The sequence below is a fragment of the Nocardia wallacei genome (assembly GCF_014466955.1).
GTDB lineage: Bacteria > Actinomycetota > Actinomycetes > Mycobacteriales > Mycobacteriaceae > Nocardia > Nocardia wallacei.
Genome location: NZ_AP023396.1, coordinates 2,774,215 through 2,888,155 on the forward strand (window position 1 = coordinate 2,774,215; position 113,941 = coordinate 2,888,155).

At 69.3% G+C, this 113,941-nt stretch carries 97 protein-coding genes, 4 tRNA genes and 3 pseudogenes (1 of these 104 cut by a window edge); 51 read left to right on the top strand and 53 right to left on the bottom strand.

What is annotated here, in order from left to right:
- Positions 1–184 precede the first annotated feature (184 nt).
- Positions 185–760 (top strand): annotated as a pseudogene (locus NWFMUON74_RS36040) (ATP-binding cassette domain-containing protein); the annotation flags it as partial.
- Between the two features lie 306 nt (positions 761–1,066).
- On the opposite strand, the gene NWFMUON74_RS35690 reads toward NWFMUON74_RS36040, so the two are convergent.
- Positions 1,067–1,390 (bottom strand): spirocyclase AveC family protein, encoded by a 324-nt coding sequence (locus tag NWFMUON74_RS35690; RefSeq protein WP_269475349.1) that lies wholly within the window; start codon positions 1,388–1,390, stop codon positions 1,067–1,069.
- Between the two features lie 9 nt (positions 1,391–1,399).
- On the opposite strand from NWFMUON74_RS35690, the gene NWFMUON74_RS36045 reads away from it, so the two are divergent.
- Positions 1,400–1,942: an ATP-binding cassette domain-containing protein gene (locus tag NWFMUON74_RS36045; protein WP_269475350.1), complete on the top strand. Its 543-nt coding sequence runs from the start codon at positions 1,400–1,402 to the stop codon at positions 1,940–1,942.
- On the opposite strand, the gene NWFMUON74_RS12630 is transcribed toward NWFMUON74_RS36045, so the two are convergent.
- Together NWFMUON74_RS12630 and NWFMUON74_RS12635 are read right to left on the bottom strand one after the other, a co-directional pair.
- Positions 1,918–2,445 (bottom strand): GNAT family N-acetyltransferase, encoded by a 528-nt coding sequence (locus NWFMUON74_RS12630; protein ID WP_187689115.1) that lies wholly within the window; start codon positions 2,443–2,445, stop codon positions 1,918–1,920. The genes NWFMUON74_RS36045 and NWFMUON74_RS12630 overlap by 25 nt on opposite strands.
- Positions 2,446–2,450: 5 nt before the next feature.
- Positions 2,451–3,674, bottom strand: a complete 1,224-nt coding sequence (locus NWFMUON74_RS12635) for an MFS transporter (protein ID WP_187687992.1) — start codon at positions 3,672–3,674, stop codon at positions 2,451–2,453.
- 413 nt (positions 3,675–4,087) lie between these two features.
- Here NWFMUON74_RS12635 and NWFMUON74_RS12640 point away from each other — a divergent pair, with 413 nt between their 5' ends.
- Entirely contained in the window at positions 4,088–4,876 is a 789-nt protein-coding gene (locus NWFMUON74_RS12640) for a competence protein CoiA family protein (RefSeq protein WP_187687993.1), read from the top strand.
- Between the two features lie 357 nt (positions 4,877–5,233).
- Here the strand turns inward: NWFMUON74_RS12640 and NWFMUON74_RS12645 are convergent, their stop codons facing one another.
- The 3 genes from NWFMUON74_RS12645 to NWFMUON74_RS12655 all read right to left on the bottom strand — a co-directional run bounded on the left by NWFMUON74_RS12645 (position 5,234) and on the right by NWFMUON74_RS12655 (position 13,644).
- Positions 5,234–9,994 carry a cation-translocating P-type ATPase gene (locus NWFMUON74_RS12645; RefSeq protein ID WP_187687994.1) on the bottom strand — a complete coding sequence of 1,587 codons (4,761 nt, stop codon included), beginning with the start codon at positions 9,992–9,994 and terminating at the stop codon, positions 5,234–5,236.
- A 986-nt stretch (positions 9,995–10,980) separates the two neighbouring features.
- Positions 10,981–12,171, bottom strand: coding sequence for a sigma factor-like helix-turn-helix DNA-binding protein (locus tag NWFMUON74_RS12650; RefSeq protein WP_232110994.1), 1,191 nt, complete (start codon positions 12,169–12,171; stop codon positions 10,981–10,983).
- Between the two features lie 90 nt (positions 12,172–12,261).
- Entirely contained in the window at positions 12,262–13,644 is a 1,383-nt protein-coding gene (locus NWFMUON74_RS12655) for an MFS transporter (RefSeq protein WP_187687995.1), read from the bottom strand.
- Between the two features lie 97 nt (positions 13,645–13,741).
- Between NWFMUON74_RS12655 and NWFMUON74_RS12660 the strand changes: the two genes are divergently transcribed.
- Complete coding sequence (locus tag NWFMUON74_RS12660) at positions 13,742–14,503, top strand: ArsR/SmtB family transcription factor (RefSeq protein ID WP_187687996.1); 762 nt, start codon at positions 13,742–13,744, stop codon at positions 14,501–14,503.
- A gap of 66 nt (positions 14,504–14,569) precedes the next feature.
- Here the strand turns inward: NWFMUON74_RS12660 and arsB are convergent, their stop codons facing one another.
- The 3 genes from arsB to NWFMUON74_RS12675 form a co-directional block, all read right to left on the bottom strand.
- Entirely contained in the window at positions 14,570–15,661 is a 1,092-nt protein-coding gene (gene arsB, locus NWFMUON74_RS12665; protein ID WP_187687997.1) for an ACR3 family arsenite efflux transporter, read from the bottom strand.
- Positions 15,658–16,035, bottom strand: a complete 378-nt coding sequence (locus NWFMUON74_RS12670) for an ArsR/SmtB family transcription factor (protein ID WP_187687998.1) — start codon at positions 16,033–16,035, stop codon at positions 15,658–15,660. The genes arsB and NWFMUON74_RS12670 overlap by 4 nt, the downstream gene beginning before the upstream one ends.
- Before the next feature lie 70 nt (positions 16,036–16,105).
- Positions 16,106–16,618, bottom strand: a complete 513-nt coding sequence (locus NWFMUON74_RS12675) for an ArsI/CadI family heavy metal resistance metalloenzyme (protein ID WP_187687999.1) — start codon at positions 16,616–16,618, stop codon at positions 16,106–16,108.
- A gap of 98 nt (positions 16,619–16,716) precedes the next feature.
- On the opposite strand from NWFMUON74_RS12675, the gene NWFMUON74_RS12680 reads away from it, so the two are divergent.
- Entirely contained in the window at positions 16,717–17,076 is a 360-nt protein-coding gene (locus NWFMUON74_RS12680; RefSeq protein ID WP_187688000.1) for an Rv2640c family ArsR-like transcriptional regulator, read from the top strand.
- Positions 17,077–17,142: 66 nt separating this feature from the next.
- On the opposite strand, the gene NWFMUON74_RS12685 is transcribed toward NWFMUON74_RS12680, so the two are convergent.
- From NWFMUON74_RS12685 to NWFMUON74_RS12695, 3 genes are all read right to left on the bottom strand, one after another.
- Positions 17,143–17,217 (bottom strand) — tRNA-Val (locus NWFMUON74_RS12685).
- Between the two features lie 14 nt (positions 17,218–17,231).
- Positions 17,232–17,302 (bottom strand) — tRNA-Cys (locus NWFMUON74_RS12690).
- Positions 17,303–17,325: 23 nt separating this feature from the next.
- A tRNA-Gly gene (locus NWFMUON74_RS12695) sits at positions 17,326–17,398 on the bottom strand.
- 329 nt (positions 17,399–17,727) lie between these two features.
- Between NWFMUON74_RS12695 and NWFMUON74_RS12700 the strand changes: the two genes are divergently transcribed.
- Positions 17,728–17,799, top strand: a tRNA-Val gene (locus tag NWFMUON74_RS12700).
- Between the two features lie 445 nt (positions 17,800–18,244).
- Here NWFMUON74_RS12700 and NWFMUON74_RS12705 read toward each other — a convergent pair.
- Positions 18,245–18,823 carry a TetR/AcrR family transcriptional regulator gene (locus tag NWFMUON74_RS12705; protein WP_187688001.1) on the bottom strand — a complete coding sequence of 193 codons (579 nt, stop codon included), beginning with the start codon at positions 18,821–18,823 and terminating at the stop codon, positions 18,245–18,247.
- Positions 18,824–18,915: 92 nt separating this feature from the next.
- Here NWFMUON74_RS12705 and NWFMUON74_RS12710 point away from each other — a divergent pair, with 92 nt between their 5' ends.
- Positions 18,916–19,875: an NADP-dependent oxidoreductase gene (locus NWFMUON74_RS12710; RefSeq protein WP_187688002.1), complete on the top strand. Its 960-nt coding sequence runs from the start codon at positions 18,916–18,918 to the stop codon at positions 19,873–19,875.
- A gap of 750 nt (positions 19,876–20,625) precedes the next feature.
- Here NWFMUON74_RS12710 and NWFMUON74_RS12715 read toward each other — a convergent pair.
- Together NWFMUON74_RS12715 and NWFMUON74_RS12720 are read right to left on the bottom strand one after the other, a co-directional pair.
- Positions 20,626–21,171: a nuclear transport factor 2 family protein gene (locus tag NWFMUON74_RS12715; RefSeq protein WP_232110995.1), complete on the bottom strand. Its 546-nt coding sequence runs from the start codon at positions 21,169–21,171 to the stop codon at positions 20,626–20,628.
- 22 nt (positions 21,172–21,193) lie between these two features.
- On the bottom strand, positions 21,194–21,625 hold the full coding sequence (locus NWFMUON74_RS12720; RefSeq protein ID WP_187688003.1) for a nuclear transport factor 2 family protein: 432 nt from the start codon (positions 21,623–21,625) through the stop codon (positions 21,194–21,196).
- 96 nt (positions 21,626–21,721) lie between these two features.
- Between NWFMUON74_RS12720 and NWFMUON74_RS12725 the strand changes: the two genes are divergently transcribed.
- Both NWFMUON74_RS12725 and NWFMUON74_RS12730 read left to right on the top strand, forming a co-directional pair.
- Entirely contained in the window at positions 21,722–22,231 is a 510-nt protein-coding gene (locus NWFMUON74_RS12725; protein ID WP_187688004.1) for a MarR family winged helix-turn-helix transcriptional regulator, read from the top strand.
- An 87-nt stretch (positions 22,232–22,318) separates the two neighbouring features.
- On the top strand, positions 22,319–22,597 hold the full coding sequence (locus tag NWFMUON74_RS12730) for an undecaprenyl diphosphate synthase family protein (RefSeq protein ID WP_232111166.1): 279 nt from the start codon (positions 22,319–22,321) through the stop codon (positions 22,595–22,597).
- A gap of 280 nt (positions 22,598–22,877) precedes the next feature.
- On the opposite strand, the gene NWFMUON74_RS12735 is transcribed toward NWFMUON74_RS12730, so the two are convergent.
- Positions 22,878–24,022, bottom strand: a protein-coding gene (locus NWFMUON74_RS12735; RefSeq protein WP_187688005.1) for an IS3 family transposase whose coding sequence is annotated in 2 segments (ribosomal slippage) — positions 22,878–23,755 and positions 23,755–24,022 — 1,146 coding nt in all. Because the reading frame shifts where the segments join, the coding sequence is not laid out codon by codon here.
- Positions 24,023–24,110: 88 nt separating this feature from the next.
- Positions 24,111–24,998, bottom strand: coding sequence for a LysR family transcriptional regulator (locus tag NWFMUON74_RS12740; protein WP_187688006.1), 888 nt, complete (start codon positions 24,996–24,998; stop codon positions 24,111–24,113).
- A gap of 136 nt (positions 24,999–25,134) precedes the next feature.
- Between NWFMUON74_RS12740 and NWFMUON74_RS12745 the strand changes: the two genes are divergently transcribed.
- The gene (locus tag NWFMUON74_RS12745; RefSeq protein ID WP_232110996.1) at positions 25,135–25,641 is read left to right on the top strand and encodes a carboxymuconolactone decarboxylase family protein; all 507 of its coding nucleotides are present in this window, start codon (positions 25,135–25,137) and stop codon (positions 25,639–25,641) included.
- Positions 25,642–26,128: 487 nt separating this feature from the next.
- Here NWFMUON74_RS12745 and NWFMUON74_RS12750 read toward each other — a convergent pair whose 3' ends face one another.
- The 3 genes from NWFMUON74_RS12750 to NWFMUON74_RS12760 all read right to left on the bottom strand — a co-directional run bounded on the left by NWFMUON74_RS12750 (position 26,129) and on the right by NWFMUON74_RS12760 (position 28,933).
- On the bottom strand, positions 26,129–26,728 hold the full coding sequence (locus NWFMUON74_RS12750) for a hypothetical protein (RefSeq protein ID WP_187688008.1): 600 nt from the start codon (positions 26,726–26,728) through the stop codon (positions 26,129–26,131).
- Between the two features lie 21 nt (positions 26,729–26,749).
- Positions 26,750–28,078, bottom strand: coding sequence for a DNA/RNA non-specific endonuclease (locus NWFMUON74_RS12755; RefSeq protein ID WP_187688009.1), 1,329 nt, complete (start codon positions 28,076–28,078; stop codon positions 26,750–26,752).
- A 174-nt stretch (positions 28,079–28,252) separates the two neighbouring features.
- Entirely contained in the window at positions 28,253–28,933 is a 681-nt protein-coding gene (locus NWFMUON74_RS12760; protein ID WP_232110997.1) for a cysteine hydrolase family protein, read from the bottom strand.
- 399 nt (positions 28,934–29,332) lie between these two features.
- On the opposite strand from NWFMUON74_RS12760, the gene NWFMUON74_RS12765 reads away from it, so the two are divergent.
- Entirely contained in the window at positions 29,333–29,566 is a 234-nt protein-coding gene (locus tag NWFMUON74_RS12765; protein WP_187688010.1) for a hypothetical protein, read from the top strand.
- A gap of 350 nt (positions 29,567–29,916) precedes the next feature.
- On the opposite strand, the gene NWFMUON74_RS12770 is transcribed toward NWFMUON74_RS12765, so the two are convergent.
- Positions 29,917–30,489 (bottom strand): TetR/AcrR family transcriptional regulator, encoded by a 573-nt coding sequence (locus NWFMUON74_RS12770; RefSeq protein WP_187688011.1) that lies wholly within the window; start codon positions 30,487–30,489, stop codon positions 29,917–29,919.
- Between the two features lie 171 nt (positions 30,490–30,660).
- Here NWFMUON74_RS12770 and NWFMUON74_RS12775 point away from each other — a divergent pair, with 171 nt between their 5' ends.
- From NWFMUON74_RS12775 to NWFMUON74_RS12795, 5 genes are all read left to right on the top strand, one after another.
- Entirely contained in the window at positions 30,661–31,689 is a 1,029-nt protein-coding gene (locus tag NWFMUON74_RS12775; protein WP_187688012.1) for an SDR family oxidoreductase, read from the top strand.
- On the top strand, positions 31,686–32,693 hold the full coding sequence (locus NWFMUON74_RS12780; RefSeq protein ID WP_187688013.1) for a saccharopine dehydrogenase family protein: 1,008 nt from the start codon (positions 31,686–31,688) through the stop codon (positions 32,691–32,693). The genes NWFMUON74_RS12775 and NWFMUON74_RS12780 overlap by 4 nt, the downstream gene beginning before the upstream one ends.
- Before the next feature lie 74 nt (positions 32,694–32,767).
- Positions 32,768–33,370, top strand: coding sequence for a DUF3558 family protein (locus tag NWFMUON74_RS12785; RefSeq protein WP_187688014.1), 603 nt, complete (start codon positions 32,768–32,770; stop codon positions 33,368–33,370).
- A 179-nt stretch (positions 33,371–33,549) separates the two neighbouring features.
- On the top strand, positions 33,550–34,323 hold the full coding sequence (locus tag NWFMUON74_RS12790; protein ID WP_187688015.1) for an alpha/beta fold hydrolase: 774 nt from the start codon (positions 33,550–33,552) through the stop codon (positions 34,321–34,323).
- An 11-nt stretch (positions 34,324–34,334) separates the two neighbouring features.
- Positions 34,335–35,186 carry an alpha/beta hydrolase gene (locus tag NWFMUON74_RS12795; protein ID WP_187688016.1) on the top strand — a complete coding sequence of 284 codons (852 nt, stop codon included), beginning with the start codon at positions 34,335–34,337 and terminating at the stop codon, positions 35,184–35,186.
- 50 nt (positions 35,187–35,236) lie between these two features.
- Here the strand turns inward: NWFMUON74_RS12795 and NWFMUON74_RS12800 are convergent, their stop codons facing one another.
- Positions 35,237–36,202 (bottom strand): GlxA family transcriptional regulator, encoded by a 966-nt coding sequence (locus tag NWFMUON74_RS12800; protein ID WP_187688017.1) that lies wholly within the window; start codon positions 36,200–36,202, stop codon positions 35,237–35,239.
- 235 nt (positions 36,203–36,437) lie between these two features.
- On the opposite strand from NWFMUON74_RS12800, the gene NWFMUON74_RS12805 reads away from it, so the two are divergent.
- From NWFMUON74_RS12805 to NWFMUON74_RS12815, 3 genes are all read left to right on the top strand, one after another.
- Positions 36,438–37,415: a helix-turn-helix domain-containing protein gene (locus NWFMUON74_RS12805; protein WP_187688018.1), complete on the top strand. Its 978-nt coding sequence runs from the start codon at positions 36,438–36,440 to the stop codon at positions 37,413–37,415.
- 198 nt (positions 37,416–37,613) lie between these two features.
- Positions 37,614–39,053, top strand: a complete 1,440-nt coding sequence (locus NWFMUON74_RS12810) for an NDP-hexose 2,3-dehydratase family protein (RefSeq protein ID WP_187688019.1) — start codon at positions 37,614–37,616, stop codon at positions 39,051–39,053.
- 57 nt (positions 39,054–39,110) lie between these two features.
- Positions 39,111–39,869 carry an AfsR/SARP family transcriptional regulator gene (locus NWFMUON74_RS12815; RefSeq protein ID WP_187688020.1) on the top strand — a complete coding sequence of 253 codons (759 nt, stop codon included), beginning with the start codon at positions 39,111–39,113 and terminating at the stop codon, positions 39,867–39,869.
- A 17-nt stretch (positions 39,870–39,886) separates the two neighbouring features.
- On the opposite strand, the gene NWFMUON74_RS12820 is transcribed toward NWFMUON74_RS12815, so the two are convergent.
- Positions 39,887–41,053, bottom strand: a complete 1,167-nt coding sequence (locus NWFMUON74_RS12820; RefSeq protein WP_232110998.1) for a nucleotide disphospho-sugar-binding domain-containing protein — start codon at positions 41,051–41,053, stop codon at positions 39,887–39,889.
- A gap of 247 nt (positions 41,054–41,300) precedes the next feature.
- On the opposite strand from NWFMUON74_RS12820, the gene NWFMUON74_RS12825 reads away from it, so the two are divergent.
- Both NWFMUON74_RS12825 and NWFMUON74_RS12830 read left to right on the top strand, forming a co-directional pair.
- Positions 41,301–42,266: a Gfo/Idh/MocA family protein gene (locus NWFMUON74_RS12825; RefSeq protein ID WP_187688022.1), complete on the top strand. Its 966-nt coding sequence runs from the start codon at positions 41,301–41,303 to the stop codon at positions 42,264–42,266.
- Positions 42,267–42,294: 28 nt separating this feature from the next.
- On the top strand, positions 42,295–42,888 hold the full coding sequence (locus NWFMUON74_RS12830; protein WP_187688023.1) for a dTDP-4-dehydrorhamnose 3,5-epimerase family protein: 594 nt from the start codon (positions 42,295–42,297) through the stop codon (positions 42,886–42,888).
- A gap of 9 nt (positions 42,889–42,897) precedes the next feature.
- Here the strand turns inward: NWFMUON74_RS12830 and NWFMUON74_RS12835 are convergent, their stop codons facing one another.
- From NWFMUON74_RS12835 to rfbA, 9 genes are all read right to left on the bottom strand, one after another.
- Positions 42,898–43,698: an FkbM family methyltransferase gene (locus NWFMUON74_RS12835; protein WP_187688024.1), complete on the bottom strand. Its 801-nt coding sequence runs from the start codon at positions 43,696–43,698 to the stop codon at positions 42,898–42,900.
- 39 nt (positions 43,699–43,737) lie between these two features.
- Positions 43,738–44,997, bottom strand: a complete 1,260-nt coding sequence (locus tag NWFMUON74_RS12840) for a cytochrome P450 family protein (protein WP_197987010.1) — start codon at positions 44,995–44,997, stop codon at positions 43,738–43,740.
- A 19-nt stretch (positions 44,998–45,016) separates the two neighbouring features.
- Positions 45,017–45,148 (bottom strand): hypothetical protein, encoded by a 132-nt coding sequence (locus NWFMUON74_RS36555; protein WP_269475335.1) that lies wholly within the window; start codon positions 45,146–45,148, stop codon positions 45,017–45,019.
- Positions 45,149–45,249: 101 nt separating this feature from the next.
- On the bottom strand, positions 45,250–46,830 hold the full coding sequence (locus tag NWFMUON74_RS12845; RefSeq protein WP_232110999.1) for an MDR family MFS transporter: 1,581 nt from the start codon (positions 46,828–46,830) through the stop codon (positions 45,250–45,252).
- 1,071 nt (positions 46,831–47,901) lie between these two features.
- The gene (locus NWFMUON74_RS12850) at positions 47,902–49,398 is read right to left on the bottom strand and encodes a MutS-related protein (RefSeq protein WP_187688026.1); all 1,497 of its coding nucleotides are present in this window, start codon (positions 49,396–49,398) and stop codon (positions 47,902–47,904) included.
- Positions 49,395–50,912 carry a MutS-related protein gene (locus tag NWFMUON74_RS12855; protein WP_187688027.1) on the bottom strand — a complete coding sequence of 506 codons (1,518 nt, stop codon included), beginning with the start codon at positions 50,910–50,912 and terminating at the stop codon, positions 49,395–49,397. The genes NWFMUON74_RS12850 and NWFMUON74_RS12855 overlap by 4 nt, the downstream gene beginning before the upstream one ends.
- Before the next feature lie 163 nt (positions 50,913–51,075).
- Positions 51,076–52,299: a nucleotide disphospho-sugar-binding domain-containing protein gene (locus NWFMUON74_RS12860; RefSeq protein ID WP_187688028.1), complete on the bottom strand. Its 1,224-nt coding sequence runs from the start codon at positions 52,297–52,299 to the stop codon at positions 51,076–51,078.
- Positions 52,296–53,492 (bottom strand): class I SAM-dependent methyltransferase, encoded by a 1,197-nt coding sequence (locus tag NWFMUON74_RS12865; RefSeq protein WP_187688029.1) that lies wholly within the window; start codon positions 53,490–53,492, stop codon positions 52,296–52,298. Before NWFMUON74_RS12865 ends, NWFMUON74_RS12860 begins: the two co-directional genes overlap by 4 nt.
- Before the next feature lie 15 nt (positions 53,493–53,507).
- A complete protein-coding gene (gene rfbA, locus NWFMUON74_RS12870) occupies positions 53,508–54,401 on the bottom strand; it encodes a glucose-1-phosphate thymidylyltransferase RfbA (protein WP_187688030.1) in 894 nt (297 codons plus the stop codon).
- 282 nt (positions 54,402–54,683) lie between these two features.
- Here rfbA and NWFMUON74_RS12875 point away from each other — a divergent pair, with 282 nt between their 5' ends.
- Positions 54,684–54,926 (top strand): hypothetical protein, encoded by a 243-nt coding sequence (locus NWFMUON74_RS12875; RefSeq protein WP_187688031.1) that lies wholly within the window; start codon positions 54,684–54,686, stop codon positions 54,924–54,926.
- A 33-nt stretch (positions 54,927–54,959) separates the two neighbouring features.
- Here NWFMUON74_RS12875 and NWFMUON74_RS12880 read toward each other — a convergent pair whose 3' ends face one another.
- Complete coding sequence (locus NWFMUON74_RS12880; RefSeq protein WP_187688032.1) at positions 54,960–55,250, bottom strand: hypothetical protein; 291 nt, start codon at positions 55,248–55,250, stop codon at positions 54,960–54,962.
- Between the two features lie 96 nt (positions 55,251–55,346).
- Between NWFMUON74_RS12880 and NWFMUON74_RS12885 the strand changes: the two genes are divergently transcribed.
- The 6 genes from NWFMUON74_RS12885 (at position 55,347) to NWFMUON74_RS12910 (ending at position 62,539) form a co-directional block, all read left to right on the top strand.
- Positions 55,347–56,468 carry a serine/threonine-protein kinase gene (locus NWFMUON74_RS12885; RefSeq protein ID WP_187688033.1) on the top strand — a complete coding sequence of 374 codons (1,122 nt, stop codon included), beginning with the start codon at positions 55,347–55,349 and terminating at the stop codon, positions 56,466–56,468.
- Positions 56,465–57,109, top strand: coding sequence for a hypothetical protein (locus NWFMUON74_RS12890; RefSeq protein WP_187688034.1), 645 nt, complete (start codon positions 56,465–56,467; stop codon positions 57,107–57,109). Before NWFMUON74_RS12885 ends, NWFMUON74_RS12890 begins: the two co-directional genes overlap by 4 nt.
- Entirely contained in the window at positions 57,106–57,780 is a 675-nt protein-coding gene (locus NWFMUON74_RS12895; protein WP_187688035.1) for a hypothetical protein, read from the top strand. The genes NWFMUON74_RS12890 and NWFMUON74_RS12895 overlap by 4 nt, the downstream gene beginning before the upstream one ends.
- Positions 57,777–59,762 (top strand): outer membrane protein assembly factor BamB family protein, encoded by a 1,986-nt coding sequence (locus NWFMUON74_RS12900; protein ID WP_187688036.1) that lies wholly within the window; start codon positions 57,777–57,779, stop codon positions 59,760–59,762. Before NWFMUON74_RS12895 ends, NWFMUON74_RS12900 begins: the two co-directional genes overlap by 4 nt.
- A 21-nt stretch (positions 59,763–59,783) precedes the next feature.
- Positions 59,784–61,688 (top strand): serine/threonine-protein kinase, encoded by a 1,905-nt coding sequence (locus NWFMUON74_RS12905; protein ID WP_187688037.1) that lies wholly within the window; start codon positions 59,784–59,786, stop codon positions 61,686–61,688.
- 95 nt (positions 61,689–61,783) lie between these two features.
- Positions 61,784–62,539: a ZIP family metal transporter gene (locus NWFMUON74_RS12910; RefSeq protein WP_197987011.1), complete on the top strand. Its 756-nt coding sequence runs from the start codon at positions 61,784–61,786 to the stop codon at positions 62,537–62,539.
- Here NWFMUON74_RS12910 and NWFMUON74_RS12915 read toward each other — a convergent pair.
- The 5 genes from NWFMUON74_RS12915 to NWFMUON74_RS12935 form a co-directional block, all read right to left on the bottom strand.
- Entirely contained in the window at positions 62,505–62,909 is a 405-nt protein-coding gene (locus tag NWFMUON74_RS12915; RefSeq protein WP_187688038.1) for a hypothetical protein, read from the bottom strand. The two genes, NWFMUON74_RS12910 and NWFMUON74_RS12915, sit on opposite strands and share 35 nt — an antisense overlap.
- Positions 62,906–63,691: a DUF899 domain-containing protein gene (locus tag NWFMUON74_RS12920; RefSeq protein ID WP_187688039.1), complete on the bottom strand. Its 786-nt coding sequence runs from the start codon at positions 63,689–63,691 to the stop codon at positions 62,906–62,908. The genes NWFMUON74_RS12915 and NWFMUON74_RS12920 overlap by 4 nt, the downstream gene beginning before the upstream one ends.
- Before the next feature lie 24 nt (positions 63,692–63,715).
- Positions 63,716–64,048 carry an ArsR/SmtB family transcription factor gene (locus NWFMUON74_RS12925; protein WP_187688040.1) on the bottom strand — a complete coding sequence of 111 codons (333 nt, stop codon included), beginning with the start codon at positions 64,046–64,048 and terminating at the stop codon, positions 63,716–63,718.
- Positions 64,038–64,472: an SRPBCC domain-containing protein gene (locus tag NWFMUON74_RS12930; protein ID WP_187688041.1), complete on the bottom strand. Its 435-nt coding sequence runs from the start codon at positions 64,470–64,472 to the stop codon at positions 64,038–64,040. Before NWFMUON74_RS12930 ends, NWFMUON74_RS12925 begins: the two co-directional genes overlap by 11 nt.
- 107 nt (positions 64,473–64,579) lie before the next feature.
- Positions 64,580–64,960, bottom strand: a complete 381-nt coding sequence (locus NWFMUON74_RS12935; protein ID WP_187688042.1) for a DUF1761 domain-containing protein — start codon at positions 64,958–64,960, stop codon at positions 64,580–64,582.
- 75 nt (positions 64,961–65,035) lie between these two features.
- On the opposite strand from NWFMUON74_RS12935, the gene NWFMUON74_RS12940 reads away from it, so the two are divergent.
- Positions 65,036–65,674 carry a TetR/AcrR family transcriptional regulator gene (locus tag NWFMUON74_RS12940; RefSeq protein ID WP_187688043.1) on the top strand — a complete coding sequence of 213 codons (639 nt, stop codon included), beginning with the start codon at positions 65,036–65,038 and terminating at the stop codon, positions 65,672–65,674.
- A gap of 396 nt (positions 65,675–66,070) precedes the next feature.
- Complete coding sequence (locus NWFMUON74_RS12945; protein ID WP_187688044.1) at positions 66,071–66,544, top strand: RNA polymerase sigma factor; 474 nt, start codon at positions 66,071–66,073, stop codon at positions 66,542–66,544.
- A 7-nt stretch (positions 66,545–66,551) separates the two neighbouring features.
- Here the strand turns inward: NWFMUON74_RS12945 and NWFMUON74_RS12950 are convergent, their stop codons facing one another.
- A complete protein-coding gene (locus NWFMUON74_RS12950; RefSeq protein ID WP_269475336.1) occupies positions 66,552–67,613 on the bottom strand; it encodes a sensor histidine kinase in 1,062 nt (353 codons plus the stop codon).
- A 10-nt stretch (positions 67,614–67,623) separates the two neighbouring features.
- Entirely contained in the window at positions 67,624–68,319 is a 696-nt protein-coding gene (locus NWFMUON74_RS12955) for a response regulator transcription factor (RefSeq protein ID WP_187688046.1), read from the bottom strand.
- A 170-nt stretch (positions 68,320–68,489) separates the two neighbouring features.
- Between NWFMUON74_RS12955 and NWFMUON74_RS12960 the strand changes: the two genes are divergently transcribed.
- Positions 68,490–68,993 carry a M15 family metallopeptidase gene (locus NWFMUON74_RS12960; protein WP_197987012.1) on the top strand — a complete coding sequence of 168 codons (504 nt, stop codon included), beginning with the start codon at positions 68,490–68,492 and terminating at the stop codon, positions 68,991–68,993.
- Complete coding sequence (locus tag NWFMUON74_RS12965; protein ID WP_187688048.1) at positions 68,990–70,336, top strand: DoxX family protein; 1,347 nt, start codon at positions 68,990–68,992, stop codon at positions 70,334–70,336. Before NWFMUON74_RS12960 ends, NWFMUON74_RS12965 begins: the two co-directional genes overlap by 4 nt.
- An 85-nt stretch (positions 70,337–70,421) precedes the next feature.
- On the opposite strand, the gene NWFMUON74_RS12970 is transcribed toward NWFMUON74_RS12965, so the two are convergent.
- Together NWFMUON74_RS12970 and NWFMUON74_RS12975 are read right to left on the bottom strand one after the other, a co-directional pair.
- Positions 70,422–70,772, bottom strand: coding sequence for an RNA polymerase sigma factor (locus NWFMUON74_RS12970; RefSeq protein ID WP_187688049.1), 351 nt, complete (start codon positions 70,770–70,772; stop codon positions 70,422–70,424).
- 82 nt (positions 70,773–70,854) lie between these two features.
- Positions 70,855–73,419: an ATP-binding protein gene (locus NWFMUON74_RS12975; protein WP_187688050.1), complete on the bottom strand. Its 2,565-nt coding sequence runs from the start codon at positions 73,417–73,419 to the stop codon at positions 70,855–70,857.
- 162 nt (positions 73,420–73,581) lie between these two features.
- Here NWFMUON74_RS12975 and NWFMUON74_RS12980 point away from each other — a divergent pair, with 162 nt between their 5' ends.
- The 5 genes and pseudogenes from NWFMUON74_RS12980 to NWFMUON74_RS36055 form a co-directional block, all read left to right on the top strand.
- Complete coding sequence (locus NWFMUON74_RS12980) at positions 73,582–76,149, top strand: LuxR C-terminal-related transcriptional regulator (protein WP_187688051.1); 2,568 nt, start codon at positions 73,582–73,584, stop codon at positions 76,147–76,149.
- Between the two features lie 104 nt (positions 76,150–76,253).
- Positions 76,254–80,456: a S1 family peptidase gene (locus NWFMUON74_RS12985; protein WP_187688052.1), complete on the top strand. Its 4,203-nt coding sequence runs from the start codon at positions 76,254–76,256 to the stop codon at positions 80,454–80,456.
- A gap of 64 nt (positions 80,457–80,520) precedes the next feature.
- A complete protein-coding gene (locus NWFMUON74_RS12990) occupies positions 80,521–80,835 on the top strand; it encodes a hypothetical protein (protein WP_187688053.1) in 315 nt (104 codons plus the stop codon).
- A gap of 362 nt (positions 80,836–81,197) precedes the next feature.
- Positions 81,198–82,882, top strand: a pseudogene (locus tag NWFMUON74_RS12995) (SulP family inorganic anion transporter).
- Between the two features lie 64 nt (positions 82,883–82,946).
- Positions 82,947–83,246 (top strand): annotated as a pseudogene (locus tag NWFMUON74_RS36055) (GAP family protein); the annotation flags it as partial.
- A 164-nt stretch (positions 83,247–83,410) separates the two neighbouring features.
- Here NWFMUON74_RS36055 and NWFMUON74_RS13005 read toward each other — a convergent pair.
- Positions 83,411–83,635, bottom strand: a complete 225-nt coding sequence (locus NWFMUON74_RS13005) for a LapA family protein (protein WP_232111000.1) — start codon at positions 83,633–83,635, stop codon at positions 83,411–83,413.
- Positions 83,636–83,749: 114 nt separating this feature from the next.
- Positions 83,750–84,628 (bottom strand): alpha/beta fold hydrolase, encoded by an 879-nt coding sequence (locus NWFMUON74_RS13010; RefSeq protein WP_187688054.1) that lies wholly within the window; start codon positions 84,626–84,628, stop codon positions 83,750–83,752.
- Between the two features lie 70 nt (positions 84,629–84,698).
- On the opposite strand from NWFMUON74_RS13010, the gene NWFMUON74_RS13015 reads away from it, so the two are divergent.
- Entirely contained in the window at positions 84,699–85,334 is a 636-nt protein-coding gene (locus NWFMUON74_RS13015; RefSeq protein WP_187688055.1) for a TetR/AcrR family transcriptional regulator, read from the top strand.
- 44 nt (positions 85,335–85,378) lie between these two features.
- On the opposite strand, the gene NWFMUON74_RS13020 is transcribed toward NWFMUON74_RS13015, so the two are convergent.
- Complete coding sequence (locus NWFMUON74_RS13020) at positions 85,379–85,522, bottom strand: hypothetical protein (protein ID WP_187688056.1); 144 nt, start codon at positions 85,520–85,522, stop codon at positions 85,379–85,381.
- 228 nt (positions 85,523–85,750) lie between these two features.
- Here NWFMUON74_RS13020 and NWFMUON74_RS13025 point away from each other — a divergent pair, with 228 nt between their 5' ends.
- Entirely contained in the window at positions 85,751–86,830 is a 1,080-nt protein-coding gene (locus NWFMUON74_RS13025) for a saccharopine dehydrogenase family protein (RefSeq protein ID WP_187688057.1), read from the top strand.
- A 6-nt stretch (positions 86,831–86,836) separates the two neighbouring features.
- Here the strand turns inward: NWFMUON74_RS13025 and NWFMUON74_RS13030 are convergent, their stop codons facing one another.
- Entirely contained in the window at positions 86,837–88,513 is a 1,677-nt protein-coding gene (locus NWFMUON74_RS13030; RefSeq protein WP_187688058.1) for a CocE/NonD family hydrolase, read from the bottom strand.
- Positions 88,510–89,007, bottom strand: coding sequence for a MarR family winged helix-turn-helix transcriptional regulator (locus NWFMUON74_RS13035; protein WP_187688059.1), 498 nt, complete (start codon positions 89,005–89,007; stop codon positions 88,510–88,512). The genes NWFMUON74_RS13030 and NWFMUON74_RS13035 overlap by 4 nt, the downstream gene beginning before the upstream one ends.
- 228 nt (positions 89,008–89,235) lie before the next feature.
- Here NWFMUON74_RS13035 and NWFMUON74_RS13040 point away from each other — a divergent pair, with 228 nt between their 5' ends.
- On the top strand, positions 89,236–89,589 hold the full coding sequence (locus NWFMUON74_RS13040; RefSeq protein ID WP_187688060.1) for a glycine zipper domain-containing protein: 354 nt from the start codon (positions 89,236–89,238) through the stop codon (positions 89,587–89,589).
- A gap of 21 nt (positions 89,590–89,610) precedes the next feature.
- On the opposite strand, the gene NWFMUON74_RS13045 is transcribed toward NWFMUON74_RS13040, so the two are convergent.
- Complete coding sequence (locus tag NWFMUON74_RS13045; RefSeq protein WP_187688061.1) at positions 89,611–91,260, bottom strand: fucose isomerase; 1,650 nt, start codon at positions 91,258–91,260, stop codon at positions 89,611–89,613.
- 150 nt (positions 91,261–91,410) lie between these two features.
- A complete protein-coding gene (locus tag NWFMUON74_RS13050; RefSeq protein WP_187688062.1) occupies positions 91,411–95,436 on the bottom strand; it encodes a hypothetical protein in 4,026 nt (1,341 codons plus the stop codon).
- A 225-nt stretch (positions 95,437–95,661) separates the two neighbouring features.
- Here NWFMUON74_RS13050 and NWFMUON74_RS13055 point away from each other — a divergent pair, with 225 nt between their 5' ends.
- The 4 genes from NWFMUON74_RS13055 to NWFMUON74_RS13070 all read left to right on the top strand — a co-directional run bounded on the left by NWFMUON74_RS13055 (position 95,662) and on the right by NWFMUON74_RS13070 (position 99,030).
- Positions 95,662–96,720, top strand: a complete 1,059-nt coding sequence (locus NWFMUON74_RS13055; RefSeq protein ID WP_187688063.1) for an NAD(P)H-dependent amine dehydrogenase family protein — start codon at positions 95,662–95,664, stop codon at positions 96,718–96,720.
- Positions 96,713–97,309, top strand: coding sequence for a TetR family transcriptional regulator (locus NWFMUON74_RS13060; RefSeq protein ID WP_187688064.1), 597 nt, complete (start codon positions 96,713–96,715; stop codon positions 97,307–97,309). Before NWFMUON74_RS13055 ends, NWFMUON74_RS13060 begins: the two co-directional genes overlap by 8 nt.
- Before the next feature lie 79 nt (positions 97,310–97,388).
- Positions 97,389–97,835 (top strand): Zn-ribbon domain-containing OB-fold protein, encoded by a 447-nt coding sequence (locus NWFMUON74_RS13065; protein ID WP_425300579.1) that lies wholly within the window; start codon positions 97,389–97,391, stop codon positions 97,833–97,835.
- Positions 97,828–99,030 (top strand): lipid-transfer protein, encoded by a 1,203-nt coding sequence (locus NWFMUON74_RS13070; protein ID WP_187688065.1) that lies wholly within the window; start codon positions 97,828–97,830, stop codon positions 99,028–99,030. Before NWFMUON74_RS13065 ends, NWFMUON74_RS13070 begins: the two co-directional genes overlap by 8 nt.
- Here NWFMUON74_RS13070 and NWFMUON74_RS13075 read toward each other — a convergent pair.
- From NWFMUON74_RS13075 to NWFMUON74_RS13085, 3 genes are read right to left on the bottom strand one after another with little or no spacing between them, the layout of a single operon-like run.
- The gene (locus tag NWFMUON74_RS13075; protein ID WP_187688066.1) at positions 99,014–100,573 is read right to left on the bottom strand and encodes an MFS transporter; all 1,560 of its coding nucleotides are present in this window, start codon (positions 100,571–100,573) and stop codon (positions 99,014–99,016) included. The two genes, NWFMUON74_RS13070 and NWFMUON74_RS13075, sit on opposite strands and share 17 nt — an antisense overlap.
- A 10-nt stretch (positions 100,574–100,583) precedes the next feature.
- Positions 100,584–101,648 carry an amidohydrolase family protein gene (locus NWFMUON74_RS13080; RefSeq protein ID WP_187688067.1) on the bottom strand — a complete coding sequence of 355 codons (1,065 nt, stop codon included), beginning with the start codon at positions 101,646–101,648 and terminating at the stop codon, positions 100,584–100,586.
- A 39-nt stretch (positions 101,649–101,687) separates the two neighbouring features.
- Entirely contained in the window at positions 101,688–102,827 is a 1,140-nt protein-coding gene (locus NWFMUON74_RS13085) for a beta-ketoacyl-[acyl-carrier-protein] synthase family protein (protein WP_187688068.1), read from the bottom strand.
- 269 nt (positions 102,828–103,096) lie between these two features.
- On the opposite strand from NWFMUON74_RS13085, the gene NWFMUON74_RS13090 reads away from it, so the two are divergent.
- Together NWFMUON74_RS13090 and NWFMUON74_RS13095 are read left to right on the top strand one after the other, a co-directional pair.
- A complete protein-coding gene (locus tag NWFMUON74_RS13090; RefSeq protein ID WP_269475351.1) occupies positions 103,097–106,024 on the top strand; it encodes a helix-turn-helix transcriptional regulator in 2,928 nt (975 codons plus the stop codon).
- A 97-nt stretch (positions 106,025–106,121) separates the two neighbouring features.
- Positions 106,122–106,460, top strand: a complete 339-nt coding sequence (locus NWFMUON74_RS13095) for a hypothetical protein (RefSeq protein WP_187688070.1) — start codon at positions 106,122–106,124, stop codon at positions 106,458–106,460.
- Here the strand turns inward: NWFMUON74_RS13095 and NWFMUON74_RS13100 are convergent.
- Complete coding sequence (locus NWFMUON74_RS13100) at positions 106,442–107,236, bottom strand: acyl-[acyl-carrier-protein] thioesterase (RefSeq protein WP_187688071.1); 795 nt, start codon at positions 107,234–107,236, stop codon at positions 106,442–106,444. The two genes, NWFMUON74_RS13095 and NWFMUON74_RS13100, sit on opposite strands and share 19 nt — an antisense overlap.
- A gap of 361 nt (positions 107,237–107,597) precedes the next feature.
- Here NWFMUON74_RS13100 and NWFMUON74_RS13105 point away from each other — a divergent pair, with 361 nt between their 5' ends.
- The 5 genes from NWFMUON74_RS13105 to NWFMUON74_RS13125 form a co-directional block, all read left to right on the top strand.
- A complete protein-coding gene (locus NWFMUON74_RS13105; protein ID WP_187688072.1) occupies positions 107,598–108,302 on the top strand; it encodes a hypothetical protein in 705 nt (234 codons plus the stop codon).
- Positions 108,303–108,327: 25 nt separating this feature from the next.
- On the top strand, positions 108,328–109,065 hold the full coding sequence (locus NWFMUON74_RS13110) for a DUF4328 domain-containing protein (protein ID WP_232111167.1): 738 nt from the start codon (positions 108,328–108,330) through the stop codon (positions 109,063–109,065).
- A 96-nt stretch (positions 109,066–109,161) separates the two neighbouring features.
- A complete protein-coding gene (locus tag NWFMUON74_RS13115) occupies positions 109,162–111,699 on the top strand; it encodes an ATP-binding protein (protein ID WP_187688074.1) in 2,538 nt (845 codons plus the stop codon).
- A gap of 184 nt (positions 111,700–111,883) precedes the next feature.
- Entirely contained in the window at positions 111,884–112,063 is a 180-nt protein-coding gene (locus NWFMUON74_RS13120; protein WP_187688075.1) for a hypothetical protein, read from the top strand.
- Positions 112,060–113,941: the 5' portion of a linalool dehydratase/isomerase domain-containing protein gene (locus tag NWFMUON74_RS13125; RefSeq protein ID WP_187688076.1), read on the top strand. The gene runs 284 nt beyond the window's last position; the window shows 1,882 of its 2,166 coding nt (coding positions 1–1,882); the start codon lies at positions 112,060–112,062; the stop codon falls past the right edge of the window. Before NWFMUON74_RS13120 ends, NWFMUON74_RS13125 begins: the two co-directional genes overlap by 4 nt.

Consider the following 113,941-nt stretch of genomic DNA (forward strand, 5'->3'; position numbering starts at 1 on the left):
ACACGGCAGCGGGCCGTGGCTATCTTTGTGTCCGGTATGGGAACTTTGTTGATCCTTCTGTAGTCGAATCCGACGCGTAGAGCCACGCTCCGCGTCGAATCCCGCACAGCTCAGACATTTCGGCTGATTCCTGCTGTGCGGGGTCCCATCGACATCCGGCGTTGCCGGAGACAGGAGGACTCGTATGCCTACCGCTGCGCAACTCACCCTTTCCGACGTCACCAAGCGCTACGACGACCGGCTGATCCTCGACCGGGTCTCACTGACCGTGAAGCCCGGCGAGAAGGTAGGCGTCATCGGCGACAACGGCGCCGGTAAATCCACCCTGCTGCGCCTGCTCGCCGGTGCCGAACACCCGGACAACGGTGCGGTGACGGTACAGGCCCCCGATGGACTCGGCTACCTGCCGCAGACCCTCGCCCTGCCCGAATCCGCCACCGTCGCCGCGGCGATCGACCACGCGCTGGCCGATCTGCGGGCCCTCGAGCGCCGCCTGCGCGCACTGGAGGCAGAGCTGGAACACGATGCGGCACAAGGCGACACGCTCGAGGAGCGGCTGGCCGCCTATGGCGAGCTGGTCACCCGCTTCGAGGCCCGGGGCGGCTACCTGGCCGACCAGCGGGTCGACGCGGCCCTGTCCGCGCTCGGCCTGCCCGGCCTGGACCGCGACCGCCCGCTGGGCGCCCTGTCCGGCGGTGAGCGGTCCCGGCTGGCGCTGGCGGCCACCCTCGCCGCCGCACCCGAACTGCTGCTGCTCGACGAGCCCACCAACGACCTGGACGACATCGCGGTCGCCTGGTTGGAGGAACACCTGCGGGCACACCGCGGCACGGTGGTCGCGGTCACCCACGACCGGGTGTTCCTCGAGCGCATCACCTCCACGGTGTTCGAGGTGGAGTCGGGCCGGATCACCCGGCACGGTAACGGCTATGCCGGGTACCTCGCCGCCAAGGCGGCCGAACGACGCAGGCAGCAGCTGGAATTCGAGCGCTGGCGCGCGGAGCTGGACCGCAACCGACGACTGGCGGAGTCCAATGTGGTTCGGCTGGAGGCTATCCCGCGCAAACTACCGCTGGCGGTGTTCGGGCACGGCTCGTTCCGGACGCGCGGGCGCGGGCACGGGGCGGTCGTGCGCATCCGCAATGCCAAGGAGCGGGTCGCCCGGCTGACCGCCGAACCCGTTGCCCCGCCGCCGGATCCGCTGCGGTTCACCGCCGCACCGCGCACAGCGCAGCGCGCACAGCCCCGCCTGGACACCGCCCCACAGCAGTCCCTCGTACAGCGGCCACTGGCAGGAGGTGCCGACGTTGATCGACAGCGATTCGATGGGCGCGCCGGCGAAAGCGCCGACGGTCCCGTGGCACTGTTGTCCGGCGTCGTAGTCGGCGATCGGCTGCGCGTGCCCGAGTTGCGGATCGAGCCGGGCGACCGGTTGGTGGTCACCGGGCCCAACGGCGCGGGCAAGACGACGCTGATGCGGTTGCTGGCAGGCGAATCGGCGCCGGACGCGGGCACCGTGACGGTCCGGGGCCGGGTCGGGCACCTGCGGCAGCAGCAGACGCCGTGGCCGGAGTCGTGGACCGTCCTGCGCGCCTACGCCGAGAGCCGCGACGGACATCCCGACGAGTATGCCGAGGAGTTGCTGTCGCTGGGGCTGTTTCGCCCCGGCGAACTCGGGCTGCGAATCGGGGAGCTGTCCTACGGGCAGCGGCGGCGGATCGAGCTGGCCCGGTTGGTCAGCGAGCCCGCCGATCTGCTGCTGCTGGACGAGCCCACCAACCACCTGTCACCGGCTCTGGTGGAGGAGCTGGAGCAGGCACTGGCGGGATACACCGGCGCGCTGGTGGTCGTCACCCACGACCGGCGGTTGCGCGCGGGACTGCCCGGCACGCGGATCACGGTGTGCGACGGCGTCGTTCAGAGCTCTCTCCGCATGACGTAGTCCTGGCAGAGCTGGGTGCCGACCGCGGTGGTCTTCGTGCCGACGGTGCGGAACCCGTGCTTGGCGTAGAAGCGCTGCGCGCGCTGGTTGTTCTGGTTGACCCCCAGCCAGACACCGGCGTAACCACCGCGCCGGGCATCGTCGACGGCCGCCTGCATCAAGGCCGTCGACACCCCGGCGCCGTGGTGGTCGGGCAGCACGTACAGCTTGTTGATCTCGATCATGGATTCGCCCATCGCCGCGGCCATCTCGGGCTCGGCGGGCGGCCCCGCCACCAGCATCGCGTACCCGACGATGGCGCCGCCCGCCACGGCCTTGAGCACCGTGCGGCCGGGATCGCTGAGGTAGTCGCCGAAGCGATCGCCCGACAGTATCCGGGCAATGAACGTGTCGATGTCCTCCGGCGCCAGTTCCGGCGGGCAGGCCAGCGGAAACGTCGCTGCCGCAACGTCACTCAGGGCTTCGGCGTCCCACAGACCGGCCCGATCGACGATGACTGGGATGTCGCTCATTCCTCCAGTACAGCACGACCGGTCGCGGGCGCTGACGGTTTGCCCGCCCGTGGACGCGGCTGGAAGAACCGCGCCGATACGATCAACGCCGCGGCGAACAGCAGCGGCAGCAGATAGGCGATCCGGTGGCTGGTCGCGTCGGCCACCCCGCCCACCACGCCGCCGCCGAACAGCGTGCCCGCGTAGTTGAACAGGTTGAGCCGGGCGATCAGCGCGTCCAGCCCGCGGCCGCCGGTGAGCCGGCCCGCCTCGCTGAAGCACAGCGGCGCGATCACCGGCAGTCCGATCCCGGCGACGAGGAAGCCCGCGATCGCCACCACCGGATCCGGCGCGAGAACCACCAGCGCCAGCCCGGCCGTCCCGATCGCCGCCGCCACCCGCACCACCGCCCGCGGCCCGAACCGGCGCACCCACAGATCACCCGTGAGCCGCCCGGCCAGCGACGCCCCCTGATAGGCCGCCAGCGCCAGCGCCGCCGTCGCCGAGGAGGAACGCAACTCGTCGCGCAGATACAACGCCGACCAGTTACCCACCGCCAGATCCACGGCGAAGACCAGCGCCATCGCCACACCGATCGCCAGATAGGCGCGCAGCGGAACCGATCCCGCGGCCGCCGTCTCCGCGGGCTCGGCCTCGGCCTGCCGCGTGCCCAGCAGCCGCGGCCCGAACACCAGCCCGGCCACCAGGACGACGAGGGCGGCCGCCAGCACCGCGACGGGCAGCGAGACATCCAGCGCCTCGCACCCGGACACGAACAGCGCGCCCAGAATCGCCCCCGCGCTCCAGGCCGCGTAGAACGACGACAGCACCACCGTGCCGTACCCGTGCTGGATGAAGACCGCCTGCATATTCGTGCTCGCGTCGACCACGCCGACCGCGACGCCGTACCCGCCCAGCGCGACCAACAGCACCGCGAGCTGGGGCGCCAGCGCGATCCCGACACCCGTGACCGCGATCAGCGCCAACCCGGCGCGCAGCGCGGTGCGGCTGGACCAGCGCAACGCCAGTCGTTCGGCCAGCACGCTGCCCGCCGCCGCCAGGACCGAGATCAGCACCGTCGCGAGCAGGATCCGGGTGTCGTCGAGCTCGAATCGGTCGCGCTGCTGCGGCAACTCGGTGAGGATCACCGCGAGAAAGAATCCCTGCAGTCCGAAGGCCACCGAGTTGGCCGTCCGCGCTCTCCGCACAATCGATACAGGAACGTATCCGGCGGCGTTCATGGGCGAAGCTTAGCCGTCTTGCGAAGACCGCGCAGCCCGTGGATCGGATGGCCGGAAGGCGCCGGTGGCGTTTTGGTGAATCGTGCTAATTCCGTGCCGAATTCGCACGTAACGACGGGTGGCGCCGGACGATGATCACGCTGGGCTCCCGGTTGGGTAACGAAAATAGTCACGTTCGTGTGAAGGGGGCTGGCAATTGCGGCAATCTGGAAGGAGCGGGTCGACTCCGGTCCGCTGGGTGTAGGGGAAGTGGTCGCGTGGACACGAGGGAACTGAGCGAGATCGAGCGCGGGCCTACTGCGGTGCTGTCCTCTGCGGAGCCGGCGAATCTACCGGTGGTGGAACCGAATCCGCGAGGACATCGGACAGGGGAGCGGTGCCGCGAGGCGGGGTGTGGGGACTGTCATTGGGATGTGCAGCGGCTCAAATACTGGCTGCGCGGGCGGCTGCTGGCGTCGGGTGCCGACGACGCCGAGGTGGACAAGGCGCTGGGGGCGCAGACCCCGTCGGTGCTGTGGCGCCGCGGCAACCGGCTGTGCGCGATCGAGGTACGCAGCGCGCCGGTCTCGCTGGCACACGCGGCCGAGCGGACGGCCCGGCTGCGCGCCGTCGGTTGTGACGAGGTGCTGTGGCTGTGCCCGCCCGGGTACTGGGTGGGGCAGATGCCCGCGCTGGCCGTCGACGACTTCGCACCGGAGGGGTGCGATTACCGGGTGGTCGCGGGCCTGGTCGAGGCGGGCCGGTCGGGAGTGGTGGTACCGCGGGAGAGACCCTGGGCGGTAAGGGAATTCATCGAACAGTGGGTGGCCGGGGAACTGGCCTGGGGATACCGCGACGAGAGTACGGGAGGATGGGCGACGGTGACCGACTGGGAGGAGCACACGCGCGCACAGGCGTTGGTCATCGCACAGCAGCGCCGCGAGCTGATGAATCAGCGCACCGCACTGGCCTTGGCGCGCAAGGCGACCCGCGACAAGGCCAAACAGGTGCACAAGCTGATGCACCGGCTGGAGCGCGCCGAGGAGACCGCCGACGAACTGGACGCCACCCGCCGCCGCCTGGTCGACCACAACCGCGTGGACGCCACCCTGCGCGTCACCATCGCCAAACAGCGCGAGGCCCTCCTCCACTGGCAACTGATCACCTGCTTCGCCATGCTGATCATCGTCACCTTCATCGTGGCGGGCCTGATGCTCCGCTGACCGCACCCGGCAGCGAAACGGGGGCGCTGACCGCGTCCGGCAGGGAGGCGGGGGCGCTGACCGCGTCCGGCAGGGAGGCGGGGGCGCTGACCGCGTCCGGCAGGGAGGCGGGGGCGCTGACCGCGTCCGGCAGGGAGGCGGGGGCGCTGACCGCGTCCGGCAGGGAGGCGGGGGCGCTGACCGCGTCCGGCAGGGAGGCGGGGGCGCTGACCGCGTCCGGCAGGGAGGCGGGGGCGCTGACCGCGTCCGGCAGGGAGGCGGGGGCGCTGACCGCGTCCGGCAGGGAGGCGGGGGCGCTGACCGCGCCCGGCAGCGAGGCCGGGGCGCTAATCCCGCGCCCCGCCGAGCGGCGAGTTCTTAGGTCAGCACCCGCCCCGCGACGACGGCGCTCGCTGTGCCGAGGGCCGTGCTGCCCGCGACGATCGTCCAGGCCATCGGACCGAGTGGGACACAGCCGAAGAAGCGGCTCACGCCCGGCGTCATGATCACCCCGGCGAGCAGTAGCCAGCTGCCCGCGACCGTCGTCCACACCAGGGGGCTGCGGTGGCCGATCACCAGTGTCTGGCCGAGTTGCGTGCCGATCAGCGCCGCCAGCGCCATGGTCTCGGCGCGGCGGCGGCGGCCGGTGGCCCGGCCCGCCAGCCAGGCGGTCCCGGCGCCGACGGCCGTGCAGGTGCCGCGCACCGCGACCGAACGCAGGAACGCCCCACCCAGCTCCGCCTGCTCCTCCAGCACGGGTGCGCCGGAATCGGTGGTCTCGCCCCGGCCGCGCGACAACGCGACCGCCATGGCCGGGCCCAGGTCGGTGAGCAGGTTCACCACCAGGAACTGACGGGTGCCGATGGGTGCCTGCCCGGACAGCAGCGTGCCCAGCACGGTGAAGGTGACCTCACCGGCGTTGCCGCCGACCAGCACGCCGATCGCGTCGCGGACCCGCTGCCACATGCTGCGGCCCTCGGCCAGCGCGTGCAGCAGCACCGACGGATCGACGCCGTCCTCGGAGCGGGTGAGGATGAGGTCGGCGGCCTCGCGGGCGGCGACCGAACCGCGGGCGGCCAGCCCGATCCCGACGTCGGCGGTGCGGATGGCGGCCGCGTCGTTGCTGCCGTCGCCGACCATCGCGACCGTGTGCCGATGCCGCTGCAGCGCGGACACGATGCGCACCTTGTGTTCCGGCGAGACGCGGGCGAACACGGTGGCGTGCTCGATCAGCTCGGCGCGGCCGTCCTCGTCGAGCGCGTCGAGGTCGGCGCCGGTCGCGATGGTGTCGGCGGGGATGCCGAGCTGATCGGCGACGGCGCGGGCGGTCACGGGGTGGTCGCCGGTGATCATCCGGATGCCGATGCCGTTGTCGGTCAGCTCCCGGATCAACTCCCGCGTCTGCGGGCGCGGATGGTCGGCGATACCGACGAAACCGAGCAGGGTCAGCTGTTCGATCTCGCCGTCGACATCGTCGGGCGCGGAAGGGAAGTCGCGGCGCGCCACCACCAGCACCCGCAGTCCGCGTTCGGCCAGCCGGTGCACGGCGGCCTCCGCGTCGGCGCGGTCGGCCTCGGTGAAGGCCGAAACCCGGTGCCCGCCTTCGCTGTCGGCGCGCAGCACCTGCTCGCAGCGCGGTAGCAGCACCTCGGGGGCGCCCTTCACCGCCAGCCGGATGTGATGTGCGGTGTGGCCGACGGCCGCCGCGTAGCCGCGGAAACTCTCGAACGGCACCTCCTCGATCGGATCCCACACGTGCGCGGCGCGAACACCCAGCTGGGCGTCGGCGGCCTCCACCACCGCGCGGTCGGTGGCGTGCACCGGCGGGCCGTCGCTCGATCCGGGACAGGCCCGCGCCGCCGCGCGCAGCAGTCGGCGAGATTGCGCGGAATCGCCGAATTGCCCTGCGCCCCATTGGTCGTCGAGATCGGCCAGCGCGACCAGCTGCAACCGGCCGTCGGTGAGTGTGCCGGTCTTGTCGAAACACACCGTGTCGACACGGCCGAGGGCCTCGATGGTGCGGCTGGAGCGCACCAGGACGCCGTGCCGGGACAGCCGCCGGGTCGCGGCCAGCTGCGCCACCGTGGACACCAGCGGCAGTCCCTCCGGGACGGCCGCGACCGCCACCGCCAGGCCGTCGGCGAGCGCGGGGCGCAGCGGCAGTCCGCGCAGGAAACTCGTTGCGGTGACGGTACTTCCGCCACCGAGCGTGAACGGCAGCACTCGCGCGGTGAGCGTCCGCAGATGCGCCTGCACGCCGCCGCTGGGTGGCGGTCCCGCCGCGGCCAGCGCCCGCCCCGCCTCGGTGCTGTCGCCCGCCGCGACCACCACAGCGCGGGCGGTGCCGCTGACGACCACGCCGCCCTCGAAGACCATGCAGGCCCGATCGCCCAGCGCCGCACCGGGAGTGGCGGCGGTGTGCTTCTCGACCGTCACCGATTCCCCGGTCAGGCCCGACTCGTCCAGCTCCAGGCCGTCGGTCTCCAGCAGCCGCGCGTCGGCGGGCACGACCTCGCCGGTGCGCAGGGCGATGATGTCGCCGGGCCGCAGATCATCCGCGGTGGTGAGGATTTCGCCGTCGTCGGTGATCCGGCGGGCCCGCAGTCGTTCACCGAGCAGCAGCCGGTGCAGCGACATGTGGGCCCGCCGCCGCTGCAGCGCCGACACGGCCGCGTTGAGCCCGAGCACCGAACCCACCAGCACCGCGTCGGTGGGCGAACCGAGCAGCGCCGCGGCGACCGCGCCCACGGCCAGTAGCGGCGTCATGGGGTCGGCCAGCTCGCGCCGCATCTGCCGGGCGAGGTCGACGACAGTGGCGGTCGGGGCGGCGAAGCGTTCGCCGAGCTGGGCGACCGCGGCCGTCAGCGCGGGCTTGGGCACGGGCGGCGGGCGGTGCGGTCGCGGCAGCCGGGCCAGCACCTCGTCGGGTTCCAGCGCGTGCCACGGCACCAGCGCGATCTGCGCCGGTCCGGCAGCGCGAGCGGCGCGATAACCGCCGCGCAGACCGCTCGCCAGTCCGAGCAGCGTCGCCGCCGCGAGCGGGCTGGTGGCGCGGGCGGGCCGGGACCGGGCGGGGCCGGAGGCCAGCAGCAGGCCGCTGAGCGTGGCCGCGGACAGCGTCAGGACGCGCCCGCGTTCACTGATCCGCCGAGCCGGGCCCGCCGCGTTCAGGATCTGCCGGGCGCAGCCCAGATCCGGGCAGACGGCGTCCGCCTGCCACGGAATCACCGTGGTCCCGTCGGCGCCCTGCGTCACCACGCCGATCCCGAGGTCCGCGGCGCTCATCGCGCGACGCACCCGCCCGCTGACGACCGCCACCACATGCCCCTGCTCCTGCAGGCGCCGCACCAGCCGCGTGTACGAGCTGTTCCCCGTCACGAATTCATCCGCGCTGCGCCGCAATTCGCCGGTGTCCTCGCCCCCGACCAGCACCACCCGCAACCCCGAGCGCCGAGCACATGCCAGCAACCCCAGCGCCTCGGAATGCGGCTCCCGCCCCACCAGAACCTTGCCCACCGGCCTGCCCCGCTCCCGCAACACACACCAGTGCGGGTCACCCGGGTCGACATCATCGGGCGGCGAATCCCAGTCGTACTCGGGCTCATTCGCCCCGGCCCCAGCACCGCTCGACGCGTTCACGCCATCGGAAACCCGCTCCGCCCCAGTGCCCGAGTGGGTCTCGCCCGACGTCGCCGTACCCGACGGGATTGCGCGCCGAGGGGCAGCGGAATTCTTTGCCTTCGAGTGGGATTCGGCATCCGGGTGGTCGGCCGTTTCCGTCGGCACCGCGGTCTCGTCGAGCCCGGCGTCGAGTTCGGCCTCCGCGGCTACCTCGCGCGTGAGGCGCAGGTCGCGGCGCTGGTGGCCGCGGGGCGGGGGGATGGGGAGATCGGACCCGTTGTGCCACATGAGGCGTTGTGCGGCGCTCCAGACCTGATCGGTGGGCCAGTCTCGGTCCAGGGATTCCGCGGCCAGCACCACCGGGCGCGCGCCGCGCAGGATGCGGTGGTCGACGACGACCGCGGAGACGCGGTCCAGGCGCCGCCATATCTGCGGGTCGAGGGTGAGGACGCCGCGGGCGGCCATGCCCGCGGCCAGCGTCGCGGCGAACGATTCCCGCCCGGCCCGGGCGGCCTTGGGCACGCCCGAGACCACGGCGTCGGCGGCATCACCGATACCGCGCCCGCCGGCCAGGGTCGCGGCCGCCGCGAGGGTGGAGACGCCGCCGACCTCGTCCGCGCAGCGTTCGATCGGCCCGCGCGGGCGCAGTGCCGGACGTGGTTGCGCCGCATGATATTCCGATACGTCGGGGTGGTCGGGATCGGCGATCAAGCTTTCCCAGCGCCGCCACTGCGCGAAGCGGGCGGCCGCCTCGACCAGCCGGGTCGCGCGCAGCGTGGCATCGGCGAACAGGCCCGCCGCCTCGGAATCGAGAGCCTGGCCGAAGGCGGTCGCGACCGTGATGACCGCCTCCGTGCGGTGCGGCCCGAGCTGGGATTCGAGCACCCCGCGCAGCCGGGGCTGCCCGTCCACCAGTGCGATCGCGGCGCGGAACATGTGCGCGGGCGCGGGCACGGGCAGCACGCGGCCGGTGATTGCCGCGCCCAACCCCACGACGTCACCGGCCAACTGCAGCGCCGAGGTGAGCACGGGCTCGCGGTCGGAGGGATGTTCGTGCGTCCGGCTCCAGGACCGGACATCCGTGCCCGCCTCGGCCTCGACCCGCTGGAGAATCTCCTCCACGTGCTCGGTCGACACCCGCTCGGGGTCGGCGGCCACCGTGACCCGCCCGGTGGCAGCGTTGATCTGGGTCCAGTGCACACCGGGCACCTGCTCCAGATGCTCCCGCAGCCGCTTGCCGACCTCGGGCCCGCGACGAGTGCGCAGACCGCGCACCTCGGCATGAATACGGTCGGCGTGCACCGTGACCCGGCGCTGCCGCCGCAGTCGCCGGGGATCGACCAGCGCACCGACCTCGCGGCCGATGCCGTCGACGAGTTCGGTGGCGGTCGCCCCCAGGTCGGAGTTCAGCACCCGGGCCGCCACACTCCCCGGTCGCTGTACCAGTCCGAGAGTCGCTCCGGTGACGGCGAGGGGCACCCGGATCGGCGCCGTCACGAGTCCGCGCAGCGCCCCCATCACTTCGCGCTCGACGTGGGACGAGCCGCCCGGCGACGAGCCGGAGCCTCCGATCGCGTCGCCGATCCGGAGGCCGGACCACCACCCTCGGCCCCCGGCGTGGACTTCGACCGCGACCCGCGTTTCCCGCCCGCCGCGCCGCTTCCCGAACCCGCCCGTGTACCGGCCGCCGACTCAGCCTTCGCGGTCGAAGCCGACTTCCCCCGCGCACGCGACGACGATTCGGCGCGCGAAGCGGGAGACGACTTTCCGCGCGACGACGACTCACCACGGGTGGCGGACGGGCGTGAGGCGGATCCGCCCTCAGTGGTGGACGACTGCGCGCGCGGGCGTGAGGCCGATCCGCTGCCAGTGGTGGGCGGCTGTGTGCGTGAGCGGGGGGCTGGTTCACTACCAGTGGTGGACGACTGTGTGCGCGGGCGTGAGGCGGATCCGCTGCCAGTGGTGGGCGGCTGTGTGCGTGGGTGTGAGGCCGATCGGCTGCCAGTGGTGGACGACTGGGCGCGCGGGCGTGAGGTCGTTTCCCCGTCAGTGGTGGAGGAGGAGTGGGTGGGCGATTCGGCATCCGCGGGCGATGTGGCATCGGAGGGCTGCGGCTGCTGCTGGGTCCTGGCCCGCCGGAGTAGGTAGGCCGTGCCCGCGACGCCGCCCGCCGCCAACGCCACCGGCCACTCGACCAGCCCCGTCAGTCCCGCGGCCGCGACACCGAGCACGGTCGCCGTCGGCGTATCGATGCGCCCGCGGGCGCCGGATACGGCGCCCGCCACCGTCCCCCGCGCGGCTCCGGTGACCGCGCCGACGGCGGCCCCACCGGCGGCCTCGGCGGCGTGCACAGCCGTCGACGCCGTGGCCCGCGCCAAGGTCAACGTCCCCGATGCAATGCTCATCACAACTCCCGGATGTCGGACTGGTTGGCGATGTGGTTGGCCTGCCCCGAAGCGCGGGGCGCAAACATCGTTTCGTCCGATTCGTGACCGGGCGGCGGTTCAGCCCTCGCGCTCGAGGCGGAACGGCCCACGCTCCCAGCGCCAGCCGTGCCGCAACACCAAGCCGGTGAAGCCGAGCATGTCCATCCCGGTCTCGTCGACATAACGGCGGAACTCCGGCCAGGCGATGGGCCCGGCGGCCAGCCGGTTGCGCAGGATGTTCTCGTGCCGGGCATCGACGGCACGGCGGCGCAGATCCTCCTCGCCGAGCCGGCTCCCGGTGAATACCAGCCAGCCCCAGCCGCGCTCGTGCGCCCACGCGCGAGCGGCCCCGAGCTTCACGCGATTGCCGTGCACGGCCAGGCGCGCCACCGGGACCACGTCGATCAGCAGCACCCGCCCGTCGGTGAGCCGCGCGGCCACGGTGGGGTAGTGGGTGCGCTCCGCACCGTCGAGCCGGTAGTCGACCGCGGCGGGACGCTCGATGAACTCCGCGACCTGCTCGCCCTCGTCCAGCATCCGCAGCAGCTGCGCCTCCAGCGCCGTATCGAAACTCGTTTCGCGACCGAGTTTCTCGGCGAACACCGAGCCGCGCGCATCGTCGCCGGAATCGACGGTGGGCACCGGGGCGCCGGGTAGAGCAGCCGGGTCGCCCTTCGCCCATTCGACGCGGCGAAGCAGCGGGATGAGCTGTCCGGCAACGGGTTCGGCATGCCGGGCGGTCGGCAGATGCCAGCGCCCGCGCTGCTGCCACCCCGCGATGCGCTGGAACACGAAGCCCGCCAGCCGTTTCGCGTCGATGAGCGGGTGCCCCGCCAGTCGCAGCCGCAGATACGCGAGGTCCTGCCCGGCGATATCGCTGTCGGTGGCGTAGATTTCGGCCAGCAGGGTGCGCACCAGCCGCTCGTCCAGCCAGCCGACCGGATAGCGCTCGGCGAAGATCGCGGTGTCCGGGTGTCCGGTGGCCTGCACCCGCCGCACCATCTGCCCCACGGCGCGGGTGTACAACTGCCGCACCCGATCCCGCGACAGCCCGTAACGCGCGCCCATCAGGGTCAGAGTCTCCGGCCGCTCGCCGTCGAGACCGAGCCGCTGGGTGATCAGTTCGCGATCGCGTGGGCGCTCCTCGGCCTGCGCGGCCACCATCGTCGCCAGGGTCTCGTCGGCCTCCTCGAGCCCGAACGAGAGGCTCTCGCCCGGGTCGTCGAGCAGTCCGGCCCGTGCGTCGTCGATCCGGCTCGTCGTCACCACTTCCGCCCGCCTTCGCTCTTTCGTTCGAAAAGCGTATCCCCGCAATCGGTCTGCGTGTGGTAGCGGCGGGCCTCGTGTCGGACCGCCGGATCAGTCCCGCGACCGGCCGGGGATCCCGATTCCGGTGAGCGCCAGCGCCCCGATCCACGCCACGGCCGCGGCGACGGCGAGCAGATGCAGACCGGCCACGAAATGCGCGTCGGCGGGTGATCCGGCGACCGCGCCGAAGACGGCCACACCGCAGGCCGTGCCGATCTGCCGGGCGGTGTTGGAGGTGCCGGTCGCCAGCCCGGACCGATCCGGGGGAGTGGCGCGCACCACGGCGGCAACCACCGACGCGGTGATCAGCCCACCGCCGCAACCGATCAGCAGGAACCCGGCGAGCAATGCGGCGAGACCGCCGTCGGCATGGACCAGGGTGAGCAGCAGGGAACCGGCGGCCGACACGACACAGCCGAGTCCGATCGCCGTACGCGGTCCGCGGGCCGCGGTGATCCGCCCCGACACCGGCGCCAGCACCACCAGCGGTATCGCCATGGGCAGCACCGCGATTCCCGCCATGATGGGCGAATAGTGCCGCACCTGTTGCAAATACAGCATGCCGACGAACAGCAACCCGTTGACGATCAGATTCATCGTCAGCGCCACCACGTTGGGACTCAGGAACTTCCTGCGGCGCAACAGGTCCAGTGGCAGGATCGGATGGTCGCTGCGTGCCGAACTCGCCAGCGCGACGGCGAGCGCGATCGCGGTCACCACCGCCGACACCACGGCCGTCCCGCTCGCCTGGCGACCCGCGGAGATGACGGTGAACACCAGGCCGCCCAGGGCTACTACGAATCCCATCAGGCCCGTCACGTCGAACCGCCCGCCGCGCGTCCCGGGCCGGGCGGGCACTGTCCGCAGCGCCGCGACGACCACGAGCGCGGTCAGGGGCACGTTGATCCAGAACACCGGCCGCCAGCCCAGCACACCGGTCAGCACGCCGCCGAGCAATGGTCCCGCGGGCAGCGCCAGCGAGGACACCGCGGCCCAGGTGCCGAGCGCCTTCGCCTGCTCGCCGCGCTCCGGGTACACGTCGACGATGACCGCCATCGTGCTGGGCAGCAGCAGCGCCCCGCCGACACCCTGCACCGCGCGGCCGGCGATCAGCACGGCGGTCGTCGGCGCCAGCGCACAGGCCAGTGAAGCGAGCCCGAACAGTGCGAAGCCCGCCACCAGCACCCGCCGATGGCCGATCCGGTCGCCGACGGTGCCGGCCGCGAGCAGCAGTCCGGCGAGGGCGACGACGTATCCGTCCACCACCCACTGCAGCGTCGACACGTCGGAGCGCAGGTCGCGGCCGATGCTGGGCAGGGCGACGTTCACGATGGTCACATCGAGCAGGACCAGGAACATGCCCGCGCACATCACCGCGAGGACGCGGCCCCGTCGTGCCGCGGCCGGGGTGATCTCGACAGTCCGACTACTCATATTCCGCAGTGTGGTCCCGTAACCGTTCGGGATGCGCCGAAGTGTGGTCGCCCACGATTCGGTGGGGACCGAAACGTCGGCGCGGCAGACTGGTGTCATGAGCGACGAGCGTCCCCTCTACGGCTATACCGACATCGCCGCGGTCGGCGCGCTGCTGGCCGACGCGACGCGGGCACGCATCGTGACCACCCTGACCGACGGTCGCGCGCTGCCCGCCTCGGTGCTGGCCGCCGAGTCCGGAGTGGCGGCCTCGACCGCCAGCGAACACCTGTCGAGATTGGTCGACGGCGGCCTGCTGACCGTGGAACGGTCCGGCCGCCATCGCTACTACCGCCTGTCGAACCGCGAGGTCGCGGCGGCGATCGAGGCCCTGGTGGTGCTCGCCCCCGCCCGCCCGGTCCGCTCGCTGCGCGAATCCACCCGCGCCGCCGCCCTGCGCCGCGCCCGCAGTTGTTACGACCATCTCGCGGGCCGACTGGGTGTCGCCGTCACCGCGGCTCTGCTGGACCATCGTGCCCTGGTGCGCACCGACGGCGGTACGGGAACCGAACGCGCGCAACACGATCCGATCTCCGCCCCGCTCCGCGAGCACCCCTACGAGCTCGGCCCGAACGCCGAACCCCTGTTCGCCGAACTCGGCGTCGACCTCACCACCACCGCCCGCACCCGCCGTCCCCTGCTCCGCTTCTGCGTCGACTGGAGCGAGCAGCGCCACCATCTCAGCGGGACCCTCGGCGCCGCCGTCCTCGCCCGCATGGAATCGGCGGGCTGGGTGGAACGAGCCGCCACCCGCCGCTCCCTGCGAGTCACCGATTCGGGAGCCCGAGTGCTGGACAAGGTGCTGGGTGTGGATGTGTGAGCGCCTGGACCGCAACGAACATGTTCTCCCACCAGGGCTCATCCAAGAGTGTGATGAGTCGTCCGGTCACGACGGGACTCCACTCGGCTGTCGGGATGTGCTGTGCGGGAGGCGCTTTCGCAGTGCGAGGGAGACGTGGACGAGAGCGACGAGGACAGGAACCTCGATGAGTGGGCCGACGACTCCGGCGAGGGCTTGGCCGGAGGTGGCGCCGTAGGTGGCGATCGCGACGGCGATGGCGAGTTCGAAGTTGTTGCCCGCGGCGGTGAACGCCATCGTGGTGGTGCGCGCGTAGCCCAGGCGCAGGACGGCGCCGAGGAGGTAGCCGCCGCCCCACATGACCACGAAGTACGCCAGCAGTGGCACCGCGATCCGCACGACGTCCAGTGGGCGGGAAGTGATCTGGTCACCCTGCAACGCGAACAGGACAACGATGGTGAACAGCAGTCCGCACAGCGCCCACGGACCGAGCCGGGGCAGCAGCCGCGTCTCGTACCAGCTTCGGCCCCTGGCCTTTTCGCCGATCCAGCGGGTGGCGTATCCGGCGAGCAGCGGGATGCCGAGGAAGATCAGCACGGCTTTCGCGGTCTGTCCGGGCGAGGCGTCGATGGTGGCTTGTTCCAGGCCGAGCCACCCGGGCAGCGCCGACAGGTAGAACCAGCCCAGGCCGGCGAACATGACCACCTGGAACAGCGAGTTGAGCGCCACCAGGACGGCGGCGGCTTCGCGGTCACCACAGGCGAGGTCGTTCCAGATGATCACCATCGCGATGCAGCGAGCCAGTCCGACGATGATCAGGCCGGTGCGGTACGCGGGTAGGTCCGGCAGCAACAACCACGCCAGCGCGAACATGAGCGCCGGTCCGAGGACCCAGTTCAGGACCAGCGATCCGGCGAGCAGGCGGCGGTTGCCGGTGACCGAGCCGAGGCGGTCGTAGCGCACCTTCGCCAGCACCGGATACATCATGACCAGCAGACCGGCCGCGATCGGCAGCGAGATCCCGTCCACCCGCACCGCCGACAGACCGTCGCCGAGCCCGGGGATCAGGCGGCCGAGCAGCAGCCCGGCGACCATCGCGGCACCGATCCACACCGGCAGGAACCTGTCGAGGGCCGACAACCCGCCGACGACCGCGGGCTGTTCGGAGGTGGCTGTCACGCGGTCACCGTCACTCCGGCCTCGGCCGCGAGCAGCTCCGAAACATGTTGCAGCGCTTCGGGAACCAGGCGGTAGTAGACCCAGGAGGCGCGTCGCTCGCTGGTGAGCAGCCCGGCCGCGCGCAGCACCTTGAGGTGGTGGGAGATGGTGGGCTGCGAGACGTCCAGGCCGTCGGAGACGTCGCAGACGCAGGCTTCCTGCCCGGCGCGCGCGGCGATCGCCGACAGCAGCCGTAACCGCACCGGATCCGACAATGCCTTGAACACCCCCGCCACCTGCACCGCGATCTCCGCGTCCAGCGGCGGGCGGGTGCGCGGCGTGCCCGCGCACCCGGGCGTGGCCGCACCGATCACCGGTAACTCCGACTTCGACATACATCGATATTGATGGATATCGATATCGAAGGCAAGCGAACGGCCGGTGACCTCACCCACCCGCCCGAGGCTACGAGCAGCAGGTCGTGCCCGAGGTGACCGCCCGCTCCTTCGCCGCACTCCCGCAGCAAGCGCCCTCGGTGGTGGCTTCCTCGGCGGTGCCGCAGCAGGCCCGCACGGCTTCGGCGTCGCCGAGTCGGGTTGTAGCGCCGAAGGATTCGCTGTCGGCCAGTACGGTGTAGACCTCCCAGCGCTCACCACCGGGTCCGGTGACCCAGACCTTGTCCTGGGTGGCGAAACAACACGTGGTCGCGATCTGCTCCTCGGTGAACAGTCCGGCCTTCGACAGGCGCGTGATCTCGCCGTGGACCTGCTCGGAGGTCTCCACTTCGACACCGAGGTGGTTGAGCGTGCCGCCCTCGCCGGTGTTCTCCAGCAGCACCAGCTTCAACGGCGGCTCGGCGATCGCGAAATTCGCGTAGCCGGGCCTGCGCTTGGCGGGTTCGGTGCCGAACAGGGTCGAGTAGAAGGCGACGGCCTGATCGAGATCGTCGACATTGAGAGCGAGCTGGACACGGGACATGGTCAACCTCCGGTTGTGAGATATATGTCGAAGAACTCGACCGGTCCGAGTCTGCCCACATCTTCGACATAAGTCAATAGGGTGGGTAGCATGGCCCCATGCCCAAGGCGTTACCCGTGATCGACATGTCCGCTCCGGTCTGCTGCGCGCCCGTGGCCGCCGGGCCGGTCGGCGACGAGGCCGCGCTGGAAGTCGCGTTGCGGCTCAAGGCAATCGCGGACCCGGTCCGGGTGAAACTGATGTCGCTGCTACTCACCAGCCCCCTCGGCGAAGAGAACAGCGGCAACCTCGCCACCGCCGTCGGCCTCTCGGAGTCGACCGTCAGCCACCACCTGACCCAACTCCGCAACGCCGGCCTCATCGAATCCGAACGCCGCGGCATGAACACCCTCCACCGCGCCCGCCGTGACGCCCTGGCCGCCCTCTGCGTCGTCCTCGACCCCAACTGCTGCCGCTGACCGTCGACACCGAGCCCACACAACAAGAAAGGCCCGGCGGGAGCCGGGCCTGACCTGCGTGAATGTTGGTGCGCGATACTGGGATTGAACCAGTGACCTCTTCCGTGTCAGGGAAGCGCTCTCCCGCTGAGCTAATCGCGCGTGGTGCCTCTCAGAGGCGGCGACGGGAATCGAACCCGTGTGCACGGCTTTGCAGGCCGTTGCCTCACCACTCGGCCACACCGCCAACCAAGGCCGGGTTGGCCTTCGAGCGGATGACGGGATTCGAACCCGCGACCCTCACCTTGGCAAGGTGATGCGCTACCAGCTGCGCTACATCCGCACTTTCGCCTCCGGAGGCCCTCTCGGTACCTTCCGGCTGCGAGAGAGAACATTAGCCCACGTTCCGTGCAGTCAACAAATCCGCAGGTAAATGCGGGTAAATTCGAATGACAGCGCTGTAGTTCAGCTGGTCGGCGGCCCGCTGCAGCATGCCGCCGACCCAGTGGCGGCAGGCTTGTCCGAGCCGCCCGCCCGCCCACCATCCCTCCGCTGCGTGAACGTTCGGAAAACGCCAGGTAGAGCCGCGATTTGGTGTGACGCCGGTGATGCGTGTTAAAGTTCCATCCCGTCCGGACCGGCACCACGAGCCACCCGGACACCCACTCACCCGGTCCCATAGCTCAGCGGGAGAGCGCTCGCCTCACACGCGAGAGGTCGCTGGTTCGAAACCAGCTGGGACCACTCACATCTGCGCAGATCACCGAATCTTCCCTCGCTTGCATGTGTTTTGCGTGCACCATCCGTGCGCTACTACCTCACGTTCCCGTCACACGCGGCTTTCTTCGCATGGACGTGCTGAAGCTGGATCCACGCAGCCCACCGAACCCGCGCGTGGGCTCTCGACATCACATCCGATGATCACAGCCCCAGGTTATCGGGCCTGTAGCGAACGAGGCGCGGAACCGCACCCGATAGACATAGGCGTCCTATGCATCCCATCTAGAAGACTTCTCGATTTCCGTCCGGGACTGTTCGGCTGGGCAAGGACACCGGCGGAAGCTGGATGGGCTTAACCGAGTTCATCATCGCTACCAAACGGGCTTCGTATGGAGACCGTTGGTCGACGTGCTGGTCGGCAGGAGGCCGCCGGGCAGACATGTGGAATGTTTGTCCAGCGCCGGTGCCGTCACCGGTGGGCCGGCGGCCGCAGTCCATCCATCAGGAGGTTCAGCAAGCGACCGGCAAGGGCTTCTTGCTGGGGTTTGGGGGCCACGGTGAAGATGCCGATGAGATTCGCGGCGATGTCTTCGGCGGTGACGTCTCGGCGGAGCTCGTCCACCGCGTGGCCGGCGTCGAGGATTGTGGTGATGGCCGCCAGCAGTTCGGTTCGAGTCCTGCCGTGGGCGATCTCGCCCGTCTCGATCGCCGCCCGCAGCGTGTCGAGCATGCCGTTCTTGGTCGCGATCCAGTCGCCGAACAGGTCCATCCAGCGCCGCATCGCGGCGGCCGGTGGCAGTTGTTCGAGCAGCTCGCGGGCACCGGTCGTGAGCCGCATGACCTGGTCGTGGTAGATCGCCTCCACCAGCGATTGTTTGGTAGGGAAGTGCCGGTAGAGCGTGCCGATGCCGACTCCGGCCTCGCGGGCGATCGCGCGGAGCGACGGCTCGCGCTCAGCCAGTGCGAACATGCGGGTCGCCACCACGAGCAGCTGGTCGCGATTGCGTGCTGCGTCCGCACGCCGTGTGGGGGTCTCCGCCTCTGCCAAAACGGATCATGCTCCGGTTGTGTTACGGTCGATCATGTAAGCGGAGCATAGTCCGTTTCTGTGCGTTCTTCCTACCGAGGAGGCAGGCGAGTATGCAGGCACAGGGTGACAACGCAAGCCGGGCGGTCCGGCTCGATTCGTTCGGCGGGCCGGAAGTCCTCGATATTCGTGAAGTCCCTGTCCCCGACGCCGGACCAGGACAGATACGCGTTCGGGTGACAGCGGCCGGGCTGAACCCGATGGATTGGGTCATGACCGCGGACGCGGACACCGCCGGCCGATTCGGGTTGACCTTGCCGGTCGGATTCGGGACCGACTACGCGGGAGTGGTCGACCAGGTCGGTGACGGAGTGACCGGCTTCGTGCCTGGCGACCGAGTGTTCGGCGGCGCCTTGTCGCGCGCTGTCGCCGACTTCGTGGTGGTCGACGCGGACTCGGGCACCGCGGCGAACGAAGCCCATCACACCCCCGACGGCGTCGACGACCGCACCGCGGCCACCCTCACGATCGCCGGACGTACGGCATCGGCTGCGCTGGACGTGGTCGGGCCCGGACCGGGGGACACCGTGCTGATCGGCGGCGCAGGGGGCGGCGTCGGGGTGTTCGCCGTCCAGCTCGCCCGGATCGCGGGGGCGCGGGTGATCGGAACGGGATCGGCGGCATCAGCCGGCTACATACGCGATCTCGGAGCCGAGCCGGTCACCTACGGTGACGGTTTGGAAGACCGGGTCCGCGCGCTGGCTCCCGACGGCATCACCGCTGCGATCGATCTCTTCGGCACCGAGGCAGTGCACGCCGCACGAGCACTCGGCGTCCCTGACTCTCGCATCACCACCATCGCCACCCAGATCGACGGGATCACACCAGCCAACGGTGCCGCCGCCGCCCCCGGCGCACTGGAAGAACTCGCCGACTTGGTTGCGACCAGCCGACTGCGTGTCCCCATCGCCGCAACCTTCCCGATAGAGCAGATCCGCACCGCGGTCGAGCGCCAGGCCGGCCGGCGCGTGAAGGGCAAGATCGTCATCGACCTCGAGAAATCTGGCGCGTAACGCGACGGAGAATCCTGTATCGGCGCATAGTGCGCCGTTCGAACGCCCAAACCCGCGTGCCACCAGGCACACCCGAGCAACCCGCCAACGGCCGCCCGGAAACCGGATGCGCTCGGTCAGCTCGCCCCGTGAACTCTCCCGTGAGGATCCCGACGCACTCCCGCAGGACCACCCGACCGGCGCCTCGCGTCAATTACTGGTCGCCACCGGCGCGTCGGACCCGCGCGACACGTTCACGGGAATAGCGCGTTTCGAATGGCGCCGCCCATCAGTGGTCGCGGTGACATTGCATGCTCGCAACCATCGGTTGGATATCACTGTGCGGCAATGGGTTCCGGCCGGTGCGGCAGCCCGCTGCCGCCGAAGCGCAGCGGCTGCGATGGTGACCCACTTTGTTGAAGGGGCTCGATTGCGTCAGAGGTGAGCGACAGTGCGAGGTCTCGAGCTTCGAGTTGGGGCCAGGCGGGCGCGGAGTTGGCGGTTCGGATGAATCGGGTCCAGTAGTCGAGGAGTTGTTCGGCCGGGGAGTGCTGAGCGGTGGTGAGTGACGCCTGCGGCGGAGGACGTCCACGCCGATGCCGACGCGCGGGAGCGGCCACGCCTCGGTGAGGTCTCTCGGTAAGTACGCTCGGCGGTCCGCGGAAGCGCTGATCCGGTGGCAAGCTCAGGCCGAGCCCGCCGCCCGGCGGCGGCAACAGCACGTCTCCGGGTGGCGGGTCGGTTGGCATACTCGCAGTTGAGGGGCAGGGATCATTCCTTACGGATCCAGGCGGGCGTAATCCGGATCTCGCTGAGTCGCCAGCCCGCCGAGGTCCGCACCGCGGTGCAGGTCTGCCGGAGACTGCCTGTCTGGTGGGGTGGCCGGCCGTCGCGGTAGTAGTACACGATCGAGTTCGACGAGGCAGCGGCTTGGTCGCCGTTCACGTTCACCAGCAGGTCGGTGGTCGTGTGCTGGGTGTATTCCCCGTCGACCTCGGCCTCTCGCATGAAGTCGACGACCTTGGCGATACCGCGGACTTGAATTCGGGGTGAGTCGACCTGCACGTCGTCGGCGAAGACAGTGCCGACATCGCCCCACCGCCGCTCATCGAGCAGACGGGCGAAGTGGGTGAACAGGTCGGCGATCTCGAGGCGGTCGTCGGTCGATGCAGCGGTGGACATGGCGTCCTCTTTCGTTGTCGTGGCGGAGGTGCGGCTCTCGGGCGAGGCCATGGGGTCGGTGCCGCAGGCGGTGGCGGTGAGGGCGAGAGTGAGGGTGGCGGCGCAGGTTGCGGCGGCCCGGAGCGCTCGGTGCATACCTTCCTCGATTCCGATCGGCTTACAGAGCCCGAGCCAGCGCTTCGGTCAGTGCCACCGGTGATACTTCGAGTCGGTCGAAGCGCCAGCCGCTAGCGCTGCGGCGTGCCCTGTAGCGGTGGATCGCGGCTGCGACGGCCTCGGTCTCGGCGTCGATGACGTAGACGGCGAGGTCGTGCGCCCGCAGCGTCGCGGTGTCGCCATCGATCTCGATGACGACGTTGCACTTGCTGTGCAGAGTGCGGGCGTACGCGTCATGCCCCTTGCGCGCGAGGGCGGTGAGCGCCTCGATGCCGTGCGCCTCCCCGCGGACGGAGGTGACCACGACGTCCTCGGTGAAGAGCAGGCCGGTGTCGGCGAAACCCTCATCGACCCACAGGCTGTGGCGGGCGACGAGTTCGGTCAGTTCAGCGCGGTCGGCGAGGTCGCGGATCAAGGCGTCGATGCTGGTCATGCGAGTCTCCTACAATCTGTTAGTGATACTAACGTTAGTGATATTAATGAACATAGATCGTTAGTGGCACTAACGCAAGTGCGGTACGCTCCGGTCATGGAGACCGGCGAGGAACTGCGGTTCGACCACGGTGAGCACACACCGGCGCGGCTCAAGCGACAGCTCGCACGCCTCGCCTCGATGACAGCCGCCCAGATGGCCCGTGTCTCGCGTGATGCGCTGCGGGCCGCGGGCGCCCGCAAGGACCACTTCGTGGTGCTGGCCGCGCTCGCCGAGTCCGGTCCGGTGAGCCAGGCGGGGCTGTCCGACCGGACCAGCGTCTACAAGAGCGACCTCGTCTCCGTCATCAACGACCTAGAAGACGGCGGGTGGGTTCGCCGGTCCCCCGACCCCGCCGACAAGCGCCGCAACGTCATCACCATCACCGAACTGGGTGAGCGTCGCCTCGCCGAGCTCGACCGCGTCCTCGACGGCGTCAACGAACACATCATGACCCCGCTCGACCGCGACGAACGCGCGCAGCTGTTCAACCTGCTCAACCGCATCAACATTCATCTCGCCACAGCAGCGGATGGCACCCGTCCGCCGGGCCGGAAAATCCCCTAGAGGGATGGACCATCCAGGTCGAGTTGACTCACTCTCGCATTCGGACACGGCGGCCGCCGCGACATACTCCACGCCATAACCTCACTGATCGACACGCCCGAGCGTCCACCACAACTCACCGAAGCCACACTCGCCGGGCACTTCGAACACCCCGACATGCCCGATGTCGACCTGCTGATCCGAACAGCAGGGGAACAACGCCTCTCCAACTTCCTGCTCTGGCACGCCGCCTACGCCGAACTCGTATTCCTCGACGTCCTCTGGCCCGACTTCCGCGCAGAGCACTACCGGCAAGCCATCCAGAGCTACCACCAACGCAACCGCCGCTTCGGAGCAGCCCCACAACTCGCCAACCATGCTCCGTGATCGACGCACCAGACCATCACTCTGGTCGGACAGAATTGGGGTGGCATGATCGGCAGCCCGGTCGCGCATCGACCGGCGATGGCTCACCGGTGAACCAGGGTTTCACGCTGACAGAGTGACCCGGCGACTCCCCGGGCGATCGGCGCGGTACCACGAGGGTCTGCTGCCACCGACTCCCGCGCCATATCGATCAGGGCCATCCTGGAGGAAACCGTTGCGGCTGACCGGTCCCCGATGACGGGACCACCCGGTATTCGAGTCCGGGTTGTTTTATCCAGATTCAGTTGATGCCGCACGCCACCGGGTGGTGGGCGTGGGTGCAGGCCGCAGCGTACTCGGCCGGCGTCAGGTAGCCCAGCGCTGAATGCCGATGTCGCCGGTTGTGATCGTCCTTGAAATCGCCGATCATCACGCGGGCCTTGAGCAGGCTCGTCCAGTGGTTGCGGTTGAGGCATTCCGCGCGTAGCCGCCGGTTGAACGATTCGACGAATCCGTTGTTCCACGGCGTGCCTGGCGGAATGTAGGCGATCCCCACCTGGTCGGCGCAAAACTGTTGCAGCACAAGGGAAATCATCTCCGGTCCGTTGTCCATGCGTAGCACTCGCGGCGGGCCGCCGCGTGCGGTGAACACCTTCTCCAGCTCGGTCACGAGCCTTTCGGCGGTGATCGAGCGCTCGACCAGATGTAGCAGCGACTCGCGGGTGTGCTCGTCGATCATCGACGCGATCTTCACCGCCCGCCCATCGACGGTGGAGTCGAACTGGAAATCCAACGCCCACACCACCTTCGGCGCATCAGCCTCGATCGATGGCACCGACGAGCACCCGGCCCGTTTACGCGGGTGATGCTCGCGCACCTGCAGCCCCTCCTCGCGCCAGAGCCGGTGCACCTTCTTCAGATTCACCGAACTGCCCTCGTCGAACCGCAGTGCCGCCCAGGCACGCCGGAACCCGTGTCCTTGGTGTTTCGTGGCGTAGGCGCGCAGCCAAGCCCGCAAACCGGCGTCCGGATCCTCTGACGTCTGTGCCACCGGCAGCCGCCGATACGTGGCACGGTGGAGCCCAACCACCTTGCAGGCGAACCTTTCCGACAAGCCCTTCACCTGTTTGAGCATGTCCACGGCCCGCCGCTTCGTGGCCGGGCTCAGAATTTTCCCTTCGCGACCTCCCGCAGCGCGTCCTTCTCCAACTCCGCATCCGCCAGCAGCCGCTTCAACCGTGCGTTCTGCTCCCGCAGCTCCTTCAGCTCTTTCGCCGCGTCGGTGTCCACACCGCCGTACTGGCGGCGCCAGTTGTACAACGTCGCCGCCGACACCCCCAGCTCCGCAGCAATCTCCTCACCGACCTTGCCGGCCGCGGCCAGCTCGTCGGCACGGCGCAGCTTCCGCACGATCTCCTCCGCGGAATGCCGCTTCCGTCCAGCCATGTCCCTCATCGTCCCTTCCAGCCCCTACCAGGGCCAACAAGGACTCTAATACCGACTGGTCTCATTCATTGGGGACCGGCCACGGCCGCTACTCGTATCGTGGCCCGAGTTCCCGCACGACATCGGCAAACGCCCTGATCGCGTCGGTTTCCGCGGTGGTGCGCCACACCAGCGCGTAGCTGAGGGGCAGCAGATCGGGGACCGGTAACCAGCGCAGGTCCGGGCGATTCCAGTAGCGGGCCGCGTGCCGAGGCTGGACCGTGACGATGTCTCCGGTCGCGGTCAGGTGCACCAGTTCTTCGGTACTGGTGACGACGCGGGTGCGTTCGATACGTGTCTTTTTCCGGGCCTGTGCCGATATGAAACTGTCCACCCAATATTCCGGCGCCGATTCCGTGGTCGGGTGACAGAAATTCCGCAGCACAGTCGGCGAGGCCGACTCTTCGACGCTCAGTTCGTGATCCGCTGCCACCCCGAGAACGCGCCGCTCGACAGTGATCGTCGGTCCGACGGTCAGGTCCGGCTCCTCGATCGGCAACCACGCGATCAAGATATCGAGATCGCCTCCGCGTAAACCGGCAAACGGATCCACGAAACGCGCGAACGACAGCTGTACGTTCCACTGCGGATACCGGTCGCGGAAACGAACCCAATATCTCTCGAGGTCATAGCCGCTGAGCATCAGCGAACCGACCCGGAGCGCCCCCGCCTTGCCGGTCGCGGACAGGCGTGCCCGGCGCAGACTGGCCTCCAGACCGGCGCGGACCGGAAGGAGGTCGTCCCGCAGCTGCGCGCCTACCGTGGTGAGCCGAACAGTGCGATTGTCCCGATCGAACAACAGCGCACCGATCGCGCGTTCCTGCTTCTTGATCGCCTGGCTGACCCGTGCGACCGAGACATGCAACCGGGCGGCAGTGCGACCGAAGTGCAACTCCTCCGCCAGCGTCAGAAAAATCTCGATATCACGAATCTCCACGGCTACCTCGCATGTCAACACAGCGGTTAACGCAGCGTTGCACACTTCGCCGTTGTTTCTCCAGTTCGCCGAGCTGATCGTTGAGGTCGGACGACAGCTTCGCCATCGGCTGTCGAAGGATGGAAGGACAATGACAATGACAACTGCGGAACAGGTGCGGGTCTCGCGGATGCCGAATCCGGTTCAGCTCGTCCCGGAGATGGGCCAGACCGCTGCCGCATTGCGCGGCGTGACCGGTAACGGCACGATCGCGCCGGCCACTGTCGGACTGGTACAGCTGCGTGCCGGGCAGATCGTGGGGAGCACTTATCTCGCCGTCCTGCACACCGGCGCATTGCGCAAGCAAGGCGAGACCGAGGAACGGATCGCCGCGGTCGCGACCTGGCCGACATCGCCGTACTTCACCGAGGCCGAACGCGCCGCTCTGGCCTTGGTGGAAGCGGTGCTGCAGCCCTCGTCCGGGAGCGAACGCGTCACTGATGCCCTATACGAGGAGGTCTCGGCCCAGTACAGCGATCGGGAGATCGCCACGCTCGCCATGGTGATCGGTGAGGTGAACTTCTACGTCCCGCTCGCGGTGATCGGCAAACCACTGCCCGGCGTATCACCAGCGCGGCAGTGGACTCCCGCGGCGGCTCGATAGCGGTGGCGCGGCGGGCTTGACCTTCCACCCGCTGGAAGGTTCAGGCTGCATTCGTGACCAGACCGGCCTGGCCGAGGTGGCGCCCGCGCATGCGCGGGCGCTGGACGCCGAGATCCGCACACTGCGGGTGCGCCGCGCGGTGCCGCGGTCGGTCGCGCAACGCCATAGCACGCCGCGGTCGCGACCGCGAAATGGCTGTTCTGGGACCGCGAGCAAAGCCGGAACGCCCCGGCAGGCCCCGTCCTCGGCCGTGCGATCGACCGCCGGAGTCGGAGGCACAGGCGCGCTCGCGGAGCGCGATCGACCGGCCGAGAAATATCGGCGTCGGTTCCGGTATTTGCCGGAAGTGATTGGTTCCGCCGATCTGTGCGGCAGCCCACTGCCGACGAAGCGCAGCGGCTGCGATGGTGACCCACTGCGGTAGGTAGCCGTAGCAACTGGCCGTGGGTCGCCAACGCCTCGCCGGGAGTGCTGTGCGTAGACGTGGTCAGCTCATGGTGGCGGCGTCGATGCGCGCGGTGACAGGGGCCGCCGGGTCGGTGGGGTCGTAGATTTCGCAGAACGGCCGGCCACCGTCGGGCAGGACGGCGTCGAGGTTCCACAGCGGGATCGGCGCGGTTCGGCGGGTGAGCCAGGCGAGTAGGTATTCGGTGACGGTGCCGGGGTGGAAGCCCCAGTCGAGCTTGTCGGCGTCGGTGAATACCAGCGTCCACCGGGCCGGGTCGGGGTCGTGGGCGTCCCATAGGCAGTAGTCGCCGCCGAAGGATCCGCCCCACTGGATCAGCGAGGTCGCCTCGATCGATACCGCGGCTGGAACGTTGTCCGGAGTGTCGCCGAATTCGTTGTCGCCGAGGGGTTCTCGGGCGGCGAGGGTGACCTCGGCGAGATCGAGCCAAGGTTCGGTGGCGGGCCGGAACAGGCGCAGGGCGTTGCAGAAGCGCACGTCCCCGTAGGTCGACAGGAGCTGTTGGAAGTCGTCGGGGAGGGCGGTGACGCCGAGGCGTCGCGCGACGGTGGTCCAGTCGAAGGCTGCGCCGGCGCCGGGTGGGGGCGGGAGCAGGGTAGTGAGGTCATCCAGTGCGGTCATCGGTTTCTTCCTGTGCCGGTGTCAGAAGTTCTGGACGTACGTCGGTGGCAGATTCCAGCCCTGGTCACCCCAAGCCTGGAGCAGATAGTAGTCCGGGACGACCTTGTCGTCGGTGTAGACCGGCACCTTCACGTAGGTGACGTTCTGTACCGGTACCCCCTCGGCTTCGCCTCGCACGACCTTGCCGAGGTACTGCTCGTAGACCCGCATCGCGCCGGTGTTCGTCGCGCCCAGTTCCGGGGCGAGGAATTGCGGGACATTGCCGGGCCCGCCGTACTGGTTGGGCCACAGGTGCCCGCGCTGGTAGGCGCCGGTCGCGCCGGGCACGTCGACGGTCGGCACCCCGGTGCGGGGGCTCTTGGCGCCCGCGGCGTCGAGGTAGCCGTAGGAGCCGGTCGGGCGGCCCAGCGGGTCCAGGGGACCGGCGACCGCGCGGGTGTTACCGGGCCCGGCGTAGAGCGCGGGACCGCTGTTGCTGGTCGCGCCGGTGCCGGTCAGGTCGGGCAGCCGATAGACCTGGCCGTTGCCCGAGTTCGACGGCGCCGGAACGGCTTTCGCCACATCCAGCAGCCGGGGCGCGGAGGCGAAGAACTCCTGCTGGGTGCCGGTCATGCCGGGCCGGCCGGGTGGGGTGGGGAGTCCGGGTGCTTGCATCGGTTCCGTGGGGGCGGGGGTGAAGCGCGGGTTCGTGGCCACGCTACCGGGCAGCGGCGACGGCGCTTTCAGGGTGGCTCCGGCGGCGGTGGCCGGGTTGTAGGCGGTGCCGGGGCGGATACTCGGCGGGGCCAGGATCTGTGAGGGCCGTACCGGAACCGGCAGCGGCTGGGTCACGACCGGCGCGGCGGGTGCCGCGGGCGATGCCTTCAGCCCCGGCGCGCCCTGTCCCGGCGCGGGGGCCGGCGGGCCGGGGACCTTCACCGCGGGAGGCGGTGCGGGAGCCGGTCCCGGGGCCGGGCCTGGCGCGGGGGCCGGTCCGGGTGTGTTCGGCGGGGGTGCGCCGCCGACGTCGGGAACGTCCTGGCCTTGCGAACGGCATTGCTGCGCTTGCGCGTTCAGCACTGCGGCCTCGGCGTTGCCGCGCTCGGCCTCGGCGTTGTACGCCGCGACCGCGGCCGGATCCTTCGGATTCGGCGGATTCGCGTTGTGCGCCGCCGCGGCCGCGTTGTGCGCCTGAATCTGCCCGATCAACGCCTGACAGTCCACCGGATCCGCCATCGCGGCCGGTGCCAGCAGACCTGCCAGCGCGATCAGCCAGACCAGCAGGACGGCGAGGACGCGCACGGCACGCGTTCCCGCCGAGAGCAGGGCTGTGGTAGTTCTCGGGTGCAGCCGCACGCTGATATCCCGCATCGTTTGTCCCCCAGACAATTTCGATCTCGAACGCTTCGAGAATGTCAGGGTGACCGCGAATCCTTATCGATCCCTTGGCGACCGCTGAGTGGCATCCGCAGAGATCAGGCCGCCACCAACCGGCCGGGCTGGCCCACTGCGCGCGCGATCTGCCGGGTTCACGGGAACCGGTCGTCAGTGATCGGGTGTGGGTTCGGTCCAGTAGTCGGGGTTGCGGCCGTAGTTGGCGGTGGTGTAGGCGCGGTCCCAGGGCGCGCCGGGTGCGAGCAACTCTCGCCATCCGGCGACTTCGACGTAGAGCACTCGCATGGAATTGAGCGCGCCGTGGTGCAGGTCGGGGCCGTCGGTGGAGACGGCGTCCTCGGCGACCGCGACGTCGTAGTTGTATTCCAGCGCGGCGCGGACGGTGGCCTCGACACACACGTTGGTTTGTAGTCCGGCCACGATAAGCCGTTGCACACCCAGGCTTTTCAGGACAGGCGCGAGTTCGGTGTAGGCGAAGAAACTGTGCCGGGTCTTGTCCAGCACGATGTCGTTCGGCTGCGGCGCGACCGCCTCCATGATCTGCCTACGCCACCGCGTGTGCTGCGGTGACAGATCCGGCAGCCGATGCCGGCGCGAGCGCAGGTGACCCGCCGACCGCGGATTGGCGGCCAGGCTCCCTGCCGGGCTGGTGACCTGGCGGGAGTACAGCACCGGGACACCCGCCGCACGTGCGGTATCGAGCAGTCGCGCGCATTCACCGATGATGTCGCCGAGCCGCCAGATCGGCGGCCACCCGAGAGCATCGCGGAGCCCGTCGTCGGCGAGGTAGCCGTTCTGCATGTCGATCATCAACACCGCGGAATCAGGCACGAGCAGCGACTCCCTCCCGCAGACGCGAGCACAACCAGGCTCACCTATTGTCGTTGCCGCGCAACACTTCCACCGTGCTTTCGCGCCGATTCAGTGCCTGGCCTGGTGTCGGATTCGTGAGGTCTTGGGTTCGAGTCACGGAGGGGCAACGCGGTACGGCCGGCCGGACGGTAGTGTCCGGACGGGGGTTTCGTGGTCGGACATTCGGGGTGAAAGCGACTGACCGGGACGTTTTCGCGACCTGCGGCGATCGCAATATCATCCCCGACGGCGGCGGTAACGATCTGTTCGTGTTGCAGCGGGGGACCAAGCCCCCGTCGATCGCTGATGCCGAGAAGGACGCTGATCGGAAGGTCCCGAGGTTACTACAAACGCCATTGCAAGGAGATCTGAGCAGAGATGCCGGACGAGAAACGACTGTGGGAGATCCGCCTGGGAGTCGTCGCCTCAGAGGCCGAAGCCCGCGCGGTCGCCGAGCAGATCGAGCGGCTGCTGTGCCCGGACCCCGACCACGCTCCGCCGTGCCCGATCCCGTGGAGTATCAGCACCACCGCAGAGGACGATATGGAACCGGAGCAGCGGGAGATGTACGACGACGTGGTGGAACAGCACCGCATCGAGTCCGGCGCCTAACGACCATCGGCTGGGTGACCGGGATGCGTCGCGCACCCAGGTCACCCGCACGATTCAAAGCCTTATCCGCCCTTTATTCGCGCGGCGGCGTGGCCCGACGACGCGAACGGAGTCCGGTCTTGTCGGACATGAACGAGCCCGATCTCGTCGACTTCGAAAACCCGTCCATGCGAGGTCTCGACGACGCTATGCAACAGTGGCAGGAGACCAACGAGCGGCGACTCCGGGACCACTCATGCCGACGTCAGCAAATCCCAGCGCCTCATGGTCTCCGGATGACTTTGTAATGGCCCAGAAGTGAAAGTGCTGCTGGTCGTCGGCAGGTGCGGCATCCTGTTGTTTCGCTGGCGTCAGATCGGTGGCTTCGGGTCCATGCCGCCGGTGATCAGGGCCGCGAGGTTGGCGACGGCTGTCGTCTCGGCGATTCTTCGGTGTGCCATTCGCTGTGACAGCGCTTCGGCCGCACCGACGATACCGATGCAGCGCACGTGGAGCTCGTCTCGAGACAGGGCCGAGTAGGGTGCGAGCGCATCGCGGAAGATTCCGATGCAGCGGTCCGCGAGGTCTTGTTGGACCGCGTCCATCTCCGGACTGCCTTTCAGCGCGGCGGAAATGGCATGCCACTCCGGTCCGGCTGTGCGGTGGCACGTGAGGTAGGCAACGCTGAGGACCCGGGCGACATCGTTCAGACGCCGTGGCGCGTGTTCGAGCGCATGCAGCAATTCGTCGGCCTGGCGATCGTCGATCCGCCGGTAGAGCTCTATCAGCAAGGCGGATCGAGTGCCGAAGTGCTCATAGGCGACCGGTTTGCTGACGCCGGCCTGTTCCGCGAGAAAGCCCAGGGTGAGCGCATCGGCTCCGTGTGCCCCGATGATGCTCATCGCGGTCTCGAGCAATTGCTCGTGCCGCTCGGCCTTCGGCATCCGCTTCGTCACCGGCCGTGTTGCGGATGGCAAACCAGACCTCCTGATCTTCTTCGAGCGCCTTGACGCGGGCTCCGTGCACACTCTAACCTACCATCAGTAACTTACCAATGGTAGGTTACTGGATTCATGACCCGCACCCAGCGGATCATCCCCAGGAGGAGCTCGAATATGTCCAACAGCAGCTCACCGGTGCTGATCATCGGTGGCTCCGGAGTGGTGGGCTCGGCGACGGCGCGCACACTGCGCCGTCTGCATCCCGAACTGCCCATCGCCCTCGGCGGTCGCGATCTGGCGAAAGCCGAAGGCGTCGCCGCCACGATAGAAGGCGCCACGGCGGTGGCCATCGACCTGAACCGCCCCGATCTGGGGCTACCCGCGGGAGCCTCCTACAGTGCGATCGCGGTTCTCGTCAAAGACGCGACGCTGAACTCGCTGCGCTATGCGCTGGCCCATCGGCTGCCCTACCTCAGCATCTCCAGCGGCACTTTCGAAATCGGCCCCGAGGTCGCGCTCTTCGTCCACAACCCGGATCGCTCACCGGTGGTGCTGGCGAGCCACTGGCTGGCCGGCGCGGCGGTCTTCCCGGCGCTGCGTCTGGCCGACGATTTCGACGTGGTGGACGAAATTCGCATCGGGGCGGTCCTCGACGACCAGGACGTGGGCGGCCCCGCGGCGGCCGACGATTACGAACGCCTCACCTCGGTGTCCCCGGCCGCGCTCACCATCAGCGGTGGTAAGGCATCGTGGGTGGTGGGTGATGCCGCCGAGGGCCGCGTGCGCAGTGTCGATGGATTCGAGATGGACGCGCACGCGTACTCGCCGTTCGACATCATCGGTCTCTCCGCGGCGACCGACGCCTCCGCTCTCCGTTTCGACTTCGCCCTGGGTACGTCCGCCAGCCGACGGCGCGGGGAACGGTTCTCGACCGAAATCGTTATCGAACTGTCCGGAACCAGGAAGGACGGAACCCGGGGCAGCGCCTCCAGCGAGATCGTCCACCCCGGCGGCCAAGCCCCGCTGACCGCCCTCGGGGTGGCGCTCGCCGTCGAGCGACTGCTGGGACTCGACGGTCACTCGGCTCCCGCGCCAGGACTGTATCTGCCGGAAACCTTGCTGGACCCAGCGTATTTCGTGCGCCGCATGCGGGAATTCGGCGCGCGTTTCAATGTCCGCGACAACCAGGCGGTGACAGCATGACAACCACTGTCCACCCTCCCGTGCTCGTTCTGGGCGGCACCGGCAGCCTCGGCGCACGCACGGTACGGACGCTTCGCCGCCTTCATCCCGAACTGCCCTTGACGATTGCCGCCCGCGACATGAGCAGGGCCGACGCTCTGGCGGCCGAGATCGGAAACGCCACGACGACAACGGTCGACCTCGACCGAGCGGACCTCGGCCTCGCCGGCCGGGCGAGCTACAGCGCGGTCGTCACCGCGGTGCGGGACCATTCGCTCAATACGCTGCGATATGCGCAATCGCAGCAGATCCCATATGTCGCGCTGTCGGACGGGATATTCGAAATCGGCCCGACCGTCGCGCGCCACATTCACACACCCACCATCCCGGTCCTGCTCCTCGGACACAGCGACGGCGGCGTACCGCTGGTCGCCGCACTGCATTTCGCCGCGGAGTTCCGCACTGTCGACACTATCGAGATAGGTCTGCTGTTCGATCCCGAGGACCCGTTCGGCCCGGCCTCGGCGGTGGATCTGGAACATATCGGACGGGTAGGACCGCGGCCGCTCATCGTGCGGGACGGCCGCTGGCACTGGGCGGGGCCCGAACTCGCCGCTCGCCGCTTCACCGACGTCGACGGCGTCGAGCACGAAGGCAGCGCCGCGGGCCTGTTGGATGTGCTCGGTCTCGGCGCGGGCAGCACGGCGAGATCGGTCCGGATCGACCTCGCGGAAGGACAGACCGCCAGTTCCCGCCGTGGAGAGGGCCCCTCGCACGAGGCCATCATCGAGATCGAGGGCGAACACCGCAGCGGACAGCGAAGCCGCCGCCGCTACGAAATCGTCGACCCCGACGGCTATGCCGCACTGAGCGCCCGCGGTGTCGCCCTGGCCGTGGAGCGCCTACTGGGCCTCGACGGGAACCCGGTCCCGACGCCGGGCCTGTATCTACCGGAACGGCTGATCGACCCGGTTCACCTGATGAAACGGCTCGCCGACTTCGGCGTCACCGTCACCACCAAGTGACGACCGCGCACAACGGCCCGCCGGATGCGGTCACCGGGAATCTCTGGTGAGATGGTGATCGGGAGGGGAGGCCGATGATCAGAAGACCGCGGTCGGGCCGGGGCCTGTGGATGGTGGGAGTGCTGGCCGTCGCGATGGCGGCCGTGGGCTGCGAGACCTCCACCGTGACAGAACCTCCGCCCGGCCCGCCGACCAGCACGGCGCTTCCGGTTCCGCCCGGCCCTGGCCCGTGGACGCCGGCGGAGGTGCGCGAGTATCCGTGTGCGGTCCTGAGCGCCGAGGAGATCGTCCGGTTCGGGCTCGATCCGCATGATGTGGACGCCACGCCCGGCCGGCAGTGCGGGTGGGAGGCGCTGACCCGGCCCGGCGACCTGGACGGGCATCACTTCCTGTACTTCCGCCCCGACAGCCAGGTGCGCTATCCCGATGAGATCCGGCCGCCCGACCCGCCGGACCTTCCGGAGACCGAGATCGAGATCGGTGGCCGTCGCGCCCTGCTCAAACCTGTGCCCCGCGCGGACGACCGCAACGGTGCCTGTGTCGTGCGCGTGTGGGTGCCCTCGGGCGGTTCCTTCGAATTCCAGGTACGCGCCGGCTCGGCGTTCATCGGGGTCGATTGGGACGTCTGCGCCAGGACCATCGAGGTGGCCACCGCCGTCTCAGCGCACCTGCGCTGAGCGTGAACCGAATCTGACGGCACCGGGCGCCGGTGCTGTCCGAATTTGCTGCTTTCTCGTCCCGCGCGGCGGGGTCGGACACGCTGTCTCTCGAACACACTGTCTCTCGAACACACTGAGGGCGCCCGCATGAGCGGCGCAGCGGAGAACGGGACAGTCGTGAATAGGAGTCGGACAAGATGCGAACCATCCGCAAGGCGATCCTGACAGCGGTGAGCGCGGCGGCGATCGCCGTGGTGGGCGCGCCCGTCGATGCCGAAATCGTGCGGCCCACAATAGTTCTGGTGCACGGCGCATTCGCCGACGCGACCAGCTGGGACGACGTGGCGGCCGAGTTGCGCGCCGACGGGTACCGAGTGGTGGTGCCGGACAACCCCTTGCGCGGGCCCGGCAGTGACGCCGCGGTCATCGAGCAGGCCCTGGCCGGAATCGACGGCCCGATCGTGTTGGTCGGGCATTCCTACGGCGGTGCGGTGATCACGAATGTCGCCGACCCGGACGTACGGGCCCTGGTCTACATCGCGGCCTTCGCCCCCGCACCGGGTGAGCCGATGTTCTCCGCCATCGACCCGCTGCGATTCCCCGGCAGCCGGCTGCTGCCACCCGCTCTGTCGCTGACGGTCACGAACGGCGGCCTGGACGGCTATGTCGATCCGGCCCACTTCCACCAGGTCTTCGCGCAGGACGTCGGCGATGTCACGGCCGCGAACATGATCGCGCACCAGAGGTCCATCGCCGCCGCCGCCAATCTCGAACCCTCCGGACCCGCCGCGTGGTCGACGACGCCCAGTTGGTTTCTGGTCTCCGCCGACGATCGCGTGATCCCGCCCGCGGCGCAGCGTTTCATGGCGCAGCGCGCGGGCGCGCACACCACCGAGGTCGCCGCCTCGCACGCCTCCCTCGTCTCTCGGCCCGCCGCCGTCGTGGCGGTCATCGAACAAGCCGCGCTGTAAAGGAATTCGCCGTGACAACACCGTCATCGATCGATCAGCACACACTCGACCAGATCGAAGCCGCCAACGAAAGCGGTCGCACCCCTGTGGTTTTCGTGCACGGACTCTGGCTGCTGGCCAGCAGCTGGGACCGTTGGGCGGAACTGTTCGCGGCCGCCGGATACGCCCCGGTGACCGCCAACTGGCCCGATGACCCGGCGACCGTCGAGCAGGCTCTCGAACACCCGGAAGTGTTCGCGGGCAAGACCGTCGGACAGGTCGCCGAGCATGTCGCCGCCGTGATCGGCGCCCTCGACCGCAAGCCCGCGGTGATCGGGCACTCCTTCGGCGGCCTGCTGGCCCAGATCGTGGCCGGTCGCGGGCTGTCGGTGGCGACCGTCGCCATCGACGCTGCGCCGTTTCGCGGGGTGTTGCCGTTGCCGATCAGCTCGCTGCGCGCCGCCGCACCGGTGCTGAGCAATCCGGCCAATCGCCATCGCGCGGTGCCGCTGACCTTCGAACAGTTCCGCTACAGCTTCGCCAACGCGGTCGGCGAGGACGAGGCGAAGCGTCTGTACGAGACCTTCGCCGTTCCCGCTCCCGGCGCGCCGCTGTTCCAGGCGGCCGCGGCCAACCTCAACCCGTGGTCGGAAGTCAAGGTCGACCACGAGAATCCCGATCGCGGGCCGCTGCTCATCGTGTCCGGCGAGCAGGACAACACGGTGCCCCGCGCCATCACCGAGGCCGAATTCCACAAACAGCGCAAGAATCCCGACGTCACCGAGTTCGTCGAGATCCCGGGCCGCGGTCACGCCCTGACGATCGATGACGGCTGGCGCGACGTCGCCGACACCGCACTGCGGTTCATCAGACGCTTCGCCTGACCACCGAATCCGGGAGCGAGCCGACGAACTCCCGCTCCCGGAACACCGGGTCAGCCCACGCTGTGCAGGGCGGAACGGAACCGCTGCTGATATTTCTTGGGCGAGATGCCCAGCCGCATCACGAAGGCCCGCCGCATGGCCTCGCTGGTGCCGAACCCCGACACCACCGCTGCCTCGGTCACCGAGTGCCCGGCCTCCAACTTCCCGCGAGCCACCGCGAAGCGCACGAAACTCACGTACTCCGCGGGCGAGCTGTCCAGCTCGGTGCGGAACAGGCGCGTCAGGTGGCGCGAACTCACCCGCACATGCGCGGCAAGGCTTTCCACCGTGTACGGGAACGCCGGATCGGCCCAGATCAACTCCGTGACCTTGCTCACCAGCGGACTGCTCGGGGTGGGCACGCTCAGCGCCGCCGAGAACTGTGACTGGCCACCGGCCCGCTGCATGTACACCACCAGCTGCTGTGCCACCTTGCGCGCGATATCCGCGCCGTGGTCCTCCTCCACCAGTGCCAGCGCGAGATCGATGCCCGCCGCCACGCCCGCCGACGTGTAGAGATTGCCGTCGCGCACGAAGATCGCGTCGGCGTCGACATCGATCTGCGGGAACCGCGCGGCCAGATCTTTGGCGAACTCCCAATGGGTGGCGGCGCGCCGCCCATCCAATACACCGAGGTGAGCGAGTAAGAACGCGCCGCTGCAGATCGAGGTGATCCGCCTGGCATCGCGGACCAGCTCCCGGGCCGCCGCCAGCACCGGCTCGGTCACGAACCGGTCGGGCATCCATTCGCTGCCCGGGATCACCACGGTATCGAATCGTCCGGCATCGGCGACCGCGCATCTGACTCCCACGGGCCCGCCGATCGACGTTTCGACCGGACGACCGTCGCTGGAGACGAGCACCACCTCGTAGGCCGGCAAGGTTTGGTTGGTTTGTACGAAAACCTCTGCGGGACCGGCGAAGTCGAGCATCTTCACCCCGTCGAAAAGCAGAATCCCGATACGCTTGCGGGTCATTGCCGACTCCTCCTGGCCGGTGGCCGTGCCGAATCCGTCCGCTCCGATCGTCCGAGAGTGCACGACCGTGGCGCACTCACCGGCAGATCTGCCCGCGGCTTCGCACATATCATTGGCCCGGATCAGCGGAATCCCTGTGCTGAGTGTGCGCCGATTCATGCTCGGAGTGCGCAAGCGATTGCACCGTGGCACGTCGGTGAGCCAACCTGATGGCGATCGATCGATAGAGGTTGGAATGACGCAATTGTGGAAGTCGGCGGACGTGCCGGCCGCACAGCGGGCGGACGCCGTGCGGGAAGCCGTCGGCAGCCAGGTTGTCCGCGTCGATATCGACCTGCCCGAAGACCCTCGGGAGGTCCAGGTGGATCTGAGCCTGTCCCACGCCGGGCCCGTCCAGATCCTGACCGTGAACTCGATGGCCACCACCGTGACCCGCAGCCCCCGGCTGGCGCGCGAGGAGACCGAACCGCAGCTGTTCCTCACGCTGCAGGGGACCGGCGCCTCGGCGACGACCCAGCACGGTCGGCAAGCGCTGCTGAGCACCGGTCAGTTCGCTGTCTACACCACCTCGAGCCCCTACACCTTGGCCTTCGACCAGGGGCTGGACGCACATTTCTTCCGGTTCCCGCTGGCCGAGCTGGCGATGCCGGAGTCGGCGGTTCACGAGGTGTCCGCGCGCGCCCTCGGCGTGGCCGATCCGGTCGGCCGACTGACGGCCGACTACCTGCGGCGCATCGCCGAGAGCGCGGATCTGCGGTCGCGGGCGATCGCCGACACCCTCGCCCAGCCGACCATCGACCTGGTGCGGGCGGCCCTGTTCAGCAGCATGACCGACCCGGCGGTCGGCAAGGAGTCGATGCAGACCACCCTCGAACTGCGTCTGCTGGAATACCTGCGCACCCACCTGGGCGATCACGGCCTGACCGCCGCCAAGGTCGCCGCCGCGCACCACATTTCCGTCCGGCACCTGTACACGGTCCTCGGGCGAGCCGAGATCTCCCTGGGCGATTGGTTGCGCACGCAGCGCCTGGAAGCCTGCCGAAGAGAACTCGCACATCCGAACGCGCGCCATCGCACCATCGCCTCGATCGCCCACCAATGGGGTTTCGCCGACGCCACGCACTTCAGCCGGGCCTTCCGCACCGCGTACGGGATGACGCCGAGTGCCTGGCGCGAAGAAAAGGCGAAACCGTCGCGAACCGTTGCCTCATGAGAAATGCCCGGGTGCGACACGCATTGTTTCCTCACGGCAGAATGCCCGCGTGCTACCCGATAGGCGCAGGTAGAGCGTGGTAACGGGGCAGACGCCGGTGGCATTTCATTGTCGTGGGGCTGTGGTTCGGCTCTAGTGTGGTTCGAGCGCCGATGTGATACTCCGAGCGACGGTGGTCCCGAGCGAGGAGGAAGCGGAATGTCCGAGACTGTTCGGGCCCGGCGACCCAGACCCAGCCGAGACATTGTCGATCGATCGTTGCTGGCCGCCTCGGCAATGGTCACCGAGACCGCTACGGCGCCCGCCGGCGACTTCGAGCGCTGGTGGGAGGAGATCTGCGCCGACACCGAACTCGTGGTCGAACGCGTGCCGTTCGCCGACATGCGGAATTGGAGGTTCGACACCGAGACCGGGAATCTGGGGCACGACAGCGGTCGCTTCTTCACCATCCAGGGTTTGCGGGTCACCACGGAACAGCCGCCGGTGCCGCAGTGGACGCAGCCGATCATCAATCAATCCGAGGTCGGAATACTCGGATTGGTCGTCCGCGATTTCGACGGCGTGCTGCATTGTCTGGTCCAGGCCAAGGTCGAGCCGGGCAATATCAATGTCGTACAGGTGTCTCCGACGGTCCAGGCTACCCAGAGCAATTACACCCGGGTACACGGCGGGCAGCCGGTACCGTACCTCGAATATTTCACCGCTCCCGAGCGGGCGCGGGTGCTGGTGGACGCGCTGCAGTCCGAGCAAGGGTCGTGGTTCTATCGAAAGCGCAACCGCAACATGGTCGTCGAGGTCACCGAACCGGTACCGGTGCGGCACGGTTATCGCTGGATCACCCTCGGTCTGCTGCGGCGTATCGCCGCTGTGGACAACCTGATGAATATGGACCTGCGCACCGTTTTCGCGTGTATGCCCTTCGATCGGAGTGCGGAAGTCCTGGAGGGCCGGGTCGAGGACGACTTCCGGCTGGCGGTCGCCCGCTCCCTCTCGCCGCGCACCGGCGCCTTGCATACCAGGATCGAGGTGATGCGCTGGTTCAACGACATCAAGGTCCGGAATTCGATTGCCGCCCAGCTCACCCCGTTGCGCGAGGTCCACGGATGGCGGCGCACCGGGTACGAGATCGCGCACGAGAGCGGGAAATACTTCTCGGTGATCGCCGCGGCGGTGCGTTCGTCGCGACGCGAGGTACGTGAGTGGACGCAGCCGTTCCTGGCTCCGGTAGGCGTCGGTGTGATCGCATTCCTGGTCCGCGGGTTCGCCGGCGCGCTGCATGTCCTGGTGCACGCGCGTATCGAGCCGGGATACCTCGATATCGTGGAATTGGCGCCGACCGTCCAATGCACGCCGGAGAACTACGCCGACTGGCCGGATCGGTATCGGCCGCCGTTTCTGGACGACGTTATCGGGGCCGATCCGGGGCAGATACGTTACGACGCGATCCAGTCCGAGGAGGGCGGCCGCTTCTTCCAGGCGCAGAACCGCTACCTCATCATCGAGGTGGACCAGGACCTGGACGTGCCACCCGATTATCTGTGGATGACGGTCGGTCAGCTCACCGGTCTGCTCGAGCACGGCCACTACCTGAACGTGCAGGCGCGCAGCCTGATCGCCTGCTTGAACTCGGTGTGGTGAGCGGCGATGCCGCGCACCGCCGGACCGGTCGGCCTGAGAATTTCCATCCTGGGGACCATGACATTCGCCGCGGGTGACCGCGTCCCGATGTTGCGCGCCGCCAAGCCGCGCCAACTGCTCGCACTGCTGATCATGAATCCGAATCGACCGGTCCCGGTCGACAAACTGGCGGCCGAACTGTGGGGCGATACGCCGCCGAAAAGTTCGGTCGCCACCATCCAGACCTATATCCTGACCCTCCGGAAGTTCTTCACGAACTCGTTGGCGGTCGACGCCGCGGTGGTGACGAAAGAGCTACTCGTCACCGAACCGGTGGGCTACACCCTGCGGATGCGCTCGCGGCAGCTCGATCTGCACGACTTCACCGACCTGGCCGCGCGCGGGCGAGCCGCACTGACCGAGGGCCGGATCGCCGAGGCCGCCGAACTGCTCCGCCACGCAACGGATCTCTGGCGCGGCCGCCCGTTCGCGGATATTCCCATCGGCCAGGTACTACGCCCGAAGGTGCGCGGACTCGAGGAGGCCAGAATGGTCGCCTGGGAAGATCGCATCGATGCCGACCTGCGGCTCGGCCGCCACCGCGAGGTGATCAGCGAGCTCTCCGAATTGACCGGCGAGCATCTGTTCAACGAGCGGCTGCACGGTCATCTCATGATCGCGCTCTACCGCAGCGGCAGGCGGCTGGAGGCGCTCGAGGTCTTCCAGCGATTGCGCGCGCGGATGATCGAGGAGGTCGGGCTGGAACCGTCGAAGATGCTCTGGCACGTACATCAGGCCGTGCTCGCCGACTCCGGGCTGGAGTACATGTCGAGCTGACGGGCCCGATCGCGTTGTCACACCAGCTGTTCGAGGGATCCGACCAGCTCGGCCGGGCTCGGCGTCGCCAGCATCCCGGCCTTGACCGACTCGGCGCCTTCCCGATACGACGACTCGTGCAACACCAGCGCGAGCTCCGCACGGAGTATGTCGACGGTGGCCTGCTCCCCGGCGGACAGCTCGGCGGCGACGAGATGGCGACCCGCACCGGCGGCCGCCCACCGGGATCCGATCAGCGCGGGCTCCGGCCTGGTAGAAATGATCAGCTGCGGAACGCCGTTGATGCCGGCGGTGAGGGTGGTTCCCGCGCCGCCATGGTGCACCACCGCGGCGCAGCCGGGCAGCAGATACTTCAACGGCAGGTCGATCGCGACGCGCACGCCTGCCGGCAACTCTCCCAGTTCGTCGCGCATCTGCTCGGTGGTGGCGAGTACGACCTCGACGTCGAGTCCGGCGGTCGCGCGCAGCACCGTGCGGACGAGATCGGTTGGCGCGGCACCGAGCTTGGCCTCGGTGGCGCCCCATGTCACGCAGACCCGCGGCCGCGCGCCCTGCTCGAACAGCCAGTCGGGCACGGCGCCCGGTCCGTTGTAGGGGACATACCGCACCGGCATGCATCGTCCGTCGATCGGTAGGCGGATCGCGGGCGGGCACGGATCGATCCAGGCCGTCGGCATATTCCTGATCGACACGTTACGGGCGGCGTAAAGGTCGGCGTATTCCGGCAGGGGCTCGGCGCGGAAGTCGCGCATCTCGGCGCGCTGCGGTCCGGGTGCGCCCCACAGGGAACTCGCGTTCGGCACGTCCAGCACCGCCGCCGTGACCGCCCCGGCATACGACAACGCGTCGTGCAGGATCAGGTCCGGCCGCCAGCCGCGCGCGACCTCGATGAGGTCGTCGACCATGGCCTCGGCCATCCCGATGTGGATGCGCCCCACCGCCGCGACCAATTCGCGTTGTCTGTCGTCGAGCAGCTCCGGATGCATCGGCCACCTGTCCGGCCACTGCCGCTGGGAATGGCGCGCCGTGCGTCTGCGGGCGGGGGAGACCGGAGCCATCTCGACATCCTTGCCGACCGCGACCGCGGGCATGCCCGACCGCAGAATCACGTCGGTCAGGCTCGGCGTGCTCGCCACCAGGACCTCATGTCCCGCGGCCTGGCATGCCCATTCCAACGGCACCATCGGAAAATGGTGGGACGGCCACGGAAATGTCGTGCACAGAATTCGCATGCCGGTGTCCGTTCCTCTCCACGCGCGGGAGTCGATCTCATCGTGCCACGCGGCACTCGAATCACCCTGGAGCCGTGCTGGTTTCGACTCCCGCTGGAGCGCCGCTCCAGTGCCGCTCGATTGCCACGATGGACAGTGGAGGGGTCGATCCGGTCCGGTATCCGGCCCGGAGGATTTCCCGACGGAGACGACGGCAGACATGACGATTCGCCTGGGTGTGCTCGGCTGTGCCGACGTGGCTCGCCGAAAGACCCTGCCCGCACTCGAGCAGGTACCCGACCTGTCCCTCGTGGCCCTCGCCAGCCGCGATCTCGACAAGGCCGAAACCTTCTCGGCTCGGTTCGGCGGCGAACCCGTGGCGGGCTACGACGCGCTACTCGCTCGCACCGACATCGACGCCGTCTATATCCCGCTGCCGCCCTCCCTGCACGCCCACTGGACGCGCCGCGCGCTGCACGCGGGATTGCACGTTCTGGTGGAAAAGCCGTTGGCGACAACGAAAGCCGAAGCGTGGGCGGCGGCATCGGCGGCCGTCGAACAGGACCTGGTGCTGGCCGAGAACTTCACCTTCCTGCACCACAGCCTGCACGCCACGGTGACGCAGCTGGTCACCGACGGCGTCATCGGTGAATTGCGCGCCCTCACCGCGGATTTCGGCTTTCCCCCGCTGCCGGACGGCGACATTCGCTACCGGCCCGAGCTGCGGGGCGGGGCCCTGTACGACGCCGGGGTCTACCCGATTCGCGCCGCGCAACTGTTCCTCGGCCCGCAGCTGGAACTCCTCGGCGCGATGTTGCGGATGTCGCCGAAGCACGGGGTCGACATCGCGGGCAGTGCGCTGCTGGCGTCGCCGACCGGCGTCACCGCGCAACTGACCTTCGGCTTCGCGCACGACTACCGCTGCGCGTACACCCTGTGGGGCGAGCGGGGGCGGATCAGCGTCCACCGGGCGTTCACCCCGCCGGACGACCTCGCGCCGATCGTCCGGATCGGTCGCCAGGGCGTGGTCGAGGAACGCCGCCTGCGCCCGGATACCCAATTCCGCAACAGTCTGGTCGCATTCGCGCGGGCCGTCGCAACGGGGCGAGGCACCGACGTGGCCGCGCTGGTCCGGCAGGCCGAGCTGGTCGAGGCCATCGCCACCACCGCGCGGCGCGTCCATTGAGCACACGTCACCACGAAGGAGCGGTCGAATGAATATCGAGGAACTGAATGTTCCGGATTCCTACCGGATCACGCCCGTGAAGCATGCTGACGAGCGGGGATACTTCTACGAGGCAGTACGCAGCGGCCGACTCGGCGACGCGGTGGGGCACCGGTTCGAAGTCGCGCAGATGAATTTCTCCGTCTCACGCCGCAACACGCTGCGGGGCCTGCACAGTGTCCAGATCCCGCCCGGCCAGGCGAAGTTCGTGATGTGCCTGCGCGGCAGCGCGCTGGACATCGTCGTGGACCTGCGCGTCGACTCGCCCACGTTCGGGTCCCACAGCGTGAACATCCTCGACGCCGCCGGCGGGATCGCCGTGTACATCGCTGCCGGGCTGGGCCATGCGTTCCTGGCGCTCACCGACGACACCTGCGTGGGTTATCTGTGCTCGACGACCTACGTGCCGGAGGCGGCCTACACGATCCACCCGCTGGACACGGAACTGAATCTGCCCTGGGGGCTGAGTGAACCGCCGATCATGTCGCCGGAGATGGCGCACGCGATGAGCCTGGAACAGGCCGTCGACCGTGGTGTGCTGCCGACCTACAACGAGTGCAAGCAGTACTACGCGAACAGTTAGTGGAAATCGTCAGCGACGGCTCGCGTTCACCATGTAGATGTTGGTTCCGGCCATACTCGGATCCTGAGCGGCGTCCACCCGATAGCCGCGGCCGCCGAGCCGCTCCGTGACACGATCCACCCGGTGGTCCAGGTCGTGCACCTCGACGACCAGCCGATCGATGCGCGGCCACGTGGCGTCGCCGATCCCGTCCAGCACCTCCAGTTCCGCGCGTTCGACGTCGATCTTGACCAGCGCCACCCGCTCGACATCGAATCGCGCCACGAGTTCGTCCACCGTGGTGACCGGCACGACGGCCCGGCTGATGTGCTGGAACTTCGCGACGAGGGCGGGCTCCCGCTGCGCCCGGGCGGACTCGGACAGACCCGCGTTGCGCAGGTAGGTCCGGCTGACCTCCACCGAATCCTCGAGGTCGGGGTGCAGCGTCGAGTTGGCGGGGGACCGGGGGTAATAGGTCAATTCCGCTGTCCCGCAAGCCGACCCGACGGCAGCGCGCACCGCGGCGCAACCCGGCGCGTGCCGGTCCAGATTGGCGTGGAGGGCCGCGTGGCTGACCGGTGCGGGCTCGGCCGCGATTGCCCGGATGCCCGGGGTCGCGGCGACGAACCGGAGTGTGGTGAGGCCTATATTGGCGCCGATGTCGAGTACGACATCCCCCGCGGACAGGTCGGCGGCCGCTGCTCCATAGAAAGGGTCCTGGGATACCGACTGCCACAACAGTTTCGCGTACAGCGGATCGGGCGCGAGGATCCGCCTGCCGTCCGGCAGGTCCAGTTCCGACAGATCGGCGTGGAATTCGGAGTGCGACATCGTGGTATCCCTTCGGCGGGGCGTCGTGCGGCGGTCGGATCAGGGCTGCGGGACCGGTCGTGCGGGCAGTTCCCACACGCCGCGGAACGCCGAATCGCGCCAGACGATCTCGTCCGGATCGACCGCGAGACTCAGGTCCGGATACCGACGCAGGATCCGCTCGAAGGCGGTCACCGCCACCAGGCGGGCCAGCGGCGCACCGACGCAGCGATGCACGCCGTAGCCGAAACCCAAGTGGCCCATCGGCTTCGGTCTGCTCGTCACCGTGTGCGGGGCGTCGAACCGCCCCGGGTCGCGATTGGCCGCCGTGAGCGACACCCACACCAGCTCGCCCGCCGCGATCTCGGCACCGCCGAGGCGCACCGGTTCGAGAGTGACTCGCGCGGTGGTGAAATGGGACGGACCGTCCCAGCGCAGGAATTCCTCGACCGCGGCGGGAATTCGCTCCGGAGTGGTGTGCAGCGCGTCGAACAGCGAGCGGTCGCGCAACATCGCGAACAGACCGGTGCCGATGAGATTGGCGGTCGTCTCGTGGCCGCCCATCTGCAGCAGGAACAAGGTCGCGACCAGCTCGTGCTCGCTCAGCCCGCCTTCGGCTCGTGCTGCGACGAGTGTCGACAGCAGGTCCATGCCGGGGCCCCGGCGGCGGGCGGCGACGAGTTCGCGGAGGAATCGCACCAGACAGGCACCCGCGCCGGCGACCTGTTCGGGCGTCACCGTGCGGACCGTCTTCCTCGACTCCAGCCCGGGCATCGCGTCGAGCAGTAGTTGCCGATAGCGATCGCGGTCGCGTGGCGGCACTCCCAGCAGGTCGCACATCGCGGCCAGCGGAATCGGCCTGGCGTAGCCGGCAATGAGGTCGACCACCGGTCGATCCGCCATCGCGTCGAGCAGTTCCTCGGCGTGGGCGATGATTCCGGGGCGCAGCGCCTCGACGGCACCGGCGCTGAACGCCCCGGTCACGAGCTTGCGCAGCCGGGTGTGCTCGGGCGGATCGGAATTGAGCATATGCCGGATCGGTGCCCGCTCCCGGGTGCCGCCCGGTTTCGACAGATGACTCATGATCGCGGCGAACCCGTCGGCCCGGCGCCGGAGATCCGCCGGCGCGCGGTCCAGGTTCTTGCCGATCCGGCGGTCGGTGAGCACCTTGCGGGCCAGGTCGTAGCCCGTGACGAGCCAACCGGTCTGGCCGTTGGGCAGCCGTACATGATGCACAGGGGCGCGCAGTCGCAGCTGCTCGTAGACGCGGTGCGGATCGGCCAGGAAATCCTGTCCGAGTTCGACCAGGATCGACGCCATCATATTCTCCTCGGCGCGCTCACCGATCGACCGACGGTTCGCTCACGCCGCGGTTCAGCTTGTCGCCGTGGTTCAGCTTGTCGCCGCGGAGTCCGATCTCCTCGGCGTCACGAACGAAGGACGGGCCGTCGACATTCTCGGCATTCCGCATTCATTGACGGTACCTCATTGTTTGATGTCCATCAATGCTGCGCCACAATGTCTTTCGCAATGCACCCGCCGCGTTGTACGCATTTCTCGCGAGGGTTGCCGTCAAGCCCGAGGTTCTTCCGGCTGCGGCGCGGCCGGACCGGAGTTCGCCGCCTTCGGCTGCGACCGGGTGGTCAGCCGGATATCTCGCAGCAGGCACGAGGCGACGAAACCGAGCAGGGCACAACCCATCCCGGCCCAAAAGACGCCCTGCACGCCCGCCGTCACACTGGCGTGCACCGCATCCTGCGCCTGCGCCGGGAGGGCCTGCACTCGCTCGGGGGTCAAATTGTTGCCGTCCGCGGGCACTCCCGGGCCGAGGCCGCCGTGCTCGTCGGCGGTGGCGGTGAATCGCGACGCGTAGATCGTGCCGAGTACCGCCGCGCCGACCGACATGCCCATCGTGCGCAGGAAGGTACTCATTCCCATCGCCGCACCCATGTCCCGCAGGCCGACACTGTTCTGTGCGATCAGGGTCGGCACCTGCAGGGTGAATCCGATACCGATGCCCAGCACGATCATTCGCATGATCAACGCCGCCTGACCGGTGTGCGCGTCGATCAGGGCGAGCAGCACCATGCCGAGTGCCGCACAGGCCATGCCGACGATCGGATAGATCCGTATCCGGCCGTTGCGCGCGATGATCTGGCCCAGCAGGGCGCTGACGATCACGGCCGGCGCCATGATGGGCAGGGCGAGCAGGCCGCTGCTGGTGGCGGAGAGCCCCTGCACCAGTTGCTGATACGGCGCCATGAAGGCGGCCGCCGCGATCATGACGAGTCCCGACACGAAGGCGAGCACGCTGGCCAGTGCGAAATCCCGGCCGGTCAGCACGTGCAGCGGCGTGATCGGCTCGGCCGCCGTCCGTTCGACCCGGACGTACACCGCGAGCACGACGACGAATACCGCTGCCAGCGTGAGGATCTGCCAGGAATCCCAGGCGTAGCGCGCATGCGCCCAGCTGCCGATCAAGACCAGAGCGGTGGTCCAGATGGTCAGCAATATGGCGCCCCACCAGTCGATCACCAGCTTCGGCCGCTCCCGCGGCGGAAGGTGCACGGCCCGCCAGACGGTCACCAGCACGATGGCTCCGAGCGGCAGATTGACGAGGAACACCCAGCGCCACGAGGCATTGTCGGTGATCCAACCCCCTACCAGCGGGCCGCCGAGCAACGAGATCGGCATGATCGCCATGAGCAGTCCCTGGTACCTGGCGCGCTCGGCGGGCAGCACGAACTCGCCCAGGATAGCCATCGCACCCGCGACCAAGCCGCCGGCGCCGATGCCCTGAACGCCACGAAACAGTGCCAGCTGCACCATGTCCTGCGCCGCGCCGCTGAGCGCGGAGCCGAGCAGGAACAGCACGATCGAGGCCTGGAAGGTGGCTTTGCGGCCGAGGAGATCACCGGCCTTGCCCAGGATCAGCGTCGAGATTCCGGAGGTGAGCGTATATCCGGTCACCACCCACAGGAGTTGTTGCGCTCCACCGAGTTCGCCCACCATCGTGGGCAGCGCCGTACCCACGATGGTGTTGTCCAGCATCGCCAGCAGCAGCGCGATCAGCAGACTGCCCAGCACCGGCAGAATCTCGCGGGCGGTTCGTGCGGTGGGTACGGCATCGACCTGCGATGTCGGCCGGGTCATTTCCATTTTCCCTCATCAATCAGGTTGTCGCACAGGGGTTGTCCCGAGATGATATTTCGGCCGCCCGCACCGGCGCAGCAGATGTGCCGGGAACCATTATCGCAATCCTGGCCCAGCCACCCGGGTGTTGCCCGCCGTGCCGAGCGGCGCTACAAATGACAGGTACGCCAACATTGATACATCGCAATCCAATGCGTGCACGTGCTCGGCAATGGCGATACCCACGGCTCGCCGCCGTGTCCCCGTCGAACCGACCGAGGAGCGTCACAGCAGGTGACAGCCTATTATCGGCTGAGGGGACGGTGCCGGACAATGGATCGACAGCAAATGGTCACGAGCGCGCTGGCACTACGCTACCGGAACGCGGGAAAGGACCGGAAGAATGCGATCCTGACCGAACTGTGCCTGCGCACCGGCTGGCACCGCGATCACGCCCGCAAGCGATTGCGCGCCGCGCTGGACCCGAAAGCCGTTGCCCGGCAACGACGAGCCCGTCCGTCGAGCTACTCCACGGAGGTGTTCGAGGCATTGCGCACGGTGTGGCTGGCGCTCGGTAACCCGTCCGGTAAGCGGATGGCGCCGTTCCTGCCCGAGGCGGTGGCGCGATTGCGCGACTGCGGGGAGCTGGACATCGATGACCGGACCGCGGCGCAACTGTCGGCGCTGTCGGCCGCGACCATCGACCGCAGGCTCGCCGACGACCGCAAGCGGTTACGCGCCGCGGCCGCACCGCTGTCGCGGGCACGGCTCCCACGCCCCACCAACGAGCGAGAGCTGCTGTTGTGCAACGAGATTCACGCGAAGCTGCGGCTGCATCGAAACTTCTTCTCGCCGCGCCAGCTGCTCGTGGCCAAGCACCGGGTCGGGACCAAGGTGGTCAGGCGCTACGACACCGCCCGCACCCCGTATCAGCGGCTTCTCGACAACCCGAACATTCCCCCGCACGCCAAGGCCGCGCTCACCCAGCGGTACCAGGAGCTCAACCCCGCGCAGCTGCGCCGCGATATTCTCGCCCTGACCGAGCAGCTGATCGCACCGGGGCGGCAACGGCGAAACACGGTGCCCGCGAGCTCAACTCTCGCCGGTCACTCCGAATCGATAACCGAAGATGCGAGCGAAGATGTCCTGGCCGTGGCTGGTCGCCTCCGGTGCGCCCACCGCCAGCCGGTAGGTACGGCGGCCGTCGGGCGCGCGCTCGGCGCGCAGGAAGATGTCCGAACGGTACCCGGCGTCGTAGCGACGGCGCACGAAATCGTAGAGATGCGTGACGATGAGGACCTTCACCCCGGAATCCAGCAGCGCCGTGACGATCGGGTCGGCGATGGCCCCGGCCTCCTGATCGTTCGTGGACGCGAACGGCTCGTTGAACAGCACCATCGCGCCGGCGCGGAGCTCGTCGGTGATCTCCCTGACGCGGGCGAGCTCCTCGTCCAGCCGCCCGTGGGTCATGCTCGGGTCCTCGGGCTGCACGAAATGCGTGAATACGCCTTCGCGCACGTCGGCGGTGAACGCCCCGGCCGTGACGAACATGCCGGCCTGCATCATCAGCTGGGCCACGCCGACGCTGCGCAGAAACGTCGACTTGCCGCCGCTGTTGGCTCCGGTCACCACCAGCAGCGTGTGACCGACGGCGTCGATGCTGTTGCCCACCACGGTATTCGATGACAGGCACAGCGAGGTATCGCGCAGTTCCTCCGCGCGCAGCACCGGGCCGCCGCCGACCGTCGGCTCCGGAAAGCAGATCGGGACACCGGCCCGCAGCAGCCGATCGTGCAGATTCAGGCAGCCGAGATAGAACGCCAGCTCCGCACGCAGCGACCGGAAGAACTCCTGGACATTGTCGGTCGCGCGGGACACCACTTCGGCGACCGCGTCGAGCGGCGGCTCGATGACCGCCATCAATGGATCGTTCGGCAGCTCGAAATCACTGGTCGCCTCGAAAGCCGTGCCGTCGCGGCGGGAACCGAACAACGTGCGTTTGACCTCTTTCGGCGGCTCGTGCAGCATCACACGGTACGGCTTGTTGCCTGCTCCGAGTGTCGCACTGAACATGATCCCGTAGTCGGCGAAGTCCAGGGACTCCAGGTGCTCCGAGAGGGTCACCAGATATTGTTCGTCGAGCAGGTCCGTCAGCGCCGCGCACAGCCGGGTCAACCCGTCGGAAGTGCACGCGCCCGCGTACTTTTCACACGTCTGCCGGAGTTTACGCAGATACACCGCCAATTCCTCGAGCGGTTGTCGCGCCAGTCCGAGCTTCACCCGGGGGGTACCGCCGCGCCCGGAGCCCCAGCGCCGCACCGCGACCGCCTCGGTGGCGAGGGCGAACAAGTCGTGCAGCATATCGGGCGTGGTGAGGAAGTCGCCCAGCACGGACTGCCGGTAGCGGATCACGTCCACGTCGGTGAGGCTCGCGGGCACAACGGCTTTCACCACCTGCCCGATGAACTTGTCGCCGAGAGCCATGGCGGCGTACAGCTCGTCCAAGCCGAGATCACCGGCCACGGCCGTCCCGTGTCGGGCGAGGCGTCCGGCGCCGCTCGGTGGCTGCAGTAGGCCGACCGTGATCATCGCACCCGCTCCCGGATCGCCTCGTAGGTCAGCCCGTGTCGCTGCGCGACCACCGCCGCGTAGGTGAGTCCGTCGGGCGGGCGGCGCTCGATCCGGAATGTCCGGACCGGATCGTCATCCGATTCGATGCCCGCGACCATACTCACCACCTCCGGTCCCCATTCGGCGAGCTCTCCGACGAATGTCACGAACACCGCCACCGCGCCGGAGGAAACAATGCGGCGCACCACCTCCCCGCCGAGCAGGGCCGCGTCGGCGGCTGTTGTGGTACTCAGGCTTTCGTTCAATATCACGATACTGTGCGGCGTGATCCGGTTCAGGATTTCGTGCAGGCGGAGCAGTTCCTGAGCCAGGGCGCCGTCCGGGTCGTTGGCGTCGTCCTCGCGTACGAAATGTGTGAACAGCCCATCCGACAGCATGACCCGCGCCCGGCTGCCCGGTACCGGGCAGCCCAGGGCGGCAAGATACGTCAACTGACCGAACATCCGGCCGAAGGTGCTCTTGCCGCCCTGATTCGGGCCGGTGACCACCAACATCCGCTCCGCCCCGTCGAGCCGGAAGTCGTTGGTCACCACCGTCTTGTCTCCGGCGGCCAGGGTGTTGGCGAGCGCCAGGTCGTATCCGCCTTCGACGAACATTCCGGCGAAATCCGCCGTCACCTCCGGATAGCAGAACCGGGCGCCGTGCCGCTCCAAGCGCTGGACGAACCGCAGATAGTCGAGGTAGAAACGCAATTCCAGGTCGAATCGCGCCACCGTCGCATCGATCACCTCGCGGTACTGCCGGGCGTGCTGGGCCAGTCGCCGGAACTCCCGAGGGTGACGGTCGGCGACGGTGGCGAGGATCTGTTCCTCGACCTCGTTCATATCCGGCCACGGATCGATGACGCGGGGGCCACGCGGGTCGTTCACGGGGCGGAGTCTGGCGAGCGCGTTCGCGATCACCTCGCTGTAATCGGATTGGCCCGCGTAGGACCCGACGACGACCTGACGGCCCTGCACATGAATGGTGTAGCGGAGCGACTCCAGCGCACTCCGTACGTTCGCGCCGTCGTCCGCGAATTCGCGGAACTCCGCGCCGTTCAGGTGCTCGTCGAGCCAGGCACGCCATTCCAGCAGGCCGGTAGCACGCAGGGGCAACTCGTGCAGCGCGTTGTGCAACTCCTCGAGCGTCCGGACGTACACCGCCTCGCCGTCGAGCTGCCAGCGGTCGCGCTGGCAGGCGTTCTTCATTTCCCCGGCGCGCTCGAGATGTTTGCGGACCGACCGCATTCCGGCGACGAAGGCGTCGAACACCGCGCGCATCGCGTCGTCCGCGAGATCGGCGAACACCTCGTGGCGATACCGCACGACGGACACGTCGGACAGCGGGCGCCGATGCACCGCTGCGTGCAACTCGCCACCGGCGGCGGCGAAGATCTGATCGAGATTCAAGTCGGTGAGTGCCTCGGGCGCGACGGCTACCGTGGCGGTTTCGCCGGCGTGCCCCCAAACGATGCTGCTGAATCGACTCAAGCCCCATTCCTTCCCCTCGCTCGACGCGAAGGTAGCACGGCACCGTACCCGCGACCAGCATTCCGGACCCAGCCACCGATGCCGACGGGATGAATATGCGGGATCCGCACCGGCACAATACATTCCCGGTCGCGGCCGGTCGCATTGCCCGCCCCGTGCGGGTTCACGCTCGAATCACCCGCACCAGCGACCGCACGACCTCGGCGGGACTGGGCTGAGCCATCATCTCGCGTCTGAGTTCGGCCGCCGCGTTCCGGATGGTCTCATCGCCCAGCGCCACGGCGACCGATTCCCGCACCAGATCGGGCCGCAGGTGCTTGTGGTCCAGCCCGATCCCGGCGCCCGACTTCGTCAGCAGCTCCGCCACCAGCCCCTGATCGATGATCTGTGGCACCAGGAGCTGCGGCACACCGTGGGCCGCCGCGGTGAGCATGGTCTGCGCGCCGCCCTGATGGAGCACCACGGCGCAGGTCGGCAGCAAGAGATCGAGCGGCAGGTCCACCGCGGCCCGGCTGTTCGGGGGCAACTCGCCCAGCTGCTCGCGGTCGTGTGGGCGAACCGCGACGACGACCTCGACATCCAGGGTGCGCAGTGCGTCGAGCAGTTCGGGCAGCAGCGACCCGCCGCCGCCGTGCAGCGCCTGCGCGCCGGTCCCCCAGGTGAGGCAGATCCTCTGGCGCACAGGAGGTTTCGTCAACCAGCTCGGCAGTGTGCCGGACCCGTTGTAGGGCACGAACCGCACCGGCAACCGGCGGGGGATTCCCGGCACCTGGATTCGCTCCGGACACGGGTCCACCGTGCGGAGTGGCGCATTCGCTCCGACGTCGACTCCGTACCGGTCGTAGAGCCGCCGCAGCCCCTCCGGCCAGCCGACCTCGGCGTCGCCACCGAGACCCGGGAAACGCATAACGCGCAGGAAATCGGGGCCGAGCAGGTGGTGGACGAGCGGGGCGTCGACGACACTCGCGGCCACCGGCGCCGCGTACATCAGGGGATCACCGATGATGAGTTCGGGCCGCCAGGCGCGCGCGAACTCGACCAGGTCCGGTGTCGCGTCCTCGGCGATCCGGACATGCGGGATCATCATGAAGGCCAGGATGTGCGCCAGCTTGTCGGTGGGCAGCTTCCACAGATCGCCGACATCGCCGCTCAGCTCCCGGCGCGCCCGCTGCACCTCGGGCGAGCGCCGCAGCTCCGTCATTCCGGCCGAGAGATCGGAGCGTCCGCCGATCGGCACGGCGATCATTCCCGAGCCGGTCACGGCCGCGGTGATACTGGGATGCGCCGCGATCCGGACCTCGTGCCCGGCCGCGCGCGCGGCCCAGGCCAGCGAGGTCATCGCGTAGTAGTGGGTGGCCCACTCGAACGGCACGAACAGGATTCTCATCGGCCACCCCGATCGACGGCATCCTCCGGGCCGGGGTCACCGACCATGGCGTCGAAGGAATGCGGAATCCACGGCGGGATCCCACCTTCGGCATTGATGCCCTTCTCGATCACGGCGAGGTTGTGATACACGTGCACACCCACCACCAGATTCGCGGGCGAGGCGCCGGGTTCGTCGGGCCGCTCCTCGTAGTGGAGCTTGTCGAGCAGACCCTTGAGCATTCCGATCGCTGTCGTCGGCGGCGAGACCGGTCCCGCGGCCCCGCCGAAGCCCGGGCAATAGGTGGTCCACAGGTCCTCGATGACATACAGGCCGCCCGGCCGCACATGGTCGAACAATGTGCCGAACGAGGTCAGGATGTGCTCGTTGACGTGGCTGCCGTCGTCGATGACGATGTCGAAGGGCCCGTGTTCGGCCGCCAGCGTGGTCAGGAAGGCCGGATCGTTCTGGTCGCCGCGCACGGTACGGATACGCGGCTGATCGACGCCGCGTTTGGCGAAGACGTCGACACCGGTAACGATGGCACGGGGAAAGTACGCCTTCCACAGCCGCAGCGATTCGCCACCGGCATCGGGGTCACGATATCCGCCGATGCCGATCTCGAGAATGCGGATCGGATCGGTGCGGCGGTTCCGCAGATGCGTTTCGTAATGCGGGGCGAACCAGTGCACCGTGCCCCACTTGTCGGATCCGAACCGGACCGCCAGCTCGCCGAGGTCGGGGCAGCGGGCGGAGCGGCCGCTGAGCACCGCGTCGATCGCGCGCCCGATCGAGGGCCAGGCCTGGTCGAGTATCGGCAGGTAGACGGTGCGCACCGGGGGCTCGGCCAGGCGCAATTCGGTGCGGTGGGTACCCGCGGCCCGCTCCCGCGGCGGCCCGTACAGCTCGGCGACGAGATCGGCGAGTTCGAACTCCAGGCGCGCGATCGCGGTCTCGTCCGGCCCCGCCGTCACGCCGACGGGCTGCCCCGACTGCACGGCGAGGGAGTGGGCGAATACCTTCTCGCCGTGGCGCAGCCGCAGTTCGATCACCATGCGGTACTCGTTGGTGGGCGGGCGGCAGCGGAACACCAGCTCGTCGACCACCAGCGCGCCGACCGCCTGCGCGCCGATGTCCTCGATGGCGGCGACGAGATCCGCATGTCGGCAGCCTGCCGCCAGGATGAGGCGTTCGGCCTGATCGGTGGGGTCCATCCCACTCTCCTCCAGTCACATCGGTCGCGGCGACCCGGTGGTTTCCAGATGAATTCGCTCCAGGTACTTTCCGTACTCCGAGGCCGATCCGACGGCCGCGATCGCCGCGGCGAGACCGTCGCGGTCCAGCATGCCCATCCGGTAGGCGACCTCCTCGACGCAGGCGATCCGCACACCCTGACGGTTCTGGATGACCTGCACGTAGTTGCCGGCATCGAGCAGGCTGGTGTGGGTGCCCGCGTCGAGCCAGGTGGTGCCTCGGCCCAGGTTCACCAGTTCGGCCCGGCCCTCCTGGATGAAACGGCGATTCAGGTCGGTGATCTCGAGTTCGCCGCGTGCCGACGGCCGCAATTGCGCGGCGTAGTCGAGCGCATCGTTGTCGTAGAGGTAGAGGCCGGTGACGGCCAGCGAGGAGGGCGGTCGATCGGATTTCTCCACGATGTCGATCAGGCGGCCGTGCCGGTCGAACACCGCGACACCGTACCGCTCGGGGTCGGCCACCGAGTAGCCGAACAGGGTGGCGCCGTTCAGCTTCTCGATGCTCTCCTGGAGAATGCGGGCCAGGTTGTGGCCGTGAAAGATGTTGTCGCCCAGGATCAATGCCACCGGCCCGGCGCCGACGAATTCGCGTCCGATGAGCAGTGCCTCGGCCAGCCCGTTCGGTTCGGCCTGCACGGCGTAGCGCACCTCTATGCCGAGGCGGCGGCCGTCGCCGAGCAGCGTGCGGAAGTGGCCCACATCGCGGGGAGTGCTGATCAGCAGGATCTCGCGGATGCCCGCCAGCAGCAGCACCGACAGCGGGTAGTAGATCATGGGTTTGTCGAACACGGGTAGCAGCTGCTTCGACATGACCTGTGTCAATGGCGTGAGCCGGGTACCGTGGCCGCCGGCCAGAATTATCCCCCGCACAACCGATCTCCCTGCGACGGTCACCCCGACGGCTCCGTACTGAAATCGCTGCCGCGCAAGTAGTCTCGGCTCCGGCACCGAGCGGCGCAAGCAACACAATGAATGACAGTACGCGATCGCGGGGAACCCGGCAAGCATTCACAATGCATTCTTTCGCATTGTTGGAAATGCCCTTCGAGCCACCTTGCTTAAGCAGACCTATAGACGAAGCCGAGGGGCGCGGACGATCCTCTTCGCAGTCCGCATCCATCCGGGATGCGATCGAGCTCAGGAGCACCGGGCATGAACATCACAAGGATCGCCGGCGTGGCCGCGACGACTGTCGCGGTCGGTGCCGGCGGCCTCCTGACGGCCGCGCCTGCCCAAGCGGGCACCTGGTACACCGCCGATTTCGACACCTACGCGCGGTGCGACGCCGCCGGCGAATACAAGATCGAACATCACCAGGCCGTGCAGTACTACTGCGACAACGTCAGCGACCCATGGGAGCCGCAGCTGTGGCGCCTGCACTTCCTGACGCCTTAGCGGCGGGCCCCGGCCGCCGGGCGGCGATCAGGTTCACCGGCGGCGCAGGAACGCGACCAGGCAGCATTCCCTGTCGCTCGAGCTGTCGACGCTTCGCTCGATCACGCTGACCAGTTCCCAGCCCTGGGATTCGAGCAGTTCGACGCCGTTGAGCAGGTGCACGATCGGCTCGAAGAGGGTGGCGGTGTTGTCGGCCAGGACGCGACGCTCGAGCCGGGGAGGCGAGCTCAGGGCCAGGTTCCGGCGCGGGTAGGAGCTCAGGTCCACGACGCCGTTCAGTACGGCGATCACGTCGAAGACAGGCCCGGGTGCGGGAGCATTCACCTCTCCATAATGCTGGCCGCGCTCCGACAACCGTTCCTTAAGGGTTTTCCAAGGCGCGGCGGCGACAGTGACGCGACCCGAAAGGGGTTGGGAGATATGAGCAGACCTTCGGGGACCGACGAGCCCGCTGTACGCCTGGATGACCTGATCATGCGGCACGGGCCGATGCCCGAGCCACATGTGCGGACACTCGGCGCGACGCTGGCGCGGGCGCTTTCGGCCGCGCACGCACTGGGCCGGGGATTCGTCGCGATCCGACCCGCGGACGTCGAGGTGACCGCCGCGGGACCGCGGCTCGCCGAATCCGGCGGCGCTGCCGGGCGATTCACCGAAGTGACCGCCGCCGCGGAGGTCGCGTCGCTGGCGCTGGTGCTGGTGTTCGCCGGTGGCGCGGCCGCGCCGGAGGCATTGCCGTTCTCCGCCGGGACGCGTGAGCTGCTGCGCGCCTGCATATCCGGTAATCCCGGCCCGACCCTCGACGAGGTGATCCGGCTGCTGGACAGCCCGCCACCCGAGATCTGGCTGCCCGGCGGCCCGGTCGCGGCCACGTCACCGGGTCCGCCGACCGGGCCGGACCCAGCCGGAGCCGAACCAGCTGTGCCACAAGGTGTTCCCACCGGAACGCCGACGCCCACGCCGCCGGGCCGACGGCTGCCGTGGATCGTCACCGCGGCGTGCTGGGCGGTGATTCTCGTGGTCACCGCGGGCACCGCCGTGGCGCTGGCCGGGCGCGACGGGCCGCACGTCTACGACCCGGCCGCGGCCACCGACGCCTGTGCCCTGCTCGACCTCGCCCCACTCGAGAAGCTGGCCGGCAAGACGACCATGCCGCCGGACAACACGGTCCTGGACCATCCGGATTACAAGACCCTGCTGTGTTTCGGTGCGTACGAACACGGGTCACTGTCCGCGGATGTCGAAGTCGCCCGGGCGGGTAGCGACAATGCATCCCGGTACCGAACCCACAAGCTGGTGGTCACCGGCACCTCCGGTGAGGGCATCACCTCGGGTACTCGGCCCGGTCTCGGTGAGAACGCCTTCTACAGCGTGACCAAGTCGGGTAAGGGTGACATGGTCGGCTGCAACGTAGGGTTCATCGACGCGAATCTGACCTTCGACATCAGGTTCGACCTGCACGACGATCCGGGCATGAGTCGCGAGGAACTGATCGACCTCTGCGCACAGCAGTCCCGGAGGGTGATGGAGCGGCTGCGATGAAAACCCTGCAACCGGCCTGGATTTCGGCCACGCTGTCGCTGATCTCCCTGGTGGTGGTCGGCGTGACCGCCGTGGTGCTGGTGAACCGGCCCGTCGACGGCTGGCCCGCCTACACCGATCAGGAGCAGACCACCGTCGCGCCCGCCGGACCGCCACCCAAGTACACCTTCGCCAAGGTCGTCAATGCCTGTGACCTGGTCGATCTCGCCGCGGTGGAACGGCTGAGCGCGGGGCGCAGCATGGACCCGATGCACCACGAGATCAAAGCAGGACGTGGCGGCAGCCTGACCTGTCAGGGCATCTATCAACGCGCGTCGATCACCTTCACCGCGCAGCTGGGCGATTCGCGGGAGCTGTACCGACTGGGAAAGGAACAGACCGCGACCACGGGTTCGGGGCGCTCCTCCGGCACGGCTCCGGAATTCGGTGCGGATACCTATTTCACGCTGGAGCAGAGCACCGCGACGGTCTTCGGCGGCCAGGTGAACAGCGTCCGGACCGACCTCGGGGTTCTCGACGCGAATCTGTACGTCACCATCCACATCGAGGTGTCGAAAGTGGATACGCTGGTCACCGGCGACGAAATCCTGAATATGGCGAAGGCGCAGATGAAAAGCACCCTGGAGACCCTGAAGTCATGACACGACGCACGACGGAATGGGTCGTCACCGGAATCTGCGCCGTGCTGACGGTGATCGTGGTCGTCACGGCGGCGGTCCTGCTGGCGCGTGGGCCGAGCGCGGATTCGGCCTTGCCGCCCAAGGTATCCGGCGTACCCTCCGTCGCGGCCCCGACCACGGCGCCCGACCCCGCTCGATCGGTCTACCACCTCGATCACATCGCCAACGCCTGCGATCTGGTCGATGTCACGCCCTTCACCGTGTATCAGCCCGTCGAGCCCGCCACCCCGGCCCAGCACGTCGAGACCAAGGGCGATGAGCCGACACTGACGTGCCGGATCACCCTGAAGGACTACCACTCCGTGAACCTGGACGTCCGCGACAGCGTGCGCGATCCGCGTGGCTCCTTCGACAGCGGCAAGCAGGTGTTCGGTAACCAGACCGGTCCCGAAGAGCACACGGGCACGGTGCCCGGCCTCGGTGCGGAGAACTACTTCACGCAGCGGGTGAGTCGAAACACTTTCTATGCCGACGACGTCACCGTGGATTACCGGCTCAGCGTGCTCGACGCCGACCTGACGGTGACCATGTCGGTGTCGGTCAACGGTTTCAACAAGGGGCTGACCGGCGATTCGGTCGCCCGCCCGGTGCAGGACCAGGTGCGGGCGGTCCTGTCCCGGCTCCGTCGATGACCGGCACCCCGCTCGATCCCGGTGATCCGCGCGAGATCGGGCCGTACCGACTGCTCGCCCGGCTCGGCTCCGGCGGGATGGGTGATGTGTTCCTCGGCCGCTCACCCGGTGGCCGGAGGGTGGCGATCAAGGCGGTGCACCCGCACCTGGCCGCCGACGCGGAATTCGTCGAGCGGTTCGAACGGGAGGTCGCCGCGGCGCGCGCGGTCGGCGGATTCTGCACCGCCGCCGTGGTGGACGCCGATCCGGGTGCGGAACGACCGTGGCTGGCCACCGAGTACATCCCCGCGCCGTCGCTGAAACAGGTTGTGACCCAGCATGGTCCGCTGCCGACCGCCGCGGTCGAGGTGCTCGCCGCGGGTATCGCGGAGGCGCTGGCGGCGATCCACGCCGCCGGTGTGGTGCATCGGGATCTGACTCCCGCCAATGTGCTGGTGTCCGAAAACGGGGCCCGGGTCATCGATTTCGGCATCGCGCGAGCCCTGGCGCACGCCCGGTCGCTCACCGCCACCGGCGCGGTGATCGGCTCACCGGGTTACATGTCGCCCGAGCACATCGCGGACGAGGAGGTGGGGCCACCGGGCGACCTCTTCTCCCTCGGCGCGGTACTGGTCTTCGCCGCCACCGGTGAAGGTCCGTTCGGCACGGCCAACATGGCCGTGTCGATGTACCGGTCGCTGCACGAAGCCCCGAGGTTGTCCGGCATCCCCGAAGGCGCACTGCGGCAGGTGATCATCGCCTGCCTGGCCAAGGAACCGGCGCAGCGGCCCAGCACCGAGCGGATCCTCACCACCCTGGGCCGGGTGCCCGGACAGCCGGTGGCGGCGGCGGAATGGCTGCCGCCCGAACTCACCCGGGACGAGGTCCGGGTGCGGACACCGCTCAGCCGCCGGGCCGTGTTGCGCGTCGGCGCCGGATCGGCCGGAGTCGGGCTGCTGGCGTTGGGAGCCGGATGGGTGGCAGCGCGCTCGGCAACCCTGGGCAGCACACCGGGTTCGGCCGTGCCGACGCCGGGGCCACCGGGCGGCACGCTGCTGTGGAAAGCGGACGTGGGCGTGATCGATGACGACGAACTGTCGCCACCCGCCCTCGCGGGCGGCCGATTGTTCGCCGGAAGCATCGACGGCAGCGTCTACGCGGTCGATGCCGTGACCGGCAAGGTGCTGTGGAAAGCCCCGGTGGGCGGGGAGATTCGCAACTCGCCGGTGGTCCACCGCGAATTCGTCTTCGCGTGCACCTACCGCGTTCTCGCGGCGTTCGACACGTCGATGGGTGAGCGGCGGTGGACCGCGGACGCCTACGGACACCTGCTCGGCGCGGGTGGTGAGGGTGGTGACCCGCCGATCGTCGTCGTGGCGGGGAGGTCGGAGCGAGGCATCGTCGCACTCGACGCGAGTTCCGGTCGGCGGTTGTGGAGCGCACTCGACGGCGTCGACACCCTGCTGGTCCGGTCGGTCGGCATCCGCTCCGGCATCGTCACCGTGGCCGCGCGCTCGACGTTGTACGCGCTGTCCGCGGTGACGGGATATCAGCTGTGGCGCACCGAGATCGACAGTATGAAGCGAGCCGAGATCGCGGGCGCCGCGGTGGTGGCGCTGGGCAGCTACCGGCGCGGGGTGGTCGCCTTCTCGCTCGACACCGGTAGACAGCTGTGGTCATTCGACCATCACACCGACTCGACACACGTCGTGGTCGCGGGGGAAACGCTGTATCTGAGCGGTGAATCCGATCGGTTGTACGCCCTCGCGGCCGACACGGGGGAGATCCGCTGGATGACGCGCACCGGCTCGGGAGGCGCCCCGGTGGCGGTACGCCAGGACACCCTGTACGCGGTGTGGGACAACGCGGTTCACGCGCATTCGGCGGCGAACGGCGAACGGCTGTGGGGTACGGCGGTCGGCCGCGCGCAGAGCGGTATCCGGGTCTCCGGGAACCTCCTCTACGGCTGCGCCGATCGGTACGTCTACGCGATCTCCGCCTGACCTCGAGCGGAAGGAGCGAAGGTGGAACAACTTCGACGGAGTGATCCGCGAATCATCGGCCGCTGCACCGTGTTCGCGCGGCTCGGCGCGGGCGCCGGTGGCACGGTGTTCCTGGGTCGGACCCCGGGTAACCGGCTGGTCGCGGTGAAGCTCATTCATCCGCATCTGGCCCGCGATCCGGACTTCCGCCGCCGATTCGACCGCGAGGTAGCGGCGGCCAGGGTGGTGGGTGGATTCCACACCGCGGCGGTGATCGACGCCGGATGGTCTCGCGAGTCGGCATGGCTGGCCACCGAATACATCCCCGCACCGTCGCTCGAGCAGCTGGTCGGCACGCTCGGTCCGATGCCTGCGGATTCGGTGGTGGCGCTCGGTCGTGGCATCGCCGAGTCGCTGAGCGCGATTCATGCCGCCGGAGTGGTGCACCGGGATCTGAAGCCGTCGAATGTGCTCGTCACGGCGGACGGCCCGCGGGTGATCGATTTCGGGATGGCGGGCCCGGCCGCCGCGGCGCACACCGGTGTGGTGGGCACTCCCGGATACCTGGCGCCCGAACAGGCCATGGGCGAAACGGCCGGGCCCGGGAGCGATGTCTTCTCACTCGGCGCATTGCTCGCCTACGCCGCGACCGGCCGCGGCGTCTTCGGCGACGGCGAGCCCGCTGTTCTGCTGTACCGGACCGCGCATCAACCGCCGAACCTGGACGGGCTGCCCGACGGGCCGTTACGAGCCGTCGTCACCGCCTGTGTGCGACCCGACCCGCGCGACCGTCCCACGCCCGCCGAGGTGATGGCGGCGTTGCCGCACATCGGTTTTCGGCTACCGCCCGAGGCGGCCGAACTCGTCGCCGCCGCCGAGCGGATGCCGGTGGCCGACCTGCAGCCCGCACCGGTGCGGTCGCGGCGCACGCTGCTGTTCGGCGCCGCGGCAGGTGCCATGATCCTGCTGCCCGGCATCGCACTCGCCGTCCGGGCCGCGACCCGGCCCGACGAACGCCCCGAGGTCGGCGCACCGGCCACGACGACCCCACCGGTTGCCGTCCCGGTGCGGCCGGAACGCATTCCCGTCCGGACCACCATGGTGATGCGGACGCTCGTCCTGTCGGCCGATAGGCGCCTGCTGTTCGTCACCGGCCTGAGTGCCGTCGCGGTCATCGACACCGCGACGAACGCCCTCGTCCGCAGCGTGACCATCGCGGGCGCGGACCACCTGACGGTGTCACCCGACGGCAGCCGGATCTACGCCTTCCGCGCGACAACCGAGGTAGCGGTATACGACGGATCCACCGGCGTGCGTCTCGGCACGGTCCCCGGCACCGACAGCGGGTTCGGGATACCCTCGCACGACGGCTCCCGGCTGTACATCCAGAACGGGAAGACGCTCGCCACCCTCGACGCGGTGACCAATAGTGTTGTCGGCGCGCCCATTCCGCTGGCGCGCGAGACCGCGGGCGGCGCGATCACCGCCGACGGCAGGCGCATGTACGCGGTGGAGTGGAGCCTCATGACCGACCCGGAGAACCGCGTCTCGGTGCTCGACCTGAACACCGCGGCCGTCGTCGCCACCATCGATGTGCGCGGGCGCGCACGCGCGGTGGCGCTGTCCGCCGACGGTCGCCGCGCCGCGGTCGTCAACTGGAACAACAACGAGCTGTCCGTGATCGACACCGCCACCGACACGGTGCTCGCCGCCATCGATGTCGGCGATGCCGGATCGGACGTCGCGCTCTCCCCGGACGGCGCCCGCGCCTTCGTCAGCATCGAGTCCGCGGCCACGGTCGTCACCGTCGACACCGTCGGCCACGCCGTCCTCGACCACACCCGCGTGGACCGTGGGCCCGTCGCCTCGGCCGTCTCCGCCGACGGCCGCAAGCTCTATGTGGCCTGCCGGGACGACAACACCGTCACCGTCGTCCCGGTCGGATGAGGGCCGAGGGCGCGTCGCGGTATCGGCGGCTGTTTCGTTCCCCGCCGGGCGGGTAGCTCGGCTGGGCAAGGGGAACGCGAGGAGACGAGGCGGCTGTGGCGGGTGTGTGGGAGGCGGGGGGATGGGGGTTGCTGGCGGGCTCGTCGCTGCTGCTGGGTGCGTCGCTCGGATTCCTCGCGAGGTTGCCCGCGGCGCTGGTGGCGAGTGTGATGGCGTTCGGCAGCGGGGTGTTGTTGTCAGCGGTGTCGTTCGAATTGATCGCCGAGGCGCATGCTCGCGGGGGAATGGCGGCCACCACCGTCGGCGCGGTCGGCGGGGCCGTGATCTATACCCTGGCCAACGTCGGTCTGGCGCGGCGCGGGGCGCGGCACCGCAAGCGGTCCGGTGGGCAGCAGCCGTCGGAGTCCGAACAGGCGGGGTCGGGGACGGCGATCGCCCTGGGCGCGCTGCTGGACGGGGTGCCGGAGTCGATCGTCATCGGCACGAGCCTGCTCGGCGGAGGCGCCGTCAGCGCGGTCACGGTGGCCGCGGTGTTCATCAGCAATGTGCCGGAGGGATTGTCGAGCGCGTCGGGCATGCGGCAGGCCGGCCGCGGTCCGCGCTATGTGTTCACGCTCTGGGCAGGTATCGCGGTGATCAGCGGTGTGGCGGCGATGGCCGGGTACGGGCTGCTCGGCGGCGCGTCGCCCACCGTGCTGGCGGCGATCACGGCGCTCGCCGCGGGCGCGATGCTGGCGATGATCGCCGACACCATGATCCCGGAAGCGTTCGAGCACGCGCACGTGTGGATCGGATTGATCACTGTCACAGGCTTTCTCACCGCGTTCGGACTCTCCCAAACGAGCGGTTGAGCCGACCGCGCGCCGGGTGGCTCCCGGCGTGACCGCGGAGCAGTACGACGCCGGACAATGCCACCTCGGCGACGGCGGCCGACAGCGCCGCCTGCATCAGTGTGCCGGGCATCGGGGCGATGGCGTGCAGCGCCGGCATCGTGGCGCCCATCATCGCGGTCATCGCCCAGGCGGCGGGGGAGGGCCTGGTCCACAGATGCCAGGCACACCACAGGCAGCCCAGCGACATCAACGCGGGCAGCACGACCGACCAGACTGTGGCGCAATGGGTTCCGTCGCAGGCGGCGTGCAGGGCCGCGGAGAGCAGCGACAGCGCCGCCCCGGCCCGGCCGGTGCGAGACCAGGCCGGGGTGGGCGGGCGGTCGATCACGGCGCCGGGTGCGCGCAGCAGTCGTGTGGCTCCTGTTTCCGCTTGCCACCGGCCTCGCCCCGGTCGATGGCCGCGCTGACCCGGTCCAGCCACTGCGGCGCGGTCTCGTCGACAGCGGCGGTGTACTCGTCGTTCCAGTTCCACCACGTGTAGGCCGGGGTCCGGGGATAGCCTTCCGGCGAATCCTCCCAGTCCTCCTGGCGGCCCAGCGCCGTCATATCCAGGTAACTCCAGGTGTTTCCGAAGTATTCGTCGCCCCGGCGGTTGATGAAATAGGTGCGATACACCCGATCGCCCTCCCGGATGAAGGCGTTGGTGCCGTGCCATTCATCGACGCCGAAGTCGGTGTCGAACTCGTCGGTGAGGGTGTACCACGGGATATGCGACCAGCCCATGCGCGTCCGCACCCGGGCGATATCCGATTGCGGTGCGCGCGAGGCGAATGCGAGTGTGGTGTCGCGGGCGTTGAGGTGGGCGAGATTGCCGACGTGGTCGGCGATCATGGAACAGCCGCGGCAGGCGTGCTCGGGCCAGCCGACCACGCCGGGCTCGAAGAAGGCGCGATAGACGATCAGCTGGCGGCGCCCCTGGAACAGGTCGAGCAGGCGCATCGGGCCCGCAGGTCCGTCGAACGTGTAGTCCTTCTCGACCGCCACCCAGGGCATCCGGCGGCGCCGGGCCGCCAGCGCGTCGTGGGCCCGCATCACCTTCTTCTCTTCCGTCAGCAGCTCCAGGCGCGCTGTCTCCCATTCGTCCTGCGAGACGATCGGCGGTGTCTTCATGGTGAACTCCTGTTCGGATCGTGTTCAGCCCCGGTCGAGGCTGTTCTTCAACGCGTCGAGTGGGCCGTCCCAGTCGCGCGCCAGCGCGGCGAGAAATTGTTGTGCGACCCGCATCGGGGCGGAACGCAGTCGGTAGCGCACCCGGCGGCGCTCGCCCTGCTCCGCGGTCACCAGACCGGCCTCGGACAGCAGCGTCAGATGCTTGGCGATCGCCTGCCGGGTGATCGGCAACCGGGCGGCCAGGTCGGTCGCGGTGGCGGGTCCGGCGGTCGCCAGTGCGGCGAGGATCGCGCGCCGGCTCTGGTCCGCCAGGGCCACGAAGACCTGCTCGGCGATCGCCTCCTGGTCAGGCCGCATCGAGGTAGTCGGCCAGCTCACCGAGTTCGTTCTGCCAGCCGCGCGTGTTGCCCTCGAACGCCGCCTGGTAGGCGTCCTCCGACAGCTGCGCGAAACCGGTCTCGACCACGGTCAACCGGGTACCGGTCGCCACCGGTTCGAGCGTGAACTCCACATAGGTGCGGCGCGGATCCTCCTCCGGCAGCCCGAAGATATGCCAGGTGAACCCGAAGACGCGCGGCTCTTCGACTCGCTCGATCCGCAGATCCGCCGTATGGCCGCCCTCGTTCCAGCGCATCCATGCCCTACCGCCCGGGCGCAACTCGATACCGGCCTCGTTGCCGAACCACGTGCCCAGTCCCTCGGCCGTGGTCAGCGCCGCCCACACCTTCGCCGGCGGGTGCGCCAGTTCGACCGTCCGCTCGATGCGATCGGGAAATCCCATGTCTGCCTCCCATAAGTAGCAACTCGTTGGTTGCGATATTATTGCAACCAACGAGTTGCGTCAATGGGTGCACTCTGGTTGGGGAAAGTCTGTGCCGCCGTAGGGATTCAGATGAACAGTCCGAGCGTGGCGCCGCTGATGATGAGCTTGAGAACCCAGTCGGTCATATGCACCAGGGCGGTGGGAATCGGAACGTTCTCATGGACGATGGCTCCGGAGAGGATGGTCACCGGGATCACCGCGAGGATCGCCCCCAGGACCGTTCCGGCGCCGACGCCATGTCGACCGCCGATGAGCAGCAGTGTCGCCAGTACCGCAGCCGTCAGCAGGCCGCGCAGCAACACCGACACCATCTGTACCGGCACGCCGACTCCGGGACGTGGGGTGCTCGTCCGTGCGACCAGCGCGGCGACCGGCGGCGTCGCGTACAACACCGCGCTGATGGCGAACGAGACGATCGCCGCGACGGCGACACCTGCGAGAATCATGGCCTGCTCCTTAAGTACGATGTAGTACTAAATTAGGTGGCGGGTTGGGTACTGTCAAGTACTAAAGTGGGAGACATGAAATCTGCAGCTGGACGTCGCGGCCGACCGCCGGGGAAAACGGGGGCCGAACTGCTGGCCGTCGCCCGCGAGGTGTTTCTGGAGCGTGGGTTCGCGGGCACGACGATGGACGAGATCGCCTCGCGCGCAGGAGTTTCCAAGGCTTCGCTCTACCGGGAGCATCCTTCGAAGGCCGGACTGTTCGCCGCGGTCGTGGCGCACTGGACAACTGCGGGCCGTGAGGCCCTGCGGCCCGCCCTCGCGAAACTCGCGGCTGCCGAGGATATCCGCGCCGAGTTGATCATCTGGGCGCGAACTCTTTCGACCGGTGTGCTCTCGCCGCCCGTAGTGGAGATGCGTCGACTCGTCACAGCCGAGGCGGGCCGCCAACCGGAGGTCGGGGCGAACTATCTGCGGCAGAGCTGGAACAGGAATATCGATGATCTCGCCGCGACTTTGCGGACTCTCGATTCTCGCGGCCTGCTGCGGGTCCCCGACCCCGGCGCCGCCGCCGAACAGCTCACCTGGCTGGTCCTGGGTGCGCCGCTGAACGCCCGGATGCTCGACGCCACAGCAACGACCACCGACACGGCCGACAAGGCGATCGACCTGTTCCTGACCGCGTACGGCCAGGCCCACCCCCGCAAGAGCCGATGAAGCCCGTTCCGCTCTCGGCTCACTGTTGCCCGGAATCGAGAACTACGCCATACTGACTCGGCAACCGGTCTTCTGAAGGCCGGGGGGCTGCGGTGCCGGTGACAACCCGGATCGCGCCCGAAGCTCCGTCCGCAATCAGCGCGGCGAGCCCTTCTCTCTTCCCGGTCGTTCTCCGACGCCGGACGTTTCGCCTACCCCGAGATCGACCACCACTGCGCCGCCGCGGCTTGTACAGCGCGGCCGTCGCGGTCCCGACCATGCCACCGACTGGAGTGAAAGCCCTTGAGTGCCAACAGCGTTACCTCGCTGACGCCGCCGAACCAATCGGTCGACCGCGGCCACCCCGTGATGAAAGCAGGTGGCATACCGTCGTTCGACCAATTGCTGATCCAAGTCATGAATTCCACACACGAGACCCTGCTCATGTCCGTGACACGGCAGGTCGGTAGCCGGACCGACGCGGAGGACATCGTGCAAACGGCGCTCCTGCGCGTGTACCGCGCCAAGCCGGACATCGATGAGGCCGCCGGATTGCGCTCATACCTGTGGACAGCGGCCACGAACCTCGTGCGTGACTCTTGGCGCCACTCGGCCACCGCTCGGCGGCTCCACGTCTCCTACGACCCCGAGCGAACGCCATCGCTCACCGCTCGCGCGGAGCCGAGTCTCGACGACGTGGTCGCGTTTCGCCAAACGTTTCTCGGCGCGCTCCGCACACTGCCGCCGCGTGAACGAGAAGCTCTGGTACTGCGGGCAATCTGCGGCAATTCCTATGCCGAGACGGCCCGCATCATGGGAGTGACGACGGGCACCGTGAAGGGATACGTGCACGACGCGCTGGCGCGAATCCGGGTCCGGCTCATGGCCTGAAGCACGTTCAGGCAAGCGGCGGTAGTCGTACGGTGACGCAGAGCCCTCCGGCGGGGCGGGGGGTGAGCGTGAGCGTTCCGGAGTGTGCTCGCGTGATGCTGTCGACGATCGCGAGGCCGAGGCCCACACCAGCGTGGTCGGTGCGGATGCGCTGGGTGCCGCGCTGGAACGGCTCGACCAGTGTGGAAACGAGGTGGGGGGAGAGCTTCTCGCCGGTGTTCTCGACTGTCAGCACCGCCGACTCGGGCCGGGCGCTGGTGCTGACCCATACGCAGCCCTGCTCGGGAAGGTTGTGGACGATCGCGTTGTGCACGAGGTTCGTCGTCATCTGCAGCAGCAGTGCGTGGGAGCCGAGGGCGTGCGTGATGTCGCCGGAGGTCTCGATGGTGAGGCCGCGTTTCTCCGCGAGGGGAAGCAGTGTTTCGGTGGCCTCTTCCGCGATGAGGGACAGGTCGACGGAGTCTCGCGCGAAGGACCGTTGATCGGCGCGGCTGAGCAGGAGTAGGGCCTCGGTGAGATTGATCGCCCGGGTGTTGACCGTGTGCAGAACGGCCAGCAGTTCGCCGACGTCGCGCTGCGGATCGTTGCGCGCCACCTCGAGCAGCGTCTGGGTTATCGCCAGTGGGGTGCGCAATTCGTGGGAGGCATTGGCGGCGAATCTCTGCTGTTCGGCGACGTGTGCTTCCAGGCGCGCGAGCATGTTGTCGAAGGAGTCGGCGAGTTCGCGGAACTCGTCTCGGCGGCCCGGCAGCCGGATGCGGTGCGACAGTGAGCCTTCCGTGGCCAATCGGGTGGCGTCGGTGATTCGGGCGAGCGGGGTGAGCATGCGGCCGGCGAGCACCCACCCCCCGGCGAGACCGAAGATCAGCAGACAGGCCAGCACCAGACCCATGAACGGAGCGAACGCGCGGAGCAGCACCGCGCGGTCGATCCAGAAGTTGTCGGTGGCGTTGATCCACCCCGCGGGCAAGAAATACAGGTAGAACACCAACACGGCCCCGAGCAGCAGACTCCCCGCGAACATGAGGAACCCCGCGTAGCTGAGGGTCAGTTTCAGGCGGACACTCAAACCCGGCGCTCTATCCACGGTCGTCTCCGTGCTGCGCTGCGTCCGGCCGACTGCTGATGTGATATCCGACGCCGGGCACGGTAGCGATGATCCACGGTTCGCCGAGGCGTTTGCGCAGGGCCGAGACCGTGATGCGCACGGCGTTGGTGAACGGGTCGGCGTTCTCGTCCCACGCCCGCTCCAGTAGTTCTTCGGCGCTGACGACGCCGCCTTCGGCCGCGACGAGGACCTCGAGGACAGCGAATTGCTTGCGGGTCAGCGCGACGTAGCGGCCGTCGCGATAGACCTCGCGGCGGAACGGATCCAGCCGCAGGCCCGCGATCTCCCGCACCGGCGGTCTGTTGTGCGCTCGCCTGCGATCGAGTGCTCTGAGCCTGAGCACGAGTTCCCGGAGTTCGAAGGGTTTGGTGAGGTAGTCATCGGCGCCGAGGCCGAACCCGGTCGCCTTGTCGTCGAGCCGGTCGGCGGCGGTGAGCATCAGGATCGGCATGCCGCTACCCGAGGCGACGATGCGTTTCGCGATTTCGTCCCCGGAAGGACCCGGGATGTCACGATCGAGGATCGCGATGTCGTAGGCGTTGACGCTCAGCAACTCGAGAGCGGTGTCGCCGTCTCCGGCGATATCGGCCGCGATCGCTTCCAGCCGCAGTCCGTCGCGGACCGCTTCGGCCAAATAGTGTTCGTCCTCGACGATCAATACGCGCATAGCTTCTCGATTCTTCCAGCCGGAGAGTATCGCCGGCGTATCGAAATCCGCATACGCGCCGGCAACGCGGCGCTGCCTTGACTGAAGGCATGAACCATATCGGACCAGCGCGAACACCAGCTCGACGGACCGGATGGGCCACTTTCGTCACCCTGGTGGCCGTCGGCGGGATGCTTGTCGGTGTCCTCGCTTATCAGTCCCTGCCGTCGCTGTCCTCCTCGGCCGCACGATTCCACGGCAGTTCCCAGGGCACGACGGTCTTCGACGACGACGATCCGGCCGTGGCCAACCTTGACGCCGATCTGCTCGCCGCCCTGCGCGAGGCGGCGACCGATGCCGCGGACGACGGGGTCACGCTCGTCGTCAACAGTGGCTGGCGCTCCGCGGAGGACCAGCGGCAACTGCTGCGCGAGGCGCTGGCGAAGTACGGCTCGGAGGAGGAGGCCGCCCGATGGGTCGCCGCTCCCGACAAGTCCGCGCACGTGTCGGGAGAGGCTGTCGATATCGGGCCCACCGAAGCCGCCGCGTGGCTGGCTTCGCACGGCGCCGGGTACGGGCTGTGCCAGGTCTACGCCAACGAGCCCTGGCACTACGAGCTGCGACCTCGTGCCGGTGCGTACGGCTGCCCACCCTGGTACGCCGACCCCACCGAGGATCCGAGGATGCGGCAGTGAGTACCGATACGGTCGGCCCCCGAACCGTCACGCCATCCGCCCCGCGCCCGACGACGCGACTGGCGTTCCGATTCTGCGTCGTCTACTTCGGCCTGTGCTGCCTGCTGCTTACATACATTCCGTTCACGCTGCTGGGCATTCTCGGCTACTGGATCCGCCACTACGTCGGGCCGTGGCCCATGCTGCCGATCGACCCCGTCACCGGTTGGGTGGGCAGGACTTTCTTCGGGGTCGACGCGGTGCTGAACGAGAACTCCGGAGCGGGCGATCAGGCGGCCATCTGGGTGCTGGTGTTCTGCATTCTGGTTGTCGCCGTGGTGGTTACGGCGGTGTGGACGATGGTCGACCGCCGCACCGACCACCCGCGCCTGCGGGCCTGGTTCCCGCTGTTCCTGCGGTTGTGCCTGGGCGGGCAGATGCTGGGGTTCGGAATGGCCAAACTGATCCCCACGCAGATGACCGCTCCCTCGTTGGCGCAACTGCTGCGGCCGTACGGCGAGATGAGTCCGGCCTCGGTGCTGTGGCTGCAGGTCGGCAGCTCCTATCCGTACGAAATGGCCCTCGGCGCAGTGGAAGTGGTGGCCGGGCTGCTGCTGTTCGTGCCCCGGACCGCGGTGCTGGGCGCGGTACTGAGCCTGGCGAGCATGGCCCAGGTCACCCTGCTGAACCTGACGTTCGATATCCCGGAAAAGCTGCTCGCCGGACACCTGCTGTTGATCAGCCTGGTCCTGCTCGCCCCGTATCTCGGCCGGCTGGCCGACATGTTCGTGCGGCAGCGCGCGTGCGCCCCGCTGGCCCAGCCCGCGCTGTTCACCGACAGACGGAAAAATCGCGTCGCACTGTGGCTGCAGGTCGCTCTGGGTCTCTGGATCGCGTTCGGCAGCGGGTATGACCGGTGGGTGGTCTGGCAGGAGCAATATGGCCCCGCCAGCCCCAAATCCGAGCTGTACGGCATCTGGGACGTGCGGGACTTCACCCTCGACGAGCAGCCGGTGCCGCCCCTGACAACCGACGAGAACCGTTGGCAGCGACTGGTTTTCGATGACCCGGCAGAAGCGACCTACCAGCGGATGAACGGTGAACTGGTGCCGTTGCGCGCCGAGTTCGGCCGCGACCGGCAACTCGAACTCACCACGGCGACGGACACCACCGGCGAAGAAGCCGACCACCACCCGATTGTCGCGACACTGTCCACCGAGCGGCCTGCCCAGGACCGGCTCCTACTCCGCGGGACACTGAACGACCACCTGGTCGCTATGACCCTGGAACGCGTGGACCCGGACAGCTTCACCCTGCGCAGCCGCGGATTCCATTGGATCCAGGACAACATCTACTTCCGCTGACCCACCCGCGCTCTGCCACACCCCGGAGCCCGCCCGTCTCCGCGAACCTGTTCCCATGACCCGCGCCGCCTCCGCGTAGGTCTTGTCATGGAACAGCCGCAGCACCAGTGCTTCTCATTCCCGGTGGCGGCAGTGCACGGAGGGCGGCGAGCACTGTGTGACGTAGTGCGATCATGTCGTCGATATTCGGCTCCGCACTGTAGGCGAGCGCGCCGACCCGCTCGGCGCAATAGGGTTCGTGCTGCCGGCGAGCATCGGCCGAGCGGCGCCAGGAGTCACGTACCAGGTTCGCGGTCGCGGCCCACAGGTATGAACGCAGCTTGTCGACCTCGGTGATATCGGGCCTGGCCCGGTACACACGTAATAAGGCCGTCTGCACGATGTCTTCGGCGTCGAGCCTGCTGCCGACCTGTCGTGCCACCGACGCGAGCAGCATGTCGTGTGTCGATGCCACACCTTGCGCTACAACGGTGCGTGTGCCGTTCTCGAAGCCGTTGTGTCACTCGATGTTTGCCTGGTCAGCGAGTCTTCCGAGTGGTTCTCGCACCCGGGGCGGGGAGCCCCGGTATGAAGTCCGCGATGTCGGCGCGCGAGGTGATCCGTAGCTTCCGCAGCACCGCGGCGACTTGGGCGTCGACGGTGCGTCGCGATTTGCCGCGCCGGGCGGCGATGGCCGAATTGGTCCATCCTGCCGCCGCCAGTGCCGCGACATCCTGTTCGGCCGAGGTCAGAGTGGCCCACGCGGAGCCGCCCGCGTCCGTGTTCGCTACCGGAGTCATACGCTTTCCTGTCAGCGGGGTGCCCGAGGCCAGCTGCTGGACTTCGTTCCGTTCCGGCCGCAGTTGTGCGCCGCGTGCCTCGGTAGCGGCGAATACCTCTGGGCCGAGCACGTTCTCGGCTGCCTGAACAGCCTCTTCGACCAGATCTGCGAACGGCCCGAGCCGCCGGATCTCGATACCGAGTGTGGCGCGCAGCCGCCGCGTGCCACCCGCCAGCAGCGCGATCTCGGTCGCCACAGCCGAGGTAGGGCGCGGATCGGCCGCCCGATTCGCGGGATCGGTAATGATCTGCGCCAGTGTCCACGCCCGGAATTCCACCGCCCACAGCGACGCCCACCGTTCGCGAACGGGCTCGAGGTCGGCCAGCACCGTTCGTTGCACCGTCAGGGCCGCACCGGGATCGCCGAGGCGGGTGAGCGCGATCGACCAGGTCAGTTGCGCCCACGACCTGGTCCAGGGCACGCCCGCGGCGGTGGTCCGTTCGAGGTACTGCCAAGCCAGATCCCGCGCTTGCGTCGCGGTTCCGAGCAGAGCGGCCGCGAGCGCCGCGAGTTGCTGGCTCGGAATCGCGCTCGCCGTATTGCCCGCCCGGTCGAATTTTCGCTGCGCCCGTTGCAGCACCACGATCGCCACCGGATCTCTTCGGGCCACGAAAAGCTCGACGCCCCAGGCGAAATCCACCACTGCGGGAAGGCCGGGCACTTGATCGGGTGTTGCGCGCCAGGTGTCCACCGCGTCGGGCAGGCAGGTCCGGACACATCGGTCGAGCATCCGCTCGGCATCGCCGATTTCGCCCTGGGACAACATGATCCATACCAGCAGGGCCATCGCCGTCACCCGAAGCTCGTGCGGTGGCGGGGACAACGTCCGGGTCGTGTCGAGCGCGCGCTCGGTTCGCAGCCGCATCTCCCGGAAGGACCCTTTGACGAAAGCCAGTCGCAGCTCCAGCAGTCCCACACAGATTTCCAAGCCACGCAACGCGTTGCCGCCGGGCACGAGACTACGTTCGGTCGCGAGAACTATGTTGTGCCACGCCGCATTCGCCCAGTCGACGAGCCCTTCCGCCGCCGCGCCGAAACAGTTCGCCGCCGCCTCCCGGATCCTGTCGCGGTAATAGTCGCAATGCCGCTCGGCGAGTCGCGCTGCCGCATCGGGCTCACCGCTGGTTCGTCGGTTCAGCTGCTGCTGGGCGTATACGCGAAGATTTCCCGACAGCGAGTAGTACACCGTGGTCGCCGTGAGCTGGCGCGATACCAGCGACTGATCCGCCAGCCGCTCCAGCAGGCCCTCGATCTCGTTGTCGAGAATGCGCATCCGGCCGTCGGTGGGCATTCCGTCGGAATCCGCGCAGATGTGGCGTATCGCGTCGAGGTCGGCTCCGACCGGCAGAACCGGGTCGTCCGCGGCGCCGGGGTCGGTGTCATAGCCCCCAGCGAATACCGACAGCCGGTCGAACAGCGCCCGCTCCTTCTCGCTGCACAAGTCATAGGACCAGCCGATGACATCATTGATGCTGCGATGCCGCTCCTCACCGCCGAATACCGGTCCGGCGGGCCAATCCAGACGACGGTCCCCACCGCAGATCTCCGCCAGGATCATTCTCATCGGCCGGCGCGCGAGGCGACCGGCCGCCAGGTGGATGAACAGCGGGTGGTAGTCCATCTGCCGGCAGATCTGGTCGGCCATCGCCGTGTCGTCCGCTCCACCGAAAGGCCGGCCGGCCAACTCGGCACGTTGGCGGAACAGTTGCAGTGCTTGATGCGGTGGCAACGGAGGCACAGGGAACTGTTGCTCGTCGACCCAGCCGATCGCCTCGCGACTGGTCGCCACAATGCACAGTCCCGGTATCGCCTCCAGCATTCGAGCGATCAGCACCCCGGCGCCGGCCAGCACATGTTCACAGTTGTCCAGCACCAGCACCACTCGCACGGTCCGGTTCCTGCCGTCGATCCTGGTCAAGGTGGTGGTCAGGGCCTCCCACATCGAGCGGCCCGAATAGTCGGTCGTCACCACGGAGCGCGCGATCTCCTCCTCGACCGCCGCCGCGTCGCTGTCGGGTGCCAGACGCGCCAGGCGCACGGTATGCACCGGCGCGCGGCTCGCCTTCGCCAGACGCTGTGCCGCTTTCGCGGCCAGCCGCGTCTTCCCGATACCGCCGGGACCGATCAGCGTCACCAATCGCGTCCCCCGCATCAACAGCGTGACGATGGTGTCGAGCTCGTGTGCGCGCCCCACGAAATCGTCGGCGGGCGTACGGCCCGAGCGCTGCCCGGGATCGCCTGGTGACTCCGAGTTCGGACGCACCGGCAAAGGTGCCCGAACAGTGCCTGGCGGAAGTCTGGTCATTCCCTTACAGACGGTTCGCCGCTGGACAAGGTTGGGCACCCGCCCCAACCTTTCCCGGCCTTCGGCGGTCGTAGCAGGTGACCTGCGCGGGAAATGGTGTGTGAGGAGAGGCGGATTCCGATGTGCTCGAACCGACAACCGGAAACGATCGAATTCCGCGCCCGCGATCTGCCCGCCGTGACCGCCGGCTTCGTCGGCCGCGAGGTGGAACTCGACATGCTGCTGCCGCTCGTGATGACGCCCGGGCGGCTGGTCACGCTGACGGGGATGGGTGGAATCGGGAAGACTCAGCTGGCCGCGGAGGCGGTCCGCCGATTCCGCAACGCCACCGGCATACCCGTGCGCTGGATCCGGCTCGCGCACCTGGCAAGGGACTCCGGCCGAGCGGCCATCGAAGCCGAGATCGCCGGTTCCGGGCTGGGGACGGATGTGCCGGTCGGTCCGGCCGCCGGTCGCCGCACGCATGCGCTGCTGGTCCTGGACAACTGCGAACATGTCCGCAGCGGTGTCGCCGCCGCGCTACCAGGCCTGCTGGACACGATGAGCGGGCTGACCGTGCTGACAACGAGTCGTGAGGCGCTCGGCGACGACCGGGAACAGACGATCGTCGTCCCGCCGTTGTCGCGGAGCGACGCACTGACCCTGTTTCGCTACGGAGCAGCGCTCGTCGGATACCCCCTGGAAAACGACTGGCCGCAGTCCGCGAGCGCCATTTGCGGACATCTGCACGACAACCCGCTCTATATCCGGTTGGCGGCAGCCCGTCTCGAGCGCCGGCCACTACGGTCCCTCCTGGACGGGCTGAACGGCGAAGCCGGAGTCGACCAGCGGCTACGGTGGTACGCGGCGTCGCGCGTGGGTGCCGATGACCGGCATCACGGCATCTACGCGGCGATCGCATGGTCGTACGATTTGTGCGGTGACGAGGAGCGGCTGCTGTTCGAACGCATGTCGGTATTCGCACCGGGTCGCATCGCCCCCGCCGGGGACGCCGCCGACATCGACGCAGGCAGCGAAGCGGCCGCGATCGAGGCCGTCTGCGCTGATGACGCAGATATCGATGCGGCGCGTGAATCGGCTTTCGCCACTACCCGATTGCACCGCGGCAAGATCGAAACTCTGCTGGAACAGTTGGTGCGCCGATCATTGGTCTCGGTGCAGCGCACGCCGACTGGTGCGCGGTATTCGCTGACGGAAAGCGTCCGGGTGTTCGCGCAGGAGCGACTTCGGGAACGCGACGCCGCTGCCGCCGGCGATCCGGTGCGACGGCATCTGCGGTACTACCGGAACAGGGTCGTCGATGCCGCGGCGCAGTGGTTCGGCCCGCGCGAAGACACCCTGATCAGGTGGCTCCCGTCCGCGTGGCCCGATGTGCGGACGGCGATCCGGGCCGGCCTCGGCACACCCGCCGATGCCGTGCTGGCCCTGGAAATCTGCGCGGCTCTGCAGGCCGTGCCCGTCTCGCCCGCGCCCTCGTTGCGGGAGGTACGGCAGTTGACCGAGCGCGCCATGGCCGTTGCGGGATCGTCCGCAGCCGCCGAGCTGCGGTTGCGCGCCACCGCCGCGCTGGCGTGGACCGCTGTCCGGCAGGGTTTGTTCGAGGACGCCGAACGGTTGCTGGAACAGTGTGTCGTCGCGTGTGATCTCGAGCCCGATCAAGCGCGGCATTGGCGAGACACCGCAGCCATCGATATCGGGCTGCCCGCGGTCGTCGAGTTCGTGTGGGGGTGCGAACTGTGGCTGGTCCGGCGCGACGGCGCGGCGATCGGAGTGCTCGTCCGCGCCCGGGAAAAGTTCGAGCGGAACCACGAGTGGGGCATGGCGGCCAGGTGCGCGGTATCGGCTGTCGCGGGGACCGCACAGCTGCGCGGACCAGAGCAGGCCGAACGTCTCGTCGGCCCGCTGCGCGTCCGGGCAGACGCGGGAAAGTCCCGCTGGACGATGGCGTGGGCCGACCTATCCGAGGCCATCGCGCTGATCGAGCGCGGTGACGCTCCCCGGGCAACCGCACTCATCGCTCGCGCGGTGTCGTACCTGGCGTCGGTCGGTGATCGGCGGGGCGTCGTGTGGGCCCTGACGCTGCGTATCCGGGCGCTCGCGCCGAGCATCGCCGGTATCGGCCCGCGCCGTGCCGCCGCCGCCGCGGAGATCGCCCGATTGTCCGGCATCGTCGGTACGGTCGGCACCGAACTCGGGACGGATACCCGAGCGACCGCGGATCTCGTCGAACGGACCACTGCCGCCGTCGCGGTCGCCCGAGATCTGCTCGGGGCAAAGGCATTCGCCGCCGCCCATGCCCGAGGCGCGCGACTGCGCCTGGATCCCGACGGGCTCGCACACATGCTGTCGGGGGCAAGCGGATTCGACCGGAGCCTGCGCTCGAATGGGCATGGCCGTGCGGCGGATTCGCGATGGAACGAGTTGTCGCGGTCCGAGCGGCACGTGGCCCTGCTCGCTGCCGCCGGATGGACGAATACCGCGATCGCCGCACGGCGCGGCACCTCGGTCCGCACCGTGCACGCGCAGATGGCCGCGACCCTGCACAAACTGATGATCACTTCCCGTCGCGACATCGCCGAATTCGTTCCGGTCACGCAGCGATTGGAAAGCCTGCGGGAAGCCGCGCGCCCGGCACGAAGCGACTCCGGCCGAGCCGGAGCCCGAGGTACGCACTGTCATCCGGAATGAGTGGGAATGCGAGTTCCTGCCCCTGCGTGATCGGAAAGGTACTATCGCCCCCCGCTGCGCGGTCCTTCGGAGCACACGGTGGGAAATCAGCGAGAGGACGGAAAATGGAATCGGGGAACGCTGGGGCCGGGCGTCCGGGCGCCACGGCTGTGCGGGTGTTCTCGGTGTCCGGAGAGGTCGTCGGGGCCGGGTTCGTCGTCGGTCCGGGATTGGTCGCGACCTGCGCTCATGTGATCGCCGACGCGAACGGCGCCGACCCGGAGGACGAGCGGATACCGGCCGGGCCGATCGAAATCGACTTCCCCTTGTTGCGCTCCGGAAAGCGTTCGATCGCACGGGTACGACGGTGGGTGCCGATCGACGCGGCCGGGGGTGGTGACATCGCGGTACTGGACGTCGCGGCGGCCGGTTCCCCTGCGGCACCGCCGTTCTGGCGTGCCGACGAACCCTGGGGCCGGGAATTCCGGATGCTCGGATTTCCCGAGGAGCACGACGACGGCGTCTGGGTCTCTGGTGAATTCCGCGCCCCGCAGGGCAGTGGCTGGCTGCAATTGCAGGCGGCGACCGGTGGCCAGCCGATCACGGCCGGATTCAGCGGTGCGGCGGTGTGGGATTCGAGTTCCGCGGCGGTGGTGGGCATGGCGGTGGCGTCGGATCGCCGCCGCTATACGCGCACCGCCTTCATGATTCCGATCGCCGAAGTGCTCGGGACCGATCCGACGCTGTTGCCCAATCCGTATCGCGGGCTGGAGCGTTTCGATGAGCACGACGCGCATCTGTTCTACGGACGCGACGCCGATATCGAGCGGGTACTCGCCGCTGCCGCGCGGCGGGCGGTCGTCGCCGTGGCAGGGCCGTCCGGCACGGGAAAGTCGTCACTGGTGAGCGCGGGCGTCATTCCGCGATTGCGGGAACAGGGCCTGCACATCGCGGCACTCCGCCTCGCCGGTGATCCGGCTCCGGCAGGCGCGGCGCCGAGTGCTTCGACAACACCTGCCGATCGGCAAGACGGCCTGTCCATGGCAGTGGCGGAAATCATCGAACATGGTGTGTCGCACCCTGATACATCATCGGAGTCGGTCGCCGATCTCGTCGTCCGCGTTCCCCCGCAGGGACTGGTGGTGTTCCCGGATCAGTTCGAGGACCTGGCCGCCACCGCGCCCGAACGCGCTCGGGCGGTGCTGCGGTGGCTGGTCGAATTCACCGAGGCGGCGGATCGGGCGGGCAAACGAGTCCGGGTGGTGCTGACCCTGCGCTGGGAGGCACTGAACGAACTGGTGGACGACGAACTCGCGCGGCTGCTCGACGGGGCGACGGTCGCACTGGCGCCGATGGGCCGTGCGCAGCTGCGGGAGGTGATTCGCGGCCCGGCCGGTCATGCCCCGGGAGTCGAAGTCGACGCGGATCTGGTGGAGCGCCTGGTCGAGGACACCGTCTCGGAACCGGGCGGACTGCCGCTGCTGGAATCGATGCTCACCGAATTGTGGGAGCACCGCGGCGGCGGCCGGCTGGCCCTTGCCGACTACGAGCGCGCCGGTCGCGCCGGCGGTTCGATCACCCGGCGGGCCGAACGCGCACTGGCCCAGTTCACCGACCCCGGCAGTGCGGCCGAGGCGTGGCGGTTGCTGCTGATGCTGGCGACGCCGACCAGGAGCGGTGGATTCGTGCGGGCGGTGGCGTCACTGTCGGATTTCCCGGAGTTGCGGGATATCGCGGGTCGTCTGGCGCGCGACCGGCTCGTCGTGGTGGGCCGCCGGCCCGACGGTACGGAAACCGCCGAACTGGCACATCAGGCGCTGGTCGACAACTGGCCGCGACTGCGCGAGCGGCTCGAGCGGGACCGCGACTTCCGTTCCTGGCAGCGGCATCTCGAAGACGAGCGACTGAAATGGGAAGCGGGACAGCGTGACAGCGGCGCATTGCTGCGTGGCAGTGCCCTGTCCACCGCCGAGGAGTGGCTCGCCGCCCGCACCGCGGACATTCCACAGGCCGACCGCCGGTACCTCGAGGCGAGCCGTCGGCTGCGGCGGCGGGAGGTGCGGCGCTTGCGCGCCGGTATCGCCGTGGTGGCGGTGCTGGCGCTGGTGGCCGCGACGACAGCCGTCGTGGCCTACCGCAGCGGCCGGCAGCGCGCCGAGCAGTTGCGGTTGTCGGCCGGGATCAGCTTGGCGCAGGAGTCGATCCGGATCGCCGATCGTGATCCGATCAAGGCGCTCCAGTACGCGCAAGCCGCGGAGCGCAACGCGCCGGGCCGCCCGGAGAGCGAGGCGGCGTTGCTGCGGCAACAGGTCTCCTGGTCGGGGGTGGCGTCGGTGACGCCGATCCCCTGGGGCGACCCCGACGTGTTCTCCACCGACCGTGCGGGAACGGTGTTCCTGCTGGTCGGGAAGGATCGTTCGGCGACGATCTGGACCGACGTGCTGACCGGTGATCCGCGGCCCTGGTCACTGCCGATTCCCGCATCGACGACCATCACGGCCGGTGCGGTCAGTGCCGACGGCAGCCGGGTCGCGCTGATCACCGGCTCCGGTGAGATCACCATGTGGTTGCCGCACAGCCGCCGGGGGCCCATTGCGGTCCGAGCCCCGGACGGTGCGACCAGTGCCTTCTCCACGATGGGGAAATTCTCGGCGGACGGGTCCCGGCTGGTGGTCACCTACGACCCCGATCGCGCCGAGAATTCACGGGCGAATCGGCCCGACCGGATCGAGGTATACGACACATCCGGCCCGCAACCGTCCCGTCTCGCGGCGTACTCCTCGCAAACGCCGACCGACTGGATACCCCGGTATGTCGACCGTTCGACCGTATGGTTCCGGGAACAGTCGCTGGCGTCCGGGGCCTCTAATGTCGTGCGCGACATAGCGACCGGCGCTGTCGTGCGCTCGTTGCCCAGCGGCAAACCCGGTTCGTCCGACGCGGTCTTCGGGTGCACGGTCGAACCCGCCGCCGACACCGCCGCCGACTTCGTGGTGTCGGACCCGGTGAGCGGTGAGGAGCGCACTCGACTTCGGGTGCCGTCCACTGTCTGCGACACCGTCGGCGCCGACCGGTCCGGTCGCTACGCCGTCATGACCGATCTGGAGGCGGGCGACGCATTCGGTCTGAGCTATGTGATCGACCTCCGATCCGGCGAAGTGTTCCGGTTCCAGCAGTTGCCGGCCACATCGAAGGACGGGTACTTCATCCGGCCCACCCCGGAGGGAGTCGAGGTCGACGTCATCTATCCCACCGGGCTGCTGCGATACCGGCCGATAGCCCGGGTCGACGACCTGAGTCAATTCCGGGAGCCGATCCCCACCAACATCATCTGGGCGCCCGGCGGCCACACCGCCCTGGCGCTGTATCCGATGGCGGCGGGCAAACGACGACTCGACGTGATACAGCTGCGGCCGGATCAGACCCGCAAGTCCCGCGCGGTGATCGGCACCGGGCCGGGCGAACTCGATCTGGGGGACGGGGACATCGCTTTCGCGTTCAGCCGCGACGGCCGCTACCTGTTCGCGGTGGGGCAGACCGACGAGTTGCGGGTGTACGAGACACAGGATCTCCGGCTGGTCCGCACCATGGCGTTGCCGGTGCCCGCCGAACTCGGCGCGGACGTGCCCCGAACGGGCAAGGACCTCATGGTGAACGACACCGACCCCGACGAGGTGGTGGCGTTTCATGCCGGGATCGTCACCCGGTGGCGGCCCAGTGACGGTGTGCTGCTGGGGAATCCGATACGAGTGTTCGAGGATGCCGGTGAGCTGCGTATGCTGGCCGAGATCGGCAAGGCGGTCCGGCGCTCCGACCGGACCGATCAGGTCGTCGTCACATCGCCTGAGGGCCTTGCGGTCTGGGATCTGCGCGATGGCCGCAGACTGCGGAGGTGGCGCCGGGACGCGATAACCCCGGTGCAGTCGTTGCTGTTCCCGGCCGGGAAGCCGGAGGTTTATCTCGGCGGGCGGCTCTGGAACATGGACACCGGGGAGATATCGACCCCGACCCATCCGGTCCCCAATATGGCCACGGCGCGGGGTGCCACGGTGGACGGACTGATAGTGGCGGTGAAATCGGATTCCATCGAGCTGTGGGACGCCGGGCGAGGGCGGCTGTTCGAGTTCCATCCGCCCGGCCCCGGACTACGGGTCGGGGTAACCGCGGACACCGTGTTGATGATGACGCAGGACGGACCGGCCACCATCGCCCTGCATCGGGAGAACGCATTCGCTCGCCTGTGTGCGATCAGCGACCGCGACTTCACCCGGGCCGAACTCGACGACCTGCCGATCGGCGCCGACAGCGCCACACCGTGCCGAGGCTGACCCGACTCGACCGCCGAGTTTCGGCCCGCCGCATTATGATCATGCCAACTCTCGAGAGGAAATCATGATCAAGTCGACGTCCTTCGCCGCTGCGCTCTGTGCTGCCGCCGCGCTGCTCTTCCTGCCGGCCGGCCCCGCGCAGGCCCAGTCCCCGCACTGCGCCAAGGCCATCGAGCTGATCAACGTCGCGATCGACACCAGCGGCGGCACGATGGACGCGGAGACGGCGACGGCCTTGTCGGGCAGGCTGAACGGGCTGGCCGAGATGGCGGAGGGTGCGGAGAAGGACGCCATTTCCGCCTACGCCGCCGCGCTGGTGGACGACTCGGTCACCGATCTCGACCCGTACACCACGGAGCTGAATATCGCCTGCGCGTGACCGCGGCCGGGGTCGCCGGGCCGTCGGTGCCGATTCGGGTGAACCCCGCCGTGTGACGACGGGGACCCGAGACGGTTTCACCCTGACGGTGTGACGAGCTGCGGCCCCTACGCCCATAACCTCTCGCCCATGGGCACAGCCATCGGTGAACCGCCGGCGCCAGCGGTGTCCGCGGTGACTACGCCGAATCCCCGTGCCGCGAGCATGCCGGTATCCCCCCGATCCCGCCACGCGCCGCCGGGCGGGTGCGTACCCGGTCGCAGCACGGTGGCGGTGTGGCGTCGGCCATCGCGCCACCGGGCCCGGCGGTGTTCGGCACGGACTTCGGCGGCGGGTGCGGCGTCGGGCGGGTGGCGGATTCGATGACGACCTCCTGGCCGATCTTCCCCTCGCTACGCGGCTATCGGCGTGGCTGGTTGCGCCCCGATGTCCTTGCGGGGCTGACGGTGTGGGCGGTACTGGTGCCGGAAGCGCTGGCCTACGCCTCGATCGCCGGGGTGCCGCCGGTCACCGGGCTCTACGCGGCCGTCCCGGCGCTGGTCCTGTACGCGCTGGCGGGCAGTTCGCGGCACCTGGTGGTGGGGCCGATGTCGGCCACAGCGGCACTCTCGGCGGCGATCGTGACACCACTGGCCGGTGCCGACGGCGGCCGCTACCTCGCCCTGTCGACCGTGCTCGCGCTGGCGACCGGAGTGGTCGGGTTGCTGGCCGGACTGGCCCGGCTCGGTTTCGTGGCCGCGTTCATCTCCGAACCGGTGCTCAAAGGTTTCATCGTCGGGCTGGCGTTCACCATCATCATCGGACAGATACCCAAGCTGCTCGGCATCGATAAACATGCGGGCAACTTCTTCGAGCAAGCCTGGGGCATGCTGTCGGATCTGGGCCGAACACAATGGCGCACAGCCGTTCTCGGCGGGTTGAGCCTGGCGGTGGTGCTGGGGCTGAAACGGTGGCTGCCCCTGGTGCCCGGTTCGCTGCTGGCGGTGCTGCTGGGCATCGCGGCGGTCGGGGTGTTCGGGCTGGACGACAAGGGCGTCGACATCGTCGGGCACATCGATGCGGGCTGCCCTCGGTCGGCCTGCCCGGTGGCGTCGGCTTCCACGACTGTCTCGAACTCCTCGGCCCGGCCGTCGGCGTGCTGCTGATCGGATTCGCCGAGGGCCTGGGCGCGGCGAAAACCTATGCGGCCAAGGCGGGTTACCACGTGGACGCCAATCGGGAACTGCTCGGGCTCGGCGCCGCCAACCTCGGGTCCGGACTGGCCTCCGGCATGGTTGTCAACGGTAGCCTGTCCAAGACCGCCGTCAACGGCTCGGCAGGAGCCAAGACCCAGGTCAGCGGCCTGGTCGTGGCGGCGTTGACGGTGCTGACCCTGCTGCTGCTCACCGGGCTGTTCGAGCAGCTGCCCGAGGCGACGCTCGCGGGTGTGGTCATCGCCGCGGTCATCGAACTGGTCGACATCGGCGCGCTGCGGCGGCTGTACCGGGTGTGGACCGAGCGGCTGGGCGCCATCTACGGGCGGTCGGCACGCGCCGATTTCCTGGCCGCGCTGGCGGCCATGGCCGGTGTGCTGCTGTTCGACACCCTGCCGGGTCTGCTGATCGGCATCGGCATCTCGATGCTGCTGCTGGTCTATCGCACCTCCCGGCCGCACGTCGCCCCGCTGGTGAAACAGGGCACGCTGTGGCTGGACGCCGACCGGCACCCGGACCTGCGGCAACGTCCCGACCTGCTCGTGGTCCGCGTCGAGTCCGGGCTGTACTTCGCCAACGCCGACCACGTCCGCGACCGCATCGAGCACCTGTGTACCGCGCGCACCGCGCTGGTCGTCCTCGATGCCGAGACCTCGCCGACCATCGACGTCACCGCCGCGGCCGTGCTCGCCGATCTGCGCGACACCCTCGCCCGCGGCGGCATCGAATTCCGAATCGCCCGCTCCATCGGCCAATTCGGCGACGCACTGGGAGCGGCGCAGGACGGCACGCCGATCGGCGTCTACCCGACCGTCGCCGCGGCCGTCGCCGACCTGCCGGGGGAGGGCAGCTGAGCAGCCGGGTACTGCGATACGAGGAGTCGACATGGGTGCGTTGTTCGTGCAATTGCTGCCGGAAATGGCCGGGCTGGTGATCACGCCGGGCGCGATCGCCGGTTGCATTCTGCTGCTCCATTCGGCGCGCCCGGTGCGCAATCCCGTCGCATTCGGCAGTGCGTTTCTGCTGACCTACACCCTGATCGCGGGGTCGGCGCTGCTCGGCGGCGCTTCCGCGCCCGGCTCCGCGTCGAAACACACCTCCTCCGCCGCGGGGCTGGCCGTGGGACTGCTGTTTCTGGCCGCCGGAGCCTGGTTGGCGACCCGATCCCGCAACACCACCCCCGGCAGCCCCAAGTGGCTGCGCGAACTCCGGACGGCCGGTCCGGCAAAGTCTTTCGTCGTCGGACTGGCATTCGCGGTGCTCAACCCACGCCGAAGCCTGGATGATCCGCAACAATCGCGGCGTGTCGATGGCTGTGCTGTTCGGATTCGGCGCGCTGTTCACCCTGCGCGGCCTCCTCCACCTGACCTGACCCGCCCCGGTCAGCGCCGCACGCGCCGAACCAGCATGCCCGCGAGCCAGCCCACCGCGAACATCACCAGCAACACCAACCACATCGGCGACCGAATCGTGATCAACAGAAACTCGATCTCGACCCGATTCCGATTCTCGACGATGAACACCACCGCCAGCACCGTCAACACGACGGCCAGCCACTGCCCCGCCGACATACGCGAAGCAACCGAGGGTTTCGCCGTCCTGTCCATCGCGATCCTTCCGTGCCGAGGCGAGCCGAACAGGTGGCAGTCTGCGCAGTCACAGCGAACGCGTCATCACCCACCCGGGATGAGGTTCGGCGGCTGTATCCGGGAGCGGCATGGTCAGCGTGTCAGGAACGGGCGTAATGCGGTGACCAGTGCGGCGGGGTTGTCCTCCTGGACGTTGTGGCCCGCGTTCGCAATCATCACGAGTTTCCCGGCCGGAAGCTGCTCGACCAGGCGTGCGGCGGCGGCGTGGGTCAAGACCTTGCTGCGCCCACCGCGGATCAGCAGTACCTGCGTTCCGGTGAGCTGCACCGGCAGCCGGTCCATGGCGGCGAGGATGGCGGGGAAGCGGGGTGGGGCCGGGTCGGCCTTCGGTGCCCAGAAGCCCGGTGGCGCAGGCCGGAACAGCGTGCTCACGCGGTAGGCGACCGTCGCGCGGTGGGCGCGTGGATTGACCCGCAGCGCGGCCTGCACCACCGTCTCGAGGTCCCGCACCGGGGCGAGCCCGGCGATGAATTCCCGCATGCGCCGGGTGCTTTCGAAGTCCACGCCGGGTGCGACATCGATGAGCGCCAGCCGCTCCACGCGGTCCGGCCGGTTCTCGGCGACGCGGGCCGCGACCACGCCGCCGAGCGACATTCCGACCAGCCCGAACCGATCCAGGCGCAGATGGTCGGCCGCGGCGACGACGTCGGCGGCCATGGCGTCGATGCGATAGTCGTCGGACCAATCGCTGTCACCGTGTCCGCGTAGGTCCAATGCGATGGACCGGACGGCGTCGCGCAGGCCGAGACAGACGAAATCCCAAGTGTGCGCGGTCAATCCGCCACCGTGGAGCATGAGTACGGGGGGACCTGTTCCGCCCCAGTCGTATCCGCGCAGGCAGCAGCCCGCGCGGCGGTAGCCGATCGCGCGCGGGGGCGACGGGTCGTGGATTGCGACGCCCAGCGCCGCCGCCAGATCCGCCATCGCCGGAGCCGTGGCTTGTCCGTACACGACACACCTCCTTTACCTTGAGCAACCAAGGTAAGGCCGCTACTTTGATCAGTCAAGGTATAATTTCCCGGTGGCTACCCGAATTCGGCGCAAACCCGATGACGCCAAGCGGCTGATCCTGGAAGCGGCGAGCAGGCTGCTCGCGGCCGGCGGTCCCGCCGCCGTGCAGGTGCGCGCCGTCGCCGCCGAGGTCGGGGTGTCCGATGCCGCGATCAACCATCACTTCGGCACTCGTGAGCAGCTGCTGGAGGCGTTGCTGCGATTCGGCGGGGCAACGTTGCAGGCCGAACTGCACGCCGTGGTGAGCAGATGGCCCGACCGTCCGATCGATCCCGCCGAACTGGTGCACGCGTTGCACGCCCTCTACGCCGGCGGATACGCCGAACTGGCACTGGCATTGCACCGGTCCGGATGGCGAGACACCGGCGGCGGGCTACTCGATGAGGTCGTGGACCGGTTACAGGCTCAGGCCGAGCGGTACAGCGCGGTTACCGGGCGCACGCCGCCGGACCGTTCGGCCGTTCAGCTGACACTGGCCGCCTTGCACCAGGCCGTCGCGATGGAGCCGTTGTTCGGCGACGAATTCCGGCGCAGCGTCGGGCTGGATGCCGCCGCGCGCGATCGCACGCTCGAGTGGTGGATCGAGACCCTGCGCACCACAATCGCCGGTCGGGACGTGCCGTCGCCGCGGGACGACACGGAGTGATTCTCCGGAAGCCGCTGTGCCGGAACCGATTCGACGAGCCCCGACTATTCGATGAGTTTGTCGGCCAGGAGGAGGAGGGCGACGACGCCTCCGGCTATGAGGATTCCGTAATGGCCCGCGGACTGGCTGTAATCGAGGGTCGACAGGGCGATGATGATGGCCATCAGCAGGAACAACAGGCGCTTCATCGGCAACTCCCTCGGACTCGGTTCTCCAGCGTATGAGGTGTGGGTTCGGTTGCGCCACACGGGAATAGAGCATTGGCGGCGCAGGGGCGGCGGCGGGGCAGCGGGCGCCTCGGCGTGCTGCCGGGCGGCACGGCACTGCGAGTGTGGGAGAGTGAGGGCATGCTTGTCTCATGACCTCACCCGGCGTGCGTCGCCGGGTACGCGACCGACGAGGAGAAGGTGACTGCGATGCCGAAGATCGTGGTGTTCGGCGCTACCGGGTACACCGGACGCCTGATCGCGCGCGAACTGGTCCGGCGCGGGACCGCGCCCGTGCTGGCGGCGCGCAACGCCGCGACGGTGGCGAAACTGGCCGCGGAGATCGGTGGTGCGGAGACCGCGGTGGCCGACGTCGCCGACCCGGCCTCGGTGCGGGCGCTGCTGAGCCGGGGCGACGTGCTGGTGACGACGGTCGGGCCCTTCCTGCGCTACGGCGGCCCCGCCCTGGCGGCGGCACTGGACGCGGGCGCGCACTACTTCGACTCCACGGGGGAAGGCCCCTTCATCCGCACGGTGTTCGACCACGACGACGCGGCGCGCCGGGCGGGCGTGGCGCTGCTGTCGGCCTTCGGATTCGATTACGTGCCAGGGAATTTGGCCGCCGGGCTGGCGCTGCGGCAGGCCCCGGACGCGGTCCGCGCGGACATCGGCTACTTCGTCGCCGGTCCGGGCACCAGCGGCGGCACGCGGGCGTCCATCGCGGGCATGCTGTTCGAATCCGGCTTCGCCCTGCGCGACGGCCGCATCGTGCCCGACCGGTCGAGTGCGCGCACCCGGACCTTCGACGTCGCCGGACGGCCTCGCACGGGTGTGTCGTTGCCGGGCTCGGAACACCTGGCGCTGCCGCGGGCCTATCCGCGGTTGCGCGAGGTCGACGTCTACCTCGGGCTGCCCGCGGTGGCGGCGCGCGGCCTGCAGCTCACCTCGCTGCTCGCCGGCGCCGCCGCACGGGTGGAACCGGTGCGGCGGCTGGCCGAGGGGGTGTTGAGCCGAGTCGTCAAGGGCTCGACCGGTGGACCGGGGCCGGAGTCGCGCGCCCGCACCCGATCATGGATGGTCGCCGACGTCTCCGACGCGGCCGGCCGCGTACTGGCCTCGGTCACCCTGACCGGCGGCGACCCCTACGACTTCACCGCCGCGATCCTCGCGTGGGGCGCCCGGACCGCGCTCGACGGCGGCCTGCGGTCCGCGGGTGCGCTGGGCCCGGTCGACGCCTTCGGTCTCGACACCCTCGGCTCCGGCGCCGCCGACGCGGGATTGACCTGGTGAACCCCGTCAGCGGGTCCACACCGGCAGGATGATGCGCGAAGCGTGCGGGCCCTCGTGGGAGATCTCCTGACGGGCGGGTGTCGTGGTGGCGGCCGTGAACGCGGGCTCGCCGGTGCCCGGATTGCGGGCGTAGCGCGGGTGCGCCCCGGAACTCACCTGGACGCCGACGCGGTGACCGGCGGCGAAGCGATGGAACGTGGGCCACAGTGCCACCTCGACCACTCGGAATCCGTCGTCGTCGGGTGGCGGATCGGTGGCGGCGGTGCCGATCGAGCCGACGCGGCGGATGCCGTCGCAGACCGTGATCGAACGGCCGTCGGGATGGACGTCGGTGAGGCGGACGAAGACGTCGTAACTCGGAGCGGACGAGCGAATTCGTATGGCGGCGACCGGTTCTCCGGCCACGTCGAGTGGTTCGCCGAGCGGTTCGGAGCGGAAGACCGCGACGTCCGCCCGGCGCTCGTGCGCGGCGTTGTCCATCGGCAAGGTGTGCGGCGTCAGGCTCGGCCCGCCCACCGCCGGTGTGGGGTCGGCGGGGTCGTAGGTGTAGCGGGTGACACCGGCCGGGCCGACGGCGGTAGCCAGCCCGCCGCCGGTGTGCAGCAGCCACTCTCGGGCCGCGGAACCCGCCGGAGGCCACACCTCGAGGTCGTGCCATCTCCGCGCGCCGGTCTGGTAAGCGCGCACCGGCGTCGCGCGCCCGGCGTCGGAACCGGTGCACACCTCCTTCAGGAAGGCGACCGAATCACGATGCGCGGGAGCGGTTTTGCCGCGGGACAGATGTCCCCACGGACCGATGGTCAACCGCGGCGGGTTCCCCGCCTCGACGAGCCGGCGATAGGTGCGCAGCTGCCAGGGGGTGAAGATGTCGTACCAGCCGGTGATCATCAGCACCGGCACGGTGACGTCGGGTACCGAGTCGGTGTGGGATTGCCCGGTCCAGTAGTCGTCGGTGAGCCGCTCGTGGCGGACCCAGTCCTGATACCAGTGGATCGGATGCCCGACCGCCGCGCTGTCGCCCGCGCTCAACGGCAGCACGTCGAACGCCTTGCGCAGCGCGCGATTCGCGAACGGGAGGGTGACCAGACCGCGCGGGCCACGGCCCATGCGGTCCATGAGATTGCTCCAGCCGAGGGCGTTGCGCAGCGCGAACGCTCCGTTGTCCCAGGTGATTTCGCCGAAATCGGGCATCGTGATCTGCAGGATCAGCGCCTCGGGCGCGTTGGCGGGGTCCGCGCGGCACATCGTTCCGGCGACGGCCCACTGCGTGTAGCCCATGTAGCTCTCGCCGAAGGTAGCCAGCCGCCCGGTGAACCAGGACTGACGGCGGACCCAGCGCAGGGTGGCGATGCCGTCGCGCTGCTCGTCGAGCTGCGGGATGAATCTGCCGCCCGAACCCCAGGTGCCGCGGCAACTCTGGAAGAACACCGTGAAACCGTCGTAGGCGAGGGCGCGGGCGGTCCCGCCGATAATGCCGCGGCGGCCGTACGGACCGCGGATGACGACGGTCGGCAGCGTGCCGTCGGCGCCGACGGGGCGGTAGAGATCGCCGAGCAGCTCCACACCGTCGTCCATGGGTGCGCGCAGGTCCCGGTCGACGGTCACGGGATACGGCCCGAGTGCGGTGCTCCCGCGAGTGCGGGCGTCGAGCGCGCGGGTCAGCCGCTGCCGCAGTGTGGTCATCGCGCCTCCTCGCGGGACTGGGCCAGGTGCTTGCCCCCGGACCGCCGCCGGGCGTCGAGAATGTCGCGCAGCTGCTCGAGCACGGGCAGGGCGGCGGCGAGCCGGGCGCGCTCGGCGGGGGCGAGTTCGGTTGCGGCCGAGTCCAACAGCGTCGCGCTGGCGGCGTCGAACCGTTCGAACAGGGCGAGCGCGCGCTCCGTCGCGGCGACCTCGACGCGGCGCTGGTCGTGCGCGCTGGAGCGGCGGGTCACCAGGTCGCGGTCGGCCATGACGGTGAGCAGGTTGCTGACGGTGGAGCGGCCGAGGCCGAGCAGTTCGGCGAGTTCGCCGGGGGAGCGGACCACGCCGCGCGGCAGCGCGCGCACGATCTCGATCTGCGCGTCCGGAATGTCGGGCAGGTGCGCGACCGCGCGGGTGGTCGACAGCAGGATCCGGCGCAGCGGCGAGATGACGGCGGCGAGCCGCGCCGGATCGAATTCGGTCGTCTCGGCCATGCGAGATAGTTTTGTCACAAACATACCTCGTGGTCAAGGCCCGGCATGGGCCGGACGGGATCGTGACCATCCGGTGATCGGCGGCGGCACCGAGTTCGCTTGTCCCCCAGTATGGTTTGGGGTGGGCATCGGCGCCCGAATTCTTGCTGACCCTCGGGGAGCGAGGGGGCGACCGCACCACGTGTGGTGAGCCCGCGATCGCGCAATGGGTTGGAAAGGTCGGGAAGAATGCTTCGATACACCTTGGTCAAGGCGAGTTGTGTGGTGTCGGTCGTGGCCGCGCCGTTGGTCGGGGCGGCCGTGTTCGCCGGCGGCGCCGCCGCCGACACCGGCCGGGCCGCCGGTCCCGTCGCCGGGATTCCGCTGCAGAGCGAGGATGTCGCGACCAATCCCGACGCCATGATCCCCGATCCGGTGCTGAACGGCGCCTCCGCGGGCGGCTCCATCGGTTCGGCCGTCGGATCGGCGGTCGGCCTGGCGACCGGCTCGGTGACCGGGTCCGCCGGGTCCCTCATCGGCACTGTCATCGGTGCCCTGGTCGGCGCGACGAACCCGGGCGTTGTTCCACAAGTGCTGCCCTGAACCCGATTACCCTGACGCCGATTACAGGGCGGTATCCCCGCAGAGGTGCACCTCGACGCCCAGCCGGTCGAACATCGCCGCCTTCGCCAGCAGGGCGTCGTCGGCGGTGGCGGCGTCCGGGGCGTAGGCGATCTGGACGTGATTGGCCTTGTGGCGGGCCATGAACTGATCACGGGTGATGCCGTGCAGGACGACGTGGGCGATGGGCCATTCCGGGTTCGTCGCGGCACGGCGGCGCGCGGTCTCCTCGGCGGGCAGCGAGACCACGGTCGCCCGCCCGATATCCAGATGTAGTGCGGCACCGGCGATATAGAGCCGCGACCACACGATCTCACCGGGCTTCGACACCCCGGACAGCGTGCCGCCACCGGCGGGGAAGAACACCGGGCCCTGGCGCAGGCTGGTCGCCCCCGCGTACCCGCCGTCGAGGTGCGAGGCGGGCACCGAGCCGGAGATCTCGTACACCCACACGAATTGCTCGCGGCCGTCCACGATGTAGGTGTCGCCCCAGCGTACGTCGTGCAGGGTCGTCGCCGGGTCCAGGTTCATCGCCGTCCAGATCCGGTTGGTGACCAGCGCGTCGACCGCGACGCCCTCGTCGGCCTCGTTGAAATGCGGCAGCGGCGCACCGGCGTACAGTTCGCGGCTGCCGTCGCGGCTGCGCACCGGCGGGCGCACGACATTGTTGAGCAGGCCCTCGGCGAGATCGGAGGCCGGGGTGAGGTCCTTGAGGCCCTGCTGGTACTGGATTCCTATTGCGGCACAGCCGAAGTCGTCGGCGATGCGCAGCGCGGCGATGTACATCTTCAGCTGCTCGTGCACCTGGTGTTCGGTCAGTTCGGTGGCCTCGTCGGCGCCGAACTCGAAGCGCAGGCCCGCGTCGTCGAGCCAGCGGCGCACGGCCGCGGCCTCGGCGTCGGGCACCCGCAGCATCTCGGCGTACAGCGCGCTCTGCGACAACCGTTCCTTGTACACACCCAGCGGATTGAGCAGTTCGTCGTCGATGATCGCGTTGTACATGCCCATGCAGCCCTCGTCGAACACGCCGATGACGGCCTGCTCGGTGCGCAACTGATCCGCCAGCGCCACACCGAGATCGCGGGCGGGGCCGGCGGGCAGGGGCGGCAGCGGGCGCACGTGCGAGTCGTCGTGGGTGATCGTGCCCGTCTCGACCCAGCTCCGGATGCCGCCGAGGAAGAACTCGTCGGTGAACTCCGCGGACCAGAGCGTCGAGTACGCCCGCCCCATCTTCGTCAGCCCGGCATTGAGACCGAGCAGACCCACCAGGCCGGGCCAGGTGCCGTCGAAGTTCGCGACGGTGAGGACGGGGCCGCGGTGCGCTCGCAACCCGGCCAGCACGTGATGGCTGTACTGCCACACCGCCTCCGCCACGACGACGGGCGCGTCTTTGGGCACCGAACGGAACACCTCGATGCCGTAGCTCTGACTGTCGATGAACCCGTGTCCCTTCACCGCATCCACCTCGTGCGCGCGCACCAGCGTCCACCCGAGCCCGGTGAACGCGTCGTGCAGCGACTTCTCCAGCAGCTGCTGGGTCGGCCAGCCCGCGAGGTTGGCGGAGGGACGCAGGTCACCGCTCGCCACGAGATACGCCGTCTGTGGGGGCGCGACGGGTTCGGCGGCGAGGGTCGGGATTCGGTACTCGGTCATGTCGGCTCCAGTACGTCGTCGGGCAGCGGTGCGGCGGGACGAGTTTCAGGATGAGGCATGCGAGCGCCGACGCGGCCCGTTTCGGGTCGGTGGCATCGGTGCGCCCATCCCGCACCGGGGTGGCGGGATGGGCGTCCGATCGCGATGGCGCTACAGCTCTATCGTGCCGCCGCCCAGGGGTGGCATCGGGGTGCGCCACAGGGTGCCGATGAACTCCAGCATCCGATTGCGCACGTCGTTGCCGTACGACGGATTGTTACCGGCGATCGCGACGGCCACGAAATACGCCGAGCCCCGGGCGGTTCCGCGCAGCACGGCCGGACTGCTCGACATGGGCAGGTAGTGCTTGCCGGGGATGTTGTTGTGGCCCCGGATGGCGACTGCCTGGATGGTGACGGACTTGAACAGCTCGTTCCAGTCGGCGTTGGTGGACGCGGTGGCGAAATCGTCGTCGGTGGTGAGATCGACTCCCTGTGCGGCGAGGGTGGTCGCCAGCGACTGCCACCGCTGCTTGACCGTGGTGATGTGGCTGTCGTCGCCGGTGTAGGCCCGCACGAACTGCACGATCGGCAGATAGGCCACCCGGCCGGTGGACTGGATCGCGCCACGTCCGCGGAACTTGTAGAAGTCGGCCTCCTGCAGGAACGCGGTCGCCGCGCCCTCCGGGTCGGTCGGCACCCCGGCCGGCCAGGTGGTGCCCTTCCATTCGTTGCGATCGCGCACGGCCTGCGCGGTCGGCGCGAGGGTGCCGAACGCGGCCAGATAGATCGGGTCGTGGAAGCAGGTGAAGGCGGTGTGGTTGCCGCTCAGCGTGTTGTATGAGCCCTTGGTGAACGGGTTCTCACCGGGCCGCTGGATGACGAACGAGTCGAACGCGTACGACAGGCCCGGATGGCCGTAGCCGCCCACGCCCTCCGCGCCGCGGAATTCCAGCCGCCCGCCGGTTTCGTGCAGGAATTTCGCCATCAGCGTGGCGAATTCGGGCAGCGAGATGCCGGGCAGGCCCGCGCCGCGATCGGTGCCCAGGATCGGCGGGAAGGCGTTCCAGGTCTCGGCGAACCGGATCAGGGTGTCGGTGTCCATGGACATCGACAGCGGGCCCCAGCTGCCGCGCCCGGCCAGCGTCGCGCTGAACCAGCCCGCGAAGGTCTTGCCGGTGACGTCGAGGAAGTAGTTGTCGACGTCGGTGGCGTTGAAGAACTCCACGGCGGCGGCCTGCGACAGCTGGGCGTCGGTGGCCGGGGTGACCGCCACCGTTGTTCCGCCGGGCCGCTGCGTGCCGACCCGGACGAACTCGGGATCGTAGGCGCCCTGCAGGGCCTTGGTGTAGGCCGACTTCGCGTCCTCCGGCGAGATCAGGTTCTTGGCCTGCGCGTTGCCCAGCACATGCTGCAGGTCCTGCAGATCCTGGTTGGTGGTGGACGAGCGATCGCTGGGCGAGGTGCGGCCCGAACCCAGCCCGGTGGCCGGGGTGGACGCTCCGGTACCGCCGCTCGGGCTCGCCGAGCCGCCGTACTTGGCTTGGATCTCGCGGGCCTTGGTGGCGGCCTCGGCGATCGAAATGGTGTTGTCCGACAGCTTCTTCAGCAGATCGGCGACCTCGGCGCGGCCGGACATGTCGCGGAAGATGTTCGGCGTGCCGAGCAACTGCAGCGCGGCGGCCAGGCCCGCGGGATCGGGTGCGGCACTGGGTGATACGACATTGACCAGCGATTGCGGGAACGCCGTCGGCGTCGGGGTGGTCGGGGTCGGATTCGGGGTGGTCGGGGTGGTGGGCGCGATCTCCGGCGCCTGAATCGGGATGGGATGCTCCTCCCACTTCCAGAACCGGGTGTTGTCGATCTCCTCGGCGACATTGCAGTGGCCCAGCTTGCCCTCGGCGAACACGCCGCGGGTGGGCATGGTGATCAGCCGCTCGGTCTGCGCCTCCGGCGGCGGATCGCCCGCTGCCACACCGGCTCCCGTGAGCGGGTACGCGACGTGATTGCCGAACACCTCGAGCGGGGTCGGCATCGCGACATCGGCCAGCACCTTGCCGTCGGCCCACGCCATCGTCTCGAAGGCGACGCTGATGTCGGCGGTCCGGGTGGCCAGCATGATCGCCCGGTTGTAGTACGCCTTGTTGCTGTTGACATGGTCGATCAGGCGCTGCGCGGCCTGGTACTCCTCGGGCGCGAGCGATTTCGCGGGCGACCAGGTCGGCGGGAGATCGGCCGGGCGCGGACCCGGCTTGCGGATGAAGGTGACGGTGTTCGAGGCGCCGTTCAGCGGGAAGTAGTAGTCGACGTCGGTGTCGTCGAGCAGGGCCACCGCGCCTCCGGCATGGAAGCCGCGGATGGCCAGGCGGTCCATCCGCCACTCGTCGTCGTCGTGCAGGACGAATTCGAAGCCGACCAGGTCACGCCAGGCGACCGGGCCGACCGGCGCCTTCGGCTTGGCGATGAACCAGCCCATCGCCGTATCGTTGAAACGCTCACCCACGTCGGCGTTCTCGGTCTCGGCGCCCTTCTCCCATTCCACCAGCAGCGGACGGGTGATGGTCGAGTTCCCGTCCACCACAATGAGATTGATCATGACCAGCTCGTCGGTCTTGTCGCGCAGGCCCTCTGCGGTCTTGATGCCGAACTCGAACAGCGCGAAGCGGAGGTCGCCCTCCCAGAACTGTGGGGTCGGCTTGTCCAGGGCACTGGCCGGGATGCCGTGCAGCGCTTGATTCTTGGCGACCTGGTCCTGTTCGGCCAGGGCCGCGAAGCCGGGGGCGAGGGCCGGGTCGAGCAGGACCGGCTCCAGTACCGCGCGGTGGCGCAGCAGTTCGGTCACATCGAACGTGGTGATCGGCCGCGGGTACTGCACCAGCACCGCGGGGCGGCGGCGGATGAACTGCACCGTGACCCGGTAGTGCCGCAGCACCTCGTAGTACAGGATGGTCAGCGTGTGCGCGTGGTTGTAGTTGGAGAAGGTGCGGGTCTGGATGGCCTCCTTCTCCTCCTGCCGCGCCTGGATGACGACGGTCGAATTCAGCTCGCGCGCGGCGGAACTCGCCTGACTGAAGCTGTCGCTGAGTACCTGTACGTTCTCCGCGGTGAGATCGCGGCTGCCGTCGCTGGTCGCGGTGGACCCGCCCATGCTCCAGGCGTTGCCGACCGCGGCCCCGAGTCCGACCACGCCGACGTTGCCGCTGCCGCTGCCGCCCGCGGAGGACGCCACGCCGCCCATGAAGGTGGAGCCGTGCTGCATCTCGCGCAGCCCCGCCTGCACGGTTTCGGTGATGGTGCGGTCGCGGTGGGTCTGATGCAGGATCTCCTCGGTGAGCTTGGTGTTCTCCTCGCGCTTGACCAGGCTGTCCCAGGACCAGTCGAGCACTGCCAGCTTCACCGACTCGCCCGGTGCCAGCGGCAGGCTGTAGAGGACCTCGCCGAGCGAATGCCCCAGCGCGCTCCAGGTGACCTTGTACTCGTCGATGTAGGCGGGCCGGTACGGCGTGGGGATCGGGGGCCCGGGCGGGTTGTCGCTGAGCCGGACGACCTGCCGGGTGACGAATTCGTGCAGGGAAAGTGTTGCCGGATAGAGGTTCTCGCAACCGTCCTCGCCGACCAGCTGCGTCGGATTGGTGGCGAACGACGACGGCGACAGCTGCCAGTCGGTGAGGCTGGGGTTCTGCATCGAGGCCATACCCGCCTCGTAGTGCGGCGGGTGTACATCCGGTCGCGGCACGACGAGCCGCCCGACCACCGCGCCGTCGGTGAAGCGGGCCTGCGCCAGCACATCGGTCCAGGAGGCGGCGCCGTAGGGCAGGGCGCGGATGGTGATGCGCTCCGGCGAGCCGCCGTCGCCCTCGTCGCCGTCCTCGGCCGCGCGGCGGACCGCCTGTCCGAACCGGCGCACCGCGACCTCGGTGTCGAGCCGGTGGCTCACGGGCGTGGGCACGCGGGTCAGGTCGTAGGAGATATAGCCGACGTGATCGGTCCAGAGCACGCCGAGCGGCGCGGCCCACTTCACCGATCGCTCGCAGTCCGCCGGGGTGTCGTCACCGCCGTCTCGTTCCCCGTTCTGCTCGCAGCCGGGGTCGTAGTGGACGACCACCTCGGCGAAGACCGGGTGCCGGACGATCGGTCCGCCGGTGTCCTTGTCGATCAGATAGAGGCCGAGGTGGGTGAAGGAGTCGATGGCGTCCATGGTCGGTGTCCGTTCGCGTGGCGATGGGATTTCGAACGGTAGCCGCCTGCTATATCCGCACGCCCGCGTAGTGCGCTACCCGAAACTCGGGCCGCGGGCCACGCTGTGCGGGCCGCGCCACTCGTGCCCGGCGCCGTCGGCTGTTGCCGAACCCCGGCGGTTTTGCGAGACTCGACCCCATTGAGAGAGCCACTCTCACTTGTGCAGTCTCTTCGAGGAGGGCCCATGTTGCGGGTTGTCCAGTGGGCCACCGGCGGGGTCGGCAAGGCCGCGATCCAGGCGGTGCGGTCGCATCCCGACCTCGAGTTGGTGGGGTGCTACGTGCACTCGGAAGCCAAGCGGGGCAAGGACGTCGGTGACATTCTCGGGTCGGAGAAGCTGGGTGTGACCGCGACCGACGATGTCGAGGAGATTCTCGCGCTGCCCGCGGACGCGGTGGTGTACGCGCCGCTGATCCCGAATTCCGGTGAGGTGGAACGCATTCTGCGGTCGGGTAAGAATGTGGTCACCCCGGTCGGCTGGTTCTATCCGGGCGAGCGCGATGCCGCCGTGGCGCGCGCCTGCCTCGACGGCGGCGTCACCCTGCACGGCATCGGCATAAACCCCGGCGGGACAACCGATGTGCATCCGCTGGTGCTCTCGGCGATGACCTCGGCGGTCACCTTCGTGCGCACCGAGGAATTCTCCGATATGCGGACCTACGACGCGCCCGACGTGCTGCGCTGGGTGATGGGATTCGGCGGCACTCCCGAACAGGCCCGCAAGTCCCCGATGCTCGGCATGCTGACCGGCGGTTTCACGCAATCCGCGCGAATGTGCTTGGACACATTGGGTTTCGCCGACGCCCGGATGCACACCACGCACGACATCGCGGTCGCGACCGCGCCGATCGAGTCGCCGATGGGGATCATCGAGCCGGGGCAGGTGGCCGGCCAGCGCTTCGTGTGGGACGCGGTGGTGGGCGAGCGGCCCGTGGTCCGCATCGCGGTCAATTGGCTGATGGGAGAACAGCATCTGGCACCGGCGTGGGAATTCGGGCCCGAGGGGGAACGCTACGAGATCGAGATCAAGGGCGATCCCGACACCTTCGTGGTCATCCGGGGCTGGCAACCGGCGACCATCGCGGAGGGACTGAAACGCAATCCCGGCATCGTGGCGACCGCGAACCACTGCGTCAATTCCGTGCCGTACGTGTGCGCGGCCGCGCCCGGCATCAAATCCGCCGTCGACCTGCCGGTCGTCGCCGGGCGCGCGCATCCGGATCTGGGGGCCGCGGGTGGCTGAGTCGCTGCGGGATCGGCAGAAGGCGCTGGTCCGCCGAGAGATCCAGCGAGCCGCGCTGCGGCTGTTCGCCGAGCGCGGGTTCGACGCGGTCACGACCGAGGAGATCGCGGCCGCGGCGGGCATCGGCCACAGCACCTACTTCCGCTACGTGGCCGCCAAGGAGGATCTGCTGCTCGGCACGCTGCGCAGGGCAGGTGCGGCCATTGTCGAGAACCTGCGGGCACGGCCCGGCGACGAGTCGGCCGAAACCGCCCTCTGCCGGGCGAGCCTGCGGTGGAGCCGTGCCTTCCGCGCCGACGAGGAGGCACTCGGCAACTGGCGCACCGCGATTCGGGCGGCGCCGCACGTGCTCGACCGGGTCGCCCTGATCGGTCCGGACGACCGGGCGCGGCTGGTCGAACTGCTGGCCGACCGGATGGGTGCGCGGGCCGACGACGACATTCGGCCCGGCCTGCTCGTCCACACGGTGATGGCGGCCGCCGAGTTCGCCTTCCTGCGCTGGCTGGCATGCGACGATCCGAACGGTCCCACGCTGCATCAGCTCACCGAGCAAGCCTTCGAGGGCACGCGCGCTCAATGCTGGAGGTAGCCGACGCCGTGTGGTCTGGCCCGGACCGTGGAGCCGAAGCCCTACCCAAAGTAGAACGTGTTCCTATAACGTCGGGCGTGTGCAGAAAGAACAACGCCCCGCCGTGGCCGACTGGTTCACTGTGGACGACGGCACGGTGCGTCTGAAGGGAAGCCGCTGTAGCGCCTGCGGTACGCCGTACTTCCCGCGCAACACGCTGGCCTGCCGCAATCCGCAGTGCGCCGCCCCGAAGGACGGCTCCGAACTGGCCGAGTACCTGTTTTCCACGCGCGGCCGGATCTGGTCCTACGCGGACGCACGCTACAAACCGCCCCCGCCCTATGTCTCGCCCGACCCGTTCGAGCCGTACGTGGTCGCGGCGGTGGAGCTCGAGGTCGAGCAGATGGTGATTCTCGGGCAGGTGGTGCGCGGGCTGACCGTGGACGACCTGGCCGTCGGCATGCCGGTCGAACTGACCGTCGGCGTGCTGTACGAGGACGAGGACGCGGAGCACACGGTGTGGATGTGGAGGCCGGTCGATGCCTGACACCAACGAGCGCGATATCGCCGTCCTCGGCGCGGGCATGCACCAGTGGGGCAAATGGGGACGCAATTTCGTCGAATACGGACTGGTGGCGGCGCGTGCGGCGCTGGCCGATGCCGGGGTGGACCAGCGCGATGTCGGTTACATCGCCGGTGCGGACACCATCCGCAACGGCTATCCCGGATTCGTCTCGGGCGCCACATTCGCCCAAGCGCTGGGCTGGTCGGGGGCGCGGATCTCGAGCAGCTACGCCGCCTGCGCCTCGGGCGCCCAGGCCATCGCCAACGCGCGGGCGCAGATCCTGGCCGGGCTGACCGATGTGGCGCTGGTGGTCGGCGCGGACGCCGCCCCGAAGGGCTTCTTCCAGCCGGTCGGCGGGGAACGCCGCGACGATCCGGACTGGCTGCGGTTCCATCTGCTCGGCGCGACCAATCCCATCTATTTCGCGTTGTACGCTCGCCGCCGGATGGCGCTGCACGGGGCCACACTGGACGACTTCGCCGCGGTGAAGGTGAAGAACGCCAGGCACGGGCTGAACAACCCGTACGCGCGGTATCGCAAGGAGGTGTCGGCCGAGGAGGTCGCGGCGTCGGCGGTCGTCTCGGATCCGCTGCGGCTGCTGGACATCTGCGCGACCAGTGACGGCGGCGCCGCGCTGGTGCTGACGTCGATGGAGTACGCGCGCCGGCACGGCAGCACCGAACCGGTCCGGATCCGGGCGCTGTCCACGGTGACGCCGACGTTCCCGAAGACGGTGCTCGACCTGCCGGATTTCGCGACCGACTCCGCCGTGGCCGTGTCGCCGCCGTCGCGCACGTTCCGTTCCGCCATCGCGCACGCCGCCTACGAGGAGGCCGGGATCGGTCCCGCCGACCTGTCCTTCGCGGAGGTCTACGATCTGTCCACCGCGCTCGAGCTGGACTGGTACGAGGACATCGGCCTCTGTGAGATCGGCGGCGCCGAGGAGCTGTTGCGCAGTGGCGCAACGACTCTGGGTGGGCGTGTGCCGGTGAATCCGAGCGGTGGGCTGGCCTGCTTCGGTGAGGCGATCCCCGCGCAGGCGATCGCCCAGGTCTGCGAGCTGACGTGGCAGTTGCGGGGTCGAGCCGAGGGTCGGCAGGTGGACGACCCGCACGCCGGGATCGCGGTGAACCAGGGCTTGTTCGGGCACGGCTCGGCGATCATCGCCACCCGCTGACCCCGCACCGGCTTCCGGACGGCCCGCTCCTGAGTACCGTCGCTCCGGCGACGGCCTGAATCACGCACGCCGCCAGCAATATCCAGATGATCGGCCCCCAGTCGTCGGAGTGCACGCGCAGCGTGCTGAGCGCGGCGACACCGCCACCCGCCACCGCGTATCCCGCGCCGTGCGTCACCGCCGACAGCGTGGTGGCGGGTCGCGGCCCGGGCGCGCTGAGCGGTATCAGTGTGAGGATCAACGACAGCCCGCCCAGTCCGACGCCGACCCCGATCGCCCACAGCCAGGGCACGACCGCGGGCGCCCACCACAACCCGAGCAGACCCACGGCCGGAAGCCCGGTGACCGCCAGGATCGGGATGTCGCGCCCCGGGCCGCCCCAAGCCCGCCGCACCCAGCCGGGCAGCACCACGGCGACCGGAATACCTGCGGCAGCGGCGAGCCCGAGCAGCACCCCCGCCCACGTCCCGTCCACACCGGCGTCGCGATAAATCGAAGGCAGCCAGCTCATCACGGCGAACGCGCCCACCGCCCACCCCCCGAACAACACCGCCATCGCCCACGCCAACCTGCTACCCCATATTCGACCTCGCAGCGAGACCACACCACCACCCCGCAACCCCCGATCGTGCTCGGCTCGGTCCTCCGAAGTCCGGGTGCCCTGCGCGGCGTCGCCACCGGCCCGCGACCCCCGGTCGTGCCCGTCGGAAGTCCGGGTGCCGTGCGCGGCGTCGTCGGCGGTCCGCGAACGGTGATCGTGCCTGTCGGAGGTCCGGGTGCCGTGGGCGGCGTCGTCGGCGGTCTGCGAACGGTGATCGTGCCTGTCGGAGGTTCGGGTGCTCTGCGCGGCGTCGTCACCGGTCCATGAACCGCGATCGTGGCCGTCGGAAGTCCGGGTGCTCTGCGTGGCGTCGGTCCGTGCGGGTGGGCTGGGGGCGGGGGTATTCGGCTGCCATCGGGCGCGGAGCCAGAGGGCCAGGGCTACGGCGCACAGTGGGGCCCACAGGGCCAGGCCCCAGCGCCAGGAGGAGGCCGCGCTGATCGGGGCGGTGGCGAAAGCTCCTGCGGCGCTGCCTATGCCGATGGCGGGGGCGTAGATCGCGGTGAGGCGGGGCATCAGGGCGCCGGAGCGGGCCGCGAGGACGGGGAGGAGGGTGGCGAGTACCGCGGTAGCCAGCGCCGTGATGGTGGTGCCCGCCAGCAGGGCTACCGCACCGCCCGTGACTCGGAGCAGCTGTCCGGCGGTCATGACGGCGAGTGCGGCGGTCACGGTGCGGGCCGTACCCCAGCGCGCCGCCGCGCGCGGGGTCAGGACGCCGCCCAGCGCGTAGCACCACAGCGGCACGGTGACGACCCAGCCGAGCACGGCCGGATCGAATTCCGCTGTCTCCGGGACGAATCCGAGCGCCGCACCCAGGGCGGTAATGGGTGGGCGCAGGCTGAAACCGGCGGCGGCCATGGCGATCGCGAGCGGTAGCCACGGCGGTGCGCCGGAGTCGTCGCGCGCCGGGTCCGCCGTCGTCTCGCTGGTGCTGCCGGTCATGGCGCCGCCTTCAGTGCGGAATCGGTTGTGCGCGGGGGCCGTTGGTGTCCAGCGGCAGCCCGAGCAATCGGCTCACATTGCGCCACGCGACGTCCTCGACCAGTTCGTCGTCGGCGGCGATACCCAGGCTCTCGACCCGCCACCGGCTGCGCAGGGCGGCCGACTGCGGACCCATCTCCTCCATCGGATAGTCCTGCGCGAACCCGACCCGGCCCGCTCCGGCCGCCTCGACCGCGGCCCAGAACGCCAGCGGGTCGGTCACCCCGGAGGTCGTCACGAACAGGTTGGTGCGCAGGTAATGGGAGGGCAGCTCCCGCAGGCGATACCCATGCCGCTCGGCATTGGCCACCTGCCACCGCGAGTCCAATCGCGACGGCGCGGCCAGCAGCCCCTCGCCCGCGTGCCCGAGGATCACTGTCAGGCCGTCGGTCGGCGTGCGATCGAAGACCCCCGCGAACAGCAACCGCAGGAAGTGTGCCGCCGTCTCCACTCCCCATCCGAACAGCGGCCCGCGCAACTGCGGGTGACCCTCTGCCCACGCGGCGCCGCCCGGCGAGTTCGCCGGATGCAGGTACAGCGGCACGCGCAGTTCGGCCACGGTCGCCAGGAAGTCCCGGTACTGCGGCTCGTCCAGGTAGGAACCGCAGGTGTGCCCGTTGACCAGCACCCCGACCATGCCGAGTTCCAGTACGGCCCGGCGCATCTCGCGCACCGCGGCCGCCGGATCCTGCAGCGCCACGGTGGCGAATCCGGCGAAGCGGCCGGGCGCGTCGGCCACCGCCGCGGCGATCAGGTCGTTGGTGCGCGCGGCGAGCAGGGTGGCCTTGGCGGCGTCGGGTTCGATCTGGATGCCGGGCGCGGTGGGGGAGAGCACCTGCATCGTCACGCCCTGGGAATCCATGTCGGCGAGCCGTTCCGCCCCGACATCGCGTAGTTTCGCCTCCGCCCGCGCCCAGTACGCGGCGTCGAGATTGGCGCGCGCCCCGCTGAGGTACTCGGCGAGGAAATCCGGGAGCATGTGCTCCTCGATGGTGACGATCCGGCCGGGTGTCCCCGGTTCGGGCGATGACGGCATCGGTTTCCCTTCTGTTCCGATCAATTTCGGCACGTGCGGTCAGCCGACCGCGATCTCGCTGCGATGTGCGTCCGAGTGGTCCGCCGCGCTCGGCGCCTCGGGCAGCAGGGCGCGCCCGGCGAAGGCGTCCATGCCGAAACCCGGGCCGAACCCCGCGCCGAGCAGCGGCGCGCCCCACCCGGGACGCAGCTCGGGCCGGTCGGCGATCAGGGCCAGCGCGTCGAGCACCGCCGTGGACATGAGATTGCCGCGGCGCAACGACAGCCACGCGGGAGCGACCTGGTGCGCGCTGAGCCCGAGCGCCCGCGCGGCGTCGCGGATGATGGTGTTGCCGCCCGAGTGCAGCGCGCAGATGCCGAGATCCGTTGCGGCCCAACCCTGCCGGTCCAGCAGGCCGCGCAGCGCCGGGCCGAGCGCCGAGATCGACCGCACCGCATCGGTCGTGAGGCGGAAGCGCAGGCCCTGGTCCGTGGCGGTCCAGGCGATCGCGTCCGGCGTCCCGGGGACCTCGTACCGCGTGACGTCGGCTATCTCGAAGCCCGTATCGAGCGAACAGGACACGACGGCGGCCGCGGCGGCGTCGGAGAACAGCGTGCTGGACACGATGCTGCCCACCAGACCGACCTCGTCCAAGCCGGTTTCGAGGTGGAAGTGCGGCGAGGCGAAATCGGCGGTGACGATCAGCACGGTGTCGTCGGGATGGGCGCGCAACCAGGTGGCCGCCATCGTGATGGCGTGCGCCCCGCCCCGGCAACCCATGCCGAACACCGGCATCGCCGCGCAGTCCGGGCGCAATCGCAGCGCCTGCGCCACCGCGCTCACCGGCGACGGCATCGCGATCAGCGTCGATGTCTCGAGGATCACCACATCCACGTCCGGACCGGACCGCCCGGCCGACCGCAACGCGGCACGAGCGGCCGGAATCGCATAGGCGTGCAAGGCTTCCCAGGCATGCCGGTTGCGGTCGGCGAGGCCGTGGTCGGCGAGGATTCGCTCGATCGGCAGGTGCAGCGGGTGGGTGTCGATCGCGAGCCGTCCGGCCATGTCGAGCGCGCGCCGCACCGCCGCGGCCCGGGCGCTGCCGGCCGGGAAGACGCCGTCGTACTGCTGTCCCACGGCGGCGACCATGGCGGCGTGGGTGACCTCGTGCGGCGGCACCGCCACCACCGGAACCGACATTCTGGGAGGTAACGCGGGTGAGTTCACAGGTCCGTGCTGTCCAATCTCTCTGCGCTCGGCCCCCGTACGCGACAGTGAGCGGGTGACGGCGCGCAATCAGAATCGGACGTCCGCTACGCGGGCGACAGTAGGGATATCCCTACATCTGCCCCGTCCCGGCATTGCGAACGATTCGCTGCGACAACAGGTCCGCGGCTGGCTAGTATCCACGCGGCAAAGCCCGGAAGATTCGATGGCCGGGCTCGCGATCACCTGGAGGTGACGTGTCGGTGGTATCACCGGGACGAGGTGTCCGGCCACTGGTAGGGCGTGAGGCGCCGCTGCGCGTATTGGAGTCGGGGTTGATGACCGTGCGAACCGGGGCGTCCGCGGCGATCTCGGTGATCGGCGAACCCGGCATCGGCAAGACCCGGCTGCTGCGGGAGGCGGTGTCGCGCGCCGAGATCCTCGGCTTCCGGGTGCTCGGCGCTCGCGGCACCGAACTGGAACACGAGATTCCCTTCGGCGTCGTGATCGACGCGCTCGACCAGCCCGTGGGCGCGCTGCGCCCCGACGAAGTGCGGGACCTCGACGCCGACGCGCTGGCGGAGCTGGCGCGCCTGCTTCCGGCACTGGCCCGGTGGGCCTCCCCGCTGGCGACGCCGTTGCAGATCGAGCGGCACCGCTGCCACCGCGCGCTCCGTATCGCCTTGCGGCAGCTGACTTCTCGGCAACCGGTACTGCTCGTGCTGGACGACGTGCACTGGGCCGACCACGCCTCGGTGGAATTCATCGCGTACCTGCTGCGGCACCGAGTGCCGAGGTTGGCCCTGCTGCTCGCCCATCGTGCCCGGCAGCTCCCGGACGCCTACGCCTCGGTGCTCGCGCCCGCCGTGTACGACGGGACACTCACCCCGCTCGAGCTCGGGCCGCTGACCGTGGCGGAGGCCGCCGAACTACTCCCGGAATACCCGCTGACCTGCACGGAACTGGCCGAGCTGCATGCCGAATGCGGCGGCAACCCCTTCTACCTCCTCGAACTCGCCCGCGCGCGGCTCCGTTCCGGCGCCTCCGCTCCACCCGGCATGCTCACCCCCGACGAGTCGGGGGTGCCGCCCGCCATCGCGGCGGCACTGGAGCAGGAAGTACGGGCGCTCACCCCGCCCGCGCGGCTGCTGCTGCAGGCCGCGGCCGTCACCGGCGGCGTATTCGACATGGAGCTGGCCCTCGCGGTCTCCGACCTGACCGAGGACGAATCACGCGGCGCGGTGGACGAATTGGTGCGGTCCGGGATCGTGCAGGAAACCCGGGCGCCCGGCCGCCTCGGATTCCGCCATCCCATCGTGCGACTCGCCATCTATCAGCGCGCCGGATACGGCTGGCGGCGGCGCGCGCATCGCCGGGCCGCGGCGGCGCTGGCCCGTCGCGGCGCGGCGTTGCCGGTGCGCGCTCATCACATCGAGTACTGCGCCGAGGTCGGTGACGAGCAGGCGATCGAACTGCTGACCGAGGCGGGCGTCTCCGCCGCACCACGCGCTCCCGCCGCGGCGGCACGGTGGTTCCGCGCGGCCCTGCGCCTGCTGCCCGACGCCGCGGCGGCGCAGCGACGGCTGTCGCTGTCGATGGCACTCGCCGACGCGCTCAGCGTGACCGGTCACCTCGGTGAATGCAGCGCGGTGCTGCGCGAGGCGCTGGCGCTGCTCCCGGCCGGCGAACTCACCGACCGGGTGGCGGTCATGGCTCGCATCGCCCTGACCGAGCAGCGGCTGGGCAATGCCGCGGAGGGACGGCGGCTGCTCACCGCCGCCCTGTCGCTGACCACTCCCGGCAGTCTCGAGGCCGCCGGGCTGCGGCTCGAACTGGCCAAGAACCATCTGATGATGCGTGATTGGCAGGAGGCCGCCGCGGTCACCAAGGCGGTCCAGCGCAGCGCGGGAGTGCGCGGCGACCGGCGGCTGTACCTGGTCGCCACGGCGGCCAGCGCGTACATGAGTTCCATGCACCTCGGCCAGTCGCTGGTCGACGGCCTGACCTATCTGGACGAGGCGGCCTCGGCACTGGACGGCCTGACCGACACCGAGGTCGCGCCCGCTCTGCTCGACGGGCTCACCGACGTCGCCTACACCGAGGTGGCGCTGGAACGCTGGGAGAACGCCGTGACGCACTCGGAACGGGGCATCCGGCTGTGCCGCGACACCGGACACGGGCGGCATCTGGTCGAACTCCAGCATCTGCAGGCCCTCGGACTGATGATGCAGGGGCGGCTCGAGAGCGGTCTGTCGGCGGCGGCAACGGCCGTGGAAACCGCTCTGCTGCTGGACAATTCGCCTATCGTAGCGCTCACCGAGGCGACCCGCTGCTGGCTGCTGATGCTGCTGGGCCGCACCACCGACGCGCTGGCCTCCGGTGCGCTCGCGATGCGAGTCAACGCGCGGATGCCGAGCGCGATGAACGCCTGGCACGCCCCGCTGGTCTACGGTTGCGCGCTCGTCGAGGCGGGCCGCCACCGCCAGGGGCGGCAGGAACTGGTGCGGGTCGCGGGCGGCGAACTGCACGACGCGATGTTCCCGACCACCATGCCGCACTTCTACCGATTCCTCGTCGACGCCGAACTGGCACTCGGCCTGGTGGAAGCGGCCGAGCGGACCACGCGGCACGTCGAGGAGATCGTCGCGGCCATGCCCGCCATGCACATGCGCCGCGGCGACGCGCGGTACTGCCGGGCGCGGGTGCAGTCGGTCCGCGAGGAGACCCGCGCGGCCGCCGCCAGCGCGGAGCAGGCGGTGCTGGCCTACGACGCCGCCCGCACGCCCGTCGACGCCGCTCGCTCGCGCGTCCTGTTCGGCCACGTGCTGGCCGACCTGGACGATTTCGCCTCGGCGCGACGGGAATTCGACAGCGCGCTGGCGGCGGCCGAACTGTGCGGGGCCGGACGGGTCGTCGAACGGGCGCGCGCGGGGCTGCGCCGGATAGGGGAGCGCCACTCCGACCGATCCGGCGGTGCGGTGACACGCCTGGGCGGGCTCACCGAGCGGCAATCGGAGATCGTCAACCGGGTGGTCCTCGGCCGGACCAACCGGCAGATCTCGCAGGAACTCTACGTCAGCGAGAAGACGGTCGAGGCGCACCTCACCCGCTTGTACACCAAGTTCGGCATCTCCTCCCGCGCCGAACTGGCCGCGCTGGCGGCCAGCGAGCGGATCCGGCCGCACACCTGAATTCCCGGAGCCACGGCGCGCGGAAGCCGGTAGCGGCACGGCCGCATTGGTAGAGTCGGGACGCTGATCGGGTCGGCAAGACATGAGGAGACTAGGGATGGCTGAGGTCGTGGTCGCCGAGGTTCGGTCGGATAGCCAGCCCAGGTCCGGGCAGAAGGGCCGATCGAGCGCGAACTTCTCGCTCGCCGATGTTCCCGACGGTGCCCGGGAACTGGTGTGGCGCACCGAACCCGACCACGCGGCGATCAGATTCAGTGTGCTGGCGGACGTCCGGGCCAATTACGACAAGCCGGTGCTGTCGAACATCGTCTCCGGCTCGCGGACGCCCGTCCCGCGGGAGCGACAGTCGTTGTCGCGCCGGGGTTTCTACATCGCCCACCCGTCCGGCTCGCCGGACGGCGGCTTCGTGGTTCGGGTCTACGCCCTGCTGCCCTGAGCCACCGGCTCGATGCGCGCCAATGTCCGTGCACTGCCGTCGACTTCGAGTTGCACGTGCAGCGCGGCGTCGTCCTGCCAGGCGCGGATCGACACCTCGTCGCCCGCCATCACGGCACCGGCGTGCTCGAGGATCACCCGGTGCGGCAGCGCGGCCGCGGCGGGAAACCGCGCCAGCGCCTCCTCGACCGCTTCCCAGTGCACGGCATTGTTGACGTGCCCGTAGCGGTCGACGTCGGTGACGCGCAACGGGAACGGCCACACCTCGGCCTCGGGATCGGTCCACTCGTGCAGCGCGGCGCGCCACCGCAGCCGATGCTCCGTGGTCGCCGCGAGCATCGGTGCCATGAAACGGTCGCTCATCCGCGCCGGCCGCGCGCCCTCGATGTCCACGTGGATGAGGAACATCTCCGTCTCGATCAGGCCGCCGTGCTCGCTGCGCACCTGAATACGCATGTTGCACCAGCGATTCGACAGCGCCGACGGCCAGCGGCGCAGGTGCACGCGATCGCCGAACTCGATCGGCCGCAGGACGTCGATCACGGTGCGGCGCACGATCCAGCCCGGATGCAGGTCGCCCTCCTCGACCACCTGCAGATGGTCGTACCCGATGTCCTGCAGATACCGGGCCACCGCATCGAGCCGCAGTCGCTCGTCGCCGCCGGTGTCGCCGAGCCGCACCGGCCATTCCTCGTGGAAGGCCCGGCTCTCGTCCGGGCACGGCGGCAGCGGAAACGCGATCTGTGCCGAACGGTCGGCGGTGCTGACGGCGCCCATGCACGCTCCTTTCGCAGGTTCCGCGCGAGCCTACCCACCGGAGCTCCCCGCCATCCGATCCGACACGGCGCGCGTGACCGCGATCCGGTCGGAGCGGTGAACGTCAGCCGGGGCGAGACGGTCCACGCGGTCGGTGAGCACGTCCGGCCGGGCCGAAGGTGTGCGCGGAATGCGGGTGAGTACGGTGCTCGGCCGCGTGCTCGTGTGCCGTGACCCGCGCAGTCGGCGGGCAACCGGTTGTCGTGGCGGCACGGTGCGGAGCCCCGGGGCGCGGGGCTTCGATGTAGCGAGCCGGAATTCTCGTGCTCTCCGTCGGCGCGGATGCGGCGGGGATGTCGGTGGTCGTCGTTAGGCTGCGGACATGGTGAGGTCCGATACGGCGGTACGCCGCTTGCTGCGTGAGATGGGAAAGTTGCTGCAGCCGTACGGGTTCGAGGGCACGGAGCCGACATGGGTGCGGGTCGCGGCGGGCGGCGTCGCGTCGGTGGGCCGCACCCGGGTGTCACGGTCATGGTCCGGCGGGCGGCAGGAGATCGCGTTCGGGCTGGCGGTGAACGCGACGCCCACCGCGTGGTGGGAGTTCTGCAACTGGCGCAACGCGCAGCTCGGTGTGCCGACCGTGCCGCTCGCGGCGGCGAGTGGCCCCGGCCTGCTCGGCGCGGAGGCATTGCCGGACGAGCTGACCAGGATGTGGACGCTGCGCTCGGACGCGCGACAACCGGGTCAGCATGTCCTGCAAGACGATATCGAGGCCGTCCGCGCCGAGCTGCCGCGTCGGGTGCACGCCTACGCGCGCCGGGCACTGCGGCTGCTCGAGCCGGACCGTTATCTCGACGAGTTGTCGGCCCGGCCCGTGGCGGGCGGCCGATACCGGGAGGCGATGGTCGTCCTGCTCGCCGAGCGCGGCCCCGGCGCGCGCTTGGACGCCGAATGCGAGGAACTGCGCCGATGTTTCGCGGTCGGCGACGCCCGCGCCTACGCGGAGCAGGTCATCGGCTATGCCCGCGCCCGCGCCGACGGTCTGATGCGCGCACCGACCGGTGATTTCGCCGATACGCCGTCGTAGTCCGGCCCATACAGTGGTCCGGGTGATGCGACAACGGCACTCCGGCATCCGCCCCGATCCGAATCTCGCGGGACCGCCGAGGGGGAGTCCGCCGCGGCTGCGGTCGCTGCGCGGACCGGCGTACGCCATCCTTGTCGCCGTCGCCGTCGTTCTGGTCTTCCGGCTCGTCGAGTGGGGTATCCACGTGCGCAACTACCTGTTGCACGCGGATTTCGAGAACGGGGAGCTGGAACGCGCGCAGTACCTGACGGATCTGGAAGCCGCCCGGTCGTGGCTCGGGATCACCACCGTGACGATGCTCGCCCAAGCGGTCGCGGGCGTGCTGTTCGTCGTCTGGTTGTACCGAGCGCGGAGCAACGCCGACGCGCTTTCCCCTGCGCGGCACCGTCTTCCGCGGGTCTGGGCGGTGCTCGGCTTCCTGCCGTTGCTGAACTTCGCGCTGCCGCCGATCGTGCTGGACGACGTGCAGCGCGCCGTGCACCCCGATACACCCCTTGCGGCGGTGCGCCCGCGTGGCAACTCGACGACGGCCGTGGTCACCCTCTGGTGGCTGTCGTTCGTCCTCGGTTCGCTACTGCTCGCGATCCTGTCCCTGGCCATGTCGATGGTCGGCACCCAGCCCGCCGACGCCGGGCGCTTCGGCGGCGCCGTCCTGGTCTTCCTCGCCGGTGTCGCACTCATCGGCACAGCCGCCGTCCTGCTGGCCGTGCTGCTGCGGCGAGTGGAGCGCTGGCAATCCGCGCGCGCCGCCCTGCACCGGTGAGCGGGTCGCCACGCGCCCGGCCCCGAGAACCGTACGAAACGGACACCTGGTCGAGTGTGGCGCCGTGGCGGCACAGCGAAGGTTAGGGTTGTCGGCATGTCAGCGGGGTATTCCGGGACAGCCGAGAGTGCTGAGCGGGCGGACGATTTCGTCGGGCGCGACCGGGAACTGGACGCCCTCGTCGCGCTACTCGCGCGCGGTACCCGGCTGGTGACACTGATCGGTCCCGGCGGCATCGGCAAGACCCGGCTGGCGGCGCAGGCGTGCCGACGCCTGGAACGGTCCCGCCGCACCGGCGTGCACTGGTGCCGCCTGGCCCGCGTTCCCGCGGGCAGCCCGGTGGCGGTCCTCGACGAGGAGATCGCCAGATCTGTTGTGTCGGCGGACTATTCGGGCCGCTCGGCGTGGGAGGCCGCGGTCAGCGCACTGTCCGGTGCGACGGCCCGGCCGGTGCTGGTGATGGACAATTGCGAGCACGTGCTGGCGAGCGCGGGGGCGGTGATCGCACGGCTGCTCGAGGCGGTCCCGGCGCTGTGTGTGGTGGCGACCAGCCGCGAGGCCGTCGGCTGGGTGGACGAGTACCGGTTCATCGTGCCGCCGCTGTCGCAGGAGCAGGCGCTGGCGTTGTTCCGCCGGCGCGCCGAGATGGCCGGGCACCCGATCGTCGGCGCGGACCAGGCGGCCGTCGCGGAAGAGATCTGCCGCCACATGGACGGGCACCCGCTGTTCGTGCGCCTGGCCGCCGGCTGCCTGGTCCGCCGGCCGCTGGCGACGATCCTCGAGCAGTTGGCGGACGACCCGGAGAGCGATCGCCGCCTGGACTGGCCGGGCCCGGCGCTCGGTGGCGAGCCCCGGCACCGCACCATCGGCGAGGTCATCGGCTGGTCCTACGGCCTGTGCGGGGAGCAGGAGAAGCTGCTCTTCGATCGGTTGTCGGTGTTCGCCGGTGGCTACGACACCGGCCCGCCCGCCGGGCCCGCCGCGGTCGGGGCCGAGCCGGAAGCGATCCGAGCCGTCTGCGCCGACCCGGACGACGAACCCGCCGTGGCGCGAAAACCCCTCGCCCGCAACGAGATCGAGCCACTGCTGGAACGCCTGGCCGAGCAGTCGCTGGTGACCCGGCACATCAGCACCACCGCCGTGCGCTACTCACTGTCGGAGAATCTGCGCGTCTTCGCCCGGCAGCGACTGAGCGAGCGGAGTACAAGCGGCACGGACGAGCCCGCGCGGCTGGCCGCCCGCCACCGCGACTACTACCGTGACCAGGTGCTGTCCGCGGCGACCGGATGCTTCGGCCCGGCCGAGCGCGATCTGATGGCCTGGGCCGCCGGCTCGTGGAACGACATCGTGACCGCGATAGAACGTAGTCTCGCCGTGGGCGACGGCGGCACCCACGGACTGGAAATCTGTGTCGGGCTGCTGACCCTGCGCCTGCCGTTCTTCCAGGGTTCGCTGCGTGAGATGCGCGCGTGGACCGAACGCGCGCTCGCGGTCACCGGCACGGCGGCGCCGGACGAACTGCGGGTCACCGCCCGGGCGCTGTTGATCTGGATCACCCTGTGCCAGGGTGAGATTCGCCATGCCGAACGCATGCTCGACGACTGTGTCGAGGACTGCGCGCCCGGCCTCGGATCCGGCTGGCGGGAGGACCCCCGGACGGATGCCGGGTTGCCCGCGGCCGTCGATTTCGCATGGGGCGTCGAACTCATGCTGGCCCGCCGGGATCCGGTGTCGGTCACCGTCCTCGAACGCGCCCGGGACAAATTCGACCGGGCCGGGAACATCTCGGGCTCGATTCCCAGTGAACAGTTCGCGGCACTCGCGTCGGCGTTGCTCGGCCCGCCGGAGCAAGCCCGGCGCCTGGCCCAGCGCTACCTGGACCGCACGGCCGCCGCGGGCATGTCGTGGACGCGGTCGTGGGCGCAACTGACCTGGTCGATCGCATTGACCAGACTGGGTGAGCCGGTCGAGGCGCTGGCCGTGCAGCGCGCCGTGCTCCAGGCGCTGACGCCGTCGCGTGAGCAGTGGGGTGCGTTGTGGGCGGTCGAATTCCGGACCTGGTCGCTGGCGCGGCTGCTCGTCGACCCGCCGTCCGGCCGAGCGGGGGAGCGGCGCGCACCGGCCGCGCTGGCGACCGAGATCGCGCTGTTGGCAGGCGGCACCCGGCGCATGCGTGACCGGCTGGGTGTCGACATCGAGCAACTGGGTCCCTTCGCCGATTACAGTCGCGACGCGGTGCGTGCGGCCGAAAAGGTGCTCGGCGCACGGGCTTTCGACGCGGCCGTGGCCCGCGGCGCGGAACTGCGGCCCGAGTCGAGCGAGGTGCAGCGGCTGGCGATGGGCACGCTCAGCCTCGCCGAGCGGCCGGCCCCGGCCCGGCGCGGCGGCGAGCCAGCGCCGCGCTGGCACACCCTCACGGCCGCCGAACAGGAGGTCGCCGGGCTGGCCGCGGCCGGTTGGACCAACGCCGAAATCGCCGCGCGCCGAGGACGTTCGCGCCGCACCGTCGACGCCCAGGTAGCGGCGATCCTGCAGAAACTTCAGATCACCTCCCGCTCCGCCATAACCCGCTTCGTCCCCGCCGCCTTCCCCGGCCCGGAATCACCCGGCGGCCCCACATCCGCGCCCCACTAGCCCGCGACCGTCCGGCAGCTCAGCGCCCCGCCACCTCATGCACGGTGCTCCGGCAGCTGCGCCCCCTGGCTCGCATACCGATCCTGGCACCGATGCCGAAACCCTTACCTAGGTAGTCATCCTGGGCTCCGCGGCTGCTCGCGGTGGGCGGCCGCGTCGGCCGAGTGGCGAGCCAGTGGGAGGTGTGAGCGCGGTGATGTGCTGTGTGGTGCTCGGTGGTCTGATGCTGTTCGGCCCGCGGATGGTGTGGCTGTGGCGATCGCTGCGAGCGCGGAACGGCGTGGCCGCGAGTACGGCCGTGCTCGGTGAGGTCGCCACCTCCCGGCATCTGGTGGTGTCCACTCGAGTCGGGCGGGCCCGATGACCGCGGTGGCCGGTGCTGTTCCGGCCCACCGGATGCGGGGGCCGATGACCGCGCGGTGGTTCGCCCGGACGGCGGCCGTCGTACTCGTGGTGTGGGTGGTCGCGGGGGCCGGACCCGCACTCGCCGGGCTGTCGCTGCCGTGGCGGGCGTTCGGCGCCGGATTGATCGTTCCCGGTGCGGGACTCGTCGTGGCGGTGCCGCCGCTGCACCATCCCTTCGACACGGCCATGGTCGTCGGCCACGCGGTGATCGTCGCCGCCGAGGCGGCCGTACTCGGCTGGGCGCTGCGCAGATTCCGCGTCGGTGTGGCGGTCGCGGGCGTGGTCGTACCGGTCGCGCTGATCATCGGAGTCCTGGTCGCTCCGGGCGCGGTGGTGGTGACCGGCCATATCGCGGGGTTCGCCGGTGTCCTCGCCGCGTCCGGCTGGGCCTTCGCCTTCCGGTGTATCGCCCGTTCGGACTATGTGACGCTGCCGGTCATCGTGCTCGCCGCGGCCACGGCCGGCGCGGGTCTGGCGGCGTATCACGGCGCCATGCCCGGACCGTTCACCTGGTTCTCCTGGGCCGCGCTCGGCGTGGCGGTGACCGGCGCCGGGGCCGCCATGACACGCGACCTGATCCGGCACCGCGCCGCGGTGGCGCTCGGGGCCGAGCGCGCCCGATATCTCGCCGAGCGCCGGGTGGCAGCCCGCACCAATCCCGTCCCGCTGCAACGCTCCACAACGACCCCGCCGGTGACCGAGGCGAGCACCGACCAGCTCGCACTGCTGCGCCATCTGCTGCGCATCGCCCTGCGTCCGCCCGGTGACTGGAGCGGATTCGACGGCGAGGGCCCGGGTCCGTTGCAGCAGTACCGATATCAGGTCAACGCACTCGGCTGGGCGTTGTCGATGTACGCCTACTCGCACACCCCCGCGCTGCGGGGCCCGGTGCACGCCGCGCAGTCGATGCTGCTCGACCGGCTCCGGGATCCCGCCGTCTGGCGGTACTGGTACTGGGAGAACCTGCTGGGCAACTGGGACTTTCGCCGGCGCCGGACGGACCCGATCGATGTGCGGCAGAACATCATGTTCACCGGATACCTGAACCTGCAGCTGGGCATGTTCGAACAGGCGACCGGTGATACCCGCTTCCGCGTCCCGGGCGCACTCGAATTTCCTTCGCCGTCAGGTTTTTCCGCGGCCTACGACCACGACGCGATCAACGCGATCGTGGTCCGCAATTTCGACAGCGACCTGTGCCTGTGGCCGTGCGAGCCGCTGCCGATCGGACGGTCGCGCACCCGGGGCCTGGTATTCCCCTACTGCAACGCCGTGAGCGTCGCGGGCGTCGCCGTCGCCGACGCACTGCGCGGTTCCGCCGCGGCCGCCGAGATCGCGCCGCGGCTGCGCCAGGCACTGGAGACCGAATTCACCGCCGCCGACGGCGATCTGGTGACCTTCCTCGCCTCCGGCCTCGGTCTCACCGCCCGTGGCTTCCGCGGCCCGACGACTACGGCGGGCATCGTCGCGTTCCTCGCCCCACTGCTCCCCGAGACCGCCTGGCGCGCTTGGGAAGTCCTGCGCCGGGAATGGCTGGAATCCGGACAGTACCTGCTCCCCGGCACGGGTGGGTCGGAATCGCCCACCGCCGCCGACTGGGGATCGCAGGCGGCGACCAACGCCGAACCGCTGGCGGCGGCCATGCTGCTCGCACAGGAAACCGATGCGCGGGACTGGCATTCGTCGCTGTGGCGCGCGGCCACCGATCAACTGCGGTTCGGTGACCGTGAGAATCCGGCGGGCGCACGAGGTTTCATGGAGGCATCGGTACACGCCAATGGGATGCTGGGTCTCGGCAGCCTGGGCCGGCCGCGCGCACTCACCGACATGATGTCGC

What these genes read in the sequence shown, in the direction of transcription:
- NWFMUON74_RS12635 (WP_187687992.1), bottom strand. Translation starts at nt 3,674, where the DNA reads ATGAACGCCGCCGGATACGTTCCTGTATCGATTGTGCGGAGAGCGCGG.
- NWFMUON74_RS12645 (WP_187687994.1), bottom strand. Translation starts at nt 9,994, where the DNA reads ATGGGGGCGCTGCGCGGACTCGTGACGGCGCCGATCCGGGTGCCCCTC.
- NWFMUON74_RS12655 (WP_187687995.1), bottom strand. Translation starts at nt 13,644, where the DNA reads ATGAGTAGTCGGACTGTCGAGATCACCCCGGCCGCGGCACGACGGGGC.
- NWFMUON74_RS12660 (WP_187687996.1), top strand. Translation starts at nt 13,742, where the DNA reads ATGAGCGACGAGCGTCCCCTCTACGGCTATACCGACATCGCCGCGGTC.
- NWFMUON74_RS12670 (WP_187687998.1), bottom strand. Translation starts at nt 16,035, where the DNA reads ATGTCGAAGTCGGAGTTACCGGTGATCGGTGCGGCCACGCCCGGGTGC.
- NWFMUON74_RS12675 (WP_187687999.1), bottom strand. Translation starts at nt 16,618, where the DNA reads ATGTCCCGTGTCCAGCTCGCTCTCAATGTCGACGATCTCGATCAGGCC.
- NWFMUON74_RS12680 (WP_187688000.1), top strand. Translation starts at nt 16,717, where the DNA reads ATGCCCAAGGCGTTACCCGTGATCGACATGTCCGCTCCGGTCTGCTGC.
- NWFMUON74_RS12710 (WP_187688002.1), top strand. Translation starts at nt 18,916, where the DNA reads ATGCAGGCACAGGGTGACAACGCAAGCCGGGCGGTCCGGCTCGATTCG.
- NWFMUON74_RS12715 (WP_232110995.1), bottom strand. Translation starts at nt 21,171, where the DNA reads ATGCACCGAGCGCTCCGGGCCGCCGCAACCTGCGCCGCCACCCTCACT.
- NWFMUON74_RS12720 (WP_187688003.1), bottom strand. Translation starts at nt 21,625, where the DNA reads ATGACCAGCATCGACGCCTTGATCCGCGACCTCGCCGACCGCGCTGAA.
- NWFMUON74_RS12725 (WP_187688004.1), top strand. Translation starts at nt 21,722, where the DNA reads ATGGAGACCGGCGAGGAACTGCGGTTCGACCACGGTGAGCACACACCG.
- NWFMUON74_RS12745 (WP_232110996.1), top strand. Translation starts at nt 25,135, where the DNA reads ATGACAACTGCGGAACAGGTGCGGGTCTCGCGGATGCCGAATCCGGTT.
- NWFMUON74_RS12750 (WP_187688008.1), bottom strand. Translation starts at nt 26,728, where the DNA reads ATGACCGCACTGGATGACCTCACTACCCTGCTCCCGCCCCCACCCGGC.
- NWFMUON74_RS12755 (WP_187688009.1), bottom strand. Translation starts at nt 28,078, where the DNA reads ATGCGGGATATCAGCGTGCGGCTGCACCCGAGAACTACCACAGCCCTG.
- NWFMUON74_RS12765 (WP_187688010.1), top strand. Translation starts at nt 29,333, where the DNA reads ATGCCGGACGAGAAACGACTGTGGGAGATCCGCCTGGGAGTCGTCGCC.
- NWFMUON74_RS12770 (WP_187688011.1), bottom strand. Translation starts at nt 30,489, where the DNA reads ATGCCGAAGGCCGAGCGGCACGAGCAATTGCTCGAGACCGCGATGAGC.
- NWFMUON74_RS12775 (WP_187688012.1), top strand. Translation starts at nt 30,661, where the DNA reads ATGTCCAACAGCAGCTCACCGGTGCTGATCATCGGTGGCTCCGGAGTG.
- NWFMUON74_RS12780 (WP_187688013.1), top strand. Translation starts at nt 31,686, where the DNA reads ATGACAACCACTGTCCACCCTCCCGTGCTCGTTCTGGGCGGCACCGGC.
- NWFMUON74_RS12785 (WP_187688014.1), top strand. Translation starts at nt 32,768, where the DNA reads ATGATCAGAAGACCGCGGTCGGGCCGGGGCCTGTGGATGGTGGGAGTG.
- NWFMUON74_RS12790 (WP_187688015.1), top strand. Translation starts at nt 33,550, where the DNA reads ATGCGAACCATCCGCAAGGCGATCCTGACAGCGGTGAGCGCGGCGGCG.
- NWFMUON74_RS12800 (WP_187688017.1), bottom strand. Translation starts at nt 36,202, where the DNA reads ATGACCCGCAAGCGTATCGGGATTCTGCTTTTCGACGGGGTGAAGATG.
- NWFMUON74_RS12805 (WP_187688018.1), top strand. Translation starts at nt 36,438, where the DNA reads ATGACGCAATTGTGGAAGTCGGCGGACGTGCCGGCCGCACAGCGGGCG.
- NWFMUON74_RS12810 (WP_187688019.1), top strand. Translation starts at nt 37,614, where the DNA reads ATGTCCGAGACTGTTCGGGCCCGGCGACCCAGACCCAGCCGAGACATT.
- NWFMUON74_RS12815 (WP_187688020.1), top strand. Translation starts at nt 39,111, where the DNA reads ATGACATTCGCCGCGGGTGACCGCGTCCCGATGTTGCGCGCCGCCAAG.
- NWFMUON74_RS12820 (WP_232110998.1), bottom strand. Translation starts at nt 41,053, where the DNA reads ATGGTGCCGTTGGAATGGGCATGCCAGGCCGCGGGACATGAGGTCCTG.
- NWFMUON74_RS12825 (WP_187688022.1), top strand. Translation starts at nt 41,301, where the DNA reads ATGACGATTCGCCTGGGTGTGCTCGGCTGTGCCGACGTGGCTCGCCGA.
- NWFMUON74_RS12830 (WP_187688023.1), top strand. Translation starts at nt 42,295, where the DNA reads ATGAATATCGAGGAACTGAATGTTCCGGATTCCTACCGGATCACGCCC.
- NWFMUON74_RS12835 (WP_187688024.1), bottom strand. Translation starts at nt 43,698, where the DNA reads ATGTCGCACTCCGAATTCCACGCCGATCTGTCGGAACTGGACCTGCCG.
- NWFMUON74_RS12840 (WP_197987010.1), bottom strand. Translation starts at nt 44,997, where the DNA reads ATGGCGTCGATCCTGGTCGAACTCGGACAGGATTTCCTGGCCGATCCG.
- NWFMUON74_RS36555 (WP_269475335.1), bottom strand. Translation starts at nt 45,148, where the DNA reads ATGCGGAATGCCGAGAATGTCGACGGCCCGTCCTTCGTTCGTGACGCC.
- NWFMUON74_RS12845 (WP_232110999.1), bottom strand. Translation starts at nt 46,830, where the DNA reads ATGACCCGGCCGACATCGCAGGTCGATGCCGTACCCACCGCACGAACC.
- NWFMUON74_RS12850 (WP_187688026.1), bottom strand. Translation starts at nt 49,398, where the DNA reads ATGATCACGGTCGGCCTACTGCAGCCACCGAGCGGCGCCGGACGCCTC.
- NWFMUON74_RS12860 (WP_187688028.1), bottom strand. Translation starts at nt 52,299, where the DNA reads ATGAGAATCCTGTTCGTGCCGTTCGAGTGGGCCACCCACTACTACGCG.
- NWFMUON74_RS12865 (WP_187688029.1), bottom strand. Translation starts at nt 53,492, where the DNA reads ATGGACCCCACCGATCAGGCCGAACGCCTCATCCTGGCGGCAGGCTGC.
- NWFMUON74_RS12875 (WP_187688031.1), top strand. Translation starts at nt 54,684, where the DNA reads ATGAACATCACAAGGATCGCCGGCGTGGCCGCGACGACTGTCGCGGTC.
- NWFMUON74_RS12885 (WP_187688033.1), top strand. Translation starts at nt 55,347, where the DNA reads ATGAGCAGACCTTCGGGGACCGACGAGCCCGCTGTACGCCTGGATGAC.
- NWFMUON74_RS12890 (WP_187688034.1), top strand. Translation starts at nt 56,465, where the DNA reads ATGAAAACCCTGCAACCGGCCTGGATTTCGGCCACGCTGTCGCTGATC.
- NWFMUON74_RS12895 (WP_187688035.1), top strand. Translation starts at nt 57,106, where the DNA reads ATGACACGACGCACGACGGAATGGGTCGTCACCGGAATCTGCGCCGTG.
- NWFMUON74_RS12900 (WP_187688036.1), top strand. Translation starts at nt 57,777, where the DNA reads ATGACCGGCACCCCGCTCGATCCCGGTGATCCGCGCGAGATCGGGCCG.
- NWFMUON74_RS12920 (WP_187688039.1), bottom strand. Translation starts at nt 63,691, where the DNA reads ATGAAGACACCGCCGATCGTCTCGCAGGACGAATGGGAGACAGCGCGC.
- NWFMUON74_RS12925 (WP_187688040.1), bottom strand. Translation starts at nt 64,048, where the DNA reads ATGCGGCCTGACCAGGAGGCGATCGCCGAGCAGGTCTTCGTGGCCCTG.
- NWFMUON74_RS12930 (WP_187688041.1), bottom strand. Translation starts at nt 64,472, where the DNA reads ATGGGATTTCCCGATCGCATCGAGCGGACGGTCGAACTGGCGCACCCG.
- NWFMUON74_RS12935 (WP_187688042.1), bottom strand. Translation starts at nt 64,960, where the DNA reads ATGATTCTCGCAGGTGTCGCCGTCGCGGCGATCGTCTCGTTCGCCATC.
- NWFMUON74_RS12940 (WP_187688043.1), top strand. Translation starts at nt 65,036, where the DNA reads ATGAAATCTGCAGCTGGACGTCGCGGCCGACCGCCGGGGAAAACGGGG.
- NWFMUON74_RS12945 (WP_187688044.1), top strand. Translation starts at nt 66,071, where the DNA reads ATGAATTCCACACACGAGACCCTGCTCATGTCCGTGACACGGCAGGTC.
- NWFMUON74_RS12955 (WP_187688046.1), bottom strand. Translation starts at nt 68,319, where the DNA reads ATGCGCGTATTGATCGTCGAGGACGAACACTATTTGGCCGAAGCGGTC.
- NWFMUON74_RS12960 (WP_197987012.1), top strand. Translation starts at nt 68,490, where the DNA reads ATGCTTGTCGGTGTCCTCGCTTATCAGTCCCTGCCGTCGCTGTCCTCC.
- NWFMUON74_RS12970 (WP_187688049.1), bottom strand. Translation starts at nt 70,772, where the DNA reads ATGCTGCTCGCGTCGGTGGCACGACAGGTCGGCAGCAGGCTCGACGCC.
- NWFMUON74_RS12980 (WP_187688051.1), top strand. Translation starts at nt 73,582, where the DNA reads ATGTGCTCGAACCGACAACCGGAAACGATCGAATTCCGCGCCCGCGAT.
- NWFMUON74_RS12985 (WP_187688052.1), top strand. Translation starts at nt 76,254, where the DNA reads ATGGAATCGGGGAACGCTGGGGCCGGGCGTCCGGGCGCCACGGCTGTG.
- NWFMUON74_RS12990 (WP_187688053.1), top strand. Translation starts at nt 80,521, where the DNA reads ATGATCAAGTCGACGTCCTTCGCCGCTGCGCTCTGTGCTGCCGCCGCG.
- NWFMUON74_RS13005 (WP_232111000.1), bottom strand. Translation starts at nt 83,635, where the DNA reads ATGGACAGGACGGCGAAACCCTCGGTTGCTTCGCGTATGTCGGCGGGG.
- NWFMUON74_RS13020 (WP_187688056.1), bottom strand. Translation starts at nt 85,522, where the DNA reads ATGAAGCGCCTGTTGTTCCTGCTGATGGCCATCATCATCGCCCTGTCG.
- NWFMUON74_RS13025 (WP_187688057.1), top strand. Translation starts at nt 85,751, where the DNA reads ATGCCGAAGATCGTGGTGTTCGGCGCTACCGGGTACACCGGACGCCTG.
- NWFMUON74_RS13030 (WP_187688058.1), bottom strand. Translation starts at nt 88,513, where the DNA reads ATGACCACACTGCGGCAGCGGCTGACCCGCGCGCTCGACGCCCGCACT.
- NWFMUON74_RS13035 (WP_187688059.1), bottom strand. Translation starts at nt 89,007, where the DNA reads ATGGCCGAGACGACCGAATTCGATCCGGCGCGGCTCGCCGCCGTCATC.
- NWFMUON74_RS13040 (WP_187688060.1), top strand. Translation starts at nt 89,236, where the DNA reads ATGCTTCGATACACCTTGGTCAAGGCGAGTTGTGTGGTGTCGGTCGTG.
- NWFMUON74_RS13045 (WP_187688061.1), bottom strand. Translation starts at nt 91,260, where the DNA reads ATGACCGAGTACCGAATCCCGACCCTCGCCGCCGAACCCGTCGCGCCC.
- NWFMUON74_RS13050 (WP_187688062.1), bottom strand. Translation starts at nt 95,436, where the DNA reads ATGGACGCCATCGACTCCTTCACCCACCTCGGCCTCTATCTGATCGAC.
- NWFMUON74_RS13055 (WP_187688063.1), top strand. Translation starts at nt 95,662, where the DNA reads ATGTTGCGGGTTGTCCAGTGGGCCACCGGCGGGGTCGGCAAGGCCGCG.
- NWFMUON74_RS13070 (WP_187688065.1), top strand. Translation starts at nt 97,828, where the DNA reads ATGCCTGACACCAACGAGCGCGATATCGCCGTCCTCGGCGCGGGCATG.
- NWFMUON74_RS13075 (WP_187688066.1), bottom strand. Translation starts at nt 100,573, where the DNA reads ATGACCGGCAGCACCAGCGAGACGACGGCGGACCCGGCGCGCGACGAC.
- NWFMUON74_RS13080 (WP_187688067.1), bottom strand. Translation starts at nt 101,648, where the DNA reads ATGCCGTCATCGCCCGAACCGGGGACACCCGGCCGGATCGTCACCATC.
- NWFMUON74_RS13085 (WP_187688068.1), bottom strand. Translation starts at nt 102,827, where the DNA reads ATGTCGGTTCCGGTGGTGGCGGTGCCGCCGCACGAGGTCACCCACGCC.
- NWFMUON74_RS13095 (WP_187688070.1), top strand. Translation starts at nt 106,122, where the DNA reads ATGGCTGAGGTCGTGGTCGCCGAGGTTCGGTCGGATAGCCAGCCCAGG.
- NWFMUON74_RS13100 (WP_187688071.1), bottom strand. Translation starts at nt 107,236, where the DNA reads ATGGGCGCCGTCAGCACCGCCGACCGTTCGGCACAGATCGCGTTTCCG.
- NWFMUON74_RS13105 (WP_187688072.1), top strand. Translation starts at nt 107,598, where the DNA reads ATGGTGAGGTCCGATACGGCGGTACGCCGCTTGCTGCGTGAGATGGGA.
- NWFMUON74_RS13110 (WP_232111167.1), top strand. Translation starts at nt 108,328, where the DNA reads ATGCGACAACGGCACTCCGGCATCCGCCCCGATCCGAATCTCGCGGGA.
- NWFMUON74_RS13115 (WP_187688074.1), top strand. Translation starts at nt 109,162, where the DNA reads ATGTCAGCGGGGTATTCCGGGACAGCCGAGAGTGCTGAGCGGGCGGAC.